The organism is Desulfovibrio intestinalis (assembly GCF_014202345.1).
Lineage (GTDB): Bacteria > Desulfobacterota > Desulfovibrionia > Desulfovibrionales > Desulfovibrionaceae > Desulfovibrio > Desulfovibrio intestinalis.
The window spans coordinates 1-115,343 of sequence record NZ_JACHGO010000008.1; the positions used below are offsets into that span (position 1 = coordinate 1).

At 56.9% G+C, this 115,343-nt stretch carries 95 protein-coding genes, 1 tRNA gene and 1 pseudogene (1 of these 97 running past the window's edge); 66 read left to right on the forward strand and 31 right to left on the reverse strand.

Annotated features, from left to right (window positions below; translation table 11 throughout):
- The first annotated feature begins 487 nt into the window (after window positions 1–487).
- The gene (locus tag HNQ38_RS12075) at window positions 488–826 is read left to right on the forward strand and encodes an Hpt domain-containing protein (protein ID WP_183721339.1); all 339 of its coding nucleotides are present in this window, start codon (window positions 488–490) and stop codon (window positions 824–826) included.
- A 153-nt stretch (window positions 827–979) separates the two neighbouring features.
- On the opposite strand, the gene HNQ38_RS12080 is transcribed toward HNQ38_RS12075, so the two are convergent.
- Window positions 980–3,331, reverse strand: a complete 2,352-nt coding sequence (locus tag HNQ38_RS12080) for a heavy metal translocating P-type ATPase (protein WP_183721341.1) — start codon at window positions 3,329–3,331, stop codon at window positions 980–982.
- An 86-nt stretch (window positions 3,332–3,417) separates the two neighbouring features.
- Between HNQ38_RS12080 and HNQ38_RS12085 the strand changes: the two genes are divergently transcribed.
- From HNQ38_RS12085 to HNQ38_RS14280, 11 genes are all read left to right on the forward strand, one after another.
- Window positions 3,418–3,615, forward strand: coding sequence for a heavy-metal-associated domain-containing protein (locus tag HNQ38_RS12085; RefSeq protein WP_183721344.1), 198 nt, complete (start codon window positions 3,418–3,420; stop codon window positions 3,613–3,615).
- A 412-nt stretch (window positions 3,616–4,027) separates the two neighbouring features.
- Complete coding sequence (locus HNQ38_RS12090; protein ID WP_343060181.1) at window positions 4,028–5,443, forward strand: M99 family carboxypeptidase catalytic domain-containing protein; 1,416 nt, start codon at window positions 4,028–4,030, stop codon at window positions 5,441–5,443.
- A 20-nt stretch (window positions 5,444–5,463) separates the two neighbouring features.
- Entirely contained in the window at window positions 5,464–6,450 is a 987-nt protein-coding gene (locus HNQ38_RS12095; protein WP_183721773.1) for an NAD(P)H-dependent glycerol-3-phosphate dehydrogenase, read from the forward strand.
- Window positions 6,451–7,664: 1,214 nt separating this feature from the next.
- Window positions 7,665–11,402, forward strand: coding sequence for a complex I subunit 5 family protein (locus tag HNQ38_RS12100; protein WP_183721350.1), 3,738 nt, complete (start codon window positions 7,665–7,667; stop codon window positions 11,400–11,402).
- Window positions 11,399–12,370 carry a respiratory chain complex I subunit 1 family protein gene (locus tag HNQ38_RS12105; RefSeq protein ID WP_183721353.1) on the forward strand — a complete coding sequence of 324 codons (972 nt, stop codon included), beginning with the start codon at window positions 11,399–11,401 and terminating at the stop codon, window positions 12,368–12,370. The genes HNQ38_RS12100 and HNQ38_RS12105 overlap by 4 nt, the downstream gene beginning before the upstream one ends.
- 25 nt (window positions 12,371–12,395) lie before the next feature.
- On the forward strand, window positions 12,396–12,830 hold the full coding sequence (locus HNQ38_RS12110) for an NADH-quinone oxidoreductase subunit B family protein (protein ID WP_041724975.1): 435 nt from the start codon (window positions 12,396–12,398) through the stop codon (window positions 12,828–12,830).
- A gap of 1 nt (window position 12,831) precedes the next feature.
- The gene (locus HNQ38_RS12115) at window positions 12,832–13,413 is read left to right on the forward strand and encodes a 4Fe-4S binding protein (RefSeq protein ID WP_183721356.1); all 582 of its coding nucleotides are present in this window, start codon (window positions 12,832–12,834) and stop codon (window positions 13,411–13,413) included.
- Window positions 13,414–13,434: 21 nt separating this feature from the next.
- Complete coding sequence (locus tag HNQ38_RS12120) at window positions 13,435–13,974, forward strand: NADH-quinone oxidoreductase subunit C (RefSeq protein WP_183721360.1); 540 nt, start codon at window positions 13,435–13,437, stop codon at window positions 13,972–13,974.
- On the forward strand, window positions 13,971–15,053 hold the full coding sequence (locus HNQ38_RS12125; RefSeq protein ID WP_183721363.1) for a hydrogenase large subunit: 1,083 nt from the start codon (window positions 13,971–13,973) through the stop codon (window positions 15,051–15,053). Before HNQ38_RS12120 ends, HNQ38_RS12125 begins: the two co-directional genes overlap by 4 nt.
- A 42-nt stretch (window positions 15,054–15,095) precedes the next feature.
- A complete protein-coding gene (locus HNQ38_RS12130; protein ID WP_183721366.1) occupies window positions 15,096–15,479 on the forward strand; it encodes a hydrogenase maturation nickel metallochaperone HypA/HybF in 384 nt (127 codons plus the stop codon).
- Complete coding sequence (locus tag HNQ38_RS14280; RefSeq protein ID WP_246388140.1) at window positions 15,472–16,500, forward strand: 4Fe-4S dicluster domain-containing protein; 1,029 nt, start codon at window positions 15,472–15,474, stop codon at window positions 16,498–16,500. Before HNQ38_RS12130 ends, HNQ38_RS14280 begins: the two co-directional genes overlap by 8 nt.
- Before the next feature lie 1,149 nt (window positions 16,501–17,649).
- On the opposite strand, the gene HNQ38_RS12140 is transcribed toward HNQ38_RS14280, so the two are convergent.
- The 3 genes from HNQ38_RS12140 to HNQ38_RS12150 are packed head-to-tail and all read right to left on the reverse strand — an operon-like array spanning window position 17,650 to window position 21,506.
- A complete protein-coding gene (locus tag HNQ38_RS12140) occupies window positions 17,650–18,696 on the reverse strand; it encodes an SEL1-like repeat protein (RefSeq protein ID WP_183721369.1) in 1,047 nt (348 codons plus the stop codon).
- A 3-nt stretch (window positions 18,697–18,699) separates the two neighbouring features.
- Window positions 18,700–20,433, reverse strand: a complete 1,734-nt coding sequence (locus HNQ38_RS12145; protein ID WP_183721372.1) for an LIC12162 family transferase — start codon at window positions 20,431–20,433, stop codon at window positions 18,700–18,702.
- Between the two features lie 2 nt (window positions 20,434–20,435).
- A complete protein-coding gene (locus HNQ38_RS12150) occupies window positions 20,436–21,506 on the reverse strand; it encodes an N-acetylneuraminate synthase family protein (RefSeq protein ID WP_183721375.1) in 1,071 nt (356 codons plus the stop codon).
- A gap of 262 nt (window positions 21,507–21,768) precedes the next feature.
- On the opposite strand from HNQ38_RS12150, the gene HNQ38_RS12155 reads away from it, so the two are divergent.
- From HNQ38_RS12155 to HNQ38_RS12165, 3 genes are read left to right on the forward strand one after another with little or no spacing between them, the layout of a single operon-like run.
- Entirely contained in the window at window positions 21,769–22,674 is a 906-nt protein-coding gene (locus HNQ38_RS12155; RefSeq protein ID WP_183721378.1) for a DMT family transporter, read from the forward strand.
- A 34-nt stretch (window positions 22,675–22,708) separates the two neighbouring features.
- Window positions 22,709–23,338 (forward strand): RdgB/HAM1 family non-canonical purine NTP pyrophosphatase, encoded by a 630-nt coding sequence (rdgB, locus tag HNQ38_RS12160; protein ID WP_183721380.1) that lies wholly within the window; start codon window positions 22,709–22,711, stop codon window positions 23,336–23,338.
- A 38-nt stretch (window positions 23,339–23,376) separates the two neighbouring features.
- Entirely contained in the window at window positions 23,377–24,408 is a 1,032-nt protein-coding gene (locus HNQ38_RS12165; protein WP_183721775.1) for an ABC transporter ATP-binding protein, read from the forward strand.
- A gap of 478 nt (window positions 24,409–24,886) precedes the next feature.
- Here the strand turns inward: HNQ38_RS12165 and HNQ38_RS12170 are convergent, their stop codons facing one another.
- Window positions 24,887–25,942, reverse strand: coding sequence for an NAD(P)-dependent alcohol dehydrogenase (locus tag HNQ38_RS12170; protein WP_183721383.1), 1,056 nt, complete (start codon window positions 25,940–25,942; stop codon window positions 24,887–24,889).
- Window positions 25,943–26,414: 472 nt separating this feature from the next.
- Between HNQ38_RS12170 and HNQ38_RS12175 the strand changes: the two genes are divergently transcribed.
- Entirely contained in the window at window positions 26,415–28,169 is a 1,755-nt protein-coding gene (locus HNQ38_RS12175) for a methyl-accepting chemotaxis protein (protein ID WP_183721386.1), read from the forward strand.
- 96 nt (window positions 28,170–28,265) lie between these two features.
- Here HNQ38_RS12175 and yedF read toward each other — a convergent pair whose 3' ends face one another.
- Window positions 28,266–28,865, reverse strand: coding sequence for a sulfurtransferase-like selenium metabolism protein YedF (yedF, locus tag HNQ38_RS12180; protein ID WP_183721389.1), 600 nt, complete (start codon window positions 28,863–28,865; stop codon window positions 28,266–28,268).
- Window positions 28,866–28,965: 100 nt separating this feature from the next.
- Here yedF and HNQ38_RS12185 point away from each other — a divergent pair, with 100 nt between their 5' ends.
- Window positions 28,966–30,645 (forward strand): bacteriohemerythrin, encoded by a 1,680-nt coding sequence (locus tag HNQ38_RS12185; protein ID WP_183721392.1) that lies wholly within the window; start codon window positions 28,966–28,968, stop codon window positions 30,643–30,645.
- A gap of 472 nt (window positions 30,646–31,117) precedes the next feature.
- Here the strand turns inward: HNQ38_RS12185 and HNQ38_RS12190 are convergent, their stop codons facing one another.
- The 4 genes from HNQ38_RS12190 to pdxS all read right to left on the reverse strand — a co-directional run bounded on the left by HNQ38_RS12190 (window position 31,118) and on the right by pdxS (window position 35,067).
- A complete protein-coding gene (locus HNQ38_RS12190) occupies window positions 31,118–32,977 on the reverse strand; it encodes a bifunctional lysophospholipid acyltransferase family protein/GNAT family N-acetyltransferase (RefSeq protein WP_183721395.1) in 1,860 nt (619 codons plus the stop codon).
- Window positions 32,978–33,002: 25 nt separating this feature from the next.
- The gene (locus tag HNQ38_RS12195; protein ID WP_183721397.1) at window positions 33,003–33,410 is read right to left on the reverse strand and encodes a TraR/DksA family transcriptional regulator; all 408 of its coding nucleotides are present in this window, start codon (window positions 33,408–33,410) and stop codon (window positions 33,003–33,005) included.
- Window positions 33,411–33,606: 196 nt separating this feature from the next.
- A complete protein-coding gene (gene pdxT, locus HNQ38_RS12200; RefSeq protein ID WP_183721400.1) occupies window positions 33,607–34,185 on the reverse strand; it encodes a pyridoxal 5'-phosphate synthase glutaminase subunit PdxT in 579 nt (192 codons plus the stop codon).
- A complete protein-coding gene (pdxS, locus tag HNQ38_RS12205) occupies window positions 34,186–35,067 on the reverse strand; it encodes a pyridoxal 5'-phosphate synthase lyase subunit PdxS (RefSeq protein ID WP_183721403.1) in 882 nt (293 codons plus the stop codon).
- Between the two features lie 185 nt (window positions 35,068–35,252).
- Between pdxS and HNQ38_RS12210 the strand changes: the two genes are divergently transcribed.
- From HNQ38_RS12210 to HNQ38_RS12260, 11 genes are all read left to right on the forward strand, one after another.
- Window positions 35,253–36,143, forward strand: a complete 891-nt coding sequence (locus HNQ38_RS12210) for a hypothetical protein (RefSeq protein WP_183721406.1) — start codon at window positions 35,253–35,255, stop codon at window positions 36,141–36,143.
- Window positions 36,140–36,805 (forward strand): HAD family hydrolase, encoded by a 666-nt coding sequence (locus HNQ38_RS12215; RefSeq protein WP_183721409.1) that lies wholly within the window; start codon window positions 36,140–36,142, stop codon window positions 36,803–36,805. The genes HNQ38_RS12210 and HNQ38_RS12215 overlap by 4 nt, the downstream gene beginning before the upstream one ends.
- Before the next feature lie 61 nt (window positions 36,806–36,866).
- Entirely contained in the window at window positions 36,867–37,169 is a 303-nt protein-coding gene (locus HNQ38_RS12220; RefSeq protein WP_183721412.1) for a YggT family protein, read from the forward strand.
- A gap of 55 nt (window positions 37,170–37,224) precedes the next feature.
- Window positions 37,225–37,452, forward strand: a complete 228-nt coding sequence (locus HNQ38_RS12225) for an HP1242/YdcH family protein (protein ID WP_183721415.1) — start codon at window positions 37,225–37,227, stop codon at window positions 37,450–37,452.
- 22 nt (window positions 37,453–37,474) lie between these two features.
- Window positions 37,475–39,166 carry a biosynthetic-type acetolactate synthase large subunit gene (gene ilvB, locus HNQ38_RS12230; protein WP_183721418.1) on the forward strand — a complete coding sequence of 564 codons (1,692 nt, stop codon included), beginning with the start codon at window positions 37,475–37,477 and terminating at the stop codon, window positions 39,164–39,166.
- A 10-nt stretch (window positions 39,167–39,176) separates the two neighbouring features.
- Window positions 39,177–39,668, forward strand: a complete 492-nt coding sequence (gene ilvN, locus HNQ38_RS12235) for an acetolactate synthase small subunit (RefSeq protein WP_183721421.1) — start codon at window positions 39,177–39,179, stop codon at window positions 39,666–39,668.
- 269 nt (window positions 39,669–39,937) lie between these two features.
- Window positions 39,938–40,939, forward strand: a complete 1,002-nt coding sequence (gene ilvC, locus HNQ38_RS12240) for a ketol-acid reductoisomerase (protein ID WP_183721424.1) — start codon at window positions 39,938–39,940, stop codon at window positions 40,937–40,939.
- 324 nt (window positions 40,940–41,263) lie between these two features.
- Window positions 41,264–43,528: a hypothetical protein gene (locus HNQ38_RS12245; protein ID WP_183721426.1), complete on the forward strand. Its 2,265-nt coding sequence runs from the start codon at window positions 41,264–41,266 to the stop codon at window positions 43,526–43,528.
- Window positions 43,529–43,791: 263 nt separating this feature from the next.
- Window positions 43,792–43,956: a hypothetical protein gene (locus HNQ38_RS12250; protein ID WP_183721429.1), complete on the forward strand. Its 165-nt coding sequence runs from the start codon at window positions 43,792–43,794 to the stop codon at window positions 43,954–43,956.
- A gap of 194 nt (window positions 43,957–44,150) precedes the next feature.
- Window positions 44,151–44,321 carry a hypothetical protein gene (locus HNQ38_RS12255; RefSeq protein ID WP_012625527.1) on the forward strand — a complete coding sequence of 57 codons (171 nt, stop codon included), beginning with the start codon at window positions 44,151–44,153 and terminating at the stop codon, window positions 44,319–44,321.
- Between the two features lie 90 nt (window positions 44,322–44,411).
- Entirely contained in the window at window positions 44,412–45,092 is a 681-nt protein-coding gene (locus tag HNQ38_RS12260; protein ID WP_343060188.1) for a ubiquinone/menaquinone biosynthesis methyltransferase, read from the forward strand.
- Window positions 45,093–45,499: 407 nt separating this feature from the next.
- On the opposite strand, the gene HNQ38_RS12265 is transcribed toward HNQ38_RS12260, so the two are convergent.
- Window positions 45,500–45,697 (reverse strand): DUF2065 family protein, encoded by a 198-nt coding sequence (locus tag HNQ38_RS12265; protein WP_183721435.1) that lies wholly within the window; start codon window positions 45,695–45,697, stop codon window positions 45,500–45,502.
- Between the two features lie 46 nt (window positions 45,698–45,743).
- Between HNQ38_RS12265 and HNQ38_RS12270 the strand changes: the two genes are divergently transcribed.
- From HNQ38_RS12270 to HNQ38_RS12295, 6 genes are all read left to right on the forward strand, one after another.
- Window positions 45,744–47,057, forward strand: coding sequence for a nucleotide sugar dehydrogenase (locus tag HNQ38_RS12270; RefSeq protein ID WP_183721438.1), 1,314 nt, complete (start codon window positions 45,744–45,746; stop codon window positions 47,055–47,057).
- A gap of 5 nt (window positions 47,058–47,062) precedes the next feature.
- A complete protein-coding gene (gene mqnB, locus HNQ38_RS12275) occupies window positions 47,063–47,836 on the forward strand; it encodes a futalosine hydrolase (RefSeq protein WP_183721442.1) in 774 nt (257 codons plus the stop codon).
- An 8-nt stretch (window positions 47,837–47,844) separates the two neighbouring features.
- Window positions 47,845–48,810 (forward strand): polyprenyl synthetase family protein, encoded by a 966-nt coding sequence (locus tag HNQ38_RS12280; RefSeq protein ID WP_183721445.1) that lies wholly within the window; start codon window positions 47,845–47,847, stop codon window positions 48,808–48,810.
- A gap of 25 nt (window positions 48,811–48,835) precedes the next feature.
- Complete coding sequence (locus HNQ38_RS12285) at window positions 48,836–51,835, forward strand: AIR synthase-related protein (protein WP_183721448.1); 3,000 nt, start codon at window positions 48,836–48,838, stop codon at window positions 51,833–51,835.
- A gap of 268 nt (window positions 51,836–52,103) precedes the next feature.
- Complete coding sequence (locus HNQ38_RS12290; RefSeq protein WP_183721451.1) at window positions 52,104–53,291, forward strand: M20 metallopeptidase family protein; 1,188 nt, start codon at window positions 52,104–52,106, stop codon at window positions 53,289–53,291.
- 68 nt (window positions 53,292–53,359) lie between these two features.
- Window positions 53,360–54,622: an MFS transporter gene (locus HNQ38_RS12295; RefSeq protein WP_183721454.1), complete on the forward strand. Its 1,263-nt coding sequence runs from the start codon at window positions 53,360–53,362 to the stop codon at window positions 54,620–54,622.
- Window positions 54,623–54,983: 361 nt separating this feature from the next.
- Here the strand turns inward: HNQ38_RS12295 and HNQ38_RS12300 are convergent, their stop codons facing one another.
- Together HNQ38_RS12300 and larC are read right to left on the reverse strand one after the other, a co-directional pair.
- Window positions 54,984–55,448: a hypothetical protein gene (locus HNQ38_RS12300; RefSeq protein ID WP_183721457.1), complete on the reverse strand. Its 465-nt coding sequence runs from the start codon at window positions 55,446–55,448 to the stop codon at window positions 54,984–54,986.
- Window positions 55,449–55,772: 324 nt separating this feature from the next.
- On the reverse strand, window positions 55,773–56,972 hold the full coding sequence (larC, locus tag HNQ38_RS12305; RefSeq protein ID WP_343060182.1) for a nickel pincer cofactor biosynthesis protein LarC: 1,200 nt from the start codon (window positions 56,970–56,972) through the stop codon (window positions 55,773–55,775).
- A gap of 94 nt (window positions 56,973–57,066) precedes the next feature.
- Between larC and HNQ38_RS12310 the strand changes: the two genes are divergently transcribed.
- From HNQ38_RS12310 to HNQ38_RS12335, 6 genes are all read left to right on the forward strand, one after another.
- The gene (locus HNQ38_RS12310) at window positions 57,067–57,726 is read left to right on the forward strand and encodes a CBS and ACT domain-containing protein (RefSeq protein WP_183721460.1); all 660 of its coding nucleotides are present in this window, start codon (window positions 57,067–57,069) and stop codon (window positions 57,724–57,726) included.
- A gap of 252 nt (window positions 57,727–57,978) precedes the next feature.
- Window positions 57,979–58,296, forward strand: a complete 318-nt coding sequence (locus HNQ38_RS12315) for a TusE/DsrC/DsvC family sulfur relay protein (RefSeq protein WP_183721463.1) — start codon at window positions 57,979–57,981, stop codon at window positions 58,294–58,296.
- A 218-nt stretch (window positions 58,297–58,514) separates the two neighbouring features.
- Window positions 58,515–60,950: a penicillin-binding protein 1A gene (locus tag HNQ38_RS12320; RefSeq protein ID WP_183721466.1), complete on the forward strand. Its 2,436-nt coding sequence runs from the start codon at window positions 58,515–58,517 to the stop codon at window positions 60,948–60,950.
- Window positions 60,951–61,038: 88 nt separating this feature from the next.
- Window positions 61,039–61,932: a tRNA (adenine-N1)-methyltransferase gene (locus HNQ38_RS12325; RefSeq protein WP_183721469.1), complete on the forward strand. Its 894-nt coding sequence runs from the start codon at window positions 61,039–61,041 to the stop codon at window positions 61,930–61,932.
- A 449-nt stretch (window positions 61,933–62,381) separates the two neighbouring features.
- The gene (locus tag HNQ38_RS12330; RefSeq protein ID WP_183721472.1) at window positions 62,382–63,398 is read left to right on the forward strand and encodes a GlxA family transcriptional regulator; all 1,017 of its coding nucleotides are present in this window, start codon (window positions 62,382–62,384) and stop codon (window positions 63,396–63,398) included.
- A gap of 121 nt (window positions 63,399–63,519) precedes the next feature.
- Entirely contained in the window at window positions 63,520–64,203 is a 684-nt protein-coding gene (locus HNQ38_RS12335) for a DJ-1/PfpI family protein (protein WP_183721475.1), read from the forward strand.
- 401 nt (window positions 64,204–64,604) lie between these two features.
- Here the strand turns inward: HNQ38_RS12335 and rfaD are convergent, their stop codons facing one another.
- Entirely contained in the window at window positions 64,605–65,576 is a 972-nt protein-coding gene (rfaD, locus tag HNQ38_RS12340; RefSeq protein ID WP_183721478.1) for an ADP-glyceromanno-heptose 6-epimerase, read from the reverse strand.
- A gap of 152 nt (window positions 65,577–65,728) precedes the next feature.
- Here rfaD and HNQ38_RS12345 point away from each other — a divergent pair, with 152 nt between their 5' ends.
- The 4 genes from HNQ38_RS12345 to HNQ38_RS12360 all read left to right on the forward strand — a co-directional run bounded on the left by HNQ38_RS12345 (window position 65,729) and on the right by HNQ38_RS12360 (window position 68,358).
- Window positions 65,729–66,055, forward strand: a complete 327-nt coding sequence (locus HNQ38_RS12345) for a hypothetical protein (RefSeq protein WP_183721482.1) — start codon at window positions 65,729–65,731, stop codon at window positions 66,053–66,055.
- The gene (locus HNQ38_RS12350) at window positions 66,048–66,842 is read left to right on the forward strand and encodes an ABC transporter ATP-binding protein (RefSeq protein WP_183721485.1); all 795 of its coding nucleotides are present in this window, start codon (window positions 66,048–66,050) and stop codon (window positions 66,840–66,842) included. Before HNQ38_RS12345 ends, HNQ38_RS12350 begins: the two co-directional genes overlap by 8 nt.
- Window positions 66,839–68,002 carry a SufB/SufD family protein gene (locus HNQ38_RS12355; protein ID WP_183721488.1) on the forward strand — a complete coding sequence of 388 codons (1,164 nt, stop codon included), beginning with the start codon at window positions 66,839–66,841 and terminating at the stop codon, window positions 68,000–68,002. Before HNQ38_RS12350 ends, HNQ38_RS12355 begins: the two co-directional genes overlap by 4 nt.
- 280 nt (window positions 68,003–68,282) lie before the next feature.
- A tRNA-Ile gene (locus HNQ38_RS12360) sits at window positions 68,283–68,358 on the forward strand.
- A gap of 392 nt (window positions 68,359–68,750) precedes the next feature.
- On the opposite strand, the gene HNQ38_RS12365 is transcribed toward HNQ38_RS12360, so the two are convergent.
- The 3 genes from HNQ38_RS12365 to HNQ38_RS12375 are packed head-to-tail and all read right to left on the reverse strand — an operon-like array spanning window position 68,751 to window position 71,267.
- A complete protein-coding gene (locus HNQ38_RS12365) occupies window positions 68,751–69,488 on the reverse strand; it encodes an ABC transporter ATP-binding protein (RefSeq protein WP_183721491.1) in 738 nt (245 codons plus the stop codon).
- On the reverse strand, window positions 69,485–70,261 hold the full coding sequence (locus HNQ38_RS12370) for an ABC transporter permease (RefSeq protein ID WP_183721494.1): 777 nt from the start codon (window positions 70,259–70,261) through the stop codon (window positions 69,485–69,487). Before HNQ38_RS12370 ends, HNQ38_RS12365 begins: the two co-directional genes overlap by 4 nt.
- On the reverse strand, window positions 70,254–71,267 hold the full coding sequence (locus HNQ38_RS12375) for an ABC transporter substrate-binding protein (protein ID WP_343060183.1): 1,014 nt from the start codon (window positions 71,265–71,267) through the stop codon (window positions 70,254–70,256). The genes HNQ38_RS12370 and HNQ38_RS12375 overlap by 8 nt, the downstream gene beginning before the upstream one ends.
- A 660-nt stretch (window positions 71,268–71,927) precedes the next feature.
- Between HNQ38_RS12375 and HNQ38_RS12380 the strand changes: the two genes are divergently transcribed.
- The 5 genes from HNQ38_RS12380 to HNQ38_RS12400 all read left to right on the forward strand — a co-directional run bounded on the left by HNQ38_RS12380 (window position 71,928) and on the right by HNQ38_RS12400 (window position 76,307).
- Window positions 71,928–73,235, forward strand: a complete 1,308-nt coding sequence (locus tag HNQ38_RS12380) for a histidine-type phosphatase (RefSeq protein WP_183721497.1) — start codon at window positions 71,928–71,930, stop codon at window positions 73,233–73,235.
- 304 nt (window positions 73,236–73,539) lie between these two features.
- Window positions 73,540–74,064 (forward strand): undecaprenyl-diphosphatase, encoded by a 525-nt coding sequence (locus HNQ38_RS12385; protein ID WP_183721500.1) that lies wholly within the window; start codon window positions 73,540–73,542, stop codon window positions 74,062–74,064.
- A 471-nt stretch (window positions 74,065–74,535) separates the two neighbouring features.
- On the forward strand, window positions 74,536–74,895 hold the full coding sequence (locus tag HNQ38_RS12390; protein WP_183721503.1) for an ArsR/SmtB family transcription factor: 360 nt from the start codon (window positions 74,536–74,538) through the stop codon (window positions 74,893–74,895).
- A gap of 78 nt (window positions 74,896–74,973) precedes the next feature.
- On the forward strand, window positions 74,974–75,819 hold the full coding sequence (gene arsM / locus HNQ38_RS12395) for an arsenite methyltransferase (protein WP_183721506.1): 846 nt from the start codon (window positions 74,974–74,976) through the stop codon (window positions 75,817–75,819).
- Window positions 75,820–76,040: 221 nt separating this feature from the next.
- Complete coding sequence (locus HNQ38_RS12400) at window positions 76,041–76,307, forward strand: RNA recognition motif domain-containing protein (protein WP_183721509.1); 267 nt, start codon at window positions 76,041–76,043, stop codon at window positions 76,305–76,307.
- Window positions 76,308–76,972: 665 nt separating this feature from the next.
- Here HNQ38_RS12400 and secF read toward each other — a convergent pair.
- The 4 genes from secF to HNQ38_RS12420 form a co-directional block, all read right to left on the reverse strand.
- Entirely contained in the window at window positions 76,973–78,076 is a 1,104-nt protein-coding gene (gene secF, locus HNQ38_RS12405; RefSeq protein ID WP_183721512.1) for a protein translocase subunit SecF, read from the reverse strand.
- A 17-nt stretch (window positions 78,077–78,093) separates the two neighbouring features.
- The gene (gene secD, locus HNQ38_RS12410) at window positions 78,094–79,668 is read right to left on the reverse strand and encodes a protein translocase subunit SecD (protein ID WP_183721515.1); all 1,575 of its coding nucleotides are present in this window, start codon (window positions 79,666–79,668) and stop codon (window positions 78,094–78,096) included.
- A gap of 218 nt (window positions 79,669–79,886) precedes the next feature.
- A complete protein-coding gene (gene yajC, locus HNQ38_RS12415; RefSeq protein WP_246388142.1) occupies window positions 79,887–80,222 on the reverse strand; it encodes a preprotein translocase subunit YajC in 336 nt (111 codons plus the stop codon).
- Window positions 80,223–80,276: 54 nt separating this feature from the next.
- The gene (locus HNQ38_RS12420; RefSeq protein WP_183721518.1) at window positions 80,277–80,582 is read right to left on the reverse strand and encodes a hypothetical protein; all 306 of its coding nucleotides are present in this window, start codon (window positions 80,580–80,582) and stop codon (window positions 80,277–80,279) included.
- On the opposite strand from HNQ38_RS12420, the gene HNQ38_RS12425 reads away from it, so the two are divergent.
- The 12 genes and pseudogenes from HNQ38_RS12425 (at window position 80,581) to dapA (ending at window position 94,495) form a co-directional block, all read left to right on the forward strand.
- Window positions 80,581–81,903, forward strand: a complete 1,323-nt coding sequence (locus HNQ38_RS12425; protein WP_183721521.1) for an amidohydrolase family protein — start codon at window positions 80,581–80,583, stop codon at window positions 81,901–81,903. The two genes, HNQ38_RS12420 and HNQ38_RS12425, sit on opposite strands and share 2 nt — an antisense overlap.
- A gap of 222 nt (window positions 81,904–82,125) precedes the next feature.
- Window positions 82,126–82,389 carry a PxxKW family cysteine-rich protein gene (locus HNQ38_RS12430; RefSeq protein WP_183721524.1) on the forward strand — a complete coding sequence of 88 codons (264 nt, stop codon included), beginning with the start codon at window positions 82,126–82,128 and terminating at the stop codon, window positions 82,387–82,389.
- Window positions 82,390–82,969: 580 nt separating this feature from the next.
- Window positions 82,970–84,331, forward strand: a complete 1,362-nt coding sequence (locus HNQ38_RS12435; RefSeq protein WP_425485998.1) for a M20 family metallo-hydrolase — start codon at window positions 82,970–82,972, stop codon at window positions 84,329–84,331.
- Window positions 84,324–86,261: a tRNA uridine-5-carboxymethylaminomethyl(34) synthesis enzyme MnmG gene (gene mnmG / locus HNQ38_RS12440; protein ID WP_183721530.1), complete on the forward strand. Its 1,938-nt coding sequence runs from the start codon at window positions 84,324–84,326 to the stop codon at window positions 86,259–86,261. The genes HNQ38_RS12435 and mnmG overlap by 8 nt, the downstream gene beginning before the upstream one ends.
- A 114-nt stretch (window positions 86,262–86,375) precedes the next feature.
- Window positions 86,376–87,308 carry a PilZ domain-containing protein gene (locus HNQ38_RS12445; protein ID WP_183721533.1) on the forward strand — a complete coding sequence of 311 codons (933 nt, stop codon included), beginning with the start codon at window positions 86,376–86,378 and terminating at the stop codon, window positions 87,306–87,308.
- Window positions 87,309–87,444: 136 nt separating this feature from the next.
- A pseudogene (locus HNQ38_RS12450) lies at window positions 87,445–88,272 on the forward strand (hemolysin family protein); the annotation flags it as partial.
- Between the two features lie 188 nt (window positions 88,273–88,460).
- On the forward strand, window positions 88,461–90,140 hold the full coding sequence (lnt, locus tag HNQ38_RS12455) for an apolipoprotein N-acyltransferase (protein WP_183721536.1): 1,680 nt from the start codon (window positions 88,461–88,463) through the stop codon (window positions 90,138–90,140).
- Between the two features lie 124 nt (window positions 90,141–90,264).
- Window positions 90,265–91,378, forward strand: a protein-coding gene (gene prfB, locus HNQ38_RS12460; RefSeq protein WP_183721539.1) for a peptide chain release factor 2 whose coding sequence is annotated in 2 segments (ribosomal slippage) — window positions 90,265–90,339 and window positions 90,341–91,378 — 1,113 coding nt in all. Because the reading frame shifts where the segments join, the coding sequence is not laid out codon by codon here.
- Window positions 91,362–92,183 carry a GGDEF domain-containing protein gene (locus HNQ38_RS12465; RefSeq protein ID WP_183721542.1) on the forward strand — a complete coding sequence of 274 codons (822 nt, stop codon included), beginning with the start codon at window positions 91,362–91,364 and terminating at the stop codon, window positions 92,181–92,183. Before prfB ends, HNQ38_RS12465 begins: the two co-directional genes overlap by 17 nt.
- A complete protein-coding gene (locus HNQ38_RS12470) occupies window positions 92,183–92,995 on the forward strand; it encodes a MinD/ParA family protein (RefSeq protein WP_183721545.1) in 813 nt (270 codons plus the stop codon). The genes HNQ38_RS12465 and HNQ38_RS12470 overlap by 1 nt, the downstream gene beginning before the upstream one ends.
- Window positions 92,996–93,226: 231 nt before the next feature.
- Complete coding sequence (locus tag HNQ38_RS12475; protein WP_183721548.1) at window positions 93,227–93,502, forward strand: HU family DNA-binding protein; 276 nt, start codon at window positions 93,227–93,229, stop codon at window positions 93,500–93,502.
- A gap of 114 nt (window positions 93,503–93,616) precedes the next feature.
- On the forward strand, window positions 93,617–94,495 hold the full coding sequence (gene dapA / locus HNQ38_RS12480) for a 4-hydroxy-tetrahydrodipicolinate synthase (protein WP_183721551.1): 879 nt from the start codon (window positions 93,617–93,619) through the stop codon (window positions 94,493–94,495).
- A gap of 149 nt (window positions 94,496–94,644) precedes the next feature.
- On the opposite strand, the gene tnpA is transcribed toward dapA, so the two are convergent.
- The 4 genes from tnpA to HNQ38_RS12500 form a co-directional block, all read right to left on the reverse strand.
- Window positions 94,645–95,100, reverse strand: coding sequence for an IS200/IS605 family transposase (tnpA, locus tag HNQ38_RS12485; protein ID WP_183721554.1), 456 nt, complete (start codon window positions 95,098–95,100; stop codon window positions 94,645–94,647).
- A gap of 437 nt (window positions 95,101–95,537) precedes the next feature.
- Window positions 95,538–96,737 carry an iron-containing alcohol dehydrogenase gene (locus HNQ38_RS12490; RefSeq protein WP_183721557.1) on the reverse strand — a complete coding sequence of 400 codons (1,200 nt, stop codon included), beginning with the start codon at window positions 96,735–96,737 and terminating at the stop codon, window positions 95,538–95,540.
- 1,094 nt (window positions 96,738–97,831) lie between these two features.
- Complete coding sequence (locus HNQ38_RS12495; RefSeq protein WP_183721560.1) at window positions 97,832–100,834, reverse strand: hypothetical protein; 3,003 nt, start codon at window positions 100,832–100,834, stop codon at window positions 97,832–97,834.
- 996 nt (window positions 100,835–101,830) lie between these two features.
- Complete coding sequence (locus HNQ38_RS12500; protein ID WP_183721563.1) at window positions 101,831–103,222, reverse strand: radical SAM protein; 1,392 nt, start codon at window positions 103,220–103,222, stop codon at window positions 101,831–101,833.
- Between the two features lie 396 nt (window positions 103,223–103,618).
- Here HNQ38_RS12500 and HNQ38_RS12505 point away from each other — a divergent pair, with 396 nt between their 5' ends.
- The 3 genes from HNQ38_RS12505 (at window position 103,619) to HNQ38_RS12515 (ending at window position 107,598) form a co-directional block, all read left to right on the forward strand.
- A complete protein-coding gene (locus HNQ38_RS12505) occupies window positions 103,619–104,710 on the forward strand; it encodes a BMP family protein (protein ID WP_183721566.1) in 1,092 nt (363 codons plus the stop codon).
- A gap of 42 nt (window positions 104,711–104,752) precedes the next feature.
- Entirely contained in the window at window positions 104,753–105,919 is a 1,167-nt protein-coding gene (locus HNQ38_RS12510; RefSeq protein WP_183721569.1) for an MFS transporter, read from the forward strand.
- A gap of 599 nt (window positions 105,920–106,518) precedes the next feature.
- Window positions 106,519–107,598 carry an ABC transporter substrate-binding protein gene (locus HNQ38_RS12515; RefSeq protein WP_183721572.1) on the forward strand — a complete coding sequence of 360 codons (1,080 nt, stop codon included), beginning with the start codon at window positions 106,519–106,521 and terminating at the stop codon, window positions 107,596–107,598.
- 369 nt (window positions 107,599–107,967) lie between these two features.
- Here the strand turns inward: HNQ38_RS12515 and HNQ38_RS12520 are convergent, their stop codons facing one another.
- From HNQ38_RS12520 to HNQ38_RS12540, 5 genes are all read right to left on the reverse strand, one after another.
- Window positions 107,968–108,888 carry a bifunctional methionine sulfoxide reductase B/A protein gene (locus tag HNQ38_RS12520; protein WP_246388143.1) on the reverse strand — a complete coding sequence of 307 codons (921 nt, stop codon included), beginning with the start codon at window positions 108,886–108,888 and terminating at the stop codon, window positions 107,968–107,970.
- A 760-nt stretch (window positions 108,889–109,648) separates the two neighbouring features.
- On the reverse strand, window positions 109,649–110,635 hold the full coding sequence (gene galE, locus HNQ38_RS12525; protein WP_183721578.1) for a UDP-glucose 4-epimerase GalE: 987 nt from the start codon (window positions 110,633–110,635) through the stop codon (window positions 109,649–109,651).
- Window positions 110,589–110,873 (reverse strand): hypothetical protein, encoded by a 285-nt coding sequence (locus HNQ38_RS12530; RefSeq protein WP_183721581.1) that lies wholly within the window; start codon window positions 110,871–110,873, stop codon window positions 110,589–110,591. The genes galE and HNQ38_RS12530 overlap by 47 nt, the downstream gene beginning before the upstream one ends.
- Before the next feature lie 131 nt (window positions 110,874–111,004).
- On the reverse strand, window positions 111,005–111,451 hold the full coding sequence (locus HNQ38_RS12535) for a flavodoxin (RefSeq protein ID WP_183721584.1): 447 nt from the start codon (window positions 111,449–111,451) through the stop codon (window positions 111,005–111,007).
- Window positions 111,452–111,683: 232 nt separating this feature from the next.
- A complete protein-coding gene (locus HNQ38_RS12540) occupies window positions 111,684–113,135 on the reverse strand; it encodes a radical SAM family protein (protein ID WP_183721587.1) in 1,452 nt (483 codons plus the stop codon).
- A gap of 86 nt (window positions 113,136–113,221) precedes the next feature.
- Here HNQ38_RS12540 and HNQ38_RS12545 point away from each other — a divergent pair, with 86 nt between their 5' ends.
- Window positions 113,222–113,716 carry a hypothetical protein gene (locus tag HNQ38_RS12545; RefSeq protein WP_183721590.1) on the forward strand — a complete coding sequence of 165 codons (495 nt, stop codon included), beginning with the start codon at window positions 113,222–113,224 and terminating at the stop codon, window positions 113,714–113,716.
- A 134-nt stretch (window positions 113,717–113,850) separates the two neighbouring features.
- Here the strand turns inward: HNQ38_RS12545 and HNQ38_RS12550 are convergent, their stop codons facing one another.
- Window positions 113,851–114,873: a glycosyltransferase family protein gene (locus HNQ38_RS12550; RefSeq protein ID WP_183721593.1), complete on the reverse strand. Its 1,023-nt coding sequence runs from the start codon at window positions 114,871–114,873 to the stop codon at window positions 113,851–113,853.
- Between the two features lie 216 nt (window positions 114,874–115,089).
- Between HNQ38_RS12550 and HNQ38_RS12555 the strand changes: the two genes are divergently transcribed.
- Window positions 115,090–115,343: the beginning of an AsmA family protein gene (locus HNQ38_RS12555; RefSeq protein WP_246388144.1), read on the forward strand. Its footprint extends 2,860 nt past the window's final position; only the first 254 of its 3,114 coding nucleotides appear in the window; it begins with the start codon at window positions 115,090–115,092; the stop codon falls past the right edge of the window.

Sequence of the window (115,343 nt, forward strand, 5' to 3'; positions counted from 1 at the left end):
GGTGGTAATAGCTTTCATTGGGATGGCCTCCTGCAAAGGTTTTTAGGCTACCTTATGCATACCCGCTTCAGTCGGGCGGGGCCATCCCATCATTTAAACATTTTCACAGTTACATTGTTCCCAGCCTGTGCCGGGTCCACTCGGTAACCTGCCTGCCTTTATCCCCTGTTCTGTATTTGCTTGTCATATCCCGCCACTGCCCACGCGAACGCAAACGGACGCAACAATATTGTTCTTTTATGCCGCCGCCCCATATCTGACTATTTTGGCCCTATCAGGGACTTTCAACACCGTGTACGGGCAGCCGGACAAGGCATTTTCAACAATTCCCAGCTTTCTGGTCAATAAAGTTATTGTCATCATAAAATCTTGCTGGCAGTATTTGCCCCACGCCAGACTTATACGTTTATGACTACTGGGGCCGTTGCTGTGCAATGGTCCCAGCGCCGTCTGTCGTCTGTTATCAACCTGCGCCAAGAAGGAAAGCATGAGCGAGGAATTACTGGACTGGAAAGAAGCCATGACACGTGTGCTCAACAAACGTGACCTTTACGTCAATCTGTTGGGTAAGTTCATTGAGACGGAACGCGACACTCCCGACAGGGTGGCCGTAGCCTTGAAAAACGGCAATGCGGAAGAAGCCCGGCAGCTGGTGCACAGCACCAAGGGAGCCGCCGCCAACCTGGGGGCCAAGGCGCTGGCCTCCGCTGCGCTGGAACTCGAAATGGCCATCAAGGCCGGGGCAGACACTGGCCGCGCCCTTAGCCATTTCAGCACCACCGTTATGGAAACTCTCGTGACCATGCACGCCTTTATGACCCAGTAGTCCCGGCGAATTTCGGTACAAATAAACCCGCCTCTGCTGTAATGGCAGAGGCGGGTTTTTGTTCGTCATGTATCATCCTGCGCAGGCTAACTTTGCAATGCGTTACCTTGCAAGGTTACGGCACTCGCGACGACACTGCCTACAAACGAAACATCAGCTCTCAATCTTGAAAAAACGCAATCTCAGGGCATTGGTCACCACTGAGACAGAGGACAGAGCCATAGCTGTACCCGCGATCATCGGCGAGAGCATGGGGCCGCCAAAAACGTGCAGCAGCCCTGCCGCCACGGGCAGGCCCAACACGTTGTAGCCAAAAGCCCAGAACAGGTTTTGCCGGATATTGCGCATGGTGGCCCGCGAAAGCGCAAGGGCAGTCAGCACGGCCTCCATGCCGCCACGCATAAGCACTATATCTCCAGCTTCGGCGCTCACATCCACGCCCGTGCCTACTGCCATGCCCACATTGGCCAAAGCCAGCGCCGGGGCGTCGTTAATACCGTCGCCCACCATGCCGACCACATGCCCCTGCTCCTGCAGGCGGCGCACATAGTCTGCCTTTTCGGCAGGCAAAAGGCCCGCGGCAACTTCATCCACACCCACCTTGGCCGCTACAGCCCTGGCAGTGCGTTCATTGTCGCCCGTGAGCATAACCACGCGCACGCCCATCTGCTGCAAGCGGGCCACCACAGAGGAAGATTCGGGCCGGATGGCGTCAGCCAGCGCCAGAATACCAGCAAGGCGAATTTCGTCGCCACTGCCAAGAGCCAGCAGCAAGGGAGTCTGCCCAGCCTCGGCCAGCACCGCCAGCTTGCCGGAGACGCTTTCAGAAATATCGAGCCCGTGTTCCTTCATGAAGGCACGGTTGCCCACGGCCACATGCCGGCCCGTCTCAGCGCAAAAAACCTTTCCCTCTATGCCCATACCGGGAGCCACCACCACGTCTTCCACGCGGCAGGCGGGCAAATTGCGTTCCTGCCCGGCCTTGATAAGGGCCTGGGCCAGCGGATGCTCCGAGCGGGCTTCCAGGGCGGCAGCCAAAGCCAGTAAGCCGTTTTCATCCAGCCCGTTTGCTCCGTCCAGCATGGTGACACCAGTAAGCACGGGCTTGCCTGTGGTGAGGGTACCTGTCTTGTCCACGGCCAGAACATTGATGTGTCCGGCCTGTTCCAGCGCTGCCCCGTTTTTGATAAGCACGCCAAGCTGCGCGCCACGCCCGGTGCCAACCATAATGGACATGGGGGTCGCCAGACCCATAGCGCACGGGCAGGCCATGACCAGCACGGCCACAAAGACGGTAAGCGGCGTTGTTATGGGTTCAGAGCTGAACACCAGCCAGGCCAGTGCCGCCAGCACGGCATAAAGCATCACCGCGGGCACGAAATAGTAGCTGACGCGGTCTGCCAGACGGGCAATGGGAGCCTTGCTGCCCTGTGCCTCACGCACCAGCCGGATGATACGCGCAAGACGCGTGTTGCGTCCCACGGCATCGGCACGCAATGTCAGCGATCCTTCGCCGTTGACGCTGCCCGCCACCAGCTTGTCGCCGGGGCCAACAGCGACGGGAATGGATTCTCCCGTCAGCAGCGAAAGGTCTACAGCGCTTTTGCCCGTCAGGATTTCACCGTCCACGGGTACGCGCCCGCCGGGCCGGAGCAGCAGATGGTCGCCTGTTTTCAAGGACGCCACCGTGACCTCCTGCGGCGGCAAAGCTTCGTTGGCCGGGTCAAGCCGCAGGGCTGTTTCTGGCGTGAGGCTCATGAGCGCGCCCATAGCGTCGCCAGCCTTACGCTTGGCTGTGGCTTCAAGAAATTGACCCAGTTCAATCATGGTCAGCAGCACTGCCGCCGACTCGTAGTACAGGTTCATGGCGCGCTCAACAGGGTTAACCCCCATAAGCCCAAGCACTGTGTTCACCAGACTGTAAATAAGAGCAGCGCCCGTGCCTACGGCCACCAGGCTGTCCATAGCCGGGGCCTTGCGCAGCAGCGCGCGAATGCCGTCCACATAAAAATGCCGCCCAAGCCAGACAATGGGCAGGCTCAGAAAAAGCTGCACCAGCATAAAGGTGCGCGGCGCGGCATGCGGGTCCATCCAGCTCGGCATGCTGAGGCCCATCATGTGGCCCATAGACACTATAAGCAAGGGCACGGCAAAACAGATCATGGGGATAAGGCGGCCCAGACGGTTGCGCGAATCCTTAAGAGCTTTGGCTTTGTTTTCCGCAAACTCGGTGGAGGCGTCATCGTCGGCAGATGGCGTGGCGCTGAAGCCCAGTGTGGCTACACGGTCCATTACCTCTTGCTGCACTTCTTCTTCCCGGCCAACGCTGGTCCAGACCTCAGCCTTGGCTGTGGCGAGATTAACGCTGATTTTTTCCACGCCTTCCATACGCCCCACCACACGCTCGATTCGCGACGAGCAAGCAGCGCAGTGCATACCCCCTATGTCAAATTTCAAGGGGCATGCTTCTGTATTGGCAGATTTTTGCACAATAGGCTCGCTCATATCTTCCTCCAGCTTGTCATTTGCCTGGGCGGCGCGTAGACTTGCTTCACTGTGAAATTGAAAACGGTTTCCTCAAGGAGGATACGATGAAAAGCCTGAAAGTCAATGGCATGCGTTGTGGGCACTGCAAAGGCGCAGTGGAAGAAGCCGCGGGCAAGATTCCCGGCGTGAAAAATCCTCTGGTGGATTTGGACGAAAAAGTTCTGCGCTACGAAGAAGACGGCCCGGTGGATATGGAAGCCCTGCGCACGGCCATCAGCAACATCGGCTTTGATCCCGAATAAACTGGCATGGGCCGGAGCAATTCCGGAACAGGCTTTTTGACCAGCGTCAGGGGCTGCCTCTAGATAAATGATTTTGCGCCGAGGGCAAGAAAAATGCCCTTTTTACTGAAGGAGTGTACTCGTTCAGTACATGCTGGAGTAAAAAAGGCATTTTGACGCAACCCGTTGAGCAAAAGAGTTATTTAGAGACAGCCCCTGGCTGTTCCGCAAGAAATCATACACGCCGCCCGTTCTTTTCCACACGGCAACCCCCTTGTATCTTGCCGTTTGTTCTCAAATGCCGTAGTGATGGAAACCAGTATTCCGCCTGCGGACGCGCCTTCCAAACACATTGCGCAGGCAAACCCACACTGCCATGCAGCCATACAAACTATTGTTTCCATACCGCCTCCGGTGCAGGACCAAGCTATCCGTGCGCAGCGGCTTTTCAGGCCTGTTCTTGTGCTGTGTCCTTTTTCTGCTGGCTGGCGCTGTTCACGCGCAGGATGCTTTTCCGCTGGACTTCACGGTGATTCGCCTGGGTGAAGGACCACGAACTGTCCTGGTGGTGGGGGGCATACAGGGTGATGAGCCAGGGGGCTTTTCTGCGGCAACGCTGCTGAGCACCCATTATCAGATGGAAAACGGCAGCGTGTGGATAGTGCCCAATCTGAATTTTCCCAGCATTATCAAAAGATCGCGCGGCCTGCACGGCGATATGAACCGCAAATTTGCGCGTCTGGATGATAAAGATCCCGAATTTGCCACAGTGCGCCGCATTCAGGAACTCATAGACCATCCGCAGGTTGCCCTTGTACTCAATCTGCATGACGGCAGCGGCTACTACCGCCACAAATACGAAGACAAACTGCGCAACCCCGCCCGCTGGGGACAGTCGGTCATCATCGACCAGACCGACCTGCCGGGAGTCTTTATGGGCGCGTTGGAAGCCGAGGCCGACAAAGCTGCTGCAACGGCCAACGAGGCCCTCATCCAGGCAGGACACCGCCTGCATGTGCACAATACCAAGACAGCCGACGGCGATCACGAAATGGAAAGAAGCCTTTCCTTTTACGCTGTCCGCAAGGGCAAAGCGGCTTTTGGCCTTGAGGCCAGTAAAGAATTCTCCGTCGAACTGCGCGCCTATTATCACCTGCTGATGGTGGAGTCGTTTTTACGGCAGGCAGGAGTGGATTTCAGCCGTTCCTTTGCCCTTACTCCCGAAGGCGTTCGCGGCGCGCTGCAAGACAACCTTGCCGTATCCTTTGCCGACAACCGCGTATTTCTTCCACTGGAAGACGCGCGCCCGGCCATCAATTATCTGCCCCTGCCCAAGGGTGGTCCGGCCCAGGCCGTGCCCACCAAGCCCATTATGGCCGTGCTGCCCTGCGCCAAGGGTGGCGAGGGACAGTTTTGCGTCCACTATGGCAACCGCATGCTGACGCTTATCCGCCCGGAATGGCGCGAGGTGGATAACAGCCTGAGCGTCGTGCGCGCCCGCGTGGACGGTGAAGACAGGCAAATACCTTTCGGACAGGTGGTATATGTTGGCGATTCGCTGCTGGTCGAACCTATTGAAGGATACAGGGTCAATGCCATAGGCTTTGACAACGGCAAACCTGACGAGGCTGGCGTAGACCTGCGCCTCAAGGACTTCATGCCGCGATTTTCTGTAGACAAACAAGGGAAAATGTTTCGAGTAGAAGTTTACCGGAACCAGCTTTTCAGCGGTATGTTTCTGGTTTATTTCGGTAAAGACAAACAGAACAGTCCCAACAGGCCGCGCATGGCCCGTAACGCGGGTTCGTTGCCCGACCGCCCTGGCCCGGAATCATCACTGGGTTTCTGAGAACAAACATGTCTGAAAAAATTTCCATCTGTGTGGCTGGCGGCGGCAGCTGGGGTACTGCCCTGGGACATCTTCTGGCGCGTGGCGGGCATCATGTCTGCCTGTGGATGCGCGATGCCGCCGTGGCCAAGGCCGTTAACGAAAGGCACGAAAACCCGCGCTACCTTCCCAATCTGCCTCTGGATGAGCGGCTCACCGCCACCACTGACCCGGCAGCGCTGGACCGTTCACTGGTGGTTCTGGCTGTGCCCTGCCAGCAGTTGCGCGGCTGGCTTACGGAACATGCCCGCCACTTTCAGCCCAGAGTCGTGCTGGTCAACGCAGCCAAGGGCATTGAAACCGGATCGCTGGCTACCTGCGCCGAAATGACCGCGCAGACGCTCGGGCATCTGAACCCGCGCTATGCGGTTTTGTCTGGCCCTTCCTTTGCGGCTGACGTTCTGCGCGACCTGCCCACTGCCGTTGTTATGGCCGCCTACGACGAAGAACTGGGGCGGTATTTACGCGATATTTTTTCCGGCCCTGTCTTTCGTTGCTACTCCAGCACCGATGTTACAGGAGTGGAAATGGGTGGCGCACTTAAAAACGTCATGGCTATCGCTGCGGGCACCTGCGACGGGCTGGGCCTTGGCGCCAACAGCCGCGCGGCCCTCATAACGCGGGGCCTGGCTGAAATGAGCCGCCTGGGCGTAGCGCGTAACGCGCAAGCGCACACTTTCATGGGGCTTTCCGGGTTGGGCGACCTGACCCTGACCTGCACCGACGACCTCTCCCGCAACCGCCAGGTGGGCTTGCGGCTTGGGCGCGGAGAAAAACTTGACCACATCACGCAAAGCCTCGGCATGGTGGCAGAAGGTGTAAAAACCACAGCCGCCATATATGACATGGCGCAAAAGCTCGGTGTGGATGCGCCCCTGACCAATGCCGTACACAGTATTCTGTATGAAAACCAAAGCCCGCAGGCCGCATTACGCGATCTGATGGGCAGAACGCTGCGCGAAGAATAAACGCTGACTGCAAAGCAAAATCCGTTGACTGTATTGCACGCTTTTCCCCGTGAATCGTCAGCGGCGCAATAGTGTACCAGTTTGCAGTATCAGTGTTAGTACAGATTGCCTCGCAAATGCTTTGCGTAAGAGGGGGAAACCCCTTTCACAAAAAAGAACCCGCCGCCACAATTCAAAAACTATATTTTTCATTTTATTTCATCATATTATGCGAATAAAACTGAAATAGCGCGAGCGGTTCAGAGTGGCTGCTTCTTCTGGCAGCAGTTCGTCATAAATGAAGCGCCGCTTTCTGGGCCCCTGTTGCCCCAAAGCTGATCTGCCGTACCGCCCCCCTGAAAAAGCCTGTTACTCATGCTCTGCCCAGCGCAGGGATTCTTATAATGACAGTCCGGGCATATCATTAGCTGTGCAGGCAATGTTGAAATTCCGGGCAAACCATCCGCAATTTCAAGCGCCGGACAGCCTTCGCAGACGTTCAGAATGCCTGTATTCGCAACAGTAAAGGCGTTCTGCAACTGCCCCCCAGGATAAAACGTCCCTCATTGCTTCTCTTTTCCTCAAGACACGGGACAGGCGAACTGCGTATATTCCTGACAGAATCGTAACACCTTCCCTGCAATTTATTCAGGGAACGACGCGCACACCTTGAGCGTACACGCCGTGAGCAGACTCAAAATGAGCGCCTGATTCCGTTGGATAAATAAATCACATACTCATTTTGATACAAAAACGTGCAATCTGCAAAAAAATTTTTAGTAACACGATTTTTTTTATTTGCACTTTTTTCTGTTGCGCAAAAAAAGGGAACAAAGAATGACTATTTTTTTCTTGCCCCCCGAATTTTATTATGACTAGTACATCAAACAGATATTGTTTGATTAATCAACTAATTATGATGAACACTGGGTTGAGCAAACACCCAACACACAAACTGCATCAGCTTCAACTACTGTCGAACTGCTGTGAATTATTACACATACTGTAATTAGACACGCAAAACCAGCGCCACTTCTATGCAAATTGGCAAAAATCCCATATTTTCAGTGAAATAATTGACACTTGCACTGAATAGCGAAGTACGATAAGGCTGTTAACACTCGTTTTACTATTTTTTTCACGATTTGGTATGGGTGTGATACCACTTCGCAAGAGGCGTAGCTGGGGCTAAGCACTGTGCTGGCCTGAAAGACCCGCAAACTACGGGGCGAATTATGACGGAATCATTGTTCTCGGCTGGCGGCCAGCTTGTGCCGCTTCTGGTGGGTATGGCCCTCATGCTGTACGCTGCGGCCCAGGCCGTACGTCAGCGTAAGGACCCTCGCCGCCTGATCCTCTGGGGTGCTCTGCACGACGCGGGCATAATCTGCCTGGGGCTCGGTGCGGCTACCGCCATCGGCGCCACCGGTTTGTGGCTCTTCATTCTTTTTCAGGTCGCAACACGCGGTCTGGCCTGGACGGCGCTAAGCCGTCTTACTTCAGCATGCCACACAGGGGCAGCCTGTAGTCAGGGGCCCGTTCAGGTAGCTGACCTGAGTGGTTCGGGCCAGCGCCATCCCTGGATGGCGGCTTTGTTCGCCCTGGGCCTTCTGGCCTCGGTGGGCGGCTCGCCCTTCCTGCTGCCCGAGGCTCGCCTCTTCATTAATGCAGCCGTGCTTGATGCCATGCCTGCTGGCCTTACCGGCCTTCTGGTTATGGCTCTGGCCACCACCGTCTTCATTTGGTTGTATGTCAATGCCGTACGCCGCATAGTTCTGGAAGACGCACCTGAAGACGCTCCCACGGCTTTCGGCCCCATGCGTGGCGGCTCCGGTCTGGTGATCGGCCTTGCTGTGGCGGTAGGCCTCATGGGCCTCTTCCGTGGCCCGCTTACGGCCCTCATTGGCGGCCAGTACGGGTTTGACGCGCCACATTCGCCTGTGCACCCGGCTTACTGGTGTTACTACCTCGGCGCGTTTGCTGTGGGCGGAGCATTTCTTGCCCGCATGCGCATGGCTCCCGTCATAGGAACGGCCTTCGCGGCCCTGGCCTTTGTTACCGTGCTTGTCGCGGACGCTCCGGCCACTGCCAAACTGTTCCTGGTTATGATCAGCCTTGTGGCCCTTGTGGTCTGCGTATACTCGCAGGGCTACATCCACGGGCGGCATCAGGGGCGCTACTGGTTTTTCCTGCTGCTCACCTTCGGCTCTCTGGCTGGCATAGTTTCCAGCACCGACGCTTCGGGCCTTTATGGGTACTGGGAACTCATGACCTTCGCTTCCTACTTCCTGGTAGTGCACGAAGGACGGCGCAGCGCATTTGACGCTGGCCTCAAATATTATGTCATGTGCGCGGGCGGCGCGCTGTTCATGCTGCCCGGCCTGCTTATGCTTGGTGAAGGTTTTGTGCCCACCCCTGTGGTTCAGGCAGCCTTTGTGCTCTGCCTGATGGGCTTTGGCGTCAAGGCCGGCCTTGTGCCCCTGCATTCGTGGTTGCCCGATGCTCACCCGGCTGCACCTTCCTCGGTGTCGGCGCCTCTTTCAGGCATCATCACCAAAATGGGTATCTTCGGCATTGTGGCCGTGTTGCTCATGCGGCCCATGGTCAGCACCCTGCCCGGCCTTTTCGGCCTTTCCTGGCTTGGTACGGGCCTGGTCTTTACTGGCGCGGCCACGCTTATTCTGGGCGAGGTCATGGCCCTGCGCCAGAACGACATCAAGCGCATGCTGGCTTACTCCACCCTGGGGCAGCTTGGTGAAATTGCGCTGGTGCTCGGCATAGGCACATGGCTTTCGACCACGGGCGCGCTGTGGCACATGTTCAACCATGCCATCATGAAGGACCTGCTCTTCCTTGGCGCAGGCGCACTCATCATGCGTAGCGGCAGCCGCAAGCTCAGCGACCTGCGCGGCCTGGGCCGCCAGATGCCCTTCACTGTGGCCTGCATGGGCATAGGCCTTGTGAGTATTATGGGTCTGCCGCCCTTTGGCGCATTCTACAGCAAATTCCTGATGATCCAGGCCGCCACCGAGGCAGGACAGCTCTGGCTGGCCGCGCTTATTCTTGGCGGTTCCCTTGTGGGTCTTGTCTACTATACCCGCATACTCAAAACCCTGATTTTTGAAGAACGCCCCGACTATCTGCCCACGGTTACGGAAGCTCCGGTGACCATGCGCGTTGGTATGGGCGTACTGGCGGGCCTGTGCGTTCTGCTTGGCCTTGCCCCGCAGCTGGCCATGCAGCTTGTAGCCCCGGTGGCTTCTCTGGCCTTTGTGCCCAATCCGGCGGACGCAGGCGTACTGCTGGCCATGCACGTTAGCTGGCCCATTTACGTGGTGGTACCTGTATTCGGCGCCCTGCTGCCAGCCCTCTTCCACAAGAACCGCATCATGGCGGGCAAGGTCAGCGTGGGCGTACTGCTTGCCACGGCCCTGCTGGTCATCCTGTTCGGACGCGGACTGGACACGCTTTCCTTCTGCTTTGCCCTCATTGTGCCCCTGCTGGGCGCGGTGAACATGAGCTACGCTCTGGGATATATGGAACACAGCCACAGGCAGTGGCGTTTCTACTGTGCCTTTACTGCCATGTGTGGCGGTTTGGTGGGTATGGCGGCCAGCCAGTATCTGCTGAGCTTCTTCCTGTTCTGGGAAATCATGAGTTCGTGGACGCTCTACATGGCCATTGCTCATGAAGGCGACAAAGCCTCCCTGCGCGAAGCCTTCAAGTACTTTATCTTCAACGTCTTCGGCGCGGGCTTCATCTTTGTTGGCCTGTGCGTCATTGGACCCTTCACGCCCTTCACGGCGCTGTTGCTGGACGGCATGGTGCCCAACCTGCCCGCTGGCGCGACGTGGCTTGGCATGGCTCTGCTGGCGGCAGGCTTTGTGATGAAGGCTGCGCAGCTGCCCTTCCGCATTGACTGGCAGATGCATCCGGCCCTGGCTCCCACGCCTGTGTCCGGCTACATCTCCTCAGTTCTGCTGAAGAGCGCCATCCTGGGCCTTATCAAGCTCTTTATGCTGCTGGGCGGCGGTTTCGCCGTTGCGGGCATACTGGGCGGCTTTGAACAGAGCTCCATCAGCGTACCTGTCATGTGGATAGGCGGCATCACCATCATTATGGCTGCCCTTCAGGCTCTGCGCAGCAATGGACTCAAGCTTATCTTCATCTACTCAACCGTAAGCCAGCTCGGCTATATGGTGCTGGCAGTGGCGGCGGGCGGCGCGCTTGGATACGCGGGCGGCATGTTGCACGTCATCAACCACGTTTTCTTCAAGGACCTGCTCTTCCTTGTGTGCGGCGCAGTCATGTTCGCCAGCCACAGGGAAACTCTGGACGACCTTGGCGGCATTGGCCGCAAGATGCCCTTTACCCTGGCTATGTTCGCCATTGCCGGGCTTTCGGTGATCGGTGTGCCGCCCACCAGCGGTTTCTCGTCCAAATGGCTCATTTATCATGCGCTTATGGAGGCGGGCCAGCCCTTCCTGGCACTGCTTTCCCTCATAGGCAGCGTGCTGACAATGGCCTATATTGCCAAGTTCCTGCATGCGGCCTTCCTGGGTCAACCTGCGCAGGACCTTGACGAAATAAAGGAAGTGCCGCGCATCATGCGTGTGCCCATGGGCATTCTGGCTGCAGGCTGCGTGCTGACCGGCATCTTCCCCGGCCTCGCGCTTGGCCCCATCAACTCCGTGTTGTTCGAGTACGGCTTCATGCCGCTTAATGTTGGCATGTCGGGCGTGCTTTCAGGCGCAGGCGCCTGGAACGCCACGGGGATGTTCGTCATGATGGCCCTGGCCTTCACGGGCGGCTACTGGTTCGTGAAGCGCTTTACCCGCCTGCGCGAAATTGATGTGCACACCTGCGGTCTGCCGCCTGAAATGGCCACCAGCCGCATGACGCCTTCCAGCATATACGGTGGTCTCACCCGCCTGCTTGGCGGTGGGAATACGCCCAAGGAGAACCGCTCATGAGCGATACCCTGCTTGCCATACTGCACATGTGCGTCTTCCCCGGCGGGGCATTTGCCCTGATGGTGGCCATGTTCTTCAAAGGACTGGACCGCCGCGTGGAAGCCCGCCTGCAACGTCGCGTGGGGCCGCCGCTGGTGCAGCCCTGGCTGGACATTGCCAAATTGCTGACCAAGGAAACCCTGATTCCAAAGACGGCCTGCCGCCCGGCATTTTTGCTGGCACCCGTCTTCGGCTTCACGGGCATGGCCGTGTGTGCGGCCTTTATCCCCATCGCCGGCGTGTACAACGGTCTGTTCAATATGGGCGACCTGCTGGTGATTTTCTACCTGCTGCCCATTCCGGCCATGGCCATCATGCTTGGTGGTTCGGCTTCCAGTTCGCCATACGGCGCTGTGGGTTTTTCACGCGAAATGATGCTCATGTTCGCCTACGAAATGCCTTTGCTCATGATTTTGCTGGCCGTGGCCATGCTCACGGGCAAAACGCTGGCTGGCGGCGCGTGGGGAGCGGAATTTTCGCTCTTCAAGATCGTGGCCCTGCAACAACAGACAGGTTCCTTTGGTTTCAACCCGTCGATGATTCCGGCCTTTTTGGCCTACCTCATCTTCCTGCCCGGCACTATGGGTGTTGTACCCTTTGATATCCCCGAGGCGGAAACCGAAATTGTTGAAGGCCCGCTGCTTGAATACGGCGGCCCGCTGTTGGCGCTTTTTCAGATCACGTCGGCCCTCAAGACCTTCGTTGTTCTGGGGCTGGGGGTTGCGCTTTTCTTCCCCGGCACCATATCTGAATGGTGGCCGATCAATTTGTTGTGGTTCCTGTGCAAGTGTCTCGCGCTCATGCTGGTTTCGCTTACCCTGGTCAAATCGGCCACCGGGCGTTTCCGTATTGACCAGGCGTTTCGCTTCTATGTAACTGTGCCCGCTGCGCTCGCGCTGTGCAGTCTGATACTGGTCTGGGTGATGTAAGGAGGCCGCCGTGTCGCTGGATAACATGCTTAAAAAACTTTCCGTGCGTTCGCCGTGGCTGTTCCGCATCAACGCCGGTTCCTGCAATGGCTGTGACGTGGAATTGGCCACCACGGCCTGTATACCGCGCTACGACGTTGAACGTCTGGGTTGCCGCTACTGCGGCAGCCCCCGTCACGCCGACATTGTGCTTATCACCGGCCCTCTCACCACCAGAGTACGTGACCGTGTGCTGCGGGTATGGGACGAAATTCCCGAACCCAAAGTTACGGTGGCTGTGGGCATTTGCCCCATATCCGGCGGGGTGTTCCGTGAAGGATACTCCATTGAAGGCCCCATTGACCGTTACCTGCCCGTGGACGTAAACGTGCCCGGCTGTCCGCCCCGGCCCCAGGCCATTCTTGAGGGCGTCGTGCTGGCCCGGTCTATCTGGCTGAAAAAACTGGGCGTGGAGGAATAGTATGGCGGGCTTTCTTAAAGTCTTATTCCGCAACCTGCTCGAAGGCCCCAGCACCGACCCTTTTCCTCTGGGTGAAACCTTTACCCCTGACCGTTTGCGCGGCAGGGCTGTGGTAGATCCTGACCTGTGCATGGGCTGCGGCATCTGCCGTCACTCCTGCGCGGCGGGGGCCATTCATATCGGCCAGCAACCCGACGGATCAGGCTTTACCATCACCATCTGGCAAAACTCGTGCTGCCTGTGCGCCTCATGCCGTCATTACTGCCCCACCGGGGCCATGAGCATCAGCACAGACTGGCATTCGGCCCATACGCAGGCCGAAAAATATAACAGGCTTGAGCAGCATACCATAAAGTATGAGCCCTGCGTGGTGTGTGGCGCGCTTATGCGCCCCATTCCCAAAGCTCTGGCTGACAAACTCTATGCCTGGAATACCGAAATTGATCCCGAGTTTACTCGCAAGATGTGTCCCAAGTGTCGACAGATCGAAGATGCAAAGCGTAATGCCTGCATGCTGCCCACGACAGCTGATGAGGCACCGGTTGAACTTGTCGTCACTTCGGCAGCGCCCACAAAAGATTAGCGGCCTGGCCGCGGAGAACATATGCAAGAAGTCATCAACGGCAATGCCAAGGTCATCGAGGGCCTTACCGCTCTCTGCTCGACCGAAGACGACGCCATACATCATAGCACTGACAGCTTCGGCAATGCCTATCACTGGTTTCGCCTGGGCACTCCCCGAATGCTCACTCAGGGCGCGCAGATACTTCGCGATGCGGACGCCCGCCTGGCGATGGTGACGGCCTACAACCGCCGCCAGCTCAGCGAACCCATGCAGGAAATCTGCTATCACTTTGAGATTCAGGGTTTTATTTACAACATGACTGTTACTCTCAATGGCGAATGGCCCACGGTGCCCTCTATTACGCCGCTGTTCGCCAATGCGGACTGGCACGAAAGAGAAATGATAGAGCTTTACGGCATCCAGGTCATGGGGCATCCCAACCCGCGCCGTCTCTTCCTCGATGAAGAGCTGGACGCTGGCATTCTCAACGAAGCCGTACCTCTGTCCATTATGATGAACGGGGCCTGCACCACTGACCTGTGGGAACGCATCCTCCAGGATAAGGAGAAGCAGTCATGACCAGTACCTTTACTATGCCCCTGGGGCCAGTACATGTGGCCCTTGAGGAACCGGTATATTTCAACCTGACGGTGGACGGCGAAATCGTACGTCACGTTGACTTGACTTCGGGGCACGTGCATCGCGGCATGGAGGCAATGGCCACCCAGCGCAACCTGGTCAAAAACGTAACGCTCACCGAACGCGTGTGCTCGCTGTGTTCCAACAGTCATTCCTTTACTTACAGCATGGCTGTTGAAAACGTACTAGGCATTACCATCCCCGACCGTGCGCGTTACCTGCGCGTGATCGCCGAAGAAATCAAGCGTATTTCTTCGCACCTGTTCAACACTGCCATTCAAGCCCACATCATCGGCTTCAAGTCGCTGTTCATGCACGTCATGGAAGTGCGCGAAATGATGCAGGACCTGAAAGAAACGGTTTACGGCAACCGCATGAACCTTGCCGCCAACTGCATCGGCGGCGTCAAATATAGTGTAGATGCCGCCCTGCTGGATTACATGCGCAACATGCTGGACAAGGTTGAACCTCAGGTGGACGAAATCCGCGAGATTTATGACACCAACAGCATGGTGCTGGCCCGTACCCGCGGCCTTGGCCTGCTGCCCAAGGAAGACGCCATTCGCCTGGGCGTTGTGGGCCCGGTGGCGCGCGGATCAGGTCTGCACCTGGATGTGCGCAAGGATTCGCCCTATGCGGCCTATCCTGATGTGGAATTCAAAACCGTTGTTGAACAGGGTTGCTGCATTCACGCCCGCACCATGGTGCGCCTGCACGAGATATTTGAATCCTTCAAGATCATCCGGCAGTGCATCACTCAGTTGCCCGACGGCGAAGTGACCGCCCCCATGCGCCAGATACGCACGGCAGAAGCCTGCGCCCGCTCGGAAGCGCCGCGAGGCGAGGTCTTCTACTATATTCGCACCAATGGAACGGATATGCCCGCACGGCTCAAGTGGCGCGTGCCTTCCTACATGAACTGGGAAGCTCTGGGCGTGATGATGCGTGACTGCAATGTGTCCGACGTTGCCCTGATCACCAACAGTATTGACCCCTGCGTCTCCTGCACGGAACGCTAGAGGTTTATTGCGTGCCGGGGTCAAAGCAGCGAAGGGTGCAACATGCATGAAGCGAGTCTGGTTCAGGGTTTGCTGGACATCTGTCTGAAAGCTCTGAAGGATCACAATGCGGCGCACCCGGAAAATCAGGTGAAGCACATACACAAGCTAGAGTGCCAGCTTGGCCTCATTGCCTGTGTGGAGGCGCAGACCCTTATCGGCTGCTTTGAACTCTTTGCGGAAGGCACCCCGGCCGAGGGAGCGCAACTGCTTTTGCAGACAGCGCCCCTGGCCTGTCGCTGTACCGATTGCAGCCATGAATTCAGCCTGACGCAACGGCATTTCGTCTGCCCCAGTTGCGGCGGCGAAAACATCCACTTCAACGGGGGCCACGGACTAACCCTGATGGCCCTGCACGTTGCACCCGAGGAAACGGACCATGACTGAACACATCCAGGTCGTACCCGACAAATGCCGCGCCTGTCGCCGCTGTGAAGTGGCCTGTATCGCTGCTCACCACGGAATGAGCTTCAAGGAAGCCATGAAGCACCGCGACGAACTCGTGTCGCGCGTGCAGGTGGTCAAGGCCGATGGCTTCAAGACCACAGTGCGCTGCCACCAGTGCCCTCATGCCCCCTGTGTCAACGTTTGCCCCACAGGGGCCCTCCAGCAGGACGAACAGGGGCGCATCATCATGCGCGTCCAGTACTGCGTGGCCTGCAAAATGTGCATGGCCGCCTGCCCGTATGGCACCATAACGATGGAAACCATCGGCATGCCTTCGGTGGACGGTGAAGACGGCGAAACCCTCGCCCAGCGCGCCCGCCGCGAAGTGGCCGTGCGTTGTGACATGTGCCGCGCATGGCGTATGGAGAACGGCAAGCGCATCACTGCCTGTATGGAAGCCTGCCCGGCCCACGCCCTTTCACTGGTGCTGGCCGACGGCACCGTGGTGGAAATGCCCAAACCTGAAAAAAAGGCTGTGGCTCCTGCCGACGGTGAAGCTGCTGCCAAACCTGCAGAAGCTGCCAAGGCTGAAACCACGGCTTCTGAAAAACCCGCTGAAGCGCCCAAGGGCGAGGCTGCGCCTGAAACGCCTGCTGCCTCACCCAAGGTTGAAGCCGCTACCGAAGTTGCCGCTGAAGTTGTGGAAACCAAGGCAGAGGCAGCTCCCGAAGCTGTGGAAGCCAAGGTGGAAGCTGCTCCCGCAGTGAAGCCTGAAGAACAGGCCGCTCCTGCGGAAAAGCCCAAAACTGAAGCAGTCGTTGAAGCCAAGGTTCAGGAAGCTGCCCCTGCAGCAACCAATGACGCTCCCAGCGCCGATGCAGCTCCTGTAGAAGCAGCCAAGACTGAAGAAACGCCCAAGGCTGAAACCAAGCCAAAGGATGCACCCAAGGCCGCCAGCGCAGCAGCCCAAAAACCTGCTCCCAAGAGTGCCAAGAAAAACAAGAAGAGCGGCAAAAAATAAGCTGCCCAAGACAATACATTGAGCGGGGCCGTCCATACTTTCGTATGGACGGCCTTGCTATTTTGGATGGCTTTAAGTGAAGATTGACAGCACGCGGCAAGGCAGAGGATCGCTGCGGGCGTAATAAAAGAATGGAGTCGCATTTATGAAACCGTTTGCACCCTGCGGGTTCGTCGGCTTTTCTTCTCTTTAACTCTGCCGCCTGCCCGGCGCGCGGCAAGGCGGATGCGGCCTGCGGGCGCAATAGAGGAATGGAATCGCCTTTATGAAACGACTTGTACCCTGCGGGTACTGAGGCTTTTCTTCTCTTTAGTTCTGCCGCCTGCGCGGCGCGCGGCAAGACGGGGCCGGTTATGGGGCTTCGCCCCCTTCTCGGCCCCCCTTGCATCCCCCCCGAAGCACCCCCTGTTCTACCCCGACCACCAAGTATCTTTTCCGGGGGCGGCTACGCACGAACCTCGCCGACGAGTCGGCTTCGGTTCTTTATGACGCCGCCCCCGGCAATGGCCTGCACTTCGCCTGAGAAATTGCTCAATCCCAATCAAATTACCTATGCAGTTGCACACACTGCCGATGAAAACATGGATACTACAATGGGAGTAGGTTTACTCAGGAGTCGCCAGGTTAACCTTGGCCCCAGCCGCCCCACACAGCCAACACCCAACGCGAAAGCGCCAGATGGCATTGCGCGGCGCGCAGGGAGATCACCCGACCAAGGGGAGGGAAGCTCCCGAAGCAGAAGCCGCGCAGCCCTCGTAAAATGGTGCAAGATGGAAAACCCTTGAAGGCTAACCTGTGGGAATGGAGAGCTACGAAAACCCAGCGGGGTTGTCCGGGGGGAGTGCAGAGGGGGCCTCGGAGGGGCGGCAGCCCCTAACAGGCCCCCTTCTGCCGCACGCCGCGCAGGCGGCCCAAGCAAAGGAAATTGAAAAGCTCTCATGCCCGCTGGGCACACTGGGCATTATACTGCACAAGTAACGTCCTGGTAAAAAGCCCCATACACGCAGGACACAACCACCCTTCGCCAAAGCAACTCCACCTCTTTTTCCACTGCGCACCGCAACCATTCTCGCACAGCAAGCACAGAAAAGAGGCCCACACTCTTTCAATGCGGGCCTCTTGATATTCAAAGAAAGAATGTAAAAACAGCTATTGCTGTTTTTTATCTTTTTTCTGCTGTTGCTTGCTCGGGGCAGGCGCCTTGCGAACGGGCTGAGGCTTGTTGTTCTGGGCACGCACAACAGCCTTGGCGTCAGGATCGCCATTTTTGGCAGCCAGGTTGTACCAGCGGTTGGCTTCACTCAGGTTGCGCGGCACGCCTGTGCCCTGATCATACATAAGCCCCAGACTGTACTGGGCGGCAGGCTCATTCTGCTCGGCAGCCTTGCGGTACCAGTCCACAGCCTGATTGTAATCCTGAGGCACGCCACGGCCCTGCTCATACATAAAACCAAGGTTATACTGGGCCTCGGCATACCCCTGCTCGGCGGCACGGGTGTACCATTGCAGAGCCTTGGCCGGGTCCTGCGCGTAACCGCGCCCCTCGGCATACATGAAGGCCAGATTGTTCTGCGCCTTGGCATGGTCCTGCTCGGCAGCCTTTTCAAACCAATGAGCGGCTTTGGTGTCGCTCTGGTTTTCCCCGCTGCTGTTCAGATACGTCCAGCCAAGGGAGTATTGGGCCGAAGCCAGCCCCTGATTGGCGGCACGGCTGTACCAGTCAATGGCGGCGTTTTCATCCTTGTTAACCCCGCGACCATAGGCATAGAGATAGCCAAGGTTATACTGGGCCATAGCAAGACCCTGCTCCGCCGCTTTGCGGAACCAGCGGGCAGCTTCGCGATAGTTACGGGGCACGCCGTCGCCGGAAACCAGCGCCGTGGCCCATGAATTCATGGCGCTTACGTCGCCCTTCTCCGCTGCCAGCCGGAAAAATTCGGCCGCGCGGGTGCGGTTTTTCTTCACACCCTTACCGTCCAGAATAAGACGGCCCATTACATAAAGCGCCTCGGCATTGCCGCTGTCCACGAGGGGTTTGAGCAGGCGAACGGCCTCATCATAATCATTTTTGTTCAAGGCGGTCTGCACTTGACGCAGACTGTCTCCATCATCAGCACAGGCCGTGCCCTGAGGCAACAACAAGGGCGAAAGGCACAGGGCCACCAATAAAACTATGGCAGATACACGAATTTGCATGTGTTACAGACTCTTCAGCGTTTGAATCCAATAATGATTTTCATTGCCCTTGACCGTTAAGGCCTGTAGGGCGCAAAAGGCGCGCCTGGCGTCCTGCACCGCAGTGCGGCTCCACCATGCACGCGGGTCTTCCCATACTTCCAGCGCTTTGGCGGCGGCTTCTTCAGGCGTGGCAAACAGTATGCCCGCCCTGGTCAGCACGTCCAGCAGGGCGTCACTTTGCGGGGTAACGGGCCACACATCTCGCCGCCAGAACAAAATGGTAGGCACATTGGCCACCAAAGCTTCAAGGGTGGTGGTACAGTTGTGATCCACTACCAACAGGCGGCAGGACAGGATCTGCGGCTGCAAGGGGCCGGTAGACAACCTCACCTGCGGCATGCGCTCCAGCAGCCAGTCTGCGTCGCGCAAGGAACCCGGCAGCGAAAAGTAGGGACGGTACTGCGAACAACTCTGCAAAGTACGCCCCATAGCCTCAAAGAAGCGCAGCTTGTCGCGCCGGTAATCCACCAGTTGCAAGGGCGTGGGATGGGCATCCAGCCTGTAGCCGTAGGCAGGCATTTCCGTCCCGACCAGCAGCAGGTTGTACCCGTCCTGCCCGTGCCAGCGCTTCTTTATGCGGGCCAGTTGCGGGTAGGGCACGGGAATGAAGTTGCCCCGGCTGCAGCCGTGCTCACTCCAGCCCCAGGTGGCAAAGGCATGCTGTGAATACTCCACCATCGCCGTATCACAGGCGCAGCGCACCTGCCCGTAATTGCCGCCGTGCTGCACATACATGAGCCTGTGCCCGCGCCCACGCCAGACAGCCAGTTTTTGCCGGTACTCGGCGTCTTCATAGGACAATACGCTGGCTACACGCACCCTGGGGGCCAACAGCCCTGTCCCCAGACTTTCCGGGTGGCGCAGCAGGCGCAGGGACCGGGGCATGCCCGCCAGAAACACGGACATGACGTCCAGGCAGCCCGGCAGCCCCACGTCTATACCTGTGGCAGCCTTGCCATAGGAGGACAGGGATTGCGAATAATCATGCCCCTGACTTTTGTGCAGCAAGGACAACGAAAACCGCAGGCTTTGCTTCCAGCTTACGCCCTTGAGCTTGGGAAAAGGCAGGCACAGCATGGCCTTGCGAGCCATGTTACGCAAACGGGCCTTGCCGCTGGGGTGCTGGTCAGATCCATATTCACGCCGCACTGGCGACAGGTATTCCCACGTCCATTTTTCAGGCCAGCCCTCGTGAAAGAGCGCCTCAAAAAGGCGGGAGAAAAGCCAATGGTTGAATGAGTGCCCAAGAGCCCCGTGCAGCGTGAAGTCCGGCTCTGTCCAAAAGGCAAAATGGCAGTCGCGGGGCAAAAGGGGCACATGAATGGATTCATCACCCCACACCTCGGCCATTGCCTTGACGCGGCCCCAACGGTCAACGATCTGTGAGGCCATATTTATGGCCCAGGGCGCCAGCAGGGTTTCCCAGTAGGCAGCGGGCAGGTCTTCACTGTGAGAACACAGTTCAGCGGCCAAAGGAGCTATGCTGTCTGCACACAGGGCTTGCGCGCACTTGCAGGCATGCTCCACGGCGGACACTTCAGCTAGCGGTTCAGGCGGAAAAGCAAAGCGCTTGTCCCAGGAAGGAAAAAATTCTTCCTGCTCAACAAAGCACCACGGCCCGGCAGGCCGGTGCGTTTCCGGTTCCGCATCACGCGGCATGCGCCCAAGAACGAGTATGCTGCTTTCCTGGTTCATAATTAGGCCTTGTCGCCGCAGTCCAGATCAGACCAGTGCAGCACCATATCTTCATCCAGATCATGCCGCGCGCGCATACCAATAACTTCATCATAATTGCGCGGCGAAATGCCGTGGGCCGGGCGCTTCCAGGTCAGGTCAGCAGCGCTGATCTCTGTTCCGGCAGGCACGGCACGGGCCGTAACCAGCGAACGGCGGGCGTGGCGGCGGGCGGGCTCTTCTTCCGGCAAGGCACGCAGGTTCATGTCGCCCACGCTGGCAAGAGTACCGGCAAGGCGCTCAAAGAAGTGCCGCAAATCGTTCTTGTCCATAGCATGATAGTGGTCGTTGCCGGGCAAGGACTTGTCGTGGGAAAAATGCTTTTCCAGCACACGCGCCCCAAGCAGGGTGGCGGTTTCAAGGATGTGCATGTCCTTGGGCAAGGTATGGTCGGAATAACCGATGGCGTGCTGCGGGAAGTGGCGTTTGAGGGCCGGAATCATGCCAAGGGCCGCATGCTCGTCTGCCGTGGGGTAGTTGAGCACGCAGTGCAGCAGGGCAAGTTTGTTGCCTTTTTCTTCGATCCATTCCACCGCCTCGGCAATTTCATGCAAGTGGGCCGCGCCTGTGGAAAGCAGGATGGGCTTGCCGAAATCGCACAAAATGCGAATGAAGGGCTTGTTGGTGATGTCCGACGAGGAAATTTTGAACACGTCCATAAGATCGTTGAGAAAATGTGCGGATTCAACGTCAAAGGGCGTGGACATAAAGGCTATGCCCGTTGCGTCGCAGTGTTTTTTAAGAGCTTCAAATTCGTTTTTCCAGAAGGAATCGTGCTTTTTGAACAGCTCGTACTGGCTTTTTGTCGGTTCCTTGCTGGTGTCCCAGTAGGCCGGAGAATCCTTGGACGCCAAGGTGCCCGCTTTGTATGTCTGAAACTTGATGGCCTGCGCGCCGCCTTCCGCAGCTTCGTCAATGAGCCTGCGGGCAATTTCCATGCTGCCTTCGTGGTTCACCCCGGCTTCGGCGATAACGTAGGGGACGGGAATGCGCGTTTCAGGGGTGGGTACTGCAAATATATCCGTGAGTTTCATGCTCATTTCCTTACTAGTGAAGTTTAAGTATTTATTGTACGCCCTTGCTGTGGAAAAGGAAAGTGCCACAGCGCACAAGCGAATAAAACATACTGTAATAATTATAAATTTTTATATACACATCTCTTCAAAATCCTCTGCCTGCGGCAACGGACAATGCCACCTTTGCCATTGCCGCACATATGCCTTACACTCTCCTGCTACGGCGGCTTGCGGCCGCCATTATCTTTACCGGACTCACCAGTCGGCTCTGGACTCAGTCATGCAAAAAACCGTAACGGGCTATTCCTGCGCACTTCTTGCCGTCATCATCTGGTCCGGCAACTTTGTGGTGGCCAGAGCCGTCGCCGGGCTTATCCCCCCCTGGCAGTGCAATTTTTGGCGCTGGTTTATCGCCCTCATCATTCTGCTGCCTTTTGCCCCCAAACACTGGGGTACGGACTGGCCCGCCATCAAGAAGAACTGGCGCGGCCTTTCACTGCTGGCCATTCTTGGCGTTACCCTGCTCAACACGCTTATCTACAAGGCCGGGCAGACCACAGAAAGCATCAATATGGCCTTGCTGGTGCCCACGGCTCCTGTAGTCATTCTCATTCTTTCCCGTGTGCTTTACAGCGAGCCCATCTCGCCGCGCCGTATGGCGGGCGTGCTTGTGGTGCTGGCCGGAGTAGCCGTTCTTGTCAGCCGAGGCGACTGGGACAGGCTGGCGCACCTGCGTTTTAACGAGGGCGACCTTTGGGCCTTGGGCGGAGTTTTGTGCTTCGGCCTGTATTCCCTGTTTATCCGGCAGCGCAGCCCTGAAATTTCGCCCATAGGCTTCAGTCTGGCTACCTTTGCTCTGGGCCTGCTCTATTCGCTGCCCTTCACGGCTATTGAAGCCGTCATGCTGCCCCGGCCCCATTTGTCCACACCGCTGGTTGTAAGCGTGCTTTATGCAGGCATAGGCTGTTCGGCCCTGTCCTTCTGGCTGTGGACTGTAGCTATTGACCGCATCGGGCCTGTCCGCGCTGGCATGGTCTATTACAGTCTGCCCGTGTTCGCAGGCATAGCCGCCATGCTCGTACTTGGTGAAAGTGTGGCTCCTGCACAGTTGCTGGGCGGCGCGCTGGTCATCAGCGGCATCATAGTGGCTACAGTGGTGATGCCCCATCGGCACAAGACGCATTGAATTCAGGCGGCCCACCGCCAAGGAGCATACAGATATGAGTATAAAGCCCATACGGATCGTACTGGCCACGCATAACGCGGGCAAGGTGCGCGAACTGGCTGATCCCCTTGCCGCTTTTGGCGTGGAAGTTCTGGGTCTGGAGTCTTTTCCCGACATTGGTGAAATTGAAGAAACAGGTGTTACCTTTGAAGAAAATGCCTGCATCAAGGCCCGTGAAGTAACCCGCCTGACAGGCCTCATAAGCATTGCTGACGACTCTGGCCTCGAAGTGGACGCCCTGGACGGCAGACCCGGCGTGTATTCGGCCCGCTACTCGGACGATTGGGAAGGCCTGCCCGGCGAAAGCCGCGACGCCCGCAACATACGCAAACTTATGCATGAGATTGCCGACGTGCCCGAGGGCAAGCGCGGTTGCCGCTTTGTGAGCAGTATGGCCTGCGTGCGCCCTGACGGCGCAGAAATGGTCGTGCGCGGCACCTGGGAAGGCAACCTGCTTACAGCCCCACGCGGTCAGAACGGTTTTGGCTATGACCCCGTATTTTTTGACGCGCATATCGGCAAAAGCGCTGCGGAGCTGACCAGAGACGAAAAGAACGCCCGCAGCCACCGGGGCAACGCCCTGCGCGCCCTGCTGGAAAAATGGCAGAACTTCATGAGCGCATAGGCCGCATCAGCCCTTCGCCCTTTTGCAAGCGTGACATCATGAACACAGACACAACGCCTTCTCAGACAGAGCAAGCACAGCAAGCCGCGCGCCAGGACGGCACGCCCCTGTTGCGCCTGAGCAATCTTTCCGTCACCTTTCAGACGGACGACGGCCCCTTGCCCGCTGTGAGGGATGTGAGCTTCAATATGCCCCACGGGCATATCACCTGCCTTGTGGGCGAATCGGGTTGCGGTAAAAGTCTCACTGCCAAGGCAATATTGCGCCTCACGCCGGACAACGCCCGGCTGGACGGCAATGTCATACTGGACGGGCAGGACATTCTGCGCCTGCCACAGCGTGATATGAGAAACATCCGGGGCCGCCGCGTGGGCATGATCTTTCAGGAGCCCATGACGTCTCTCAATCCGGTCCTCAAGATCGGCGAACAGGTGGCCGAACCCCTGCGTCTGCATCTGGCGATGAACCGGACTGAAGCCCGCAATGAAGCCATATCCCTGCTGACCGAGGTGGGTATTCCTTCACCGGAGAGCCGCTACGACGACTACCCGCACCAGCTTTCGGGCGGCATGCGGCAGCGTGTAATGATAGCTATGGCTTTATCCTGCCGCCCCGAGCTGCTGCTGGCCGACGAGCCTACCACGGCACTGGACGCGACCATTCAGGGACAAATTTTGCGTCTTATACTCGCCCGAAGCCAGGAACGCGGCATGGCCGTGCTGCTTATCACGCATGACCTGGGCGTGGCAGCCCAGATGGCCCATGCCGTGGGCGTCATGTACGCTGGAAGACTTGCGGAATATGCCCCGGCTCACGAACTCTTCGCCCATCCGCTGCATCCCTATGCGCAAGGCCTGCTTCACGCGGCGCCCAGCGCCCGTTCCAGAGGGCTGGACCGCCTGCCGACCATTCCGGGCAGCGTGCCCTCACTGCGCTCCATGCCTGCGGGTTGCCCTTTTCATCCCCGCTGCCCTCAGGCCATGCCTCTTTGCCATGAAAAAATGCCGCCGTTCTTTGATTTGGGCGGACAGCACAAAGTGGCCTGCTGGCTGCACGGCACGCCTGCCTGATTGTCAGAATAAACTGCAAGCGCCATGTCCATTTGCACTGAGGCGCAGCCCTTTTCATATCTGCCTTGCGAACAACATAAAAAAGGAGAGCGCGCCCACCTGCCGTAGTGGCTGGAATGGACGCCGCTCTCCTTTCCTTTGGGGATATGGAGCGGCTTTGCCGTATCAAACCAGGGTTGATTTGCGCAGAGAATATATCTCTCAAAGCTTGAGCACGGCTGTTACAAGGCTTAAAGCCTGTGTCGCAATGCTGAAACTGTACTTGCTCCTCTGCTATGGGCGGCTGCTCACGCAACAATCTGAGCATTTCAAAATTAAAATGTTCTAAGGAAGCACTGATTAAAGAGCTCCTGGAAACGCGCAGTTATTTCTTTTGGCAAGGCGCGATCTTTTTTTGAAGCAGGAGTGGACTCTTCTGTCCTCGACTGTTTCAAAAAAAGCGAAGCAACGCCGCCAAACGGAATAAATCAGCGTTTCCCTAAATAGTCACCACGGGCTTGATAAGATCGCGCGGCTTGTCCTTCATCAGCATCAGGGCTTCTTCCAGCTTGTCAAAACCGTGGAAGCGATGGGTAAGCAGGGGGGCAACGTCAAGGCGTCCCACAGAAAGCATGCTTGCCAGCTTTTGCATGCGCAGGCGGCCACCAGGCATCAGGCCCCCCGCAATGGTCTTGTGGGCCATGCCGCACCCCCATTCAACGCGGGGAATCTTCACATAATCCCCGGAGCCAAGGTAGTTGACGTTGCCGATGCGCCCGCCCGGCTTGAGAACCTTGATAACATCGGCAAAGGTGTCCACATCGCCGCCAGCGATGATTGCCTTGTCCACCCCTTTTCCGCCAGTAAGGCTCGCCACCTGGGAGCCCATGTCACCCTGCCTGTAATCTATAATATCGGTCGCGCCATACCGCCGGGCAGCTTCAACACATACGGCCCGCGACCCGACGGCGTATATTCTGCCAGCGCCGCGCAAAGCGGCCGCAGCCACGGCCATCAGGCCAACAGGGCCAATACCCACCACCAGCACTGAATCACCGTACTGCACGTCGGCCAGTTCCGCGCCGTGCATGCCAGTGGGCACCATATCGCTCAACATGACCGCCTCGGCGGGGTCCATGTCTGAAGGCAGATGGGCAAGGTTGCCGTCTGCGTCGTTGACGTGAAAAATATCGGCAAAAACGCCGTCCTTGAAATTGGAAAACTTCCAGCCTGCCAACATGCCGCCGGAATGCATCGAATACCCGCCCTGAGCTTCCAGCGAGTTCCAGTCCGGGGTGATGGCGGGCACAATAACCCTGTCGCCGGGTTTGAAATCGCGCACCAGTGAGCCGACTTCCACCACTTCACCAACTGCTTCGTGACCGAGAATAAGATTGTGCCTGTCGCCCAGCGCCCCTTCCCATACGGTGTGCACATCCGATGTGCAGGGGGCCACTGCCAGGGGCTGGACCAGGGCATCCAGAGGACCACACTTGGGAGCTTCCTTTTCAATCCAGCCAACGGCATTCAGATGAAGCATGGCCAAACCTTTCATAGTAGTCTCCTTTGGCATAAAGCCACGGGTTTTTCTATTGGTTGCATGCTCAATCTAGCGCCCATTGAAACCAATGCCAAGTTATTTTTTTCACATTTATTTTTAATATATATTTCAGGATATTAAATAAAACCACATGTGATTTATAAATAGCTTTTATGCAGTTTATTGCCAGCTCTTCAGCAACGCAGAATATCAAATAGCCTATTTTAAAGACTTATTGGTATTGATAATCAAATAGCAATAATTACTGCCATTTTTTGTATAGGCAATGCAATAAATAGTTCCAATGTCTATTACGCTTCCGTATTATATAGAATAACATTATATAAATATTATCTTGCATAAAATCTTTTTTATGTAAAGATAGTTATTCATACTGAAGCATACTATTTCTTGATGTGATTTTTTATCATCACATTCAAGTTACCATAAAATATAGATACAAAAGTATTCTAAGGCGGATAGTTGAATGAAACTTAGCACTAAAATGGTTTTATCCTTCTGTGGGATCATTCTTATCATGCTTACCCTATCCGGGGTTTCCATGAAGAATCTGTCTGATATCAATGACAATATTGAAGCCGTTGACAAATCATGGCTGCCTTCCGTCATTGTCATTCAGAGCATGAACCAGCAGTTGTTCTCGGTGCGCGCAGATCTTTTAGCCATGATGCTGCATGACGGGTCAGAAGAGATAAAGTATTACCGGGATCGCATTGATGAAGTCATCAAGGGGCTGAGAGAAAATGGAGAGAAATACAAAGCCTTGATGACCTCTCATGACAGTGCCAGGGCTACCAAAGACAAAGAAATATTTGAAGAAATACTTTCTTCGCTAAGCACTATATCCATCATCCGCGGAAGAATCGTTGAAATGGTTGTCAATCGCAATCATACCCAGGCTCTCACCATTTACGACGATGAATACCGCCCTCTTTTCCGCAAACTCATGGCTTTGTTCGATGAAATAGTGGCGTTGAACGTCAGCGGCAGCGGCGCGGCGAGCCATCAGGCCTCTGCCATCGCCGAAACATCCCGCATGGCAAGCATTCTTCTGACCTTGGCCGCCATGCTCATCAGCGTTATTCTTGTTGCCACCCTTACCCGGTCCGTCAACAAACAACTGGGCAAGGACCCTGGCGAGCTGGATATTATTGCCAGACGTGTGGCTGACGGCGACTACAATGTGGATGACGGCAAAGCCAAAACAGGCGTATACGCCTCGCTTGTAGTTATGGTTGACGCACTGCGGCAGCATATTGAAAACGCACAACGCGAATCCGCCAATGCCCAGGAGCAGTCGCAAAAGGCAACCGAGGCCATGCAGCAAGCCGAAGCCGCCAGCCTTGAAGCCAGAAACAAGACCGAGGCCATGCTTCAGGCGGCGGAAAAGCTTGAGCAGGTCGCGCAAGTGGTGAGTGCTGCCTCAACCCAGCTTTCAGCCCAAATAGAACAATCTGACCACGGCACAATGGAAACTTCTCAACGGCTTGCCGAAGCAGCTACAGCCATGAACGAAATGAACGCCACCGTGCAGGAAGTGGCCCGCAACGCCGGGCACGCTTCAACGGCCTCAGCCGATACGCGGCAAAGAGCCCAGGAAGGCGCAGAAGTGGTAAGCCGTTCGCTGGACAGCATCAATCATGTGCATCAGAGCTCCCTGCGCCTCAAGGAAGACATGGTTCTTCTCAATTCGCATGCTCAGGATATCAGCCGTATCATGGGCGTCATTTCAGACATTGCCGACCAGACCAACCTGCTGGCCCTCAATGCCGCCATCGAGGCTGCACGCGCCGGGGATGCCGGGCGGGGATTTGCCGTCGTGGCCGATGAGGTGCGCAAGCTGGCTGAAAAAACTATGGCCTCCACTCATGATGTGGGAGCAGTCATCAGCGCCATACAAAAAAGCACCACAGCCAGTATGGAGTCAGTGGACAAGGCCGTTCAGGAAGTTGATCTTGCTGCGGAGTTTGCCAACCAGTCTGGCGCGGCCCTTGAGATTATCGTGTCCACGGTGGATGCAACGGCAGATCAGGTAAACGCCATTGCGGCAGCCAGCGAAGAGCAGTCTGCCGCCAGCGAAGAGATCAACCATACCATTGCGCAGATCAACGAGATGTCGCAACAGACGGCGCAGGCGATGGAGGAAGCTTCCAGAGCCGTGGCTGATCTGGCAGCCCAGGCCCACAGCCTGACTGATCTTATCAGCGACATGAAAAGATAACCGCGCTGTCATACAACTGCGCAAAGAAAAACGGCATGAAGCTCTTTCATGCCGTTTTTCTTTGCCATCGCGGTACACGCCCGCTTCAGGCGCGTCTCAGGGACGAATAACCTTGTCCGCCAGATCAAGGCTGGTCACGATATCCAGCATATTGGATGTTTCACCCACAGCCTTGGCTTCCAGAAGGCCGTAATGTCCAAGGCAAGCGCCGCACACAAGTATGGAGACACCTTGCTGTGCAAGCTTTTGCAACGATTCCAGCGCCGGGCCGGGCTGGGCCGTCAGCTTGACGCCGCCATTGACGAGCACCAGACGCCACAGGCGGTTGCCCAGTTCCGGCAACGTAGCCAAAAAGTTTTCCATAAGCTTCGTGCCCAGCGTGTCGTCACCGCGGCCCAGGGTTTCGGTGGTTATCAGCACAAGGGTGCGCAAATCCTGCTCGTGCCCTTTCTGTTCTTCAGGCGCGGGGGCCACGCTGGCGTCAGCATCCAGAGCAGCGCGAATACGCCACTTCTGCGGTCCTTCCGCAGTTGCGCTCAGAGTGTAGCCCCGGCTTTGAAGAAAGCGCTGCACGTTTTCCAGGGCAGGCTCGTTATCAACCAGAACCTCCAAACATTCCATGCCGTTGTCTACAGCAGACCGACAACGTATGACAGGTTGCGGGCAAGCAAGCCCAAGGCAATCAAGAAGTTCCATAATTTCAGCCTCTTTTGTGCTAAGTGGATTTATTTACATTTCCTGCTGTTAAGCGTAATTATAATAGTGCCGATAGGCAAGTAAACCAAGGCAGGTAACTATGGGCATTTTGCTGCAAATTATCATTCTGTGTACCCTCGGCGGCCTTGCCGCCATAAGCAATATCCGGGGCATGCAGTGGGCGCTGCTTGCTGTGGCAGCCTTGTGCGCCCTGGCTGACGCGGCCCTTTGGCTGGGTCACAGGAACAAGGTCAAAAAACTGCGTGAGCGCAGTGATGCCTTTTTTGCTGAAGACAACCCTGCTCGCCAGGGCGACGAAGTGCAGCGGGCCGAATACTGCCTTACCCATTTGCACGATGCAGAAAAAAACATGGCTGAACAAGCCGTTGTTATTGAAGAATTGCACGCCAAGGTTGAGAGCCTGCAGGCAAGGCTTACAACGGTTGAAGAAGAAAAGAAGGCCATGCGCAACAAGTCTGAGCGCGGGGCTATGGTTTTGCACAAGGCGCATACCGTGTGCAACAACCTGTCCACAGAAGTGCGTGAACTGGCGACGCTGGTGGGCGAGGTCAACAAGGGCGTTGAAGTGCAGCGCGACCACCTCACCGACACCAGTGGGGCTATGGAAAGAGTTTCCCAGGCCGCGCTGGAATCCTCTGCCAGAGTTAATGACCTGTCGGAGAGCGCCCAGAACTCCAGCATCAATGCCGCCACAGGCGAACGGGAAGTGGAAGGCGCTCTTTCTTCCATTGAAAGTCTCAAAGACACTATCGTCCAGCTCAAAGAAGCGATGGCTGCGCTTGGCACCAAGGCCAGCAACATCGGGCAGGTCATGTCGGTAATCAATGAGGTCGCCGACCAGACCAACCTTCTGGCGCTCAATGCCGCCATTGAAGCAGCCCGCGCTGGAGAAGCCGGGCGCGGTTTTGCCGTAGTTGCTGACGAAGTTCGCAAGCTGGCCGAAAAAACAATGGGTGCGACCAAGGAAGTGGAAGAGGCCGTACACGCCATTCAGGAAGAAACACGACGCAACGTGCTCACCGTGGACAAGGCCGCCCAACTGAGCGTGGACGGCGCAGCGCAAGCTTCACGCGCGGGCACCTTCATGCACGGCATTCTTCAGTCTATGAATGAAACTGCCGAACACCTGCAACTGGTGGCCAGGGGCGCGGAAGAACAATCGCAGAACAGCACCGGCACCAACGGCGCTCTTGATGAAATACGCCGCATCGCTGAACAGACCGCCAACAATATGGAAACCTTCACCGCTGCCCTGCTCAGCTTCCAGAGCGGCATGGAAGAGCTGGACATGATAGTCAATGCTCTGGTTTCCGGCGACTACGAGCAGGCAACTTCCGACAAGTTCGTACAGTGGACGCCCAAGCTCGACCTGCATGTGACAATGGTCGACAAGCAGCACAGACTGCTGGTTGACTACATCAATGAACTGTATACGGCCATGGCCCACAACCGTACCACGGAAGAGCTGCAAGCCATCCTGCACAAATTGCGCGACTATACTGCCACACATTTTGCGGATGAAGAGAGGCTGTTCACCTCCACAGCTTACCTTGGCGCGGCCGAGCATGTAAAAATTCACAGAAAGTTCGTGGCCAAGCTGGACGAGGTTGAAGAACAACTCAAGTCCGGCACCGCCACGGTGAGCATGGATCTGCTGACCTTCCTCAAAGACTGGCTTGTGCAGCATATCATGGGCACTGACCCCACCTATGTTCCCTATCTCAGAAAAGAAGATATGGAGCAGGATCAGAGCCATTAACACTTTTATCTATCTGAAAGATAAGGATTTTCATGCCGGCTGAAGGTGCAGCGCGCTATTGAGGCGGCGCAAGCTCAGGCAGAAATGACCTTTCCACCAGAATCCCTTTGAAATATCTTATATTTCAAAGGGATTCTGCATTAGCGTCTTTTCACTTTGAAGGTGTCGTGTAACGGCGGGAAGCCCAGCCCTGTAACTACGCGCATACTGCCAACACGCTTCAAATCGCTACAGGCCGCCCCGGCACCATTGCCGGGGCGGCCTGTAGTTTACCTCGGGGATGAGAGGAAGGTCTGGATATCTGAAATTTTGAAGCCATTGTGGCGCACGGCCTGTCTACTGTTCAGCACACTGCACTTCTGCGAAGCAGATGCAGCTTCCACATTACCTTGCCGCACCAGGGCACTGTGGCAATCGCTATCTAGCTATGCGGCCCGCTGCCCCAACGGTATTGAAGCAACACCAGTGGCGCTCACGCGCCATAGTTGCTGCAATCGCATGTGTGCCACATACCGTCGCGCAAAGCGGCCATGCCGTCCTCGCCAAGAAAGCGGCGCAACTGTTTTTCTGGCGCGTTGAGCAAATCCACTACAAGAAGGGCGTCCAGAGTGCCAAAGGCCCTGTCTTCATGAAAGGCCGCAATGCGCCCCCCGAGTTGCAGATAGTGCTTGAAAAGAATGGGCAGGCCGCGTCCGTTTTCCATCTGGCGTACTACCGTGTTCACGCAGTTATAGTCCATATGCCGGGCAAAGGGCAGTTCACCGCGCAGGGCGCGGGGTTTGCGGCCCTGAACCAGCGCCGCCAGCGGCGCGTGCCAGTGGCGCAGGCGCAGGTGACGCCACAGAAGATCCACGGACTGAGGACGGTAGTTCAGGCCCATGCTGGCTGGCCCGAAGAGCGCGCGAGCGCCGCGCAGAAGCGCCAACTGGGCAATGCCCTTCCAAAGCAGCATCAACGGCGCGTATTCACGCTGGTATTCAAGGCAAACAAAGGCCCTGCCCAGTTCAAGCGCATTGCCGCACTGGCGGAAAAATTCCGGGTCATAACGAAAAAGCGAGGCAGTATAGAGGTTGCTTCGACCGCAGGCGGCGGCCTCATCAGGACGCACCAGACGCGCCCGGTACGCGCCAGCCAGACATTGAGCTTCTTCATCCACAAGCAGCAGATGCTCATACTGGCGGTCATAGCGGTCGGTATCTCTGGCTTTGCCCGTACCTTCACCCAGGGCGCGAAAGCTTTCTTCGCGGCGACGTGTTACTTCGTCCAGCAAAAGGGGGCATTCACTGCCGTGCAGTACATACACGCTGTACTTGCCTTCTCTGGCCAGCACCCTGCTTTGCGGCAGGGCCGCAAGCGCCACCATAAGATCTTGCGGATCAGCGCCAGCAGCCAACGGGGCCTGACGCTTCACATTTGCCGGGTCTTGGACGGCGGCATTTTGTTTTCGCCCGCGTGCCAGGGATTCACGGTATAGCCGCAGGCAGTGCGTGCGCTGCTCGTGGTCAAGCCCGTCCAGATGCTGTTCCCGCAGGGCTTCACCCACATGCAGGCTCACTCGGCTTCCACGCTGCCGCCAGAGAACACGCGGCAACAGTGCAGTTGCAAGCCCTTCATGCAGGCAGGCGGCAGAAAGAAAGAGCGGATCAGCACTGGCCTGCACATGCAGGGGAATGTAACGAACGCGAGGCGCTTCCCCTTCACTGCCCTCCCGCTGCCGCCATTCGCCAAGACGGCTCAGAAGCGTGGTCCAGGTCTGCTCCTCAAGGCCCGCTCCGGCACGCCAACGGGCTACCCGGCCTGCGGGAAAAATCCCCAGCGCGCCGCCCTTGCGCAAATGTTTGACGGCAAGCCGCAATGATGCCCCGTTGGCGGCTCTGTCCTCGCCGGAAAGGTCCAGCGGCAGCAGCATGGATGCCAAGGGCGCAAGCTGCGGCAGGCGCAGCAGTTTTGAGCTGGCAAGTATTTTCAAATCCGGGCGCGCCCGGCCGCACAGGGCCGCCATGACCAGTCCGTCCAGAGCGCCTGTGGGATGGTTGGCATAAAAAATCACTGGTCCTTCGGCAGGAATGCGGGCCAGTTCCTCCCTGGAGCAATGCACGTCAACGCCAAGCTGCGTCAGGCTGGCGGCTGCCCAGGTGTGGGCGGCATCGCAGAGCGGCAGACGCAGCGCGGCCTTTTCAAGAGGGGCAAGACCGCTCAGGCTGCGCCCCACAGCCCGCAACTGACGGCTCAAATCATCGGCCAGACGGCGCAGGGGCGAACGGCGGGGGCCGCCTCTACCTGAAGGTTCACGCCCTGGCGCCAAGGGTAGCAGTTCTGTGGTGCCTTGCATATGGATCTCCTGATGTTTGCCTTTTTCAGCAGAATTGGGCCTGGGGAATGGCGCTGACGTCAAACCACGGGGCGGATGCGCCGTCGGGCGATGCCAGCGGGCTGGGCATGCTCTCCATCTGCTGTTGGCAGTAGAGGCAACGTGTAGTGCCCGGAGCCGCCACCAGGCGCTCCAGGGGAATGTCGTCGCCGCAATCGACGCACTGGCGGGGACCGTTGTGGCGCAAGAGGTACAAAAGACTCTGAAGGTCACGGATACGCTGGGCGCTGCGACGGGCGCTGCATTGCGCCAGGTGGGCCGCTTCCATATGGCTGGCGGCATCTACTTCGTCGGCAAAATGCTGCGCTTGAAAAACATCACGCAGCTGGGTCATACGCTGCAATTCTTCGGCAAGTTCGTCCTGAAGCCGCTGGAGCATGAGTGTGTTTTCCATAACTGCCTCCCCGGTAATTCCGGTGGTTGAACTGTTGTTCTTGAGGCAGTGTGCGCGCCCAGTTTGGCAGGCAGGTGTCGGCCATGTTAAATCGTGCGGCACATTGACGGCAAATTGAGGAAAAAACGACAAAGGGTGGAACGTCATTGACGTTCCACCCTTTTCAAAACAGAAAGGCTATTTCAGAGGCTGGGGGCTATTTGCCGCACATACTCAGAAAGTAGCTGTGCAAGCGTGTATCCGGCGTCAGTTCAGGATGAAAGGACGTTGCCAGAATATTGTTCTGACGAACCGCAACGGCCTGCCCCTTCACATCGGCCAACACCTTGACCTCCGGCCCCACGCTGATGATCACGGGAGCGCGAATAAACACTGCCGGGATGGGGTCCGGGCCGACTTCAGGTATGCTGAGGTAGGTCTCAAAGCTGTCTACCTGACGGCCAAAGGCATTGCGCCGCACAGTAGCGTCCAGCACGCCAAGGCGCGGCTGGTCGGAGTTTTCAATGGTGCGGCACAACAGGATGAGTCCCGCACAGCTGCCGTAAACGGGCATGCCCTGCTGAATGCGTTCCCGCAGGGGCTCCAGCATATGCCACTCATTGAGCAGTTTGCCCATGGTGGTGCTTTCGCCGCCGGGAATGATCATCGCGTCAATGCCGTCCATATCCTTGAGCTGGCGCACTTCGCGAGCCGCCACGCCCAGGCTGGACACAGCGGCTACATGCTCACGAAAGGCTCCCTGAAGAGCCAGAACGCCCACGCAACGTGCGGCCATCTACCAGCCCCGCTCCTGCATACGCTCACCCGAAGGAATGGTGGAAATTTCAATGCCCACCATAGGTTCGCCCAAGTCACGGGAGATTTCAGCCAGCATGGCGAAATCCTGGTAATTGGTCACGGCCTGCACAATGGCTTTGGCACGCTTGGCCGGGTCGCCGGACTTGAAGATGCCCGAACCCACGAACACGCCGTCGCAACCAAGATGCATCATCAGGGCTGCGTCAGCCGGGGTGGCAATGCCGCCAGCGGCAAAGTTGACCACGGGCAGGCGGCCTTCTTTGCGCACGAGCAGGCACACTTCAAGAGGAGCGCCGATTTCTTTGGCAAAATTGGCCACTTCGGCTTCAGGCATGCCGCAAAGGACACGCACTTCGTTCATCACCTGACGGCAATGGCGCACGGCTTCAACTACGTTGCCGGTGCCGGGCTCGCCCTTGGTACGGATCATAGCCGCGCCTTCGGCGATGCGGCGCAGGGCTTCACCCAGGTTGCGGCAACCGCAAACAAAGGGCACGGTGAAGTCGCGCTTGTCGATATGATATTTGTCGTCAGCGGGGGTAAGAACTTCGCTTTCATCAATGTAGTCCACACCCATAGACTCAAGAATACGGGCTTCAACGAAGTGGCCGATGCGTGCCTTGGCCATGACGGGAATAGTCGCCACTTCCATGATTTTTTTGACGATCGTGGGATCGGCCATGCGGGCCACGCCACCGGCGGCACGAATGTCCGCGGGTACGCGTTCCAGCGCCATTACCGCGCAAGCGCCTGCTTCTTCAGCAATCTTGGCTTGCTCGGGAGTGGTGACGTCCATAATCACGCCGCCTTTCAACATTTCGGCAAGGCCTGTCTTCAGGCGGATGGTGCCCTGTTCCATATTTCTACTCCTTCTGAGCCGGGTCCGCCGGCGAGGTGTTGGCAGTCGACCGCTCACGCTGCGGCGTTGCTGGGGTGCTATATATGTCATATGCGAACATCTGACAATACATCACAACCGCAACTCCACCCGGCTTGCACTCTGGCCCGGCTCTGGATATGCTGGTCCTGTCCAAAGGATGTACAATGACCGCACCTACCCCCTGTGTACGGCTGCCTTTTTTGCGCGGCCCCCTGTCTGTTTCCGGCGTGGAGGAAGCCGACGCCCCAGCTGCGTCCGCGCCTCAGGCCGGGCCTGCTGCGGCCCTGCTGCTGTGGCCGGGCCTCCCAAGCATTCCGCAGCAAGGGCTTTACTGCCCGGCGGATTACCCTTTCAGTCAGCGCGAAGCCGCCGCCTGCCTTGAAGACCTGCGCCAGATGGGCGATGCCGCCCTTTCTGGATTGCCTGTAGGCGTAACCGCCGCAAACAATCCCCGCGCGGCGCGCCGAGCCTCTGAAATGGCGCTTCTGCGTGAAATTGGCGGCGCAGATAATGAAGCTGCCCTCAAAGCCGAAGCCGCCCGTAAGCTGCGCATCGAACTCGAGCAGGCCCAGAAGGCTCTTATCTGGGTCTGGTTGCAGGAAGAACGCATGGGCGAACTGGCCGATATGGCTCAAACGCTGGCCCAGAAATCCAGCGGCTTCACGCTCTCCCTCGGCCTTGACGAAGCCGATGCGGGTGAAGCCAGTGAACTGACCTCGCCCGGCGCATACGGTGGCGCGGGCATTCTGGGAGCGCCCATTTCTCTGGATCTCGGCCTTATGCCGCCCTGGAAAATGGTAACGGCCAATGCCATGTATTTTCTGCCGCCCGACCTGCCGATTCTGGCCGAAGGCACTATGGCAGAGGATCTGCTGGAAGCGCTGGACTTCGTTCCGGCCACTGAAAGTGCGCTGGCTGATGCTGCTGCCTTGGCAGACGACTCGCTGCTCTGCGCCCGCGCCCCGGCATGGCGGATAATGGGACGCACCCGCCCCACGGGCTCGCAGGCCCTTGATGCAGAACGCCTGTGGCTTGTACGGAGGGCCGCGTCATGAGCAAGCTCTTCGCCAATGGACTTGCGGGAGTCATCTTTGACTGCGACGGTGTCATAGTGGATTCGCGCGAATCCAACAACCTTTTCTATAACCGTGTGCTTGAGCACTTCAAGCTGCCACCCATGACGCCAGAACAGGAAGATTTCAGTTTTATGGCCACTGCCATGCAGGCCCTGTTGCACATTGTTCCGCCGCATCTGCACAATCAGATAAGCTATGTGACCACTGAAGTGGTCAACTATCATCGCGACATTATGCCTCTGCTGCGTTTGCAACCAGGATTTGTTGATTTTATTGATTATCTGCGTGCAAAACAGGTGCGCATGGCCGTGCATACCAACCGCAGGCTTGAAGGAATACAAACGGTTCTGGACATTTTTGGCCTGCCCTCCTATTTTAATCCTGTGGTCGCGGCTGATACGGCTGCGCCCAAACCGTCTCCAGAAGGCACGCTGCGCATCTGCGCTGCATGGCAAACCCTGCCGGAAAACGTGCTTTTTGTTGGCGACAGCGAACATGATAAAGAAGCGGCCCAGGGGGCGGGTGTGGTTTTTGCTGCATTTAACAGTGGCTCTTTGCGGGGGCAGATAACCGCGACAGACTATCCCGGTCTGCGCGTTGCCCTTGACAATGCCCTGCTGCAAAACAGCGCCCAGGCATGATACCCGGCCCCGCCGGGGCCTTTATGTATTTTGACACAAAGACCGCCACGCTGGAGGGCGCATGATTGTTCTGGCCAATACTATGAGCGCTGTTGCCATGATACTGGGTTCACTGCTGAGCCTGTATTTCTGGATAGTCATTATCGCCGCCGTACTCACCTGGGTGCGGCCTGACCCGTACAATCCCATAGTGCGCACCTTGCGCGCCCTTACTGAACCAGTGTTCTACCGGGTACGCAAATGGTTGCCCTTTACCTATACAAACGGCATGGATTTTTCGCCAGTTGTCGTGCTGCTGTCCATTGAGCTTTTCAACCGCATTGTGGTTGCCTCTCTGGCCCAGTACGCCCTAACCATGCAGTAACACCGGTTTCACTCGCGGGATTCCGCGTTCGAACATCTAACAATGGAGATTTCTTATGGATCAGCATGAACTAGAACTCCTAAACAAGTATGCGGCCACTGATCCGGAGCTGAAATCCCTTTGGGAAGATCATGTGCTCTACGAAAAGCAGGTGGATAAGCTTGAAGGCAAGGCCTTCCGCACCCCTACTGAAGAACAGACCTTGAAGCAGCTGAAAAAGCAGAAGCTTGAAGGAAAAACCCAGCTCATGGCAATCCTGGATCGTCTGAAAAAACAGGGTTAGCCTGACTGCTAAGGAGCCGGTCATGGAATGTACAGGTGCGCAGATTCTCCTTGAGTCCCTGAAAAGAGAGGGCGTTGACGTGCTGTTCGGATATCCCGGCGGCGCTGTTATTGACATTTACGATGAACTGCCGCGACATCAGGAAATCCGTCACGTGCTGGTACGGCACGAGCAAGGGGCTGTGCACGCAGCTGATGGATATGCCCGCGCCTCCGGCAAGGTTGGCGCATGCCTGGTAACCTCGGGCCCCGGCGCCACCAACACGGTGACGGGCATAGCCACAGCCTATTCCGACTCCATTCCGCTAGTAGTAATTACGGGGCAGGTGCCCACGCAACTGATTGGCAATGACGCTTTTCAGGAAGTGGACATTGTGGGCATCACCCGCCCCTGCACCAAGCATAACTTTCTGGTAAAGGACATCAACAAGCTGGCCCTTACCATACGACAGGCCTTTTACCTGGCGCGCACGGGCCGCCCCGGGCCCGTGCTCGTCGACCTGCCCAAGGACATCATGCAGGCCAAGGCCGAATTTGTATGGCCTGAAGATGTGTACATGCGCAGCTACAACCCCACCTACAAGCCCAACCTCAATCAGTTGCGGCGCTCGGTGGAAGAGCTCGCCAAGGCCGAACGCCCGGTCATTCTGGCTGGCGGCGGCGTTATAATGTCCAATGCGGCCGACGCGCTTACGAGCCTTGCCCGCAAACTGCAAATTCCCGTGACCTGTTCGCTTATGGGGCTTGGGGCATTTCCTGCCACTGATCCCCTGTGGCTCGGCATGGTGGGCATGCACGGCACCTACGCGGCCAACCTGGCCATCAATAATGCCGACGTGCTCGTGTGTGTCGGCGCGCGCTTTGACGACCGCGTCACTGGCAAGCTGGCCGGGTTTGCGCCCAAGGCCCGCATCGTTCACATCGACATAGACCCCACATCCATCCGTAAAAACGTGGAAGTGCAGGTTCCCGTGGTGGGCGACTGCCGTCTGGCCCTTGAAGGCATGGCCGAGATATGTGACGCCAAGCTTGAAGGCAAAGACTGGGCCAGCGAACATGCCGCGTGGCTTGAAGCCGTGAGAGAATGGAAAACGAGCAAGCCGCTCTGCTACCAGAAAAACCACAATATCAAGCCGCAGGAAGTTATTGAAACCCTGTATGAACTTGCCAACGGCGACGCCATCATCGCTACTGAAGTGGGGCAGCACCAGATGTGGGTGGCCCAGTTCTACACCTTCACCAAGCCGCGCACCCTGCTTACCAGCGGCGGTCTCGGCACGATGGGCTACGGCTTTCCCGCGTCCATAGGCGCACAGTTCGCCTTTCCCGACAAGAAGGTTATTACGGTGGCGGGCGACGGCTCACTGCAAATGAATATTCAGGAACTGGGCACTGTGGTGGCCAACAAGCTGCCCATCAAGGTTGTCATCCTGAACAACCGCCACCTTGGCATGGTTCGCCAGTGGCAGGAACTCTTTTACAACCAGAACTACAGTTCCACCAATATGGAAGCCCAGCCGGACTTCGTAAAATTGGCCGAAGCGTACGGAGCCGAAGGCTACCGTATCGAGAAGGGTGAAGACCTGCGCGCCACGCTTGAAAAGGCCCTGGCTTCGCCCAACCCGGCTTTTATTGACGTTGTGGTGGAGCGTGAGGAAAACGTGTACCCCATCGTGCCCGCTGGTGCGGCGCTTGATGAAATGTTGCTGGTGTAAGGGAGCGGCTATGAGCAAAAGACATGTGCTTTCCGTGCTGGTGGAAAACGAACCGGGCGTGCTTTCCCGCGTGGCGGGGCTGTTCAGCGGCCGCGGCTTCAACATCCACTCGCTGAATGTGGCCCCGGCCCTGGAAGAAGGCGTTTCACACATGACCATCACCACTGAGGGCGACAGCCTGATTTTGGAGCAGATAATGAAACAGCTGCACAAAATCGTTTCTGTCATCAAAGTGGTAGATTTTGCGGATATACCCGCTGTGGAACGCGAAATGATGTTTGTGAAGGTGCAGGCAGAAGGCCCCATGCGGGGCGAAATTCTGCGCACCGTTGAAATATTCCGCTGCAAGGTGGTGGACGTGAGCCCCAATGAAATGACCATTGAGGCCACTGGCAATCAAGACAAGCTTGATGCCATCATCAACCTTTTACAGCGGTTTGGTATCAAGGAACTGGCGCGCACAGGCTCTGTAGCCATCCGCCGTTCCAAAAAGACGGATTAGGCTGCTTCAGCCCCGGCTTTGCCCGCTTTCGCATCCGACGGCCCACAAGGCCCTCTCCGGCGCGGAAGCGACGCAGGTGGTTATTCCCTTTATCCCCAAGGGCCACATCTGCGCGCAGGCATGTCCGGTTCCGTCCACCGCGCCCCAGGCCGGATAACTGCCGCAAGGCAGCAGCACCGCCGGGGCATCGTCAGGGCCCCCTATTTTCTCTTCGGGTGAAGAGGAATGCAATTTTTGCTTAACCGTGAGTGATCTCAAAGGAATTTCAGATGAAAGTCTATTACGATCAGGATGCCGACCTTAATCTCCTGAAAGACAAAACCGTTGCCATCATCGGCTACGGCAGTCAGGGACACGCCCACGCCCAGAACCTGCGCGATTCCGGCGTCAAGGTTGTGGTGGGACAGCGCCCCGGCGGCGCCAACTACGAACTGGCCAAGGAACACGGCTTCAACCCTGTTTCCGCTGCCGAAGCCGCCGAGCAGGCCGACCTGATTATGATTCTGCTGCCTGACGAAGTGCAGGCTTGTGTTTACGAAAACGACATCAAGCCCCACCTCACCAAGGGCAAGGCTCTGTTGTTCGCTCACGGTTTCAACATCCACTTCTGCCAGATCCAGCCCCCCAAGGATGTGGACGTGTTCCTCATCGCCCCCAAGGGCCCCGGCCATCTGGTTCGCCGCACCTACACCGAAGGCGGCGGCGTGCCCTGCCTGGTGGCCATTCATCAGGATGCCACCGGCAATGCCCTCAAGGTAGCCCTGGCCTATGCCAAGGGCGTTGGCGGCGCACGCTCCGGCGTGATCGAAACCACCTTCCGTGAAGAAACCGAAACCGACCTCTTCGGCGAACAGGCCGTGCTTTGCGGCGGCGTTTCCGCCCTCATCAAGGCTGGCTTTGAAACCCTGGTTGAAGCCGGATACCAGCCCGAAATGGCCTACTTTGAATGCCTGCACGAAATGAAGCTTATCGTTGACCTCATGTACGAGGGCGGCCTTTCACGCATGCGTTACTCCATCAGTAATACCGCGGAATACGGCGACTACGTCACCGGACCCCGCCTCATCACCGATGAAGTGAAAAAAGAAATGAAGGCTGTGCTGAAAGACATTCAGAGCGGCGTATTTGCCCGCAACTTCATTCTTGAAGCCCGCGCCAAGTACCCGATGTTCCTCACCACCCGCCGCAACGAATCTGAACATCAGATCGAAAAAGTGGGCAAGGAACTGCGCAGCATGATGTCCTGGCTTAAAAAGGACAAAAAAGACTAATACCGTATCCTCGGTTTTAGCCATTTAGCGTCTCAACCGGCCATCCGTCAGGGTGGCCGGTTCTCTTTTGGAATAGTTTTATTTTATAGCATCTTACCATTTAAAAAATTTAAATACGCTAAAACCCTTGCTGGCTCGGTTCAAGACGCGTGAAGCCGCACAGCAGAGAGGTTTGCGTCTTTCTTCATAACCTGATACGAAAAACCGTGGCTTTGCACATATTTTGCTTCTGCGGCATGGCCAACAACCGTCATACCGCTTACCGGCGACAATCCCGCCCCCTCCGGCCCAGTAGCCGAAGTTCCTAACCACATGAGGTCGCGCATGGCTGCCCAAAACACCCATGAAAATACTGAAGAAATCATCGACCTGACCGAACTTATCGAAAAAGGCAGCGTTCCAGAAACAGATGAGGCTGCCGAAAGCCGCACTGCTGACGAGAACGCCGACCTGCACAGCCATATGCGCAGCCTCAATGATCAGGCGCAGCACTCTGAAGCGGAAGCGGAAATCGACAACCTGCTGGCGCAGATGGATTCTATGGACGAAGACGCCACGGCAGAAATGTCCTTTCAGCCTGCTGAAGCTGATGATGAAAGCACGAGCGAAGCCGCCGACACACAGGCCGACGCCATTACCGGCATGTCCCCAGATTTTCCGCCTGTGCGTATGCCTGATGGCCATATCGTAGACCCCCATGAAGAACTGCACATGCCCGGCATGGGTGATGTTGACAGCCTTCTGAACTCACTCGACATCCCCCCCCAGCCCAGAGCTCAGGGAGCCGCCGCGCCGTCCCCCAAGGACACGGATGACGCTGTGGACAAAATGCTCGGCAGTCTGGGCGGTGCATCCTGCCCCACCCCGGAAGATTTTGCCCCGAACGCAGAACAAAACGCTCAAGCAGACCCAATGGGCCTCGATGAACTTCTGGCCGCCGGAACCATGCCGGAGCCCGTTATTTCCGACGAGCTTGAAGCCCTGCTGCGCGAGGCTAATCCGGCAACGGCACAGCCAGCGCCCAGCAAGCCCCAACCCGCTGAGCAGCGCGCGGCAGCACCAGTTCAGGCGACAGCACCAACTCAGGCGGCTCCGGCGGCGGCACCTCAGGCGGACGCTCCGGCGCACGGCCTCAATGAAGATCTGGACGCTCTGCTGCATTCCATTATGGCCGACCAGCCAGCCCCTTCCCCGGCCCAAACGCAAGCCCAACCTGCCGCCAGTCAGGAGCCCGCTCAGACAACGCCCCACGATGCTTTGGACGCGCAGACCGAGCAAAACATGGTGGACACGCCACAGGTTCCCGCTTCTGCGCCCGTTTCTGAACCAGATTCTGGGCCAACCCCTGAACCAGCCACCCCCGAATCCGCAGCGCCTGCTGCAGATTCGGCATCAGACCCTGTCTCTGATCTGGCCGCCGATCTGGACATGTTACTGGCCTCCATCAATGGGCCAGAATCCGCATCTGCGGGCAAAGGCACAGACCAGACAACGGCGTCCGATCCGGCAAAAAACAACGAAACACTTGAATTTGACCTTGATGCGCTTTTGGCGGCAGCTGACGCGGAAGAACGCGGGTTGCAGCCGAGCACAGCAGAGCCTCAGGCGGAAGCTGTGCAGCCCTCCGTTGAAGACGTGCCCGCCGCACATCAAGAGCCTCCCGTGGCAGCCCAGCCCCAGGCCGCGCCCATCGCGCCCGAATTGAGTCTGGACGAGATTCTGGATGCAAACGTTACCGTTGAGCCTGACGCTGTGGCCCAAATGCTCGATCAGGCAGGCAGTGCTGCGGCGGCGGCACCTGCTGCAGCCAGCGTCGCCAGCAGTGCCCCGGCCAGTACTGCAGACCAGATTTCTGCCCAGGACATGTCAGCGCTTGTGGAACGGCTTGACCAGTATGCGGCGCAATTGCAGCAGGCAGACGATCGTGTGTCGGCTCTGGAATCCGCAGTGGCCGAAGCCCGGGCAGAAGCGGAACAGGCCCGCACCGAGGCCGATGAAGCCCGCGCCACAGCACAGCAAGCCCAGACTGCGCTGGACGAAGCCCTTGCCTCGGCGCAATCCGCGCACGAAAATGTGGCGCAAACCGCTACTGAAGCCCTGCACACGGCCCAAGGCGCTGCGGAAGCAGCAGCCAGTGCCGCCGCGCAACAGCAATCTGACAAGCCAGAAAGTACGCCGTTCCCCGAAGATCTTTTTGCAACAGATCACCCCCTGCATCAGCGCCTTTTGGAGCTTATTTCGGCCACAGCCGCAAAAACAGCCGCTGAAGTTGCCACAGAGGCTGCCGCAGAAGCTGCCGCAACAGCGGCGCGTCAGGCAGCTGACGAAGCTGTTCAGTCTGCCATGTCCCAGACCGAGGCCAAACCGCAGGCAGAGCAAGAAGATCCAGCCCTGCTGGAAACCCTGCTGGACGAACGCATGCACGCGGTTAATCTGACCGTGAAAGGCGCTTCTGCCAGGCTGGATTCCGTTGAAGATCGGCTGGACGAACTGGAGCCCCGCTTCAACGACCGGGTGGAAAAAGCGGCGGCAGCGGCAGCGGCCCGTATTCTGCGCGAAGAAATTGGCCGCCTGCTGGAAAGCGAATAGCCGGTATATTTTGCTGGCTGCGCAGGGCACGGCGCCGTGCGCTGATTGCGGGCAGGATTGTGCGCGGGCTGCCGCAACACGAGTCAGTACCGTCCACTTGAGGCATTTTCATCAGTATTCCTGTGCGAACCGGATTGAGGGGTTTTGCTGACAAAACCTTTTACCGTTCCCCACAGGCAAAAGCGCTGATCCCGGCGCATGCCGACAAGCCGCATCCCTGCCAGACAGGGCCGCCGTGCTTGCCAAGTGAAAGCGGAACGCATATGCTGTTGCCCGATTTCACACGCATGGGACCATCAGCCCGCCGATCCATGCCCCGTGGTTTCAGCTTGAAGCCGAAACACGACGGCATGGCGTTTTCTGTTGCCAGCCGCGCGTTTCGCACGCAGGCCAGAGGGTATGGAAGCATGCCGCCGCATGCGGAATGAAGGGGCACGTTCCCCAACGCAGATATAAAAAAGGGGCGGGGGCTTGAGTTTCCGTTCATTTCCCGTCCAGGCAATGCCCACTGTGGGTCAAGGCCATTCCCCGAAGGGCGGGTTTTATTTCCGGCCATCAGGCAAGCGCCGCGAGTCTTTCGCAAACATCGGCAGAAGCGGCAGCAACAAAGCATGAGGACCGTATGGACAAGGATCGCAAGGAAGCCCTGCAGGTGGCCAAAGAACTGACCGCCAAATTTATTGAAACGCGCACGGTTTCTCCCGGCAATTTTGCCGAGGTATTCCCCTCGGTCTACCGGGTGGTATGCACAGCCATTGGCGTTGATGCGGATCAGGACAACAAGGGAAAATAAGTGGATTCTTCTCAGAACTCCCGGCAGGAAGGCGGGCACGCCCCGGCTGCCGCGCCCCAATCGGCTCCCCGGCCCACCCATGACGCGGCTGTGGCCGGCATGTTTGGCCGCATCGTGCGCTTTTATGATTTGCTGAACCGCGTTCTCAGCCTGGGTCTTGACCAGTACTGGCGCAAGGTACTGGCCCGTAACGTGCGCCTGGGCGATACAGGCGTGGTTCTGGATCTGGCCGCAGGCACCCTGGACGTTTCCCTGGCCATACGCCGCCAGCATCCGACCGCCATTGTGCCTGCTCTGGATTTTTGCCCGCCCATGCTGGTGCAGGGCACCCGCAAGCTCAAAGGCGACAACACCCGGTGCATCCTGCCCGTTGCGGCTGACGCCAAGCGTTTGCCCCTGCCCGATGCCTCCGTGGATTGTCTGACCATAGCCTTCGGCATTCGCAATATCATCCCGCGCGAAGCGGCCTTTGCCGAAATGCTGCGCGTGTTGCGCCCCGGCGGGCGGGCCTGCATTCTGGAATTTGGCTCCGGGCGCGAACGTATCTGGGGCGGGCTGTACAACGTATATCTGAATTTTCTGCTGCCCCGCGTTGGCCGTTTGTTTTCCAAAGATCCTGCGGCCTATGGCTATCTGGCCGACACCATCCGCGCTTTTCCTTCGGCCATTGAGCTGGAAAAAGAAATGCGCAAGGCTGGTTTTTCCAAAGCCTGGTACCAAAAGCTCACGTCGGGTATTGTATGCCTGCATGTGGGGGAAAAAGCGAAGTAGTTTCTGCGCCGCGTGTGCCGGGCTTTTCGGGATTTGCCCACGCTCGGCAGAGAACAGGTATTGGCAGCAGCGGTAAAATGCGGCAGGTTGCGGCAAAACGGTAGCCCTGTATTCCAAATTTGCTGCTGGCAGCAAGCAACGTGTGGAGCAGCGTCGGCAAAGGCCAACCCAAAAGCGTAATGGGCAGGCCCAGTACAAGCTTTTCAAGTTTTGCGGCGTCCAGACCGCACCGCGCATGCAATGGCTGAAGCAATGCTTTTACGCAGGACAACACGCGATGATGCATAGCCGGTTTACGGGTTGACGCCCTGCCAGCAGTGCGGCTTGCTGCAAAGCCCTCCGCGCTACCGAAAGCGGCACAGCATATTCGCACGCGGATATTTTTACACGTTCAATGGCAAAATGCTCTAGTGCGAAGCAAGCCAGACGAGCAGCAAGCCCAAAGCCAGTGCCGCCAGCCCGACTATTCGCAGGCGGCTTTCAGGCAAGGGCAAAAGACTCAGCAGTGCGCGGCGCATGCCGCCAGGGAACAGCGTCCAGCACAGCCCCTCAAGCACTACGGCAAGGCCCAGGGCGCGAAGAAAGAGTTCAATATTAAATTCCATGCTTTTTTGGTGACGAAAAAAGCCTGTTTTGTAAAGGAATGAAATTATGGTGACATTCGAGGCTCTGCAACAAGGCAAGGAAACGCTGGCCGTCGTCGGCCTTGGCTATGTGGGTTTGCCCCTGGCCGTTGCCCTTTCGCGCCACATGAAGGTGCTGGGTTTTGACATCAGCGCCCCCCGCATCAAGGAACTGCAAGACGGACATGACCGCACCCGCGAAGTGGACGACGTCAAGCTGCAGGCAGCTGATGTGCGCTATACCTGCGACCCTGCCGAACTCAAGGAAGCTGCCGTCATCATCGTGGCCGTGCCCACGCCCATTGACGACCACCGCTCCCCTGACCTCACCCCCGTGGTGGGCGCAAGCAAAACCGTTGGCCAGCATATGAGCAAGGGTTGCGTGGTGGTGTACGAATCCACCGTCTATCCCGGCCTGACCGAAGAAATCTGCGTACCCATCCTTGAGCGCGAGTCCGGCCTTACATTTGGCAAGGACTTCACCATCGGCTACTCGCCGGAACGCATCAATCCCGGCGACAAGGTGCATACCCTTGAAACCATCACCAAGATCGTTTCCGGCTCGGACGAACCCACCGCTGATCTGCTGGTGAAGGTCTACGGTTCCGTGGTCACGGCGGGCATCCACCGGGCCTCCAGCATCAAGGTGGCCGAGGCTGCCAAGGTGATTGAAAACACCCAGCGCGACCTCAACATCGCCCTTATGAACGAGCTTGCCATCATCTTTGGCAGACTGGGCATCGACACCCTTGAAGTGCTTGAAGCCGCTGGCAGCAAATGGAACTTCCTGCCCTTCCGTCCCGGCCTTGTGGGCGGGCATTGCATTGGCGTGGACCCCTACTACCTCACCTATAAGGCCGAGGAACTGGGCTTTCACCCCGAAGTTATTCTGGCTGGCCGCCGCATCAACGACAATATGGGCAAATATGTGGCCGAATGCGTGGTCAAACGCCTGATCAAGAGCGGTCGCGTCATCAGCGGCGCCCGTGTGGGCATCTTTGGCTTCACCTTCAAGGAAAATGTGCCGGACCTGCGCAATACCCGCGTGGTGGACGTTATCCGCGAGCTTGAAGATTACGGCGTACAGGTGCTGGTAAGCGATGCCGAGGCCGATCCCGCCGAAGCCATGCACGAATACGGCCAGACCCTGCTGCCTCAGGAAGACCTGAACAATCTGGACGCTTTTATCCTGACGGTGGGACACAGCGCTTACAAGGCTCTGACCCCCGAAAAAATCAAGAGCCTCTTTGCCCAGCCCGACAAAGCCGTGGTGCTGGACGTGAAAAGCTTCTTCGACCCTGTCGCCATGAGCGGCGCGGGCATAGATTACTGGAGGCTGTAAGCCGCGTGAGTCTGCTTATCTGCGTCGCTACCGGCCCGGAACTGGCGGGCCTTTTGCCGGATTTTGCACCGCCTTTGGAAACTGGCGCAAAATCCGGCGGCAGCGATGCGCCAGCGGCTTCCACCGCCGCAAGCTGGCCCGAAATGCAGCTCTGGCCAACAAGGCTCAAAACAGGCAATGCCCTGTGCTGCATAACGGGCGTTGGCCCCATCAACGCGGCTTTGGCTCTTGGTCATGTTCTGAGCCGGGCCGAAGCAGAAGGCACGCCCGTAAGCGCGGTGCTCAACGCGGGGCTTGCCGGAGCATTTGACCTTGAGGCCAATCCCCTGCTTTCGCACTGCCTTGTGCGGGAAGAAATCTGGCCCGAGTACGGCCTGCACGACGGACAAAGTGTCACTGCCGGAGCTTTTGGCTTTCCGCAGTGGCAACCCCCGCAAGGCGAGGCCGTGCGGGACAAGTTGACGCTGCCGGGCGTTGAAGCCCTGGCCCCCTTTGGCGGCAAATGCGCAGAAGACGCTCTGCCCCACTGCCGTTCGCTTACGGTAGCTGGCGTCAGCGCCAGTTTTGCCCGAGCCGCAGACTTGCGTGGCCGCTATAAGGCCGACCTGGAAAATATGGAAGGCTTTGCCGTGGCATACGCCTGCGCACGCCAGGGCATTCCCTGTGTGGAAGTACGCAGCGTGTCCAACAAGGTAGGGCCACGCGCCAGGGAAGAAAAAGATTTTCCCGGTGCGCTGCGCTCACTGGCGCAGGTGCTGCCCGCCCTTAACCTTATCTGAGTAGCGACATGATTCAACTCAAAGCACGCCTTGCACTGGAACTGCCCGCCATCAACCGCGCTCTGGACAAGGCCGTGGACACCTTGCCAGAACCCGTACGTCCGGTGACGCGCCACATCTTCGAGGCTGGCGGCAAACGCCTGCGCCCTCTGCTTACGGTGCTTACGGCACGTTTGCTGGGAAACAACAATGAAGATATCCTGGATCTGGCCGTCACCCTTGAAATGCTGCATGCCGCCACCCTGCTGCACGACGATGTGCTGGACAACGCCGTAAGCCGCCGGGGCAAACCCGCGGCCCATACGCTCTACAACGTGTCCAGCGTCATCCTGGCTGGCGATGCCCTGCTGGCAGGCGCCAATGCCCTTGTGGCCCAAAGGGGCGATCCGCGCCTTTCGCACTGTTTTTCCGAGGCCACAAGTCAGACAGCTGCAGGCGAAATTCTTGAAATCGCGTCCCAGGGCAGTGTGGATTCCAGCGCCGCCCAGTATGAAGAAATGGTGCGCGGCAAAACGGCATGGCTTATCCGCGCCGCCTGTGAAATGGGCGCGCTGGCAGCAGGAGCCGACGACAAGACCGTGGCCGCTGCCGCCGCCTACGGCGAAAACCTTGGCATGGCCTTTCAGATGGTGGACGACGCGCTGGACTTTGCCCCCGAAAGCGTTACGGGCAAGCCCACTGGCGGCGACGTGCGCGAAGGCAAGCTGACCCCGCCCCTGCGCCTCTACCGCGACAGCCTGAGCCAGGCTGACCGCAAAGATTTTGACGCGGCCTTTACCAGCCTGAGCATGACCGGGGCCGACGCCGAGGCCATTGCACTGCGCATACGCGAGGCAGGCTTTGACGCCGCCGTTCGCCGTCAGGCCGATACTTTTCTTGACGCGGCAAGGCATGCCCTCAACAGCCTGCCCGACAAGTCCGAGCGCAAGGTCATGTTCCACATGGCCGACTATGTGCGCGACAGAAAGAAATAAGCTGTAACCTCACGAGGAAGCACCAATGCTCTACCGGGTGGAAACCGGCCTGCACGCCGGACTGGACGATACACAGGGTCGCAAGACGGCCCAGCATCTGCTCAAGGCTCTCAACCTGTCCACGGGTGCCGTGCGTCAGATCAAGGTCTTTACGGCCGAAGGGCTCAATGAAGCTCAGGTCAGGCGGCTGCTGGACGAAGGCATCTGGCACGACCCCATCTTGCAGGCGGCCTCTCTTGAGCCTCTGCCCGCAGGCCAGCCCGAACCGGACTGGTATGTGGAAGTGGGCTTTCGTCCCGGCGTGACCGACAACGAAGCCCGCACCGCCCGCGACACCGCCGCAATGGTGCTGGACATCCCCCGCGACAGCCTGCGCGTGTACACCGCCGTGCAGCACCGCATTGTCAATGATCCGGCTGCTCCGCTGACCCGCGAACAGGTGGACATGCTGGCGCGCGACCTGCTCTGCAACACGCTCATTCAGCGCTACCGCATCAAGAGCCGCCAGGAATGGCAGGCCAACCCCGGCTTTGAAGCGCAGGCCGCCCAGGTCACAGGCGAAGCCAACGACACGGTGGACACCATCACCCTGTCCGGCATGAATGACGACGACCTCACCCAGGCCAGCCGCTCCAATACCTGGGCCTTGAATCTCAAGGAAATGCACTGCATTCGCGACCAGTTCACCGCCCCCGACGAAGTGTCCCGGCGCAAGGCAATCGGCCTGCCCGGCGACCCCACTGACGTGGAAATGGAAGTGCTGGCCCAAACCTGGTCCGAGCACTGCAAGCACAAAATTTTCGCCTCGCGCATCAATTACACTGATGCGGATACGAACCGCCACGAAGTGGTGGACAACCTTTACAAGACCTGCATTCGCGACGCCACGGCCATTTTGCGCGAGCGCATGGGGCCCAATGACTACTGCAAGTCCGTCTTCAAGGACAACGCGGGCGTCATCGCCTTTATCAACGGCTATGATGCCTGCATCAAGGTAGAAACCCACAACAGCCCTTCTGCTCTGGATCCCTACGGCGGTGCGCTTACGGGTATTGTGGGCGTCAACCGCGATCCTATGGGTACGGGCATGGGCGCGGAACTTGTCTGCAATACAGACGTGTTCTGCTTTGCCTCGCCCTTCCACGACAAGCCCCTGCCCCCGCGCCTGCTGCACCCCCGCCGCGTGCTGGAAGGCGTGCGTGAAGGCGTGGAACACGGCGGCAACAAGTCCGGCATTCCCACGGTCAACGGCTCTCTGGTTTTTGACGAGCGCTTTTTGGGCAAGCCGCTGGTATACTGCGGCACTGTCGGCGTGATTCCGGCTGAAATCCACGGCCGTCCCGGCTGGTTCAAAAAGGCCGAAACTGGCGACTTTATCGTCATGACTGGCGGTCGCATAGGCAAGGACGGCATCCACGGAGCCACCTTCTCCTCCGAAGAACTGCACGAAGGTTCGCCTGCCACTGCTGTTCAGATCGGTGACCCCATCACCCAGCGCAAGATGTATGACTTCATCATGCGCGCCCGTGACCTTGGCCTGTACCACGCCATCACCGACAACGGCGCTGGCGGCCTGTCCTCTTCCGTGGGTGAAATGGCGGAAGATACGGGCGGCTGCGTGCTGGATATCGCCAAAGCCCCTCTCAAGTACGACGGCCTGCGCCCCTGGGAAATCCTGCTCTCCGAAGCGCAGGAACGCATGACCCTGGCCGTGCCGGCCGAAAAGCTGGACGAGTTTATGGAACTGGCTGCCCGTATGGACGTGGAAGCCACGGCCCTCGGCACGTTCACCGAGTCCGGCTACTTTGAGGTGCGCTACAATGACCGCATTGTGGCCTCCATGCCCATGCAGTTCATGCATGAAGGCGTGCCCCAGCTTGAGCTGGAAGCCGAATGGAAGGCCCCTGAAATCAAGGAAATCTGTGTGGATGTGGCCGATGCGGACCAGGGCGCTTTTCTCAAGCGCATGCTGAGCCGCCTCAACATCTGCTCCAAGGAATACATCATCCGCCAGTACGACCACGAAGTGCGCGGCGGCAGCGTCATCAAGCCTCTGGTGGGCGTCAAGCGCGACGGCCCGGCAGACGCGGGAGTGCTGCGTCCCCTGCTGGAATCGGACGCGGGCCTTGTGATCTCTCACGGCATCTGCCCCAAGTTCAGCGATTACGACACCTACTGGATGATGGCCAACGCAATGGACGAGGCCATACGCAACGCGGTGGCCGTAGGCGCTGATCCCGACGCGCTGGCCGGGGTGGACAACTTCTGCTGGTGCGACCCTGTGGTCAGCCCCACCAACCCCGATGGCCGCTACAAGCTGGCGCAGCTTGTGCGCGCCTGCCGCGCCCTGCGCCAGTTCAGCCTGGCCTTCGGCGTGCCTTGCATTTCCGGCAAGGACTCGATGAAGAACGACTACACGGGCGGCGGCGAGCGCATCTCCATTCCGCCCACTGTGTTGTTCTCCGTGCTGGGCGTCATCCGCAACGTCACGGCCACCCAGACGTCAGACTTCAAGAAAGCTGGCGACTACATCTACCTGCTGGGCGGCACCTGGAACGAAATGGCGGGCAGCGAAGCCTGCGACGAACTGGGCATCAAGGGCGGCCATGTGCCTCATGTGGACGCGGCCTCTGCAATGGCCCGCTACCGTGCGGTTTCCGCTCTTATGGGCCAGCGGGCCATCTCCGCCTGCCACGACTGCTCTGACGGTGGTCTGGCTGTGGCCCTGGCTGAAATGTGCATTGGCGGCCGTTTGGGCGCTGAACTGGACCTGGACGCGGTGCACGCCATGCAGTGCATGAACAAAACCGAACTGCTGTACAGCGAAAGCGCCAGCCGTCTGCTTGTCAGCGTAAAGCCCGAACTGGCTATGATCTTTGATGCTCTTGGCCAGTGGCAGCTCTGCTCGCGCGTGGGCGTGGTCACCACCGACGAGCGTCTGACAATGAAGTCTGGCGACAGCGTCATTGCCAGCGAGCATGTGGAAGATCTGGCGCGCGCCTTCAAGGTGACGCTGGACTGGTAAATACCGTCTCAACAAAGCGCAGAGAATAGAAATGCCGTTGGCGACAGCCAGCGGCATTTCTTCGTATACTCCGCAGCTGGTCTGTGGCTTCCCATATTCGATATGGCACTTGCTATTATTTATACCAACAAAACCATAGTATTAGCATTTGCCATCTCGTAAACCGAGGTATATGGTTGGGCATATAGTATTTTAACATGGGATATTACGCTGCTGGCGGTCCGTCCCTGCCCGTGGGTGGGCTGTCTCCATAGCAAAGGAGAAAACCATGTACCATATGCGTGAAGAAGCGGAAGGCATCAGATCCCAGCTGACGATGTGGCGTGAAACCCTGCACCGGCACCCCGAGCTGAGTTTCAAGGAATTCTGGACCACCGACTACCTGAAAAAAGAACTGGTCGGTATGGGCATAGAAATTGTCGACTGGGGCGGCGAAACAGGCGTTGTTGGCCTGCTGCACGGCCCCCGCCCCGGCAAATGCGTGGCCCTGCGGGCCGATATCGATGCGCTGCCCATTGATGAAAAAAGCGGCGTCGCCTTTGCCTCGGAAAATCCGGGCGTCATGCATGCCTGTGGGCATGACAGCCACATGGCCGCCCTGTTGGGCGCAGCCCGCCTTTTGTCCAGCCGCAAGGATGATCTCAAGGGCACGGTAAAGTTTATTTTTCAACCTGCGGAAGAAATCTTCGCTGGCGGTGCCCTTATGGTCAAAAAGGGCGTGCTTGAAAATCCTCATGTGGACTTCATTTTCGGCCAGCACAACATCTGCGAATACCCGGCGGGTAAAGGTCTTATTTCCCCCGGTCCCATCATGGCCTGTTCGGCTTTCATTTCCATTACAGTTCACGGCAAGGGCGGTCACGGCGCAGTGCCGCATCTGGCTCACGATCCTGTTGTGGCCGCAGCCGCCATCGTGTCTGCACTGCAAACCATAGTCAGCCGCGAAATGCGGCCCACCGAGGCTGTGGTGGTCACCATAGGCAGCATACACGGCGGCACCGTGGCCAACGTCATTCCCGATACTGTCACCATGCAGGGTACCGTGCGCTGCTTTGACCTTGAACTCTTTCACGAACTTGAAGACCGCCTGCGGCGCGTTATTGAAAATACCGCCGCCGCGCACAACGTCACAGCCGACTTTGAATACAACAAGCTGGTTCCCAACGTGAACAACCCGCCGGAACTTACGGAATGGATGCGCCAAGGCCCCATGAAGGAAGTTTACGGTGAAGAAAATGTGTTGCCCTGCGTACCCAGCATGGGTGGCGAAGACTTTGCCTGTTATATGGCCGAAACGCCCGGAGTCTTCGTTTGGTTTGGCAGCGGCAACCCGGAAAAAGGCATCAAATTCTCCTGGCATAATCCAGCGTTCAACGTGGATAACGAAAGCCTGGTCTACGGCGCGGCGCTGTACGCGCAGGTCGCTCTGGACTGGCTGGCCAAGGAAACCGGATAGCAAACATACAGCCGGGCAACGCATGTGCATGGCCCGGCTGATGCATAACAAGTTGAAGGAGATGCCTTATGGGATTCACTTGGAAGCACAGGCACACGTCTCTGGCCGTGGTGTTTGTAGTCTGGCTGGTTTCCTACCTAGACCGCATGGTCATGTCCACCGCCATACCGTATATTGCGGATGACTTTAACCTTTCCGCCGGCGAAATGGGCGTGGTCATGAGCGCATTTTTTGCTGGCTACGCGCTCTTCCAGATTCCCGGCGGCATCCTGAGCGACCGCTTCGGCGCGCGCAAGGTTCTTGTATTCGCCATTGCCTGGTGGTCCATCTTTACCCTGTTCACCGGCTACGCCAGCAGCCTGATAGGCCTTGTGCTTATTCGCATCTGCTTCGGCATCGGCGAAGGCATTGGACCCGCCGCCACATGGAAATCCCTGGCCGTCTGGACGCCCGCCTCGGAGCGCGGACGCGCCAATTCCATCATGATGAGCACCAACTCGCTCGGACCCGCCCTTGCGCCGCTTTTTGTGGTGGCCATCATGTCCCTCTGGGGCTGGCGGGCGGTGTTCCACTATCTGAGCATACCGGGCTTCCTGCTTTGCATCTGGGTCTGGTTCACGCTTTATGACAACCCCAAGGAAAAAAAGGGCGTCAGCCCGGAAGAACTGAGAGAACTGGAAGAAGAACCTTCCGCATCCGGCGTGGAGCAGAAAAATCTGACCTTCATGCAGGTATTGTCCACACCTGTAGTCTGGAAATCGTTTCTTTTGCTTTTCTTCAGCAATACGGTGGCCTGGGGCTACATGTCCTGGCTGCCCACCTACCTTGTCAAAAGCCGCGGGCTGGCCATGGGGCAAATGGGCATAGCCGCATCCCTGCCATTTTTCGCAGGCTTTATCGGTGCTATTGTTTCCGGCTACCTTATGGACGGCGCCCTGAAAAAGCACCGCTTCCATTATGTTATCGTCACCCAGCTGTGTATGGCGCTTTTCCTCTACCTCATGTTCACGGCTGAAAGTGTGACCAACCTTATGATCTTCAACATCATTGCGGGCTATTTCTGCTTCTGCTGCGTAGCTTCGGTCTTCAGCCTGCCCATGATGGAAGTGCCCAAGGAAATCGCGGGCCGGGCCATGGGCATCGTTAACACAGCGGGACAGCTGGCAGGCTTTCTGGCTCCCATTATCGTGGGCGTGCTCATCACTACCGCTGCTGACGGCGTGCAGAACTACAACGTGGCCTTTGGCTTTTTGTGCTGCTCCAACATTATGGCAGCCATAATCGCCTTCTTCTTCCACAGGAGCAACGTCAAAAACGCTGCCGCCGCCTAGAGTATTTTTTTGAAATGCGCTGCGGAGAAGGGATCCTTTTGCAAAAGGGCCTTCTCCCCCACGCTGACGACCGCCGACTGACAGAATTCTTATGTATAAAAGCCCCGCAGGCTGCTGCCTGTGGGGCTTAATTTGATCATTTCAATATTGGCATCCTGCCGGAAACCGTATTTCTGGCAGAATCCATGCCGCTATGCGGCAGACGGCTCGGTCTACTGGCCGCCGTGCATTTTACCATTTTTATTAATAAAATGCCTTATTGCTGACAAACCATGCTTTTTTGTGGGGGGACACGTCAGGGATTGCAGCCGTGGAGTTCTGCCCTGCTGAACCATCGACCCGCCGGGCAGTTCACCGGACCTTAGTTGTTAACGTCACCTTCGACGTGCTGCGGGGCACGGCGCTGGGCCTCAGGGCGTTTGCCTGAGCGGTTGTCCTTGGGGTGAGCGGCTTTGTCGCCCTTGGCATTTTTGCCATTGGGACGGCTCATCTTGTCGCCGGGCTGGCCCTTGGCGCCAGGGTGAGCGGCCTTGGCACTCTTGCCGTTCTTTTTGACGTCATGTTTGCCGTTGGCATTGCCTTTGACGTCTTTTCTGGGAGCATTCTTGCCGTTGTTCTTGACCTTGGCGGCCTTGCCGTCACGGTGATACTGGGCGTCAGCACCCTGGCCCTTGTTGCCATACTGCTGCTGATCATTGCGGGCCACGAGCATCATGCCCTGTCCCATGTCCGAAGCGTCTGCATTGGCCTGGGTCGGAACGCCGATCCACAGGGCCGCGGCAAGGGTACACAGACCCAAAGGCCGCCAGAGATATTGCATGGTCATAATGGTATCCTCCTTAAAGGGCGCACAGCCCTGAGCTTCCATATGCCTATGCGTTCCCGGACGCAAGAGGTCTTTACAACTTACCCGGCTTCATATTGAAAATATTACTCTTTTTTTTAAAATTTCTTAAAAAAACCGCTGTCTGGCGAAGATTTTTATCCACCGTCCGATACCCCACCGTTCAGGCATACCACGACGATTTTGCGCCAAGAGCGCGCCAAAAGGCTTTTTCACGAAAGAAATACACCGTAAGTGTGCATTTTTTTCGAAAAAGAGCCTTTGGCCTTAACCAGTGGGACCAAAGAATTATTTAGAGGCTGCCCCCTAGTCTGGGATCAGACGCAACGCAGGCGCGCCCAGACCGTCTTCCTGCGCAGCCCGGCCCACAGCATCGGCTTCGGGGCGCACATAGCTGCGGCCTTCAATCTCATAACGTTTGGCAGGCATGTCACGTCCCGTAACGCGGGCGGTTACCGCACAGCGGGGCGACACAAGCCGCTCCAGCCTCTGAAGACGTATCCCCAGGGTATGCGTGTGGCGCAGTACCGCCTGTTCTGCCACGCCCTCATGATCCGTCAGGCACAGCACACGCAGCAATCCTGATGGACGGCTTTTCTTGCCAATGCCCGGCAGCCACAAGACGTCCAGCACTTCAGGTATGTCGGCCAGCGCAGTAAGCGCCTGCCCCAGCTCCTCTCCCGTGAGGTGATCGAGGTGGGTTTCAAGCTGGCTGACGAGCTCACGCCCGCCGAGTTGGTGGTCCACACGAGAGGACGCATCCAGCAGCCACATGCGCAGGCCGGATGCAGCAGGGCGCGAGCCATAGCCTGTTCCCATAGCAGCAAACGTACCGCAGGGAGCGCCAGTAAATTCGTCAACCAGGGCATGCAGCAGGGCCGCCCCGGTGGGGGTAATCAGCTCTTCACGCGCGTCTGTGGCGTACACGGGCTTGTTGCGCAAAAGCCACGCTGTAGCAGGCGCTGGCAGGGGAATACGGCCGTGCGCGCATTCTATGCTGCCCGAAAACCAGGGCAGAAACGACGAAGTAATGCGCTGCACACCCAGCTGTTCCAGGCCGTAGCACACGCCCAAAATGTCCACCAGGGTATCAACGGCCCCCACTTCGTGAAAATGCACCTCTTCCGGCTGTATCTGATGCGCATACGCCTCAGCCAGAGTCAAAGCCTCAAGAACGGACAAGGCACGGTCGCGCACAGTACCCGGCACATCCACAGCGTTAAAAATAGCTGCTATATCCGCAGGGTGGCGCAACGGCTGTTCATCCTGCCTCCAGCGGACATCAATGTGCCGCCCGGGGCCAGCCGCCCTGATCTCTTCACGTAGCTCAATTTCGCAGGCCACGCCCGCTTTTTCCAAGGCTGCCGTCAACGGAAAAAAATCCACACCCAAATGAGCCAAAGCCGCCAGCGTCATATCCCCGCTGATGCCGCCGCCGCAATCCAGATACACTTCCATACGCACCCGCAAATCGCTGCTCCGTATGCCGGGAATGCCCGGCCACACACTTGTGCAGCATCCGTTTGTTGTTGTATAAACAGAAAAAGGCCGTTCAATTATGCGGCCAAACACCAAACCGCATCGAAAGCCGGAGGGAAGCATGCCTGTTCAGAACTGGATGACCACCGATGTTGTAAGCGTCACCCCGGAGACGTCTCTGCTCAAGGTTGGCAAACTGATGAAGGACCATCATGTCCGCCGTTTGCCCGTTCTTGACGACAAGGGACGCGTCGTTGGCATTATTTCCGACCGTGACGTGCGTGACGCCTCTCCCTCCAAGGCTACCACGCTCGACATGTACGAAATGCATTACCTGCTGGCCGAATTAAAGGCCAAGAACATTATGACGGCTAACCCTTTGACCGTCAAACCGTCCGATACGGTTGAACAGGCTGCCCTGCTGATGCTCGACAACAAGGTTGGCGGCTTGCCCGTGGTTGAAGAAAACGGAAAGCTGGTTGGCATCATTTCTGACCACGACGTGTTCAAGGCGCTTGTAGACATTACCGGCGCACGCCTTGGCGGGCTGCAGTTCGCCATTGAACTGCCCGATCTGCCGGGCACTGCCCGCCCCCTCTTTGACCTGTTGCGCGCCCATAATGCACGCCTTTTGTCAGTACTGACCGTCAGTAACGATGATGGGAATCGCCACATCTTTATACGCGTGCGCGAACTTGAAAACAAAAGTGCCGAGAACCGCCTTATGGAAGAAGTTGCAAAGCTTGGCAGAGTGCTGTATTGCATCCATCAGAATGGTTGAGCAGACCAATCGGGATTACATCATCCCACTGAAATTGCTAATAAAAAATTTCGACTAGAATAGTGGGGCATGTCAAAAAAAGCCGTCAGGGCTTGCCATCAAATTTTTTTTATGGCATAAAGGCATTCGTTGTGATTGCATTACGCTTTCGCGCCCCATTGGAGGAATTCGGCCGGGTAACCCCGGTTGGCTGCGCCAGGAGCATGTTGTTCCGGCGAGGTTGAGTACTACCTGTCCAAGGAGGACACACGCATGGCTGAGATCACCTATAAAGGTAAAAGCTTTGAAGTTGACGAAGACGGCTTCCTTCTGCGTTTTGACGACTGGTGCCCCGAATGGATGGACTATGTGAAGGAATCCGAAGGCATCTCCGAAATCACTGGTGACCACCAGAAGATTCTCGACTTCCTGCAGGATTACTACAAGAAGAACGGCATCGCCCCCATGGTCCGCATTCTGTCCAAGAACACCGGATACAAGCTGAAGGAAGTGTACGAACTCTTCCCCTCCGGCCCCGGTAAAGGCGCCTGCAAAATGGCTGGCCTGCCCAAGCCCACCGGCTGCGTGTAGTCCGAGCCGCGAAATTCGGAAAAAAAGCGGAAGGGAAACCTTCCGCTTTTTATTTTTTTTGAAAAAACAACATTTTTTTATTTTACAGTTTTTTGTAATTTCACCCACACCCCTGCCTGTTTCAAATCCATACCCTGTCTGCGCGTTTCGCAGCCCGCTACACACGGGGCTTTAGGCGTGTACTTTACGCCGCAGCAAAAAAACGGTATCGCCCTGCCATGAAAATTCGTCTGTCATTGAAAAAAATCACTCTCTGGCTGATTGGTATTATAATAGTATGCGGCATCCTTGGCGGAAGCGCCGTGGCCATGCTGTTTTACTGGGCCTCACGCGACCTGCCTGACATTAACCGCATTGCCGAATACAAGCAGCCGCAAGCCACTGTCATTCTGGCGCGCGACGGCTCCACACTGGGCACCTTGTTTCACGAAAAGCGCTATGTCATCGGTCTCAAAGAGATGTCGCGCTTTCTGCCCATGGCCTTTCTGGCTGCGGAAGACGACGCATTTTACCGCCACATGGGCGTGGACCCCACGGCCATCCTGCGCGCGGCCATCAACAACTTTCGCAAGGGACGCCAGGGCGAAGGCGGCAGTACCATCACCCAACAGCTTATCAAGCAACTCTTGCTGACGTCCGAGCGCAGCTATACCCGCAAGATGAAAGAAGCCATTCTGGCTTACGATCTGGAGAAAACCTATAACAAGGACCAGATCCTCACCATCTATCTGAACCAGATATATCTTGGCGAACATGCCTATGGCGTGGAAGCCGCCGCGCGCACCTACTTTGGCAAGCACGCTTCGGATATTACCCTGGCTGAAAGCGCGGTTATCGCAGGCCTGCCCAAGGCCCCCAGCACATACAATCCCTTCCGCAGGCCGGAAGAGGCGAAAACCCGCCAGATGTATGTGCTTGGCCGTTTACGCGACCTCAAATGGATCACGGCAGAAGAATACGAAAAAGCCGCTGCCGAACCCCTCGTCTACTGGAGCATGCCCGACGGCATGGGCGGCGCGGCCTTATGGTACCTTGAAGAAACCCGCCGTTTGCTCATCGAATTTTTTACAGAGCAGAACCTCAAGGCGCTTGGCATAGAGACCGACAAGTCCGGCGTGGACTATGTATATGACGCGGGTCTTACCGTGCGCACGTCTATGGACCCGGCCCATCAGTACGCCGCCGGGGCTGCCTTGCGGCAGGGCCTGGAAGAACTGGACAAGCGCCAGGGCTGGCGTGGCCCGCTGGAAAAGCTGGATGCTGAAAAGCAGAAGGCTTTTAATCAAAAAACTTTCAGCCCGCTGGATCTTGCCGGAAACAACTGGGTCAAGGCTCTGGTCACGCAGGCAGACGCCAAGGAAGCCCGCGTAAGCCTGGGTCAGGGATACACGGGTATTGTTTCCGTGGCTGACATGTCCTGGGCGCGCAAGCCCAACCCCAAGGTGGCAGGCATTTATGCTCCTGCCGTTAAAGACGCCAAACTTGTGGTCAGCCCTGGCGACCTTATCTGGGTTTCCGCCGCTGAAGTCACCGTAACTGAAACAGGAGCCAAGGGCCGCAAGGAAAAGAAAACCCTGCCCTTTGACCCTGCCACGGTTAAAAAAGGCACGCCCATCTCATTGATTTTGCAGCAAGAGCCCGCAGTGCAGGGCGCGATCGCATCGGTGGAGGCTGAAAACGGCGACGTGGTGGCCCTTATCGGCGGCTACCAGTTTGGCGACAGCCACTTCAACCGCGCAACGCAGGCGCGCCGTCAGCCCGGCTCCAGCTTCAAGCCCGTGGTCTATTCCACAGCTCTGGATATGGGCTTTACCGCTCTTTCCACAGTGCTGGACGCGCCCTTTGTGTATGTGAACCCCTATACCAATGAAGTATGGCGGCCCTCCAACTACGAAAAGAACTACAAGGGCGAACTGCCGCTGCACACCGCACTGGCGCTTTCGCGCAATACATGTACGGTGCGCATCGCCCAGCAGGTGGGCATAGCCAACGTTATTCAGCGGGCCAAAGCTCTGGGGCTTGAACCCCACTTCCCGCAGGAACTTTCGGTCAGCCTTGGCGCTGTGGCGGTTTCTCCCCTCAATCTCACCCAGGCCTATGCAGCTTTTGCCAACAAGGGCCTTGGCGTGCGCCCGCGCATCATCACGTCCATTACCGACCCCAAGGGGCGCGTGCTCTATCGCCAGGACGTGGAACAATGGCAGGCGCTCAGCCCGCAAAATGCCTTCATTATGGCTACCCTGCTCAAACAGGTGGTCAACGCGGGCACGGGTGGCCGCGCCAAGGTTCCGGGCTACAACATCGCGGGCAAAACCGGTACAACCAACGAAGAGCACGATGCCTGGTTTGTGGGCTTTTCTCCCCATCTGGTCACGGGCATCTATGTGGGTTACGACCAGTTGCAGAGCCTTGGCCGTCTGGAACAGGGCGGACGCACGGCGGCTCCCATTTTCCGCGCCTATCGTGTGGAAGTGGAAGAACGCTACCCCGCAGACGATTTTGCGATGCCGGAAGGCATAGTCATGCGGGACGGCCTTGCCTTCCGCTCCGACATGCCCATTGAGGGCGCTTCGGCCACGTCTGCCACAACCGAGGACGACAGCATGGTCGACACCTCGCAGGGCGGCGAAGACCTCATGCGCCAGATGTTCTGATTTTTGGCCTGATCCTGACCACCAGGGGCCGGACAACCGGCCCCTTTTCACGCTACGGCGCGCCAGCGCCGCAACACAAAGGAAATACATGATTCCCTATGGTTCTCTTGTTGTTTATGTGACGCCCAAGGGTCGCCGCTATACCAAGCGCCTGATGGAGGAGCACAACTGGCACAGCAACGACGGCACCCTGCTGGCCTCTGATGTGACCTGCTGCGATTTCGGCAGCGTGGCCTACACCAATCAGCAGGTGCCCATTCAGATCATGGAAGCCACCCTGTACGACAGGCTCAAAACCCTCAAGCGCCAGACGCAGATTATCTACCCCAAGGATATTGCCTACATCTGTCTGCGCCTTGGCGCCGGACCGGGCCGTACCATCATTGAGGCTGGCTGTGGTTCTGGCGGCCTGACCACCGGGCTTTCCTGGTTCTGCGGCCCCACCGGGCGCGTTGTCAGCCACGAGGCCCGTGAAGAGTTCATGGCCCTGGCCCGCCGCAATCTCGAGTGGGCAGGCGTGGGCGAAAACGTGGAACTGCACAACCGCGACGTGGCCGAAGGCTTTGCCGTCACCGGCGCGGACGCCCTTTTTCTCGACGTGCGCACCCCCTGGGAATACCTGGACCACGCGGTTGCCGCCGTGCGCCCCGGCGCAAGCTTCGGCTTTCTGCTGCCCACAGTGGATCAGGTCAGCAAGCTTCTGCTCGGCCTTGAACGCGGCCCCTTCGCGGATGTGGAAGTGTGCGAAATTCTCATCCGCCGCTGGAAGCCCGTGGCTGACCGTCTGCGCCCCGAAGACCGCATGAACGCCCATACGGGCTTTCTGGTCTTTGCGCGCCAGCAGCAGCGCAGTGAGGACTTTGAATCGCGTAAACCTCTGGGTACGCGCGAACGCAAGCAGGAAGCCGCACGGCTGGCCCGCCTGGGCCTGGACGGCGAAGATTCGCAAGCCGCCGCTGCCGAAGAAGACGTGGCAGAATAACCTGTTCATAAAAGCATGCCAAAAGCCCGGCGCGTACACAACGCGCCGGGCTTTTTTGTTTGTCGTCGCCAACGGCGGCGGCAATGCAAGTACTGCTGAAAAGCACGGCCATACGCCTGTGGAGAGGAATCTGTTTTAAAGCTTTAGAGCCATTGCCCGGATGTAATATTTCATCAGTTTGTTCCCCCTCCCCCAGGTCGGCAAAGCTGGAGTTATCAGGCAGCAACAAACCGGGAGAGGGAGAACAACCGATTGAAATATTGCACCCGGCTCGCGGGGTGCAGGGGCGAACCTTCTCGTGACGAGAGGGCGACGAGATTCCAGGCATTGCCTCGCCCCTGCCAAAGACTGGCTCCACTTGGACCCTACAAGCAGACAGGGGGCATATTGGCAGGAATATCACTATTTATGTCATTGTGCCATATCGTGCTCTAGCCTAGGGTACGACCATGAAATGCGAGCAATGCCCCACCGAAGGTTGTTCAACTGCCCCACGCCTCGTCGTCATGGCTGTCCATGACGGTGCGGAAATCCTCGATATCACGGGCCCCTTGAGCGTGTTTTCCGCAGCCAACGATCTGCATGCTCAGTCCGGCGGCGCGGAACCGCTTTACCGCATCCAGGTCGCGGGCGAGAGCAGTGACGCGGTGGTGCGGACCGCCTCCGGCATCCGTCTGCTGACTGATACCGCATTGGGACAGCACAGCGGCATTGATACCTTGCTGGTGGCTGGCGGCCCCGTGGCGAAGCAGGCTCCGCAGGCGCTGGTGGACTGGCTGCGCGAAGCTGCGCCCCTTGTGCGGCGCGTTTGCTCCATCTGCTCCGGAGCCTTCATCCTGGCGCGCGCAGGGCTGCTGGAAGGCCGCCAGGCCACCACCCACTGGCTCATGCTTGAGGAATTACGCACCTTTTCTCCAAATATTGATGTCCAGGCTGACGCCCTGCATGTGAAGGACGGCTCCGTCTATACCTCGGCCGGGGTGACGGCGGGCATTGATTTGGCATTAGCCCTGCTGGAGGAGGACTTTGGCCGCGATCTGGCGCTGAACGTGGCGAGAGTGCTGGTGCTCTATCTCAAGCGTCCGGGTGGACAATCGCAGTTCAGCACAACCCTTCTGGCGCAGATTCACGAGGGCGGCACACTGGCCTCGACGATCCAATGGCTGCGCGACAACCATCAGCGCCCGCTGTGCAACGAGGACATCGCCAGACACGCGGCTATGAGCCCGCGCAACTTCGCCAGGGTCTTCAAACGCGAAACAGGCGTAACTCCGGCCCATTTCATTGAAAATATCCGCCTTGAAGCAGCTGTGAAACGCCTGGAGGAAACAACGCAGGCACTGGAAACCATCGCCCGGGAGTGTGGTTTCCAGTCCGGTGAGCACTTCCGCCTGACATTTTCGCGCCGCTTCGGCATCACCCCCGGCCAGTACCGGAACAGATTCCGTTCCGGTGCATGGCGTTAACACTTAGGAGAAACATATGAAATATATCTCTTTGCAATGTCTTGCTCTCGCGTTCATGCTGCTCGCATCCGCCCTCTCCGTTCCGGCGCAAGTGCAATCACCCCAATCAGAGGAGCAGGTCATGTATGAGGTCCACCCAGCCCAGGTTTCCAGGCAGATAACCGTTGGGGTTCTCATCTTCCCCGGCTTCGAGATGCTGGACGCCTACGGCCCGATGGAAATGTGGGGCAGCCTCAAGCACGCCCCGGCCCGTTTCTGGGGTGGCGAAGAAAAACGCGCAGGCGTACGGCTGGTGACCATCGCGGCCACACGGGGAGAAATTCCCTCAAATCAGGGACCGAAGACCGTAGCCGACTACAGCTATGCCGACTCGCCCAAGCTGGATTATCTGCTGGTGCCAGGCGGCAGCGGGGCAGTGCCTCTGGTTGGCGACACTGCGACTCTGGACTGGCTACGCGACCAGGCAACCAAGACGAAGGTGGTCATGTCCGTGTGTAACGGCGCGTCGCTTTTGGCCGCAGCGGGCATTCTGGACGGCAGACCTGCCACAACAAACAAAATGGCCTTCAAGGCTTCTACGGAGCCTGGCCCCAAGGTGAACTGGATCAAACAGGCGCGCTGGGTAGATGACGGCGCCGTGGTCAGCTCTTCCGGTGTTTCTGCCGGGATGGATATGACCCTGGCGGTCATATCCCGTCTGTATGGCCAGCCTTTGAGCGATTGGCTGGAACAGATCACAGAGTACGACGCGCACCGTGACCCGTCCTGGGATCCCTTCGCGGTCAAGGCCGGGCTGGTGCGTTAATCCTGTCCACAGGACATTCCAGAACAAGCGGCGGGGTTCGAGGCAATGCCCTGAATCTCGCCGCTCTCTCTTCGCAAGAAGGCCGCCCCTGTACCCCGTGAACTGATGTTCTCAGTTTTTATAAATGGCCTTTGCCCAGCCAGGAATAGTGTCGTTAAACTTTTATGTTGAACTGCTTTGTGGGGGAAGGACCCTTTTGCAAAAAGGTCCTTCCCCCACACACCCTCCCCCTAAAACCTTTATTATTGCAGCAAGGTTGCAGGAGTATCCCTATTGGAAACGAGGGGAGCAAACAGTGTCTTTCGAGTATCACACTGTCTCAAATAACTATACGATAGGCTTTTCCGCTGGCGCTTGGTCTGATTCTGCTCAGAACACGCAGCAAACAATTAACGCCCGCCCTACAAATACGCATCGTCCATTTCAAGATAGCCGCGCACATAGTCGGCAATGCCTTCCTCAAGCGAAGCAAAGGCAAGGGGGCAGTCCGCGCGCTCAAGCCAGCCCATATCCGCTTGCGTAAAGTGCTGGTAGCGGCCTTGAAGCGATGCAGGCATGTCCACGTAATTTATGCGGCAGGGCAGCTCAAGGGCTGCGAACACGGACTGGGCAAGCGCATTGAAACTGCGGGCCGTGCCTGTACCCACATTGTGTATGCCGCAAACGTCATGCCGTTCCAGCAGCCAGGCCATCAGGGCCGTGCAGTCTTTAACATAGACAAAGTCGCGGCTCTGTTCGCCGTCCGCCATGTCGGGCCTGTCGGATTTGAACAGATTTATGCTGCCTTCAGCGCGGATCTGCTTGTGGGCCTTGGCAGCCACACTTTGCATGTCGCCCTTGTGATATTCATTGGGGCCGTAAACATTGAAAAACTTCAAGCTGGCCACCTCGGTTTGCAGACCCTCGCGCAAAAGCCAAAGGTCGAAAAGCTGTTTGGAATAGCCATACATGTTCAAAGGCCGCAGCTGCGGCACAAGCGCTTCTGCATCGCTGAAACCAAGGGAACCGTCGCCATAGGTGGCGGCAGAGCTGGCATTGATGACGCGCGCGCCCTTGTCCAGCGCGTAACGGCACAGATCGCGGCTGTAGTGGAAATTGTTTTCCATCAAAAAGTCCGCATTCTTTTCCGTGGTGGCGGAACAGGCGCCAAGGTGCACAACACCGCTGATCTTCCAGGGCAGGGCGTCGCGCTGCATGAGATCATAAAACCGATCTCTGTGCAGGTAGTCCACATAGCGCCGCTTGACGAGATTACGCCATTTGTCGCTGTGGGCCAGATTGTCCACAACCACAATATCTTCAATATTCATGCAGTTGAGTTGCCACAAAAGTGCGCTGCCCAAAAAACCAGCGCCGCCGGTAATCACATACATGGATACCTCCATACGGTCTTTTTTTATGGTAGCCAGTACGCCGCCGCACCGCAAGGGCTGGCGTTCCCCTACCCTGTATCGCGGCCGTACCCTCTGGACACAGGCTAACAAGTTTGCCACTATGCGGCATCTGTAAAACCAAGGGGAATACCATGAAAGTGTGCATTGCCTATATGCATGGCAAGCCGGTCATGCTGGAACTGCGGGATGACATCGCCCATATTGATGACGAACCCCAGCCCATCAAAAACCTCAGCAATGAAACGCTGCAAGCTTTCAGCGACAGCATAAGCGCCATACCTTACAGCGCTGACCCGGGCTATGACGCTTTGGTCAATGCCAAAAGGGCTGCCTTCATCGTTGACCTGCTGGCAAAGGCCGTGGGGGACGACTGCGTCTCCAAGCTGACCCACATTCTGGATCATGTGCATTACGATGTGATGGAATATCTTGGTGAAACCGGAGACAACGATGCTTGAAATTCACGACCTGCATGTGGAGGTCAAGGGCACGCCAGTGCTCAAGGGCATAGATCTGCACATCAAATCCGGTGAAACGTTCATACTTTTCGGGCCCAACGGTTCGGGCAAAACCACCCTGCTTATGACCCTTATGGGTTTTTCTGGCTATGCCGTCACTCAGGGGCAAATCATTTTCAAGGGTACGGATATTACCAATGCGCCCATGTATGAACGGGCGCGCCTGGGGCTTGGCATGTCTTTTCAGCGTCCCCCCACCATCCACGGCCTGCCCACAGGCAAGCTTGTGGAACTGTGCGGGCGCGGGCGTAAAATGGATGTGGAAGGCATGGCCCGCAAGGTGCACTTTGACAGTTTTCTGAACCGGGACGTCAACGCTGGTTTCTCCGGCGGCGAAATCAAACGCTCCGAACTTTTGCAGCTCATGGCCCAACAGCCCGACCTGCTGCTTTTCGACGAACCGGAATCAGGCGTTGACCTTGAAAATATGGCCCTTGTGGGCCAGACCGTGCGCGGCCTGCTGGATGGCATGCCTGAACGATGTTGCGCCACGCTGCGGCAGCGTGAAAAAGCACGCGGCACCAGCGGCCTCATCATTACCCACACCGGGCATATTCTGGAATACGTCAACGCCCACAGGGGGCAGGTCATGTACAACGGCAAACTCTGCTGTGAAGCCGGACCGCGTGAAATTCTGGAACACATAGCCAGCCACGGCTACCAGGAATGCCTGCGCTGCCTGGCTGGCGACATGTTCGGTCAAATTGCGGAGGCTCCTCTTAAATGAGCACTGTAAATCTTTCCCGCTACAGTTTCAGTGGCAACGAAGGGGCCGCGCCCATCGAAGACCTTGCCAACCTGCCAGCGCAAGACAGAGAACGCCTTGTGCTGGCTGGCATCGACGTGAACGACCGCTCGGTCAGCGGCGCGTTCATGCAGCTCAATCATGCGGGTGTGCATTGCGAGACCAAGCATGAAGGTCTTGACCTTATGGACATTCGCACCGCGCTCAAAAAGTTTGACGGGCTGCCCCAGTATTTCTGGAAACTGATTGATCCTGACAAGGACGAGTTCACCCAACTCACGCGCGAGCACTGCAATGGCGGGTACTTTGTGCGCGCCCGCAAGGGGGCCAAGATCACCCAGCCCGTGCAGTCCTGCATGTTCATCAAGGGACACGGCGCAGGCCAGAGCATCCACAATATCGTCATCGTTGAAGAAGGCGCGGAGATGCATATTCTGGGCGGCTGCGCCACGGCCCACGACGCCAACGACACCGCCCACCTCGGCATTACCGAATACTATGTGGAAAAAGGCGGCAAGCTCACCTTCACGATGATCCACAACTGGGGCACAAGCACAACGGTGCGACCCCGCTCTGCGGGCATTGTTGAAGCCGGGGGCGAGTTTCAGAACAACTATATTCTGCTCAAGCCCGTAGCCGACCTGCAGATGTACCCCACTATGAAGTTGCAGGGGCAAGGCGCGGTGGCCCGCTTCAATTCCGTTATCGTTGCGCCCACAGGCTCATATGTGGACTGCGGCAACCGCATTGAACTCAACGCTCCTGACACGCGCGGCGAGGTCATTTCACGCACGCTCACCACGGGCGGCACCATCATCAACCGGGGATTCATCGGCGCTTCCGCCGCTCCTGCCAGGGGCCACCTTGAATGCAAGGGCCTTATACTGGGCGGCGGGCGCATACATGCCATTCCTGAGCTGGACAGCAATCAGGACGGCGTGGAACTGTCACACGAAGCAGCCGTGGGCAAGATCGCCCAAGAAGAAATTGAATACCTCATGGCACGCGGTCTGGATGAAGATGAAGCCGCCTCCACCATTGTGCGGGGCTTCCTTAACGTGGATATTATGGGCCTGCCCCTGCCTTTGAAGAAGGCTATGGACGAGCAGATCGGCCTGCTGGAAACCGGCAACGCCATGTAATGATAATTTTGAAGTGCGAAGCATTTCAAAGTTGGTCTGCTCCAGGGGCTGATGCTAAATAAACGATTTTGCGCAAGGGCAAGAAAAAAGGGGTTTTTACGAAAGGAGTGTACTTTTGCGGTACATGCCGGGAGTAAAAAATAGCCTTTTGACGCAGCCAATTGGACAAAAGAATTGTTTGAAAACAGCCCCTAGCTCGGCGGCAATGTTATGAAAATCTGCCAGCACTGCCCTGTTGACTTGACCGCCAAAGAACTTGCGTCTATAGTTCCTCTCCTTGGGGCCTATAGCTCAGTTGGTAGAGCTTCCGGCTCATAACCGGCCTGTCCCAGGTTCAAATCCTGGTGGGCCCACCAAGACAATCAGTAGAGTCCGTCAAAGCAGAAATGCCTTGGCGGACTTTGCAATTTCAAAATCTTTCCATTCTCAAATATTTTGCGATGAAGGAACCCCCTTTCCAAAGAATCTCCTTTACCTTGCCGCTCTTCAAAAAAATTATCATTTTACTTTCAGCATACTACATAGCATATCATGCCATGAGGGGTGATTCCCATAGGCAACGGCGTTAACACCGCATTGCCTCAAAATTCATCGGCTCTAAAGCAGATTAACTTTGAAATGCATTACATTTCAAAGTTGTCATTCGACAGATTCATTCGCGCCATCCGGCAGCGTCTCCGGCAGTGTTACTCGCTCGCACCCTTAGGCAGCGTCACGCGTAATCAAAAAACCATAAGCGCCCATACGCTCACATAACTGCTTCCAATTGCGCGCGCATCTCCGCTTTCATCTGCGCAAAATCCGTATTGTCGGGATGCCTGGGGCGCGGAACATCAACAGTCCAAGTTGCGACAATGCCAAGGCCTGTGCCCATAAGGTGTATGGAATCCGCCAGCAAGCAGGCTTCTGAAACGTCGTGCGTCACCAGAAGAACCGTAACGCCTGTTTGAAGTTGCAGTTCTGCCAGCAGGCGCTGCATGCGAGCGCGGGTAATGGCGTCCAGCGCGGCAAAGGGTTCATCAAGAAGCAGAAGCTTTGGGCGCAGCACAAGAGCTCGCGCCAGAGCCACGCGCTGCCGCATGCCGCCAGAAAGTGCCGACGGCAGCGATTTTTCCCAGGCCTCAAGCCCCACCAGCGCCAGCATTTCCCGCACGCGCTCTTTCCTAAGCTCAAGCGCAACGCACCCGATCTTCAATCCCAACTCCACGTTTTCCTGCACGTTTAGCCAGGGAAACAGCGCGTCCTCTTGAAATACCATCACCCTGCCCGGCCCCGGTCCGTTGCACGGCCTCCCGTCAAGAAGCATGCTCCCGGCATCCAGGGGTATAAACCCTGCCGCCAGTTGCAAAAAAGTGCTTTTTCCGCAACCGCTGGCCCCGATAAGCGCCGTTATAGACCCTTGCGCAAGAGCCATATCAACACCGGGCAGCACCACATGCTGGCCGTAACTTTTTTGCAGCCCCTGGCAAATGAAGTATCCTTTCATCGCACAACACCCGGCAGCCGCGATAAAACCCGAACAAGCAAGGCATCACAAACAGCACCAAGCACGGCTATAAGCACAATCCCGCTCAGCAGCACGTCCACCCGGCCATTCATGCGCGCGTCCATAATCAGTGCGCCCAGGCCATCAGGCACGCCGGTAAGCTCTCCCAGCACCAGATAGGCAAAGCTCATCCCAAGCGCCACCCGCAAGCCTGCGCATACCTGCGGCATGGCCCACGGCAAAATAACCCCTGTAAAGAGCTTCGGGCGCGAGTATCCGAGCATGCGCCCCGCGTTGATCAGATTTTGCGGCACTGACGCCGCAGCGGCAGCCGCGCTGAAATACACCGGAAAAAATCCCGCCAGTGCGATAAGACTGACGGTAGTCATAAATCCCACTCCAAGCCATATAAGGGCCAGAGGCAGCCAGCTTATACCCGGAACGGACTTCACCCCATTGATGGATGAAGACAGCAGGCGCGATACCGTGGAGCTTCTGCCCGACCACAACCCCAGAAGCAAACCGGGTACGACAGCCAGCGTATAGCCGCAGGCCACACGCCACAGGCTTGCAGCGGCGTCACCCCAGAAGCGCCCGCCGTAGGCCGATCCGTGGTCCCCCGCCATATAGGTAAAAATGGTACGGGCAACTTCCACAGGTGACGGAAGCAACCACTCTGAAACAAGGCCCAGCGCCGTTGCGGCCCACCATGCCGCCAGTATAAAAAGCGGGAGGCACCAGGGCAGGATTCGGGATTCCCTGCCGTCAGTCATGCTTGGCGGCGTCAGTGCGCAGGGCGTTTACAAAGGTACGGTCTACAAGCTTGTTGTAATCCGGTTCCTGCTTGATGATGCCAAGGGCTTTCATGCGCGCGCCCAAGGCCGCCAGCCGCAGCATGAACGCATCATCCATATCCCACGTCAGTTCAATATTTCTGGCAGAGGCTTCAAGCAAACCGCGGTCTACGCCAAACAGGCCCGAAGCCGTATCCAGCCACAATTTTTTGTCTGCAACCAAAGCTTCCGTGGCGGCCTTGTGCGCGGCAACCATTCGCAGGGCCTGATCTGGATGCTCTTTTATGAAATCCTCACGCATGAGCATGCCGCTGTTGATCGTGCCAATGCTGTCCCCGTAATAAGGATAGGCCAGAATGCGCCCAAATCCCTGCATGACAGACTGTGTGGGAAAGGGTTCGCCAGAAAGAAAGGCATCCACATTGCCCTTGGCAAGGGCTGTCCCCATGTCAAAAAAATCAATGCGCATCAGCGTAACATCGCGGTCAGGGTCAATACCTTCGCGCTGCAGAAGCTCGCGCAGCAAAATTTCGTGCATGGTGCCGGGCACATAGGCGATGCGCTTTCCTTTAAGGTCAGCCGCCGTGTGTATGGGCCCGTCCTTTGCCACCACAAGGGCCGAGCACTTGCTGCCCAGTGTTGCCACAAGCTTGACGGGCTCCCCCCGTGAGGCGGCCTGAATCGCCAGCGCCAGCGTTGTGCCTGTCATGTCCAGACTGCCAGCAAGCAAGGCGGATTTTTGATCAGCAGGGTTCGTAAAGGGGTGCACATCAACCTTCAGACCCGGATTCGCCGATGCTGCATACTTTTCATACAAAAACGGCTGGATGGTCTGGGCGGTCTTCCAGGTGCCAACGTGCCAGACCTCAGCCGCTTGCGCCGCGCTCGACGCCCCCACAGCCCACATGCCTATTCCCAGCAGGGCAAGAACCCTAAGGACGCCGCGCAGGGTCGCGCCTGTCACATCTTTTTTACACGCTGCCACAGCGGCCTCCCCTCATAAAAATTCTATAGTGGACGAGAATCCCACGAAATACACGCGCTCTGCCATCAGACTGCGCGTAAACAAGCTGAAATCAGCCCAAATCCGGCGGATACGTTTCAAACGCGAGCAGCTGCGCCGCCAGCATTTGCGCTGCCAGCCCTCTGTAATCAACTTTGGTTTGCTTGGGCTTTATCTAGTTGACCTAGTCTAGTATGGATATAAAAAACGCCACTTTTCTGCCCATGTCAACTTACCTTGCAAAAACATGTGATATATTCGGCTGTATCCACATAATTTTTTAGTTAAATCACTTTATCTTCATGTATGTCAGCAGCTCATAGCCGTGCAACACAACCATCAGGTTCAGAGCGGCGTTGATGAACACTGCACAGCTATTCAATGTAATTGCGGCATGTTGGCGTATTTTTCATTTGCAAGGCACGCTATCCTTTATTTTTCAGAATTTATTGACAAATATTAATAACATGGGGCAGTTCTTAGTATGAAATTCCGTCGGAACCAAAAATTGCCTATCAACAGACGACGCACCCCATCCGCATTAAAAAAATCTGCTTTAATTCTGCAACTACAGCCATTCTGACTTTGCCTTGATTTATGGCTCCATAAGCGTAAACCCGAAATTCAGCCGAGGAAAAGCCCATGCACAAATTTTGGCATCTGATTTCCCTATGCCTTGCGCTCGGCCTGATCGCCACAACAACGGCAAAAAGTGAAGAAACCTCGTCTGTGAAGGATGAGGGTGAGCTTGTTCGTGTGGTCGTGCTTTCCCGGCATGGCGTGCGTTCTCCTACGCAATCCCGCGAAACGCTGGCCGCCTGGAGTACACGAACGTGGCCCCAATGGCCCGTGCAGCAGGGCTTGCTGACCAAACGAGGAGCCTTGCTGACATCCGCCATGTGGGAAAACCTGCGGCTACGGTTTATCCGTGCTGGCCTGGATCTGACCGCCGAGCAAGTTTATGTGCGTGCGGACGTGGATCAACGCACACAGGCCACGGCTCGCGCGCTGCTGGACGGCCTGCACCTGTCCTCTACCCCCTTTGCCGTGTCCAAGGGCAGGCTTGACCCTCTGTTTCATCCCGTCAAGGCGGGCACATGCGCCTTTGATGCGCAATCTGTACGTGAAGACATTCTGCGGCAGGCGGGAGGAAGCCTCGAACATCTGGCGCGTGAGCTTGAAGAACCGTTGCGGCGCATCAGCGACCTTGTGGCCCCGGTCAGCCCGGCGCTCTGCCAAAAGTGGAAGTTGCCCCCGGATTGTGCCCTTGCCGACATACCCGGGGTGATTGAAGTGAAGGGCAATGAGCATGCGGTCAATCTACAGGGCGGACTGGCCATAGCCTCCAGCCTGGCGGAAATATTTTTGCTGGAATACGCACAATGGCCAGACAAGCTGCCAGCCTGGGGTCAGGCCAACGACGCAGTGCTGCGCCAAATTTTGCCCATTCACAACAAGATTTTTGATCTGGTTAACCGTGCCCCCGCCGTGGCAGGCCCGCGAGGCAGCGCCCTGCTGCATGAAATGGCGGCAGCATTGGCCGGAACCCATGTGGATTCCCGTGTGAATCAGGCCCGGCTGACCGTACTTGTTGGGCACGACACCAATATTTCCAACATCGGAGGACTGCTTGGCATAAACTGGCAGTTGCCTGAACAGGGAAACAGCGCTATTCCCCCTGCTGGCATGCTGGCGTTTGAGCTGCGGCAAAAGCACTCGCAGCAGATGATACGCATCGTATTCTGTGCCCAGTCGCTGAACACAATGCGCGAGTGGACTGAAGCGGCTCCGCTGGCCGAAGCTGCGCCCGTCTGCGTGCCCGCGCGATTGACCTCTGGCGAAATGGCGCTATATACAGCAGAAGCCTTTTCGCAACGTGTTCAATCAGCTGTGCGGTCGCAATGCATGCCCGAAGAAGCGGAACACCTGCGCGAGCAGGCAGGTTTGTAAACTGACGCTTTTGCCTTGCAAAGGCTGATGTTCACCTACTGCAAGGCGGGCATTGCCCTCAAATGGTCTGAATACGCGGGTGGCCGTGCTTTAACCGAGCAGGGGCCCATAAACACGAAGCATTGTTTGCGCAGCCCGAGCGAATCAGGCCGTCTAAGGATTTTCAATCCTTTCAGGTTGCGGTCCATACGCTCGGCTAGAGCATGTTCACTTTGAAAAAGTTTAACTGCTCCCAAGTTCATGAATACCACCCCTAGGGGTGATGCAATTATCTGGCTGAAGAGATTCACCCAAAAGAAGAATTATGTATTCCTTAAATCACCAGCTTTTTCTGATTCTGAACGCTGACGAAACCTCACCAGTTTTTCTCATTGCAATTGCGCGGTTTCTGGCAGAATGGCCTATTGGCCTTGCTCTCATAATCGCTTTTTTCACCCTGGCCAGCCGAAAAACTGAACGTGTGGTGGTCATGCGTCTGCTGCTGACAGTGGCGCTCGCTATGTTTACAGCCTACGCGATCAGAAAAATCCATTACAATCCCCGTCCCTTTGTCATTGATTTGGGCCAGGCCTTTATTTCTCACGCAGCCACTTCATCCTTTCCCAGCTTTCACGGCACGCTGCTGTTCTCAATGGCCGCATCCCTGCTTTTCAGCCATAATGAGCGCTTTCCCGGTGTGTTGATCCTTCTGCTTGGCTTCATTACCGCGTGGGCACGAATATTCCTTGGTGTGCATTATCCTCTGGATATGTTTGGCGCTTTGGTTACAGCATTTCTTTCTGCTGCCATTGTTCACTGGTGTTTTCTTTTTCGCAGGCACCCGGCATAGTTTCACAGAAATGCACTTTCTGCTGCGAAGCCACCGAAGAAGATGATGTGGGGGGCGGCAAAGCCTTCCCCGCACAATCGCAACTGCAATTCATCGTCTCTCTCTTGCTCTCTTACTGGCAAAGGCTGCCACAAATACAGCTCCGCTATTTTTCTACCAGTAAGCACCAGAGCGAGAGCCACATACATTTTGGGAGAACATACTCTCAAAATCACGCTGTCCTGCCATATTCGCACTTTTTGCCCTCCCGCAGTTGAACCCGAGCTACCCCCACTTCTTTCCTTGTTTCTTGCCCCAACAACCGAACCCGCGCTCGACTGTCCACTCCTTGTCCATTCCTGGCATTACCCGCCTATACCCACTTATAAGCGCCACCTCTGGGCCGCGTACACAGTACTGCCCGGCTGTAGATTCCTTTTCGCCGAAAACAAAAAGATTGACACATTTCAATAAAAGTTGAAATGTCACGGCATGGATGTAACGCAAGCCAGCACTCTTTTTGAAGCCCTGTCTTCAGGCGTACGCCTTGAGCTGTTCAGACTGCTTGTACGTTTTGCTCCTGATGGCCTTGTGGCTGGCGAAATTGCCAAGCATCTCCAAATACCAGCCACCAATCTTTCATTTCATCTCAAAGGGCTTTTGCACACCGGGCTTATTTCTGTGGAAAAAGAAGGCCGCTTTCTGCGCTACCGGGCCAATATTCCCCTTATGCTGGACACAATCGCCTACCTGACAGAAGAGTGTTGCGCAGGCCACCCCGAAAAGTGCGCACAATACCGCAAACAAAGCTCGGTGGCTGACGCAGTGCTGCCTTCATGCCGCTGCAAGTAACCCTGCTACAAGTGACTTCTCTTTTTTTGCCATAACATTTCAACTATATTTGAAATATTAAAACAAAAGGACACTGCCATGTCGCAATCAAAAGACGTGAAAGCCAATCAGCAGGTGAAGGAAACTGTCCGCTCCGGGTATGCGGCCATAGCCTTGGGGCAGCAAAAATCGTGTTGCTCCAGCCAGCGCAGCGGGCAGGCCGATCCTGCCAAGCTGGCAGCATCACTGGGCTATGACGCAACCACTCTCGCTCGGCTGCCAGAAGGAGCTAACATGGGACTGTCATGCGGCAATCCGGTTGCCCTGGCTGCTCTTGAAGCAGGGCAAACCGTCCTGGACCTTGGCAGTGGCGGTGGATTTGATGTTTTTCAGGCAGGAGAAAGGGTAACGGCGACAGGACACGTCATAGGCGTGGACATGACCCCGGAAATGCTCGCCAGGGCAAGAAACAATATTGCCTCCTACCTGCAGGTTACGGGGCTGGACAATGTGGAATTTCGCCTGGGCGAAATTGAGCATCTGCCTGTGGCCGACCACACGATAGACGTGGTTTTGTCCAACTGCGTCATCAATCTTTCGCCTGACAAACAGCAGGTCTGGAGCGAAATATTCCGGGTGCTGAAACCAGGAGGCAAGGCTGCGGTTTCTGACTTGGCCCTACTGCAACCCCTGCCGGAGAATATCCGGACTATGGCTTCTGCGCTGGTGGGTTGCGTGGCAGGGGCCATTCTTGTGGATGATGTCAGTCAGCTTCTAGAAACAACAGGGTTTACGCGCATCAAGCTCACCCCAAAACCTAGCTATATACAAAGTATGCAGGACTGGAACGACCCCCTTTACGCAGAAATCGCACAAAATTTGCCAGATAAAAAAGAGTTGGCCGATTATGTAGTGAGCCTGTCCATTGAGGCGTATAAAGAGTAAACTGAAGAGCAATGCGCGTTTACTGCGGAATTTTGGCCTCAGATAATGTATTGGCCTGCGGTTATTAAAGTCGCGGGCCACGCATTTCTCTTGACAGCTTTTTCAGTCCCCCGTACAGTGCTTTCACTGATTGGGTCCAGTATTTTTTTTTGCCAGAGACTTACGTGGGTAAGGCTTCCAGCGGAAAGTCTGCACCCATAACAACAAAATTGGAGTCTCAAATGGCTATTTCTATTTACGTCGGCAACCTGCCCTGGTCCGCTACCGAAGACAGCGTGCGCGATCTCTTTTCCGCTCACGGCGAAGCCCTTTCCGTTAAGCTTATTTCTGACCGCGAAACCGGCCGCGCCCGTGGCTTTGGCTTTGTGGAAATGAACGAAGACGACGCCCGCAACGCCATTGCCGCTCTGAACGGCGTGGAATTTGAAGGCCGCGCCCTGCGCGTGAATCAGGCCGAAGAAAAGCGTCCCGCGCCCCGCCGCTGGTAAGCTCTTCTGAATAGATGATTCAAGGCCGCAAGCAATTGCGGCCTTTTCTTTTGCCCTTTGCACACCAGCCTGACGCTATTGCGTGTCACCGTTGCAATGCACTATCGTTGTACAAGAGTGCAGCGCGGTACAACGCAACGTGGAACATTTCAATTTGCAATGCTCAGGTGGCTGCGTGAGCAGACGCCCGCCGTGGAGGCGTAAGCGCAGCTTCAGCCGTTGCGACGCAGGCTTTAAGCGTTGTGACGAAGGAAACTACGCCTAAAGACAGCATGTGTAGCAACCCTGTTTTTTCTATGCAATCGCTGTCGCCATCCGTAAGCCCTTGGGGCAACGGCTGCCGCGAAGCTACGGATGAAGACAACACCGCTATTTATTTGCGGGATTAAACGCCGCAACGAGCGTGTATTAAACTTTGAAAATACACATTTTCAAAGCTAACCTACTCTAGATTCTGCCGAAAGCAAAGCTGAGCGGTATACACGACGCCATACAGCGTGAAGCACGCCCGCGCAACGCCGGAACATTGAACCTTATTCAAAGGTAAAATGACCTTGCAACGTTAAGCACTTCACACATAATCAACGCAGCAGATAAAAAAGATCCCCTCATCAGTTGATGAGGGGATCTTTTTATACATCCAAAGGTCTTTGAAAACGGTAGCGCTACACCACGCCGTGTTCGCCGGGCCGTTCGTACTGTTCCTTTCTCTGCACAAGGCGCACATAGAAGTCCGTGTCGCCCAGAGCCAAAAGGATGGCGGAAGAAACGTAGATGGAAGACGCCGTGCCCACCACTACGCCAATAAGCATAGTGAGCGCGAAGTCATGAATAACGCCGCCGCCAAGGAAGTACAGGGCCAGCGTGGACAACAAGGTGGTGCCGCTGGTCAGGATGGTGCGCGAAAGAGTCTGGTTGACGCTCTTGTTGATAAGGTGCGCCATGTCCAGGTCAGGCGTGGCACGCAGATTTTCGCGCAGGCGGTCGTAAATAATGATGGTGTCGTTGAGCGAAAAGCCCACCAAGGTCATCAGGGCCGCCATAACGTTGAGGTCGATTTCGACATTCATCAGCGATAGCAGGCCCACTGTTATTGCAACGTCGTGTATAAGCCCCACGACGGCCCCTAGCGCAAAATTGAGTCGCAAGACAAAGCATACCGCCATGGTAATGCCCAGGGCCAGCAGCACAAGCCAGCCCATGCCCAACCCAGTGAGTCCGGCAACGTAAATGCCGCCCCAAAGAGCTGCGGCCATAATTGCGCCAGCCATCCAGCGCTGCTCAAAACGGCCAGAAATGTAGACCGCAATAAGCAGAATGGCGTAATAAAGCGCACTGAGGGCTTTATTGGTCAAATCCGCGCCCACCTTGGGGCCAACGATTTCAAGGCGCACAATCTCTGCGGTGTTGCCGGGAAATGTCGCCGTAAGGGCTTCCATAACCGTCGTGCGCAGATGTGTGGCATCGGCATTTTCAGCGCTGCTGAAGCGCAGCAGGTAGTCCCGCCCGCCCTCACCAAAGCGCTGGGTGCTGATACCTGGCAATGCAGGGATGTCCAGGCCTTTTTTCAGGGCTTCGTCAGCAACGGGCTCCTGAAACTGCACCTGCACAATCACGCCGCCGGCAAAGTCGATGCCCATCTTGAGGCCATTACCCCAAACGGCAGAGATAATGCCTATAAGAATAAGCAGAACCGAGACAGCATAGACCCAGTAGCGCTTGCCAATGAAGTCGATATTTGTATCGTGCTTGATAAAGGTAAAACTCATGACAGCCTCCCGGCGCGCTAGATGCTCAGACCCTTGGGACCGCAATGGCGCGCCCATTCTTCAAAAATGGCCCGCGAAACAAAGATGGCCGTAAACATGGAGGCAACAATGCCCAGCCCCAGGGTTACCGCGAAGCCTCTGATGGGCCCTGTGCCGAACTGGTACAGAATGACCGTAACGATAATGGACGTGAGGTTGGCGTCCGTAATGGAAACCACGGCTCTGTCAAAGCCCGCCCGTACCGCAGCCAGCGGCGTGAGCCCCAGGCGTAGTTCTTCTCGTATTCGCTCGTAGATCAGCACGTTGGCGTCAACCGCCATGCCGATGGTCAGCACTATGCCTGCAATGCCGGGCAGGGTCAGGGTCGCCCCAAAGGCTCCCATGCCCGCCATAACGATCAGCATGGTGAAGCAAAGCATGAGGTTGGCGATAAAACCACTGACGCCGTAATAGATACCAATGAAGAGCACCACAGCAGCCGCGCCCACAAGAGCTGCGCGCACGCCGCTGTCAATGGCTTCCTGCCCAAGGGAGGGGCCAACGCTGCGTTCTTCCAGTACGGAAACAGGGGCGGGCAGCGAGCCCGCGCGCAGCACAATGGCCAAGTCCTGAGCCTCGGCAGTGGTGAAGCTGCCGGAAATACTTGCCTTGCCGCCGCCGATGCGCTCACGAATGACAGGCGCAGAATACACCTTGCCGTCCAGCACAATGGCCATGCGGCGGCCAACGCTTTCGCCGGTCACGCGTTCAAAAATACGCGCGCCACGGGCGTTGAAGCTCATGGTCACATAAGACTTGTTCATGTTGTCAAAGGCAGGGCGGGCGTCGGCCACGTCTTCGCCAGTAAGCATCGAGTCGCGTTCAACGGCGATGCGCCCTTCGGAATGTCCGGCGTCCTTTTCCAACATGGGCAGAACCACTACGCCGGTAGGCAGCACGGCCTTGGCGGGGTCCACATCTTCGCGAACCAGATGAAACTCCAGATGCGCGGTCTGGCCGATGATCTGCACAGCACGGCGCGGGTCGGAAATACCGGGCAGCTGCACCTGAATGCGGTTGCCTGCCTGCTTGCGGATGTCGGGTTCGGCCACACCGAACTGGTCGATGCGGTTGCGGATGGTGCGAAGGGCCTGGTCAAGGGCCAGGTCTTCAATTCTTTTAACTTCAGCCTGCGTAAAACGGGCCACATAGCGCAACTGGCCGCCTTCGCCAGCCTGAGGCTGGCCCACGCTCAGCTGCGGAAAGTGACGGGCCAGAATTTCACGCAGTTTGGCCTCGTTATCGGCGCGGGGCAAAAGAAACTCAAGAGCGGTGCCGCCCACCACACGGGGGCGCAGCACAACAATCTTTTCGTCCTGAGCCATACGCCGCAGATCCTGCCCGGCCAGAGCCAGAGAGTTGCTCACAGCCTTGGCTACGTCCACGCCCAGCGTCAGATGGATGCCGCCCTTGAGGTCAAGACCAAGATTGATCTTGCTGGACGGCAAAACGCGCTCCAGAGCGGGCCCGATAACAGGCACGCTCGGCAGCGCGTACATAAGGGAAACCAGAAATACCAACGAAGCCAAGATCAGGCGCCAGCGCAGACCCATCGTTCACCTTCCAAACAACAGATTTAAAGCACATCATGCCCTGAAGGGCACGGCTCGCCCGAAGCCTTGTGTGCTGCAGGCCGGACGAAACCCCACAGCGGCGGAAACGCGCAAACCGCGCGCATGCAAAGGCCATGTCCAGTCTAAGGACAAAAGCCCCTGAGCCGGCCTTGGTAAAGGCCAGCTCACGGGCCGGACATGACAAAAAAACAGAGCTGCTACTTGCTGTCGCCCTTACCGGGCACAAGGCCGCCAATAGCGCCGCGGGTAACGCGCAGCTTTGACTCGCCGCTTTCGAGCAGAACCTGCTCATCATCAATTTCAAGAATGCGGCCGATCAGTCCGGCGGACGTGATCACATGGTCGCCACGCTTCAGTTCGGACAGCATGGCCTTGTGAGCCTTGGCCCTCTTCTGCTGCGGACGGATGAGCAGAAACCAGAAGATGACGAACATTACGATAAGGGGAAGGAACTGCATAAGCATGTCGGTTCCGCTGGCAGGAGCGGCTCCGGCCTGGGGCGTGCCCATGGCGTAGGCTACGGATTCAAACAAAACGCACCTCCAAAGGTGTGGCTGAGTCATTGGTATGAACGTCGCGCGTACCTATCAGGCAGCCCCGAAGCCGCCTTTATGCCGATTTGCGCACAATACCAGCGAATTTCTATATACGCTGACGTCCAATCTTGCAAGCCCTTCCACTACGGGCCGAATGACAAAACGGTTTTGCCCAATGCCGAAATAATCCCTGGCCAAATTGCGAGGCTGTACCGCGCCAGCAGCAAGCCCCCATGCCAGCAGGAAAAACGCCCGTATCAGCCGCGCGGCAAAGCGCCACATGCGACGCCCGGCCTTGCCATTACCGGCCCGACGAGGATACAGAAGTTTTTTGTCAACGCCCACAGGAGTCGCCATGCGTCCTTGCCACACCCTTGTTCACGCCGCTCTTATCGTCACGCAGGATGAAGACCGCAACATACTCGAAAACGCCAGCCTTGCCGTACTTGACGGACTTGTGGCTGCACTGGGGCCACGCAGCGAAATGACTGCGCAGTGGCAGCCCGAGCGTGAAGTGGATCTTGGGCAGTCCGTGTTGCTGCCGGGCCTTGTCAACGCGCACACCCACGCGGCTATGACCTTTTTGCGCGGGCTTGCAGACGACATGCCCTTGATGGAATGGCTCAACAGCCGCATATTTCCTGTTGAACAAAAACTTACGCCTGAAATCGTGCGCCTGGGCAGCCTTATGGGATATGCCGAAATGCTGCGCACCGGCACCACCTCTTGTGTGGATATGTATATTTTTGAAGAAGCCGCGCTGGCCGCCGCCGATGAGGCCGGTTTGCGCTGCATGGGCGGGGAGGCTGTGTTTGCTTTTCCGTCGGCGGCGTTCTCCGGGCCGGATGCCGTCCTTGATGAAACCCGGACCCTGGCCGAAAAATACGCCAACCACCCCCGCCTGCGCATCGGGGTCAACCCGCACAGCGTGTACACCACCACCCCTGAAATTCTGGCGGCCTGCCGCGACCTTGCCTATGAGCTTGCCCTGCCCCTGCACTTTCATCTGGCGGAAACTGCGGAGGAAACCCAGATATGCCTTCACACCCACGGCAGCAGGCCCACAACATACTGCCACCGCATGGGCCTGCTTGACGCCCCCTGCACTCTTGCCCATGTGGTGGACGTGACACCGGAAGAACTGGATTTTCTGGCTGCCAGCGGCGCTGTGGTGGCCCACAACGTTTCTTCCAATATGAAACTTGCCTCAGGAACCGCCCCTGTGCCTGCCATGCTTGAGCGCGGCATGCCCGTAGCCCTGGGCACAGACGGAGCCGCCAGCAACAACCGTCTGAACATGTTTACAGAAATGGGCCGCACCGCTCTGCTGCACAAACTTACGGGCATGGATTCTACCCTGCTGCCCGCCCAGACCGTGCTGGATATGGCCACCTTGGGCGGAGCCGCCGCCATGCACGACCAGCGCCTGGGCAGTCTTGCCGTGGGCAAGGCCGCCGACTGCGTGGCCCTTGACCTGACCACGCCCAACATGCAGCCCATGTATAATGTGGTTTCACATCTCGTATACGCCGCCACAGGAATGGAAAACCGCATGGCAATGGTTGATGGCGAAATTGTTTATATGGACGGAAAGTTCACCCGCTTTGACTATGAGGCCCTGTGCCGTGAAATGGTGCAGGTGCGCAATTTTGTTCGCGGGATGGCAGAACGGGCATAAGGCTCGAACGCAAGCCGATAACCTGAAAAAACCGCCAGATAGGCCGCGCTTTTGCAGGCCACCAGCAGCTGCCGCCTGCCCTGTTCGGCCTCCGGCGGGAAATTCCCGCCCTTTGCCCTCTTGACAGCGCCTCATGTTCGGCTATATTTCTCCATTCCGAACCGGCGGCCCTGTGCCGCCGCTATTTCGCAATACGGCGCTTCTGCGCATGGAGGTTTTGCTATGACCGCTCTGGAAAACGCCACCAATACCGCTGATGGTGTGGTGCTTAACGGTTTTGTCCTTTCGCCGGTGGTGGAACAGTGTACTGGCTGTGACCGCGTGCGTGAATTTGGTGAAGAGCAGTTCTGCTCCAGCTACCCCGTTCCCTCCAAAAAGTGGGTCGGTGGCCGCTGTAACTTCGCCACCCATCTCAAGGCCCAGACTGGCTCTGGCGCCAAGGTCAACCCCCTCAAGGCGTCCAAGCGCGCTGCCAAGGGCCGCTAGACCAGACCGTCTGCCCCTTTGGCCTTGCATCTGGACACGTTCAGATCCGGTTCATGTGGGCAATGCGCATCCCCGCGCAGGCGGAGCATACCAGATACGGGTTTTTCCCGTATTCGGACATAGATGGAAGACATCGGATTTTCGGCTTTTGTTCCGTCAACGGGTTCACCTGTGCGGCGCGGAGCCGTTTTCCGTTTCTTTGAATCATGCCGGGGCAGCGCATACCGCGGATTTTTCTCAAAGGGCTGCTTGAGCAGCCCTTTGCGTTTTCTGCCGGAAAATCTTGTAAAACGCTTGATCCCGGCTACTGGCGGACATCGAGAAATTGACATAGCGCTGCGTTGCCGCCAACATTGGCATTGCGGCAAATGGTGGGTTTTGTTCACCGTCAGATGTTTTGAGCGGGTAGTTTGTTTAAACGCCATCACCTTGACGCAGCAGCATAACGGCGCAAGCCCGACTGCAGTTCCTTAACGGCAACGATTGAAAACGAATTGTTGCAGACATTTCACAGGTAAGCGTTCAAACGGCAACACGCCCTGCGGCAGGCCAGAAATAACAGCGTGCAGTCACGGGAAAAATGCTTGCGCCCTGCCTGACAAGGCGGCTGGATCAAGCATGGTTTTACACAGTGACAGCGGCTTCCGCTGCTGCCAGAATATTTTCAGAACAGCGTTGCTTCAAAGTCGGGGGGAAACACATGCCCAAAGATATGGACGCCCTGTTACGCGGCCTGGCTGGACGCGAAGACCGCGTGGTTGCCCTGCAAAGCGCCCTCACTGCCTGCCCTGCACTGGGGCCTGATAATGGCGGCGACGGCGAAGAAGCCAAGGCTGCCCTTATCACGCAATGGCTTGAAGCATGCGGGGTAACAGACATTTTACGCATTGACGCCCCGGATGCCCGCGTGCCTTCAGGGCAACGCCCCAATCTTGTTGCCCGCATTCCCGGCAAAGAAAAACGTACCTTGTGGCTCTTCGGCCATATGGACGTCGTCCCCCCCGGCGATCTGGCGGCATGGCAGTCCGACCCCTGGCAGGTGCGCCGCGAAGGCGATCTGCTCTTTGGGCGCGGCGTTGAAGACAATCAGCAGGCCATCACAAGCATGTTGCTGCTGGCGGAAGAACTGCACCAGCGCCATGTTGTGCCCCAGTTGAGCCTGGGTCTTGTCTTCATGGCCGATGAAGAAACGGGCAGCGCCTACGGTCTGGAATATCTGCTCAAGACGGCGCCCGAACTTTTCAGCAAAAACGATCTCTACATCGTGCCCGACGCAGGCGCCCGCCGGGGCGACGTCATAGAAGTGGCGGAAAAAGGCCAGCTCTGGCTCAAGATACGCACCACCGGGGTGCAGTGCCATGCCTCCACTCCCCACAAAGGCCGCAATGCCTTTCTGGCCGGAGCAGACATGGCGCTGGCCTGCCATAACGGCCTGCGGGCCGCCTTTGGCGATACCAACACCCTGTTCAATCCGCCGACATCCACTTTTGTGCCGGGCAAGCACGAGGCCAATGTGCCCAATATCAACACCGTGCCGGGCAGCGACGTTTTTTATGTGGATTGCCGACTGTTGCCGCAGGTAGATCCGCAAGCCGTGCTGGACAAGGTGCGCGCGCTGGCTAGCGAGGTTGAGGAACGCCACGGCGTGCAGATAGAGGTCAGCGTGGTGCAGCAACAGGCAGCTTCCAGCGTGGCTGAAACCAGCCCGGTAGTTATTGCTCTCGGTGCCGCAGTGGCCCGCGTTTATGGTGTTGAAGCCAGAACTCTCGGCATTGGCGGAGCCACGGTGGCGGCTCAGTTGCGCCAGCGTGATCTTGCCGCCGCAGTGTGGAGCTGCCTTGCAAGCACCTGCCACCAGCCCAACGAAAGTTCTTCTATTACAGCTACCATCAAAGATGCCCAGGTCTTCACTCACATACTTATGAACCCCGCACATGTCTGATACCACTACTCCCATATTTGACTGCATTGTCGCCGGAGGCGGCCACGCTGGCTGCGAAGCCGCCGTTGCCCTGGCTCGTTTGGGGCATAGCGTGCTGCTCATCAGCGGCAACCTTGACCGCCTGGGTTATCTATCGTGCAACCCCGCCATCGGCGGCCTTGCCAAGGGGCACATGACCCGCGAAATTGACGCGTTGGGTGGCATGATGGGCCTGTGGGCCGATGCCGCTGGCATACAGTTTCGCGTGCTCAATATGAGCAAGGGGCCTGCCGTGCGTGCTACCCGCGCCCAGATGGACCGTCTGGCCTACCAGCGCGTTGTGCAAAAAACCCTGTACTCCACGCCCGGACTGCGCATCTGGCAGGATTCCGCCACTGAAATAGCCTCCAGCGACAACCGCGCCACTGGCGTGCGCACGGCGCAGGGACTCAGCTTTTCTGCCCGCCACGTCTTGCTGACCACAGGAACTTTTTTGGACGGGCGCATCCATATGGGCCTCACCAGCATTCCAGGCGGCCGCCTGGGCGACGCCCCTGCCATTGGCCTTTCAGACAGCCTGCGCTCATTGGGTTTTGAGCTTGGCCGTCTCAAAACGGGCACAACGCCTCGTCTGCTGAACTCTTCTATCGACTACTCGGTGCTGGAGGAGCAGAGAGGGGATGACCCGCCCCCGGTCTTCAGTTTTCACGGCCCCGGCCCGGTGCTGCCGCAGCTTCCCTGCCACATAACCTGGACCAACGACCGCGCCCACGAAATCATCCGTGGGGGATTTGACCGTTCGCCCATGTTTACAGGTATCATCAAGGGAACTGGCGCACGCTATTGCCCATCCATCGAGGACAAGGTCGCACGCTTTCCCGACAGGGAACGCCACCAGATATTCCTTGAGCCGGAAGGACTCGACAGCGCTGAAGTTTATGCCAACGGCGTTCCCACCAGCCTGCCGCTGGACGTGCAGCTGGCCATGATACACGCTGTTCGCGGCCTGGAAAATGCCGTCATGCTGCGGCCCGGCTATGCCATTGAATATGATTTTTCCGACCCGGTGCAGCTCATGCCCACCCTTGAAAGCAAGGCCGTGCCCAATTTGTGGCTGGCCGGGCAGATCAACGGCACTTCCGGCTACGAAGAAGCGGCTGCACAGGGATTGTGGGCCGCACTGAACATTTCCTGCCGCCTGCGTGATTTGCCGCCCTTTCTTCCCGGCCGCGACGAGGCTTATGTGGCTGTGCTTGTTGACGACCTTGTCACCTCCGGCACACAGGAGCCCTACCGCATGTTCACTTCCCGCGCAGAGCACCGCCTGCTGCTGCGCGAGGATAATGCCGATGTGCGCCTGACGCCTCTGGGCCGCAAGCTGGGATTGGTAGGCGACGCGCAGTGGAATACATTCTGCCGCAAGCAGGATGCCGCAGCCCGGTTGCGAACAGGCCTTGAGCAAACGCGCATTCCTGCCGAAAAGCAGAACAAGGCTGACGCAAGCACTGAAGACAGTACAGCCTCGGGCGCAAGCCTGCCTACCGGGCGCACCCTGGCGGAGGCGCTGCGCAGGCCGGAGCTGGATCTGCATGGCATTGCAAACCTGCTGCGGGCCTGCCCGCCCGGCCCTCTGGCCGATGTTGGCGCTTTTTTGGAAGAAGAAATGTCGCTTGCCGGAGCGGCGGCGTGTGAAAGCGTGCAAACGGAAATCAAATATTCTGGCTATCTGGCCCGCCAGCGAGAACTCGTCGCACGCACGGCCAGGCTTGAATCCACAGCCTTGCCCCCTGATATGGATTATGCCACAGTAGCTGGGCTTTCTCGTGAAGTAACGGAAAAACTTGATCGGGTGCGCCCACTCAGCCTGGGACAGGCCGGACGCATCTCAGGGGTGACGCCAGCAGCCGTGGGCTGTCTGGAAATACACCTGCACAAGCTGGGGCTGCTTTGATATTCTCAAACAAGCACAACGAGCCCGAAGGCGCGCCAGTGCTTTAGCGCCGCCCCAGTACAGGACGAGCTTACATATCCCGTTTTGCGCAGCAAAACGTTTATTGGTGAATACATGACGGGTAAACAACTTCTTCTGGTTTGCATCGCCGTGCTGGTGGTTTTTTGCATAACGGCCATCATTGCACAGACATACCTTCAGCGGCAGCGTCAGGCTGCACGGCGCAAGGCCATTATCCGCCAGATGCTGGAAACCGCCCAGGGCCAGAACGAAATATTCGACATTAAAATTCTGGACGCAAGCGCGACCCACAAGGGCCTGGCCGCACTGTTGCAAAACATCTCCCCCGTATCGCTGGGCATGGAGGTGTTGAGCTTTGTATCGCAGGAGCTGGTGGGTGTGACTGTGGAAGTGTATTTTCGCGCGACCCTGCCTGAAGGCCCCACCTTTTATAAATTCCGGTCGGTTATTGAAAGCATATCCTCGGGCCGCAAAAAATCCCAGCTGCACCTCACTTCGCCGGAAGACCTGGCTGCGGGACAAAAGCGCGTTTTCATTCGCATCAAACCGCCCAAGGACAAGGTGAGCGTTATTGGCGTATGGGAAATCGATTCCAGCAAGCCCATACCGCGCAGCACCTCGGAAATAAGCCGCCCCCTGCTGCACTATAAACGCGGCATGGAAAAAGAACCCGTGCAGGTAGAAAATATTTCGGCCACGGGCATGGCTTTGCGCTTTCCCATGGAAGATCTGGGCATCAAGCCTGTTGACCTGGACAAAGGTTCGCAGTTACTTTGTCTTATCATCTACCATATGGGCAAGGATGAAAAAATTATCACCTTCTGGTGCACCTGCACGGTTCTGCATGCCCGTGTGCATGAAGGTTCAAACCCGGCTCTTGTGCTCGGCACGGAATTTACCAACTGGGCAGTGCTGGAGCAGGGCAAATCGGACATCCACTGGTTTCACAGCACGCCCTCACGCGGGGTGTCGCCCATTACCCAGTGGGTCATGCATATGGATATGGAGCAGCGCAAACTGCTCTAGGCTGTGACGACCACCAAAGGCCGAAATCTGCTGCAAGCGGGACACCCCCGGCAGCAAAAGACGCCTGCATGTGTGATTTAGGCCCTCGGTTGCGCTGCACGCGCACCCGGTCCCATTTCCAACCAAGGAGACTACATTGGACGGCGGCTCGGAAGGTCATAGTACCATCTGGTCGCGCCTGAGCAGACTGTTCGGGCACGACGATCAGGAATCTCTGGAAAAAGCCATTCTCGAAGCACGCGCCGACGGCGAAGTGGAACCCGATGAGGAGTCCATGCTGCTCGGCATTTTGCGCTTCAACGATCTTCAGGTGCAGGACACGATGATCCCGCGCACCGATATCGACTGCGTTCCTCACGACATGCCCTTGGCCGAAGTGGCGCACATCATTGTGCGTTCCGGGCACTCGCGCATTCCCGTGTACAAGGAAACCCGCGACAACATCGTGGGCATTCTTCACGCCAAGGATCTGCTCAGCAGCATGCTTGACGCGGACGGTAAGCCCTCGTCCATGAAAGAACTGATTCGGGAACCCTTCTTTGTTCCCGAAACCAAGTCCATACGCACACTTCTGCAAGAATTTCGTGCCCGCAAGCAGCACATTGCCATCGCGCTGGACGAATACGGCGGAACTTCGGGGCTCATCACCATTGAGGACGTGCTGGAAGAAATCGTCGGCGACATTGAAGACGAACACGATGCCCCGCGCCAGGAAGACATCCGTCCCCTGGGCGACAATATCTATGAGCTTACAGGCCGCGCCCTGCTTGAAGACCTTGAAGACATGGGCGTGGACGTCGATTCAGATGAAGTGGACACCATCGGCGGCTACCTCAGCATGGAAGCTGGGCATGTGCCCGGCCCCGGCGAAAGCTTCACACTGCGCGGCTGGACTTTTACCGTGCTTGAAGCTGACCGCAAACTCATTGTTCGTCTGCGCATGGAACCTGCGAGCAACGCCGCCAACCGGCCAAGCGCAGATCCCATTTCTGAAGCTATTATGGGCACTGACGCTTATGAGACGCAGCCTACCGCCAGCGACTGCGAAACCGCCATTGGGGACGAAAAAGATCCTACTGAACAGAACCCCCCTCCGGCGGATGCTGGTACAGAGGGCGAAGCCACCCGTCCGGCAGAGTCTACGGCCAAGGCATGAGCCGTACCCAGAGCGCCACATTCCGGCCTGACAGCACGGCGCTGTTTGTCGGCCTCATAGGTGCGGCAGGCATATGGCTAGGCTTTCCCAACGATATTGCCGGGCTGCCACCTCTGGCCTTGCTCTGGCCCGTAGCCCTGGCATGGCTGGGTCTGTGTGCTCCCTCACACGGGGCCGCGCTGCGCAGGGGCTGGTTGTGCAACCTGGCTGGCGGCATGGCCGCTCTCTACTGGCTCAGTATGCCCGTGCACAATGTTGGCGGCCTGCCCTGGCTTCTGGCTGTGCCCTGCGCCCTTTTCATTGCTGCCTGTATTTCCAGTGCCGGGGGGCTTTTTTCCCTGGCGGCATACGCGCTGCGTCACCGTCCGCCATACATATGGGCCATAATGCTGGGCCTTTTATGGTATGTGCTTGAGGCTGTGTATGCGCTTGTTCTGGGTTTTCCCTGGCTGGAACTTTCCGGGGCGCTGGCCGCATGGCCCCTGCTGGTGCAGGGAGCCGATACCGTGGGCGCTTACGGATTGTCGGGCATATGGGTAATGGCGGCTCTTTGGTGTGCCTTGGGCATACTGCCTCATCCCCTTGCGGCCAATGCCGGAACGGGCTCTGACGAAAAAAAGAAAATAGAAGCAAACGCTTCTGGCAAATCCGCGCCCGCAGCTTTTAATAAAAAGACTTCGTGGCGGCCCGCCTGTCTGGTTTGCGGCCTGCTCATGACGGGTCTGCTGCTGGGCTATGGCGCGCTACGGCTGCACCAGCAGCCGCTTGTAGTCGCCCCCACGGGGCCACAAAGCGTGCAAGCCTTGTTTGTTGAAGGCAATATAGACCAGAACCAGAAATGGCTGCCCGCCTTTCAACGCCAAACCGTAGACCTGTACCTGCGCCTGACCTATGACGCCCTGGCCCAGAGGCCCGGTGAGCGCCCGCTCATCATCTGGCCTGAAACGGCTCTGCCCTTCTTTTTTGAAACCAACCTGCTCCACTCACCCCGCGTGCGCCAGCTGCCGTCTGTCACGGGCAGCCCGCTGCTGGTAGGCGCGCCAGGCCTTGAGCGCCGCACGGACAAAAAAGAACCAGATGTTTTCAACCGCGCCTTTCTGCTGACGCCGCCCGACGGCGCCATAGCCGCCCATTACGACAAGGAACACCTTGTGCCCTTTGGCGAATACCTGCCAGAGTGGCTCAACTGGGGTTTTCTTGAAGCACTGCTGCAAGGAGTGGGCGTCTACCAGACGGGAACGGCCATCGCTCCTTTACGCTATGACAATCTTGCCCTGGGCATGCTCATTTGCTATGAAGGTATATTCCCCTGGTTGGCTCAGGCGCGAGTTGAAGATGGCGCCAACATCCTGGTTGATATCAGCAATGACGGCTGGTTCGGAGCCACCCCGGCTCCCCGCCAGCACCTGTACCTGACAGCATTGCGAGCCCTTGAACAAAACCGCTGGATTTTGCGTGGCACCAACACGGGTATTTCTGTGGTGGTAGACAGCCGGGGCCGCCTGACCATGCGCGGCGCGCAGTTCAAGGAACAAGCGCTCTGGGGCAGTGCCGCACTTGAAAGCGCTCCCAGCGTGTACCACAGGCTCTGGCCCTGGCCTCTGCCCGTGGCTGTAGCCCTGCTGGCTGGCCTGCTTTTGTGGGCTCCGGGCGGCAAGGCCAGACTCAAAAGGTAAGTCGCAAGGCCAATCGCGATACCCCGTGAGGGCACAGTTTACGCCCCCTCTCAAATAATTTTCTGGCGGCCAAAATGACCGCACCCGGCAAAGCCCGGGATCACTCTCAACCCACTGATTCATTATGCTGCAACTTTCAGATCTTCGTGCCGCCTGCAATCCCCTTTCTCAACGCTTTTCCTCACTTTGGGGGCGCCTTTGACGTTGCGGCCAGTGAAAAAAGGCTGCAGGCCATAGAAACGGAAATTTCACGCCCCGGCGCTTGGGACAAACCCGAGGCTCTTACGCCTATTCTTCAAGAAAAACGCCGCCTTGAAGATGAGGTCGGCCGCCTGAACAAACTCAAAACCTGCCACGACGACATGGCCGAGTGGCTGGCGCTTGCCGCAGAAAGCGAAGACCCTGAAGCCCTTGAATCTTTGGCGAACCAGCAAAAAGAACTGGCCGCCCTGCTGGACGAAACAGAGCTTGTAATGCTCCTTTCCTCTGAAGAAGACAGCCAGGACGCCATCCTCGAAATACATCCCGGAGCGGGCGGCACAGAGTCTCAGGACTGGGCCGAAATGCTCCTGCGCATGTATAGCCGCTGGGCCGCCGACCACGACTGCAAGGTTGAAGAGATGGATTTTCTGCCGGGCGACGAAGCGGGCATCAAGAGCGTTACCCTGCGCATATCCGGCCCCCACGCCTTCGGCTTTCTCAAAAGTGAACGCGGCATTCACCGCCTCATCCGCATTTCACCCTTTGACTCGTCAGGCCGCAGGCATACGTCCTTTGCGTCTGTTGATGTTATTCCCGATGCGGGTGATGATATTGAACTGGACATCAAGGAAGCCGATCTGCGCGTGGATATTTTCCGCTCCAGCGGACCCGGCGGCCAGAGCGTCAACACCACAAGCTCGGCAGTGCGCATTACGCATATTCCCACGGGCATCTCCGCCCAGTGCCAGAACGAAAAGTCGCAGCATCACAATAAAGAAACGGCCATGCGCGTCTTGCGCGCCCGCCTTTATAACATGGAACTTGAAAAACGCGAGGCAGCTCGTCAGGCCCAGTATGCCGGCAAGGATGCCATCGCCTTTGGCAGTCAGATACGCACCTACACACTTCAGCCATACCGTCTGGTCAAAGACCATCGCACTGGCACGGAAGTAGGCGACGTGGATGCGGTTTTGGACGGCCATATCGACTCTTTTCAACACGATTACCTCCTGTACCGTCATGAGCAGCAACGCTGAACTCGAAGCCCTGGCATGTGAACTGCTTGCTCTGCGCAAGGCAGGCGCCCCGGTGGATGAGCAGCTGTCCGACGACCAGTTGACGCCTACGGTGCTGGTGGCCCGCCTTCTGTCTGGCTTCAGCCCCGACCGCTGGCAAAGCTTCTGCCGCGATTATGCCGAAAGCCGCTGGTGCGTGCTGCCAGTAGGATGTGCAGATCAGCAGGTGCCAACGGTCAATGCGCAGCCCGAAGTGCCAACGCAAATGGCCAGTGTTCTCATTAGCAGACTTTTTATGGACCAGATCCAGCGAGAAATGCTACGTTTTTCACGTTCGGGTGGTGATCTCAGCCTGGTTTATGCCGATCTTCCCAACAGGGCTGAACTGCTCAATCAGGTGGGGCGGCCCGCACTGGATCAACTTGATGCGGCGCTGGCTGCCAGTCTGCGTGAACACAGCGAAGCCTGCGACAGCATCAGCCATGTGGCAGAAGGGCGCTACGCCCTGCTGCTGCCGGGTGTGAGCCAACTGCGGGCGCGGCTTCTGGCCGACCAGATACAAAAAACATTTGCACAACAAGTTGCGTTGCGCGCCGAGGCTCTGATAAAAGACGCCCCCGCCTGCGCGCTTGGCATTGCCTGCATCAATCCGGGAAATGGAACCTCTGCCCAGTTTCTGATGAATCAGGCGGAAGACGCCCTGCAAAATGCGCTGCAACAAGACCGCGGCCATATCTGCCTTGCAGGCAGCGCCAGCCTGGAAGAAAGGGCCAGCCTAGTCCACTCAAGCGAAAAACGCTTTCTTTTTTTTGGGAGAAACAACTAATGGCAAATAAAACCTTGAGCGTGGTTCTGCTGAGCGGCAAGGGCGGGGTTGGCAAAACCAACATTTCTCTCAACCTTGCCTACGCGCTGTTCCAAATGGGTTTCAAAAACATGCTCATGGACTGTGATCTCGGGCTGGCCAACCTTGACGTACTGCTGGGCATCACGCCTGAAGGCAACCTTCAAAATGCCTTGCTGGGCGAGGCCCAGATCAGCGACGTGCTGCACCATGTGGAGCCCGAGGGTTTTGACGTGCTGCCTGCCGCCTCCGGGGTGCCCGAGCTTACCGAACTGCAGCCCGACATGCGCGATTTGCTGCTGGCCCGGCTTGAGCCAGCGCTGGACAAGTACGATTACATTTTTATGGATGTGGGCGCAGGCATTTCCGGCACGGTGCAAACCTTTGCTGCAATGGCCGCCATGCGCATTGTGGTCATCACCCCGGAGCCCACGTCGCTGACCGACAGTTACGCGCTTATCAAGGTGCTCAATGCCCGCTACGGGTTGCGAGACTTTATGGTGATCGTCAACCAGGCCACTTCCGCAAGCGAAGCCAAATCGGCTTTTGAAAAGCTGCACGGGGCCTGTCGCCACTTTCTGCACCTTGAACCCGTTCTGTTGGGGCATATCCGCAATGATAAAAAAGTGCCGGAAGCAGTATGCCGCCAGCAGCCTCTCATGACGTACGCTCCTGGCAGTCCTGCCGCCCAGGATATACATACGTTGGCTTCGCGTCTGCAAAGGCTGCGCCTGGGTATGGCCGACTGGCTGGCCCCGCGCAAAATTCTGCAGCCAACTCCTGATAAACAGTAAAGAAGAAGGTGAAAAGCCTTCGCGAACTGTTTACCTTGTTGCATAAAAGGTATAGGCTTGAATTAGCAATAAATGCCTATCGTTGAATTACTTTGGCATGCAGGCTTTGAAACGCGTGGGCGGCTTGGGGCGAAACACAAAAATTGCCAACAATACCGCTATAATATAATTTTATACTCCCGTTTCAGGCGAAATGTTTTAGTAAGCAACATAACGAGTTACGGAGGCGTGATGAACAAAAGCGAACTTATCAAGGCGCTGGCCGACGAAACCAATATCCCCTTTGATGATGCGTCACTGGTGGTAAACACCTTTTTTGACGCAATGAAACAGTCTCTTCTTGCTGGCGAACGCATTGAAATTCGCGGCTTTGGCAGTTTTAAAATTAAAGAATATGAGGGCTATGCTGGCCGCAATCCCAAGACTGGGGAAAGCGTCAGCGTATCTTCGAAACGGCTGCCCTTCTTCCGCGCTGGCAAGGAATTGAAAGAATTCATAAATCAATAGGCATGGTTGCATAACGCGGCTTTGCCGCATTTAGAGCCGAACGGTATGAAGGTTCGCCTTCATTCTCGGCGTTCGGCCATCTAAGGGCGCGCAGGGCGCGCCAAGGAGACCCTCATGCTGTTTTCCGGTGCTATGACAGCGCTTGTTACCCCTTTCAAGAATAACGCCCTGGACGAAGAAGCCTACCGAAACTTCATTGAATTCCAGATCACTGAAGGCATTCACGGTCTGGTGCCCTGTGGCACGACCGGTGAATCCGCCACACTCAGCCACGAAGAACACGAAAGGGTCATTGAAATTTGTATCGACCAGGCCAAGGGACGTGTGCCCGTTCTGGCCGGGGCCGGATCAAACAATACGATTGAAGCCATCCGCCTGACCCGGTTCGCCCAAAAAGCCGGGGCCACCGGGGCGCTGCTCATCACGCCCTACTACAACAAACCGACGCAGGAAGGGCTGTTCCAGCACTACAAGGCCATAGCGGAAGCTGTAGACATGCCGCTTGTGCCCTACAACGTTCCTGGGCGTACAGGCTGCAACCTGCTGCCCGAAACCCTGGCTCGCCTTACAAAAATGTTCTCTCACATCGTGGGCGTGAAAGAAGCCACCGGCGACATGGCCCAGGGCAGCAAAACCCTGTCCAGCAGCCCGGCCAACTTCAGCGTGCTTTCGGGTGACGATTTCACGGCCCTGCCCCTCATGGCCATGGGTGGAAAGGGTGTTATTTCCGTGACGTCCAATCTTGTTCCGGGGCGCATGGCTGCTATGTGCAACGCCTTTAACAAGGGTGACGTGGCCGAATCCGCCAGGATTCACCACGAATTGTTCCCCTTGCATGAGGCTATGTTCTTTGAAAGCAATCCCATCCCTGCCAAGACGGCTTTGCACCTTATGGGCAAGATGGAAGCGGAAATGCGCCTGCCGCTTTGCCCCATGGGCGAACCCGCCAAAGAAAAACTTGTTGCTGTTTTGCGCCAGTTGAAGCTCATCTGAGCAAGCCTGACTGGCCGAGCACAATTTTGCCAATCAGCACCACCCGCATAGCGGGTGGTTTGCTCTGGCCCTATAAGGGCCTGTTACCGGCTGCGCCTAAAGACGCTGGCTTTCACGTTGTTCAAGCCCAGTGCCATTGTCGCTTTGGCTTACCCCTTAAAGGGGTCCTGATATTCGCGTGACGTCAGCTTGTCTTGCATGATGTCATGCTTCTCCTGCTGCTGGATATATTTTTTGATCGTTACTTCATTGAGTCCGACGGTGCTGCCATAATACCCTTCGGCCCAAAACTTTCTGTTGCCAAACTTATATTTAAGGTTTGCGTGTTTATCAAAAATCATTAGTGAACTCTTGCCCTTCAAGTAACCCATAAAACTCGACACGCTGATCTTTGGCGGAATACTCACCAGCATGTGTATATGGTCTGGCATCAAATGCCCTTCTAAAATCTCTACACCTTTGTACTTACAGAGACTTTGCAAGATTTCTTTTATACTATCGCGTAGCTGCGCGAATATTATTTTTCTTCGATACTTAGGTGTAAACACGATATGATACTTGCACAGCCATTTTGTGTGAGCTAAACTTTGGGCCTTGGTTCCCATAACAAAAACACCCTTCTTAAAAGTTACGATGGGCTTGAACAACTTCATCGTACAGGAAGGGTGTTTTTGTGTGTATAACACTTGTTTCCACCCGCATCTCGCGGGTGGTTTTTTATTTTGGCGTAAGCGCGCAACTGAAGCAGATTAGCGTTGAGAATATATTTCTCAATTTTACGGCACCTTCGCTACAGTGCCGCTTAACTGCGCAAATTAAGATCCGCGTTGTTTCATGCTGCCTTGATGCGGAGCTTCCTGCGTCACAGCACTTTCAAACATTTGCAATAACTGAAACTGAGCGAGCCTTCCCACACTGAAAGTTGCACGCAGCAGCCAAAACTCTTTGTGAAAAGACTCCAACGGCAAATGAAGAAAGATCGCCCTTGGGCGACCTTTCTTCATTTTGAAGCCCTGACGCGCAGGGCGACCGTATGCCAAACCTACATAGCGGCCTTGTATATTCCGGCTACCGCAGCGTCAGTCATGGTGCGGGGGTTGGTAAGACCGCAGGCGTCCTTCTGAGCATTGGCCGTCATTGTGGGAATATCGGTTTCCTTAACATCCTTGCCGTACTTTTTGCCAAGAGCCTTCAGGCCTTCAGGAATACCCACGTCTGTGGACAGGGTATTGATGGCGGCAATGGCCTTCTTGGAAGCTTCGTCCGCGCTCAGGCCATCAGTGATTTCGCCAAGAATGCGGGCGATACGGCCAAAACGGCGGCGGGTAGCGATGCGGTTGTATTCACACACATGGGGCAGCAGAATGGCATTGCATTCGCCGTGGGGCAGGTCATAGAAACCACCCAGCTGATGGGCCATAGCGTGAACGTGGCCGAGGCTGGCGTTGTTGAATGCCATACCGGCCAGGTACTGGGCATAGCACATGCCTTCGCGGGCTTCCTTGTCCTGACCATTGGCCACAGCGCGACGCAGGTAGCGGTTAATAAATTCCATCGCCTTTTCGGCGCAAGCGTCGGTCATGGGTGTGGCTGCAGTGGAAACATAGGCTTCAACGGCGTGAGTAAGAGCGTCCATGCCAGTGGCCGCAGTGAGGGCCGGGGGCATACCCATCATGAGAACAGGATCGTCGATAGCTACGCCAGGAGTACAGCGCCAGTCAACAATGGCCATCTTCACCTTACGGGACGTGTCGGTGATGATGCAGAAGCGCGTCATTTCAGAAGCGGTACCTGCGGTGGTGTTTACGGCAACATAGGGCGGGAAGGGTTTGGCAGATTTGTCTACGCCTTCATAGTCATGAATTTTGCCGCCGTTACCGGCAAGAAAGCCCACACCCTTGCCGCAGTCATGCGAACTGCCGCCGCCAAGAGTAATGATGCTGTCGCATTTTTCCTTTTTGTACTTTTCAAAAGCGGCATCCACATTCTTATCAGTGGGGTTGGGCACAGTCTGGTCGAAAATGGCGTACTTCATCTTGGCGGCATCAAGAATATCGGTAATCACCTTCAGAATACCGGCTTTAACGATGCCCTGGTCAGTAACAATCAAGGGTTTGCTGCCGCCAATGTTCTTGAGGCGAAGAGGAATCTCCTTGGAACACCCCTCACCCACAAGAGTAACATTGGGGATGAAGAAAGAAGTTATCTGTCCCATGTGCATGCTCTTAAGCTCAGTACTCATATGCGACTCCTGGCGTTACGCGGATACAACACATCTAAGTTGTTTTGTATATGCACCGCAGTGATAAGGAAGCATCCTATATGGCGACAGTACAGCATAGAAAATCTCAATGCAAGCTTCCATAAGCTGAATATACAACACTTTTGAACATTTTTTGCGTTGATTAGAATGTTCATTTTTACACAACTAAATAACTTTTGTTCTTTTTTGCACAATACTGCATTGATTGATTGTTCACCCAAAAATATAAACCGTGATAACAGCCAACTACCGTTATTCTCATCACGCAGTAATTACCTAGGAACAAACAGTACAATAGATCAGATCAAGGCCGCTACATGCAGCGCTGTCTACAAGTTATCAAATAAAAAATTTCAAGGCTGCGCCGTCAGTTGCGTCACACCGCCAATTTTTCAAGCAACCGGGTACGGACTACCACCGTGGCGTGCCGGGCAGCACAGGACCCATCTGCACGCCGTATCGGATGTATCAGTATGAGCGCAACGAGGGTTTATACCCACGCGACAGGAAAGAGGAGTTCGCCTGTCGGCACAACGCGAACTGCTACTATAGCGCCAGCATATGGTACGCTTGCTGCCGCTCCTGATCTGCTGGCAATTGGCGCACAGCCACACAGGAACTTCCCCCTGAGTTCAGAGAACAGGCAAAGGAGAAGGCCATACTGTTGCTTTTTACTTTGGAAGATAGAGATGCCAACAGCCTGAGGCTTCTGGAAATGTCGCTTTAAATACAACGTACTTTTACAGAAGTTTTGAGCAGGTATTTTGAGCAGCCGTTTTTACTTAGAGCATTTAAACTTTGAAAGAAGTTAACTGCTTTAGCGCGGCACAGGAATGCAGAACACCACAACACGGGGTGGGTTCAGCCGAGAATCGCGTCTTCTGGCAGAGCGCTTGCCCCTACACGGCGGGGCGTCTGCTCACGCAGCCACCTGACCGTTTCAAAATTGAAATGCTCAAGCCAAAAGAAGCGGCCCTTTTTATGAAGGAAGCGTACGCAGACGTACTCAACCGGCATAAAAAGGGCCGCATTATGTGATCGAGAGCTGTTCTGAAAGCAGCCCAGGGCTGTTTCTAGCGTGCTCCGCCCGGCTCTTTTATCTTGCCGGGCCGGCACATACGGCTCAGACGGCGCAAATATGCTTTACGCTTGTCCAGAAAGAAGGCCAAAGGACGCGAGAAATTGCGCCCCAGCAGACCGTCCACAAGAAGCTGGCTGATCTCGCGTTCACGCGTCAGCACAAGCTGCGATCTGGCCAGCACGTTACGGTCGGCTTCCGGCATGGCGCGCGCAATCTGCCGAAACGCGTCCTGTGCTCTGGGCTGGTAAAACCAGATGTACATGAGGTCAAGAGCATTGACGATGAATGCCCGCTCCAGCTCCTTGCCCTTGACTCCCCCGCTGCCCTGAAGCCCGCCGGGACGAGCCAGCTTGATAAGCGCGTCTTCGTGAGGGAACAGCAGCTCCAGCCGCGTGTAACAGTCAAAAAGGTTGTTGAGCTTGCTCTTGTAGTCCCAGCGGCGCATGCGCAGGTTCACCTGACTGTCGGCGTAACCTTCAATAATGGCAGCCACTGTGTCCGATGCCATTTTAGACACCACTGCCGCACTGGGCACCATATACAGCTCAGGATTGGCCACACCAAACGCGCCAAGGGCCAAGTATAGCAGATAGTTATACGAGGACGACACAGGAATGGCCAAGGCGCTTCGAAAGAGGTTGCCGATGGCGGCCTCTTTGGGAAAACCGCGAAAGACGTTATGCGCGCAAATATAAAATCCATTGATGATGCTCAGAACCGTAAAGACCATCCAGGGGCTTTGCGCCACTGTTATGCCCAGTGTTCTGTCCAAAAACCACACGCGAACTATTGCTTCCAGCAAAAGGACGGAAATGCCCGTGTACATGAGCGAGTCGCACAGGCGGCTTATACTGACCTGGTCCTTCCAGTGGAGCAAAGTATCCCGCGTGGCCCCCTTGGCAGCCAGAACCATCTGCATCACATTGCGTACGCCCGTGATGCCAAACCAGATAAAGGTGCCGCCCCAGGCGAGAACCCACCAGTCCTGCGTGTATAAAAATGAAAAGAAAGCCGGAACAAACCCCAGCAACACCTTGAGCCAATTGCAAAACGAGCTGTTCAGATAGGAGAAGCCGGGGCGGCACCTGCTTGCCTGCTGATCTTTGCCCAGCAGGTTATTGCCTGTTGCCGGGCCAAGCCCGCCAAGGTTAATGACGTTGCCCTGCCCGCAGACGCGGAAATCTTCGCTGGCAGTCTTCCAGGTCTTGCGGCGCTCCATGCCCAGATGACGGCAGCCGGGCGCCCACCGCAGGCAGGCGGCCAACCGCTGCCAGGCGGAGGGATTGCGCGGCTTGGCGTAGCTGTAAACTTCTTCCACCGGCGAACAGATGGGAATTTCAAACTGCTGCTGCCCCCTGCCTTTATGCGCCGAAAAACGGCCTCTGGGCAGGGTGTCTTTGATAACAAAACCCATGCCGTATGTGATGCGGCTGGCGGAGCTGGTGCCCAGACGTGAACCCAGAGGCTTGTGGCGATAGTGCTCCCACAGCTTCGGCACGTTATGCAGTATGTCTCGAAACTTGGCGGCTCTTTCTTCGTCCACAGTGCGCATGCGGCGCGCCATCTGGCGAATCATCTGCTTTACGCGGGGGCCAAGCCCTTCATTGAATGCTTGCTGCAATTCGCTGATGGGTTTGAGATTGGCCTGTTGACGCTCCATCCAGCTCTTCATGTTGAAGATTTCCAGATGGGTGATGTTGCCCTTGGCATCCCATAAAAGCTCTGCCACATCCTCAACGCTCAGGGCAGAGGTACAGAGCACAAGACGATAGCCCGGCGTAAGCTCGGCCAGTTCCCGCGTAAGCTCAAACGTGGAAAGCCGCATGAGGTGAGGCATTTCTTCCGAAGCAGGCGGGCATTCCAGATCTGGCAGTTCCGGGTGCAGGGCTGCGGAAAGCCATTCTTCAGCGATATGTTCCGGCCCCAGATGCTCAAGCACCTCCAGCTCGGCACGCGAAGTGGCGTCATCCTTTTCAGCAAGTCTGGCGGCACGCTGACGCAAGGCAGGCTGCACATGGCGGTGCAGCCCTTCAGCCAAATGCAGGCTGCTGGCCTGTCCCCTGCCTACAAAGCGCAAAAATTCGTCCGCCGACAGTTCGGGAATTTCAACTTCCCAGGCGGCTTCCATCTTGGGGCGCTGGTGCTCGTTCCACAGGGAAAGACAATGGAGCACGCGGTCACGCCGCCAGCGCAGCACTTCCCTGCCACGTTTCATCATTTCAGCCACTTTGGGGCTGTGCAGAAATTCCAGAAAATCTTCATTTGAACTGAAGCCGCGCGGTATCCAGAACAGGCTCACAAAACGCCCATAAAACGGAACCTGAAATTCTAGGCCAATGCGTACGGCTATGCCCGTAATTTCAGCGGCGCGCAGGATTTCACGCGCGGCATCAGGCTGCACCCAGTATTCATAGGCCACCGTCAATGAGCGCAGGCCCTTGATCCAGGCGTCCATGATAAGATGCGTCGGACTTTTACGGCCCTTGGTGTTGGCGTCGTAAACGTGGTCGTCAAAAGCAAGCTGGTTCCACGCTTCCGGCATTTCCGGCAGGTGATAGCGGGCCAGCATGCGGCGAACAACGCGCGGCGTGCCCTGAACGGTACGGCGAAAGTCGTGCGCCAGCTCAAGCTGTTCCTGCGGATTGTCATGGGCGCGCACAATGCTTTTCATGATCTGCATGAGCACGCGCGCCGTATTGCGGCGCAGCGACGAGTGTGCGCTGTTGAGCACTTCATCATACAGCGTTTGCAGTGCCAGCAGACGATCCCTGGCCTGGGTGCGTCCTACCTGAAGATTGCGCAACAGGTTTATAACAGCATAGGCCATGCGTGAAACAGGAGTTGCTACCAGTTCCTTGATGCCGTGCGGATGCAAGCTGGGGTCAAAAAGGCTGGTGTCCGAAGGTTTATTGTCGGACTCCAGAATGCGATTGACAAGAACAAGGATATCCCTGTCCTGTTTGTCAAAATAAAAACCACGCCATACGAAACTCACGCCATGTACTCCTTACGAAAAGCCGCCATGCGGCGGCTGGAATGAACCATTTGTGACGATACCCCGGCCCAGCGTCCACGTCAAATAGCTGAACTTAGGGCAGTTTGGCTTTCAAAACGCTAACATCTCTGTGCAAAAGCCGCCTTTCATCAGACATGCTGGCAACACGCGTGTGCTGGCGCATTTCAAAAACACAATTATAAATTGGAATAGAATTTTCTGTCGGCAAAATTTCTCTTCCGCTTCGAAGGCAACCAGCTCTCGTTGCCGTCATCGGGGACGTCTGGGGCGTGGGCGGTTTCTGTTTCGGGCGGCCCCTGCCCTCATTCGGCGAGTCCCTTCGCACTGCGCAATTGCCTTCCTCAGATACTGATGGGCGTTGATTCAAGAGACAGAATTCATAGCCAGCAGTGCTACTATGATTGGCGTAAAGATTACGCGGGTGGACTCGAAAAAGCCCAGGTGCACAGTGCATCCCCCGCACGAAGCCTTCAATATAGCAATGCAAGAGACCTGGAAATAAAACCAAGTCTGCTTCCGCCAGTGCTGATACTGGCAGAAGCAGACTGAAAATATTCGGTATGGTGACATAAAAGCGGGGGACGAGCCGCCGGATGCTACAGCCCGTCCCCCGGTTGCCCGAAGGCAACCCGGACACACCGCGCCCTGCTGCCCCGCCGGTTCCGGGGCTGAGTGCACAGCCGGGCGGCAGCCTGCAATAAAGAGACACGCCGTCCTGTGGTCCGCCAGGAAAATTCAGTGTCGCCTGCCGAAAATCAGGGCAGGGTTTGTGCGCCGGAAAGTGCAATTCTACCAGGCACAACCGCTCCCGTGGCAAAAGCCACAACAACGGCCCATGGTTGAACACTGCGCACGCCAGCAAATAATCCGCGTTTTACGCCATAACGACGCAATGCCTGTTTATGACGAAATCCCGTCCACGCGTGAGGCTGCCCTCTGCCCCCTAGGGGCCAGAGGGCGCAATCAAATACGGGGTTAAATGAATTCGTCCATACAGCCAGCCCGCACCTTTTTGAGCAAGCGGTCTGCCGCGCCGCGTTCGTGCAGGGACATTTTATTCAGTTTTTCATTCAACAAGCGCTCACCCATGCTGCGGGTATAGGGGGTGGCGTAGTGCAACAGAAATTCCATAAATGATGCCGCAGAGTTGGGGCTACACTGCCCCTTCATGCCGCACTCACGCACCATCGCAAGAAATTCCTCTCCTCTGCGGCCAAGCCTTGGGCAAGCTGCGCAAAACGATGGCAGATGCCGCGCCTCTTCAAGCAGAAAGCGCACCACCTCATCCACATGACAGTCTTCGCCCAGAGGGAAGGGAACCTGCTGGCCAGGAGCAAGGGCCCACCCTTCATAGGGGTTGGCCACACTGCCCGTGAGCAGTTGCGAAGCCCCGGCACTACAGCCGTCGCGCCAAAGCCCGGCAGGTTCCTTGGTGGTCAGGATGATGCCGCTGTGCGGCAGGGCCAGCCGGGCCAATGCCACACAGCGCAGATAATCCGCATCGCTTACCGGGTAAGGCGTATCCATAAGGCTGCCGGGGGCAAGGCGCATTCTGTGCAAGCTTACAGTGCGGCAGCCCAGGTCATACACGCGCTCAAGATGGGTCGCGTGCTGTGCGAGGGCAAGCAGGTCAAACTGCCAGGGGCCCAGGCCCAGCAGAATACCCAGGCCCACATCGGGCACGCCTGCCGCAAAGGCGGTGTCAGGCGCATTGAGCCGCTTGACGTAATCGCTCTTGGGGCCCGCCACATGGGCGGCGCGGTAGCTGGCCTCGTGGTAGGTGTCCTGATAAATAAGAACAGTGCCTACATAGGCATCCAAAAGGGTCTGGTACTGGGCAGCTTCCAGCGGCCCGACGTTGACGTTGACGCTGTGTATTTCGCCCACGCCGTCAAAAACCGTGTACAAGATGCTTATGGCCTCGGCCAGATAGTCCACATCAGCGTTGGGCAACTGCCCACTGACCAGGAATATGCGCTTGTGTCCCTGACGGATGATTTTCAGGGCAGCCTGGCGCATTTCCGGCGAGGTCATGTACTTACGCTCCACAAGGCCATTATCCCGGCGGTTGGAGCAATACAGACATTCGCTGCCGCAGTGGTTGGAAAGGTGCAGAGGAGCGGAAAGCACCATGCGGTCGCCGTAGACCTTCTGCTTCACCTCATCGGCCACAGCAAGAATACGCTCATGCCCGGCCGGATCGTCCACACGCATGAGCGCCACTATTTCATTCAGGTCCAGCGGCTCCATCTGCATAGACTTATCCAGAATATCGCGCAGTTCAACGGCATCTGGAACATTTCGACGGCTCAGGGCTTTTTCGATGGTGGCCACATCAAACCATAGGGGCAACGATTGCGCAGACATGCTGTCCGACCTCACACTGTTTCAAAAAAAGTTACATCTAAAAGGCTTGCCTTTTATTTTCAAATACCAACTAAATCCTGTGATTCGATTGTCCAATATTTCACATAATCCTGTCAAGAAAGAATTCCAAATATTTTGCAACCTCCCTGACAGGGATGAATCTACCCCCAATTGCGCGCAATTTTTTGCGCTATCGCCAAACTGCAAAAAACAAGCGCTACGATATACGGCTTCACACCAGCCCTGATCCTCAAAAAAACTGCCGTCCCGTTCGCGCAACCCTGCGCATCTGCCGTAAAACTGCCTGCTGGCGGGTATTGCGGGCCGTGCCGGTGGAGCGTATGCTGGATTTTGGCCGATATGGCCGTCCATTTATGCGTTTAAGGAAACCCGCCAATGCTCCACTATAAGTTGCCTTCGCTCTCAGCCCCGCTTTTTACCCTGCTCTGCTTCATTACGCTGTCACTCTACGTTTTCGTGGGCGCACCCTACGCCGCAGAGTCTGCGTCTGCAACTGGCAGCCCACGCCTTCGCGTGGCCCTGCTGCTGGAACACCCTGGCGGGGACGGCGGCTGGAACGACGCTCTGTTGCGCGGTCTTGAACGGGCCCGCGCACTTCCTGTTGACGCTGAAGTGCTGGTAGCTCCGGCGCAGGCAGACACCGCCGCCATTCAGGAATTTTTCCGTAATGCCGCGTCCAGTCATGACATGGTGCTGGTGGCCTCTGACAAGTTGCACGAAGCCCTGCGCAACAATGCCGCCAATTTTCGCAAAACCATGTTTGGCTGTATTGACGCGGGCGTGCGCGCTCCCAATATCATGTCCATAACATTTGCCGACGAACAGGCTGCATACCTTGCGGGAGCAGCGGCAGCCATGCTTACGGCCCAGACAGCCCTGCCCGGCATCAATGCCGACAGAACCATCGGCTGGCTGTCGGGAGAAGACGTGCCCGCCATGCGCTCTTTGTTGAATGGTTTTGTGGAAGGCGCGCGCCTTGTGGACCCGGAAGTACGGGTCATCAACCGCATCACGGGCTCCTTTACGGATGCCGCAGCCGGGGGCAAAGCAGCGCGAGAACTGCTGAACCAGGGCGCGGATGTGCTGGTGCTGGCCAGCGGGCTTGGCAACGGCCCTGCGCTGCAGGAAGCCGCCAGCCGGGGCGCCTATGTTATCGGGCTGGACGGAAACCAAGACGACAGGCTGCCGGGGCGTGTGCTTACCTCCATAGTCAAAAAGGCGGACGACGCGGTATACGACCTTGTGGCTGCTGCCGCTTCCGGCAATTTCAAGGGCAAGGAAATTCTTGTGCGCGACCTCAATAACGGCGGCGTGGATATTACGGAAATGGGGCCGTTTCGCACCGTTGCGGGCAAAAATGCCCCGGCAGGTATGGACCGCAGGCTGCGCGAGTTGCGTAGCGAATTGATCAATGGCGGCATTCGCCTGAAATCCATGCGCGAAAGAACCCTATGCGACTGCCTGTAGCCTGACGCCACGCAAAAGCGTGTGCGCCTCAGGAGAATTTTGATGCCTGTCTATTACTGGTTTCCTGTGCTTGGATGTCTTGGCATAGGTATTATGTTCATGAACATTCCACCTGTCGCCACGCAGTTCATGCAGCTTTTCGGCGTGGGATACGGGGGCTTGTCCTTCTTTTTGAGTTCACTTTTCTGGACTCATGCCCTGGCCCAGATTCCAGCGGGCCTGCTCATCGACCGGCTTGGTATCCTGCGGTCACTGGTGATTTCGGCCATCCTTTGCACTGCTGGTTCGCTTGCGCCCTTTCTTGCTCCGCACGGACTGGGGCTGGCCATCTTCATGCGCCTTGCCGTGGGCATGGCCTCTGCCATGCTGTTTCTGGCCATCGTATCTGTAGTAAAAACTCTGGCCCCGCCACAATTTCTGGCGCGCGCCCAAGGCTTGCAGGGCGCGGCTTTCAGCTTTGGCACCATGCTGCCCTATCTGGCGCTTCCCATTTTCGGTTCTCGGGGTTGGGCTGCAAGCTACATCATGGTGGCGCTCATGCCAGCCCTGCTGTTGCTCTCTCTGTTGTGGGTGCCCCGCGCTCCTTTGCAGCAGAAGACCGTTGACGCCAACTACAGCGTGTGGCTATCGCTTAAAACCGTGGCAAAATCGAAGCGCCTCTGGTTTCTTGGCTGTTGCCACGGATTTTCTTTTGGCACCATCACGGCCTTGGGCAGCTGGCTGCCTTCAGTCCTTGCCGACAACAGCCCCGGCAGTCACCCCGAAAATTGGGGAATCGCCACAGGCGCAGTGCTTCTGGCAGGAACGCTTGCCCGCGCGGGCGGCGGAGAACTGGGCAGCAGAAGCGGGCTTCATGAACTGCTGACCAAGCTCGTGCTCGGTATTTCCCTGTTGTATACGGCAATGGCCTTCTTGCCTGGCCCCTTCCCAACACTGGCAGCCGGGGTGTGCCTGGCCGTTTGTTGCGGCTGCGCCTATGCCACAATATTTGTGCTCACCATACGCACTGCCGGGCCAGGGCTTGTTGCCACCGGGGTGGGCTTCATGTCTACCATCGCCAACATGGTCAATGTGCTGCTGACCTTGCTTATGGGCAATGTGCGCGAATATGCGGGTTCCTTTAATCCGGCCCTGCTGGTTACGGCCCTGTGCGCCGCCGGGTTGTACCTGTGGGGCCGCATGCTTTCCCGAAGCGAAGACGCAAAGTAAGAATTTTTCACTTCGCTGTGACTGCTTGAAGGTGACGCAGCCCGGCGGTTTCTGACAATGATTTCTGGCAACGGTTCCTGTGCGATGGCTTCTGTGCAATGGTTTCTGGGCGTACGAACCCGAAGCCGTCTCAAGAGGATTGGCCTGAATCCTGGGCAGAACCGCCCTGCTGGCAAGCCAGCACATCTGAAAAAACGACAGCACCGCGAGAACAAACCGCGCTGCGCTGTAGGCGTCCCCGTTCGTAGCTTTCCATCACAACGGGCGAAGATCGCCAGACGAGCTTCGCCTTGCCGCAAGCACACCCAATCGCTGCATTGCTCAAAGAACGCGCAACCTCCCGGCACATCTTGCGCAGTTTCATCCCACAATTTTTGAAATTCGCTCTGGCTAGCCGCACACCCTCCTTAATAATTTCCCGCAAAACCTATACAAGCTCCGTAGCGGGCAATGGCCCATTGCCGCAGGATAAAAAAACAGATAAATAGATTACGCCTACCTCAAACTCGGACATCGTCGGCTATACCTGGATAGCCGTATTCTTCGGAGCCATAAGAGTATCAACGACCTGCGCCTCCACAACTTCCCGGGAGAAGCTCATGCTCAAAAAATATATTGTCCTGTTTCTCACCGTTCTCATGCTGACGCACATCACCGCCTCCGGTGCTGCGGCCAACAGGCTGGTTCGTGTTCCCACGGCCTGGATGGACGAGTTTGAAACCTTTCTCATGTGGTACGCCAAAGAAAAAAACTGGGACAAAGAAGCTGGTCTGGATATTGAAATCAACCAGTATAATTCCGGTGAGGAAGTTCTTAACGCCCTTCCCACTGGAGCATGGGTTTACGCGGGCGTCGGAGTAATTCCGGCCATTATGGGAAACATGCGCAGCAATGTTACCGCCATAGCCATAGGGGCAAGCGAAGCCGCAGCCAATGGCGTGGTGGTGCGCGCCGACAGCCCCATAGCTGCGGTCAAGGGCTGGAACAAAGATTACCCCGAAGTGCTGGGCAGCCCTGACACTCTGCGCGGCAAGACCTTTCTTGTTTCCGACCTCAGTTCCTCACACTACGCGCTGTCCTCATGGCTGGAAGTTCTTGGCCTTCAGGACAGCGACATCATCATCAGAGATATGGTGCAGGGGCTGGTGGTGGCCAGCTTTGAAAACCGCATCGGCGATGGTGTCGCCCTGTGGGCGCCACAGCTGTATCTGGCATTGGACAAGGGTGGAGTGCTGGCTGCCGACCTGAAAACCTGCGGGAAAGAAAGTTACACATACATCATTGCCAACACCGCATACGCCAATGAAAATCCTGAAATTACAGCAAAATTTCTTTCCGTCTACTTCAAGGCCGTGGACGAATACACAAGCAAGAGCCCTGAAGTTTTTCTGAAAGACTACCGCCGCTTTTACCTTGAATGGGCAGGCAAAGACTATGACGAAGAGCTGTTGCGGCGTGACATGAAGAGCCATCATGTGCTGGCCCTGACGGAACAGCAGCGTTTCTTTGATGAAAGCAACGGGCGCAGCGAAGTGCAGAAAGACCTTGAGGCCATTGCCCGTTTTTTTGGCAATATGGGCCGCCTGGGCAAGGAAGAAATGCTCAAGATCAGTTCATCTTCATACTCCAGCGACAAATTCATCAAGCTGGTACCGCCCAATTTGAAGCTTAAAAAATAAGTAAAGGCGCTACAGATGCATAAAGTGGCGGCGGGCATATGCCCGCCGCAACTTTTCATGAGGAATGCGCCCCCCGCGCCTTAGAGCAGATTAACTTTAAAATCCTGCAAACAGTACCGTCACGGGATGAGCTCTCTTGTTACAGTACTTGAGAACGTTTCGTTAGGAAAAACGAGCCTTTTATGCAGGGCGTGTACCCTTATGATGCTCGCCCCAAATGAAAGGCTTCGTTCGCCGAAAAAATAGCTGAAAAGCCACCCGTGACGAAATGCCCAGGAATGCCTTTTTTACGGAAGAAATGTACTCTCACAGTACATGACTGGAGTAAAAACGGCATGTTGACGCAGACAGCTGGACAAAAGAATTCCCTTAACGCTTGTCAGCGGGTGTATCAAACCGTGGCACAGACATATGGCAGCGCCCGCGCCCGGTGCGCTCGGCAAACCTCTGGTGGTAGGCCTCGGCCTCATAAAAGGGGCCGGCCTGCTCCAGGCGCGTTACCACGTTATATCCAAGTTCCTTCAGACGGTTCATGAGCTTACGGGCCACGGCCTCCTGCCCGGCATCAAGAAAAAATACCGCAGACCGGTACTGGTCGCCCACATCCGGCCCCTGGCGATCAAGCTGGGTAGGATCGTGAATTTCAAAAAAGCGGCGCAAAATCTGCTCATAGCTGACCACTGCGGGATCAAAGGTCACGCGCACGGCTTCAGCATGCCCCGTGTCGCCCCGGCACACGTCCTCATAGGTGGGGTTGGGCACCCGCCCGCCCGTATAGCCCGAAACCACGTCGATCACGCCGGGCATACGACGATAGGCATCCTCAACGCCCCAAAAGCAACCCCCTGCCACAATGGCAGTGCCCGTTGCTGAAGCGGGTTGCGTGCGTTGCGCCAGGGCCTGCGCCTCTTCCGGGCTGCCTGCCGGATAAAAAGCCATAGAAAGAGAATTGACGCAGTGACGCGTATTCTTGGTGGTAAAACCTTCTCCCTCAAAAACATGACCAAGATGCCCGCCACAGGCAGCGCAGACAATTTCCACCCTTCTGCCGTCGGCATCGGGCAGACGGCGCACTGCCCCCGGCAGTTCCGTATCAAAACTGGGCCAGCCGCAGCCGGATTCAAATTTGTCTTTAGAACTGTAAAGAGCCGCGCCGCACTGGCGGCATACATATGTTCCAGCCTCTTTGCTGTCTGTATAGCGGCCAGAGTATGGGGCCTCAGTGCCCTTGCGCAGAATGACGTCTGCCTCCCGGTCCGAGAGGGGCGGCATGGAAGATGAAGTTTTCATGGCAGCCTCCGATGAAGCAGGGGCCGAGGCAGCACCAGAAGCGCCTGCCCCACCCGCCGGGGATACAAGGTAAAGACCGCAAAGCAGGCAAACGGTCAGTATTTGAAAGAAAACATTGTAACGCATGGCATGCTCACTGTTTATGTATCAGATAACTACCCTGCTGGCGTGGTCAACACTTGCCGCCCGCAAAGCCGCCAGTAATGTATATCGATACTACAAGAAACCCGCGCTAAAATATAGAGCGGGCAGGTTAAGCGCCAAAGGCACGGGAAAAAAATTTTTGCCAAAGAAGCGCACTCTTATAGTGCACGGCTGGAATAAAAAAGGGATTTTGACGCAGCCTGCCAGACAAAAGAATTAATTGGGAAAGCCCGGAAGCCGTCATGAAAAGGGCGCAAGCACAATATTTTTTGATCACCCGGCGTACTCGGCTTAGCTGGCTTATCTGGTTCACCCTGGCGGCAAAACAAACATGCTTTGCCGCAGAACAGCGGCCACGCCGGACGGTCTGACCTCGCGACCAGATGCGAAAATTAGCGCGAAAATTGGCGGTATAAAGGGACTATTCGGCCTGACGGCATAATCTGGCCGTATGGTCAGATCGTAGGATCTGCTCGTATGGTCTGGCCGCACAGGCTGATCCATGTGGAGCATCTGCCGTAAATTACAATGGGGGCCGCATGCGCAGCCCCCATTGTAATTTTCGCAAGCACTTTCTCAATATGAGACGGCTTCACGTTCTTAACATAAGACTGCTCTAGGAAGAAAATCCTTCTGGATGATTTTTATGCCATTCCCATGCCGAGGCAATGATCTGATCAATACCAGCCTTGGCCTCCCATCCGAGAATTTCTCTGGCGCGGTCAGCGGAAGCCACCAGCCTGGCGGGATCACCGTAACGGCGCGTGGCCATTGTCACACCAATATCATAGCCAGTCACGCGGCAGGCAGCGGCCACCATTTCGCGCACGCTGAACCCCTTGCCATTGCCAAGGTTGCATATTTCGCTGCCGCCTCCGGTGCGCAGATAGTCCAAGGCACGCATATGTGCGTCCGCCAGATCCATAACATCCAGATAGTCACGAATGCAGGTGCCGTCGGGCGTGGGATAGTCGTCGCCGAAAATGGTCACGGTTTCGCGGCGGCCCAGGGGGACCTGCAGAATAAGCGGAATAAGATGGCTTTCTGGCCTGTGATCTTCACCAATGGCCCCACCGGGCCATGCGCCGCCCACGTTAAAGTAACGCAAACTCACAAAGCGGATGCCGTGAGCCTTGCCCACCCAATGCATCATGCGCTCCATGATAAGCTTGCTCTCGCCATAGGGATTGGTGGGCCGCAGGGGGGCGTCTTCACCGATGGGTACGCTTTCCTGCTCGCCATACACGGCAGCAGAGGAAGAAAAAACTATTTTGTCCACATGGTTGCGCACCATTGCTTCCAGCAGGGTTTGCATGCCGTGAACATTGTTGTGAAAATATTTCAGCGGCTGCTCCATACTTTCACCCACCAGCGAACTGGCGGCAAAGTGCAGCACAGCGCTCACCCGATGGCTGGTAAACACCTGATCCAGCAAAGCCGCATCGCGTATATCGCCTTCGTACAGGCTGACCCCTTCAGGCAATGATTCCCGGTGCCCGGTCAAAAAATTGTCCACAACAACGACATCTTCGCCGCGCGCCAGCAATGAACGCACATTATGGGAACCAATATATCCGGCTCCGCCGCAAACCAAAATGGACATGGGCATTCTCTTTTGTTGAAAGCATCTCTGCGCGGTACGCCACGCGAATGAAGTTTCGCTTTTTTGCACAACAACTGTGGCTCTGGCAAGCCCTGCCACAGCCATGAATGTATTTTGCCATTTCTTTTGGCGCGATGCCAGTGCAGGAACGAATTTTTTTCAGAATGGCTCTTGCCGGAATTTTTGATACACCAAAAAACAGCGGCAGCAGCGGATAATCACCGCATAAAAGCGGCATGAAACTATCCGGAACATACTGTCTCCCCTTCTGAAACGCCATACGGCCCGCGACCTGACGAAAGGTTGCGGGCCGTATGGACTGCCTGCCGCAGGGGCCTTGTGCTCAAGGCCCCCTTATTTTTGTGTTTCCTACAGTCCCTTGAGCACGTCCTGTGCAAAAGAAGCGACGGCATCAGCATCGCTGGAAGCGTCGCCTTCCATCTTGAGGCCTTCACAAATAATTTCCGCACCCAGGCCCTTGGCCTTTTCTTCAATGGCGGGTACTGCACCGCAGTAGTGTTCGTACTCCATATCGCCCGAGGCAAAGGCAGCCACCTTCTTGCCCTTGAGGCCCATGCTCTCCATTTCGTCGAACAGGGGTGCGAAATCGTCCTGCAGTTCCAGATCTTCCATGCCCCAGGCCGAGGCGCCCATAAGCACTGCGTCATAGCCATCAGCCAAATTGTCGGCAGCAGCTTCAGAAGCGTTCAGCAGGGTCACTTCATGACCACCGGCGGCAATAAGCTCTTCCAACTTCTGGGCAATGCTTTCGGTATTACCAGTGCTGGATCCAAACAGAATCATAACCTTGCTCATGGTACGCTCCTTCCGGCCATTAGCCGGATCTTTATAAAATGAAATTCATTTTCAAATGAAATAATGAGGTTCCTTGTCCGTGTCAAGCCCACGCAGATGCAAAATAACAAGTTCTTTCAGGATGCTTAGTAAGGCGGGTTACGTATGGTGAAGACGCTGACAGGAGCCAACGCCTTCACCATACAAAAAGACAATAAACTATCTGTGACCACAGTCACACATTCTTGTTTCTTTATTCCTGAACAACGGCTGTTTCCGTGCCATCGGAATATTCGTCAGATGTGCCATCATCACTGGCGCTCTCGCCAGGAGCCAATGCGCCTTCCTTGGCGCGCGGTTCCGGCAGGCTCCAGGTTCCGGGCATGGGAGCTGTCAGTTCGGCCTTTTCACCCACATAGGGGTTAAAATAGCCGTGACGCAACCACGGGCACAATTTTTTCAGCCTTTTCATAAACTGTATCAGGCCCATGCTTGGGGAAAGCTCAAGCGTACCGCCGTTCTCGCTGCCCTGTTTCATGAGGTTGAAATACCATTCAGGGTCAATATTGAGATTGCGCCACTGAATCATGCTCACGCCGTTTTCGCCCACCATGCGGGCCAGAGCTTCCAGCTCTTCTTCCGTATCTGTGACGCCGGGGAAGAACAGCAGGTTCAGGGACACAAAAATACCACGGCTTCTGGCTTCGCGTATGGCAGCGCAAACGTCGTCCAGATTGTAATCCGCAGGCCGGTAGTAGCGTTCGTACAGGGTTGGCCGCGCACTGTTGATGCTGACGCGCATGCTGGTAAGCCCGGCTTCAGCCAGACGGGCTACGGCCTGGGGCCGTGATGCATTGGTATTACAGTTCACAGTGCCAAGCCCGCCGCCTGAACGGAAAAGCCGTATGCTTTCTTCCAGAAGATCCGGGTTCATTAGGGGGTCGCCTTCACAGCCCTGACCAAAGGAATAGATGGGCGTGCGGCTTTCGCGTCCGGCATGGATGCGCATGATTTCGGCCACTTCGGCAGGTTCCGGTGTGAAAGCCAGACGGCATTGGGGCGTCACCGCCACAGGGGAGTCATTATCCTGGGCCGAAATACAGCCGACACAACGGGCATTGCAGGCGCGTGACGTGGGCAGGGGGGCCTCATAACGGCCAAGGGCAAAATTGCGGGCCGCCGGGCAATCGTACCGGGCGACGCAATTATCCATAATATGGCGAACAAGCCTATTCTTTGGATATTCGCTCAACAGCCTGCGCGCGCCCTGTTCGATGCGATGACGCGGAATGCGGGTGAACACCTGGCGCGGGTCTGTATCAACCCTTTTGGCGCAGATGTAAAACCGCCCCCGCGCAAAACCTATTGCGCCATAGGCAAAAAGCGGCAACAAGGGCGCACCGGGATTGCTGGTGTAGGCAGGATGCGCCGAAAGCGTGTGGGCAGGAGACGCAAAAGCCGCCACAGCCAACTGGGCCTCGCCCTCGGGCGAAGTTATTTCGCCAGTATCGGGATCAAGCCCCACGGCCTGACGCCCAGGCAGCAAAAAAAACTCGCTTTCTTCCGGCAAGGGCATAAGTTCGTCCGGGCGGGGCAGCCCCCATTGCGCACCCCGGCGACAGACCATGAGCAGGTGTTCGTCATCATAAACATTGCCCTGCTCATCGGCCATAACCAGATGCGGCTCAATATGCGGCGTGGCCATAAATGCTCCTTGCCCCCTCGGGGGTGAACGTATATAACGGCCACACGCGGCCGGGCAACCCCGGCCCGTACTTTTGGAGGCCCTTCATGTTTTCCATAATGCTTTTCATTTTCTTGTGTTTTTTCGGCATTCTTGCCGTCCTTGTCTACATGCTGCGCAGCCAGGAGCGGCTGGTACGGCAACTGCACGAAGAACACGCCCAGCTGCGATTGTTGCTGCGCGCCGTGGAATCGCGCATGGACTACCTGGATGGCGGCCAGCCCGCCGCCGGGCCCTCAAATACTGACAGTCCGGAACAGCAGCATATCCATATGAATTCTGCGCCGTTGGCAGAAGCGGAAATGGATATGGACTCGAACCAGCACGAGAATACATACCACCCGGTGCGCGCAGCCAAACTGACGGCACGCAGTGCTGATACGGCACAGAATCCCAGCTATGACCCCTTGCTGCACCTGAGCTTTGACCCGCCTGCGGGTAATGGCCAGGAAGTGCGCGCGGCCAGTTCACCTGCGGTGGACCCGGCTCTGGACCTGCACTTTGATCCTATGGACGTGACACAGGCTGTGGCCAGACGCTGAACTGACCGAGAATTTCGGCCCACAATCTCGCCCAAGTCACGGGTCAGACGCCTTGTCCTGAAATTTGTCCTAGACGTTTCGTCCAGACATTTGGGGCAGGCACTTGGCTCCTGTCTCCGGCCCCAATACCAGGCCTAGCTCTCCGGCCCGGCAAGGCCATAGCGGCCTTTGGCTGCGGCAAGGTACGCCCGGCGGATATCAGGATTGCCGCATTCATCGGCCCAGTGCAGATAGAGCAATCTGAGACATTGTTCAAGTACGGCCTCTGACCTGGCAAGACGCTGCGGCACAAGGCATTCGTAGCCGCAGCTCCACAGGTCGCACAGGTGGTCGGTAAACGCATGGGCCCTGTGGCTTGCGCGGTGACGCGCATTGACCTCGGCCAGCCCCGCTGCCCGAATGTGCGCCGCCACTTCCGGGTGCTCCAGCAAAAATTTTATGCGAAAAAGCGCGTCGCCCACATCGTTGGGCGCATAGCCCACCAAATGTTCGCCGTCCACAAAAAGTTCGGCAAGACCGTGTCCCACGCGGGGCGTCACAAGACAGCCGCCACAGCCAAGGGCTTCAAAAACCCTGAAATTCAGGTCGCCGTGCTCGCAATGGTTGAGCAGAACCCGCCCCTGAGAAAAAAGCTGCCTGTAAGGGCCACTGGTTATGTGCAATCCCGGCAATTGACCGCCCAGAGCGCGCAAAAATTCTGAACGCAAGGGCATGTTTTCCGAAACAGTTCCCACAAAAAGACAGTCCCAAATGGCCTGTGCCTCAGGATCGGGCTGGTCCGCTTCCCAGGCAAACGGCGGGGACCACCACAGCCGGTCTTTATCAAGAAAAGGACCGGAAAACAGGGAAAGATGGTCACGCAGGGATACTATGCAGGCGTCAAAGGCCTGGGCATAGAAGGGGTGCCAAGTGTGAATGTGTGAATCCACACTGTAAAAAACCGTCAGGCAGGGAAAATTTTCAACCCCGAGCACAAAGGGAGGGCGACTTTTGTCAGCCACTACCAGCACGTCAGGCGTAAAGTCCGCCAGCCGCACAAGATCTTGCCAACCGAATACGCGGTCGTCCTCAAAGTTGTGCAGGACCACATCCTGCCAGCCGGTGGCGCGCAATTGCGCACCAAAAAACGGGCTGCCTATCCATAAAACTCGTTGCATGGTTCTCCGGTAACTGTCAAAAAGCCTTTTGCATGTCGTACAGTTGCCAACAAGGCCAAGATACCATAGGTTTGAAACCTAGCCTCGACGCTTCGCGGCGTCAAGACGAGAGACTGCAACATGCTTCTTAATGCCCGCCGATTAAGGCTTCTCGCGCGCATTTTTCTAGCGCTATTCCTTCTGCTGTCGTGCCTGACTGCGGGGGCCTTTTACCTATTGCAGCGCAATCCCGAAGCGCTTGCCGGGCATTTTATTGAAGAACTGAGTGCACGCACCGGACTGACCATCACGGTGGACTCCGTAAACGTGGCGCTTTTGCCCGTGCCCGCCCTGGCCGTGAGCAATGTGACAGTTACAGGCGAAAACTGGAATTTCACCACGGCATATGCGACGCTGCGCCCCGACTTTGCCGCTCTTCTTCAAGGCCGCCTTGAACCCCGCAACATATCCCTGTTACGCCCCCGCATAAA

Coding starts and splice junctions, on each gene's coding strand:
- HNQ38_RS14280 (WP_246388140.1), top strand. CDS start 15,472: ATGACTGAACACATCCAGGTCGTACCCGACAAATGCCGCGCCTGTCGC.
- HNQ38_RS12535 (WP_183721584.1), bottom strand. CDS start 111,451: ATGAGCAAGGTTATGATTCTGTTTGGATCCAGCACTGGTAATACCGAA.
- HNQ38_RS12465 (WP_183721542.1), top strand. CDS start 91,362: ATGAGCAGCAACGCTGAACTCGAAGCCCTGGCATGTGAACTGCTTGCT.
- HNQ38_RS12075 (WP_183721339.1), top strand. CDS start 488: ATGAGCGAGGAATTACTGGACTGGAAAGAAGCCATGACACGTGTGCTC.
- HNQ38_RS12350 (WP_183721485.1), top strand. CDS start 66,048: ATGCTTGAAATTCACGACCTGCATGTGGAGGTCAAGGGCACGCCAGTG.
- HNQ38_RS12400 (WP_183721509.1), top strand. CDS start 76,041: ATGGCTATTTCTATTTACGTCGGCAACCTGCCCTGGTCCGCTACCGAA.
- secF (WP_183721512.1), bottom strand. CDS start 78,076: ATGAGTTTTACCTTTATCAAGCACGATACAAATATCGACTTCATTGGC.
- HNQ38_RS12515 (WP_183721572.1), top strand. CDS start 106,519: ATGCTCAAAAAATATATTGTCCTGTTTCTCACCGTTCTCATGCTGACG.
- pdxS (WP_183721403.1), bottom strand. CDS start 35,067: ATGGAACAGGGCACCATCCGCCTGAAGACAGGCCTTGCCGAAATGTTG.
- yedF (WP_183721389.1), bottom strand. CDS start 28,865: ATGGAACTTCTTGATTGCCTTGGGCTTGCTTGCCCGCAACCTGTCATA.
- HNQ38_RS12150 (WP_183721375.1), bottom strand. CDS start 21,506: ATGAAACTCACGGATATATTTGCAGTACCCACCCCTGAAACGCGCATT.
- HNQ38_RS12420 (WP_183721518.1), bottom strand. CDS start 80,582: ATGGCGACTCCTGTGGGCGTTGACAAAAAACTTCTGTATCCTCGTCGG.
- HNQ38_RS12085 (WP_183721344.1), top strand. CDS start 3,418: ATGAAAAGCCTGAAAGTCAATGGCATGCGTTGTGGGCACTGCAAAGGC.
- HNQ38_RS12100 (WP_183721350.1), top strand. CDS start 7,665: ATGACGGAATCATTGTTCTCGGCTGGCGGCCAGCTTGTGCCGCTTCTG.
- HNQ38_RS12550 (WP_183721593.1), bottom strand. CDS start 114,873: ATGCAACGAGTTTTATGGATAGGCAGCCCGTTTTTTGGTGCGCAATTG.
- arsM (WP_183721506.1), top strand. CDS start 74,974: ATGTCGCAATCAAAAGACGTGAAAGCCAATCAGCAGGTGAAGGAAACT.
- HNQ38_RS12470 (WP_183721545.1), top strand. CDS start 92,183: ATGGCAAATAAAACCTTGAGCGTGGTTCTGCTGAGCGGCAAGGGCGGG.
- HNQ38_RS12195 (WP_183721397.1), bottom strand. CDS start 33,410: ATGGAAAACACACTCATGCTCCAGCGGCTTCAGGACGAACTTGCCGAA.
- HNQ38_RS12325 (WP_183721469.1), top strand. CDS start 61,039: ATGATTCCCTATGGTTCTCTTGTTGTTTATGTGACGCCCAAGGGTCGC.
- HNQ38_RS12255 (WP_012625527.1), top strand. CDS start 44,151: ATGGACAAGGATCGCAAGGAAGCCCTGCAGGTGGCCAAAGAACTGACC.
- HNQ38_RS12225 (WP_183721415.1), top strand. CDS start 37,225: ATGGATCAGCATGAACTAGAACTCCTAAACAAGTATGCGGCCACTGAT.
- HNQ38_RS12365 (WP_183721491.1), bottom strand. CDS start 69,488: ATGAAAGGATACTTCATTTGCCAGGGGCTGCAAAAAAGTTACGGCCAG.
- HNQ38_RS12145 (WP_183721372.1), bottom strand. CDS start 20,433: ATGAACCAGGAAAGCAGCATACTCGTTCTTGGGCGCATGCCGCGTGAT.
- HNQ38_RS12165 (WP_183721775.1), top strand. CDS start 23,377: ATGAACACAGACACAACGCCTTCTCAGACAGAGCAAGCACAGCAAGCC.
- HNQ38_RS12185 (WP_183721392.1), top strand. CDS start 28,966: ATGGGCATTTTGCTGCAAATTATCATTCTGTGTACCCTCGGCGGCCTT.
- HNQ38_RS12300 (WP_183721457.1), bottom strand. CDS start 55,448: ATGACCATGCAATATCTCTGGCGGCCTTTGGGTCTGTGTACCCTTGCC.
- dapA (WP_183721551.1), top strand. CDS start 93,617: ATGCTGTTTTCCGGTGCTATGACAGCGCTTGTTACCCCTTTCAAGAAT.
- HNQ38_RS12490 (WP_183721557.1), bottom strand. CDS start 96,737: ATGAGTACTGAGCTTAAGAGCATGCACATGGGACAGATAACTTCTTTC.
- galE (WP_183721578.1), bottom strand. CDS start 110,635: ATGTCCATTTTGGTTTGCGGCGGAGCCGGATATATTGGTTCCCATAAT.
- tnpA (WP_183721554.1), bottom strand. CDS start 95,100: ATGGGAACCAAGGCCCAAAGTTTAGCTCACACAAAATGGCTGTGCAAG.
- HNQ38_RS12125 (WP_183721363.1), top strand. CDS start 13,971: ATGACCAGTACCTTTACTATGCCCCTGGGGCCAGTACATGTGGCCCTT.
- HNQ38_RS12110 (WP_041724975.1), top strand. CDS start 12,396: ATGCTTAAAAAACTTTCCGTGCGTTCGCCGTGGCTGTTCCGCATCAAC.
- HNQ38_RS12280 (WP_183721445.1), top strand. CDS start 47,845: ATGATTCAACTCAAAGCACGCCTTGCACTGGAACTGCCCGCCATCAAC.
- rdgB (WP_183721380.1), top strand. CDS start 22,709: ATGAGTATAAAGCCCATACGGATCGTACTGGCCACGCATAACGCGGGC.
- HNQ38_RS12500 (WP_183721563.1), bottom strand. CDS start 103,222: ATGTCTGCGCAATCGTTGCCCCTATGGTTTGATGTGGCCACCATCGAA.
- HNQ38_RS12175 (WP_183721386.1), top strand. CDS start 26,415: ATGAAACTTAGCACTAAAATGGTTTTATCCTTCTGTGGGATCATTCTT.
- HNQ38_RS12390 (WP_183721503.1), top strand. CDS start 74,536: ATGGATGTAACGCAAGCCAGCACTCTTTTTGAAGCCCTGTCTTCAGGC.
- HNQ38_RS12445 (WP_183721533.1), top strand. CDS start 86,376: ATGACGGGTAAACAACTTCTTCTGGTTTGCATCGCCGTGCTGGTGGTT.
- HNQ38_RS12545 (WP_183721590.1), top strand. CDS start 113,222: ATGTTTTCCATAATGCTTTTCATTTTCTTGTGTTTTTTCGGCATTCTT.
- HNQ38_RS12315 (WP_183721463.1), top strand. CDS start 57,979: ATGGCTGAGATCACCTATAAAGGTAAAAGCTTTGAAGTTGACGAAGAC.
- HNQ38_RS12520 (WP_246388143.1), bottom strand. CDS start 108,888: ATGAAAACTTCATCTTCCATGCCGCCCCTCTCGGACCGGGAGGCAGAC.
- HNQ38_RS12290 (WP_183721451.1), top strand. CDS start 52,104: ATGTACCATATGCGTGAAGAAGCGGAAGGCATCAGATCCCAGCTGACG.
- HNQ38_RS12370 (WP_183721494.1), bottom strand. CDS start 70,261: ATGACTGACGGCAGGGAATCCCGAATCCTGCCCTGGTGCCTCCCGCTT.
- HNQ38_RS12355 (WP_183721488.1), top strand. CDS start 66,839: ATGAGCACTGTAAATCTTTCCCGCTACAGTTTCAGTGGCAACGAAGGG.
- HNQ38_RS12510 (WP_183721569.1), top strand. CDS start 104,753: ATGCCTGTCTATTACTGGTTTCCTGTGCTTGGATGTCTTGGCATAGGT.
- HNQ38_RS12430 (WP_183721524.1), top strand. CDS start 82,126: ATGACCGCTCTGGAAAACGCCACCAATACCGCTGATGGTGTGGTGCTT.
- HNQ38_RS12295 (WP_183721454.1), top strand. CDS start 53,360: ATGGGATTCACTTGGAAGCACAGGCACACGTCTCTGGCCGTGGTGTTT.
- HNQ38_RS12435 (WP_425485998.1), top strand. CDS start 82,970: ATGCTTGCGCCCTGCCTGACAAGGCGGCTGGATCAAGCATGGTTTTAC.
- HNQ38_RS12270 (WP_183721438.1), top strand. CDS start 45,744: ATGGTGACATTCGAGGCTCTGCAACAAGGCAAGGAAACGCTGGCCGTC.
- HNQ38_RS12265 (WP_183721435.1), bottom strand. CDS start 45,697: ATGGAATTTAATATTGAACTCTTTCTTCGCGCCCTGGGCCTTGCCGTA.
- HNQ38_RS12530 (WP_183721581.1), bottom strand. CDS start 110,873: ATGCCGCTTTTATGCGGTGATTATCCGCTGCTGCCGCTGTTTTTTGGT.
- lnt (WP_183721536.1), top strand. CDS start 88,461: ATGAGCCGTACCCAGAGCGCCACATTCCGGCCTGACAGCACGGCGCTG.
- HNQ38_RS12220 (WP_183721412.1), top strand. CDS start 36,867: ATGATTGTTCTGGCCAATACTATGAGCGCTGTTGCCATGATACTGGGT.
- HNQ38_RS12330 (WP_183721472.1), top strand. CDS start 62,382: ATGAAATGCGAGCAATGCCCCACCGAAGGTTGTTCAACTGCCCCACGC.
- HNQ38_RS12120 (WP_183721360.1), top strand. CDS start 13,435: ATGCAAGAAGTCATCAACGGCAATGCCAAGGTCATCGAGGGCCTTACC.
- HNQ38_RS12250 (WP_183721429.1), top strand. CDS start 43,792: ATGCTGTTGCCCGATTTCACACGCATGGGACCATCAGCCCGCCGATCC.
- ilvC (WP_183721424.1), top strand. CDS start 39,938: ATGAAAGTCTATTACGATCAGGATGCCGACCTTAATCTCCTGAAAGAC.
- HNQ38_RS12105 (WP_183721353.1), top strand. CDS start 11,399: ATGAGCGATACCCTGCTTGCCATACTGCACATGTGCGTCTTCCCCGGC.
- pdxT (WP_183721400.1), bottom strand. CDS start 34,185: ATGGCCGCACGTTGCGTGGGCGTTCTGGCTCTTCAGGGAGCCTTTCGT.
- HNQ38_RS12385 (WP_183721500.1), top strand. CDS start 73,540: ATGTATTCCTTAAATCACCAGCTTTTTCTGATTCTGAACGCTGACGAA.
- HNQ38_RS12080 (WP_183721341.1), bottom strand. CDS start 3,331: ATGAGCGAGCCTATTGTGCAAAAATCTGCCAATACAGAAGCATGCCCC.
- secD (WP_183721515.1), bottom strand. CDS start 79,668: ATGGGTCTGCGCTGGCGCCTGATCTTGGCTTCGTTGGTATTTCTGGTT.
- ilvN (WP_183721421.1), top strand. CDS start 39,177: ATGAGCAAAAGACATGTGCTTTCCGTGCTGGTGGAAAACGAACCGGGC.
- ilvB (WP_183721418.1), top strand. CDS start 37,475: ATGGAATGTACAGGTGCGCAGATTCTCCTTGAGTCCCTGAAAAGAGAG.
- HNQ38_RS12335 (WP_183721475.1), top strand. CDS start 63,520: ATGTATGAGGTCCACCCAGCCCAGGTTTCCAGGCAGATAACCGTTGGG.
- mnmG (WP_183721530.1), top strand. CDS start 84,324: ATGTCTGATACCACTACTCCCATATTTGACTGCATTGTCGCCGGAGGC.
- HNQ38_RS12245 (WP_183721426.1), top strand. CDS start 41,264: ATGGCTGCCCAAAACACCCATGAAAATACTGAAGAAATCATCGACCTG.
- HNQ38_RS12140 (WP_183721369.1), bottom strand. CDS start 18,696: ATGCAAATTCGTGTATCTGCCATAGTTTTATTGGTGGCCCTGTGCCTT.
- HNQ38_RS12505 (WP_183721566.1), top strand. CDS start 103,619: ATGCTCCACTATAAGTTGCCTTCGCTCTCAGCCCCGCTTTTTACCCTG.
- HNQ38_RS12540 (WP_183721587.1), bottom strand. CDS start 113,135: ATGGCCACGCCGCATATTGAGCCGCATCTGGTTATGGCCGATGAGCAG.
- HNQ38_RS12475 (WP_183721548.1), top strand. CDS start 93,227: ATGAACAAAAGCGAACTTATCAAGGCGCTGGCCGACGAAACCAATATC.
- rfaD (WP_183721478.1), bottom strand. CDS start 65,576: ATGTATGTGATTACCGGCGGCGCTGGTTTTTTGGGCAGCGCACTTTTG.
- HNQ38_RS12310 (WP_183721460.1), top strand. CDS start 57,067: ATGCCTGTTCAGAACTGGATGACCACCGATGTTGTAAGCGTCACCCCG.
- HNQ38_RS12130 (WP_183721366.1), top strand. CDS start 15,096: ATGCATGAAGCGAGTCTGGTTCAGGGTTTGCTGGACATCTGTCTGAAA.
- HNQ38_RS12210 (WP_183721406.1), top strand. CDS start 35,253: ATGACCGCACCTACCCCCTGTGTACGGCTGCCTTTTTTGCGCGGCCCC.
- HNQ38_RS12320 (WP_183721466.1), top strand. CDS start 58,515: ATGAAAATTCGTCTGTCATTGAAAAAAATCACTCTCTGGCTGATTGGT.
- HNQ38_RS12170 (WP_183721383.1), bottom strand. CDS start 25,942: ATGAAAGGTTTGGCCATGCTTCATCTGAATGCCGTTGGCTGGATTGAA.
- HNQ38_RS12115 (WP_183721356.1), top strand. CDS start 12,832: ATGGCGGGCTTTCTTAAAGTCTTATTCCGCAACCTGCTCGAAGGCCCC.
- HNQ38_RS12155 (WP_183721378.1), top strand. CDS start 21,769: ATGCAAAAAACCGTAACGGGCTATTCCTGCGCACTTCTTGCCGTCATC.
- HNQ38_RS12215 (WP_183721409.1), top strand. CDS start 36,140: ATGAGCAAGCTCTTCGCCAATGGACTTGCGGGAGTCATCTTTGACTGC.
- HNQ38_RS12285 (WP_183721448.1), top strand. CDS start 48,836: ATGCTCTACCGGGTGGAAACCGGCCTGCACGCCGGACTGGACGATACA.
- HNQ38_RS12190 (WP_183721395.1), bottom strand. CDS start 32,977: ATGCAAGGCACCACAGAACTGCTACCCTTGGCGCCAGGGCGTGAACCT.
- HNQ38_RS12425 (WP_183721521.1), top strand. CDS start 80,581: ATGCGTCCTTGCCACACCCTTGTTCACGCCGCTCTTATCGTCACGCAG.
- HNQ38_RS12345 (WP_183721482.1), top strand. CDS start 65,729: ATGAAAGTGTGCATTGCCTATATGCATGGCAAGCCGGTCATGCTGGAA.
- HNQ38_RS12380 (WP_183721497.1), top strand. CDS start 71,928: ATGCACAAATTTTGGCATCTGATTTCCCTATGCCTTGCGCTCGGCCTG.